The sequence below is a fragment of the Micromonospora sp. NPDC049044 genome, from assembly GCF_040649215.1.
Taxonomy (GTDB): Bacteria; Actinomycetota; Actinomycetes; order Mycobacteriales; family Micromonosporaceae; genus Micromonospora.
The window spans coordinates 115,344-226,487 of sequence record NZ_JBEZFA010000007.1; the positions used below are offsets into that span (position 1 = coordinate 115,344).

Consider the following 111,144-nt stretch of genomic DNA (forward strand, 5'->3'; position numbering starts at 1 on the left):
CCGGCTCACTCCTCGCGCTCACCGTTTGCTACCCCCCGCTACCAGCCGCTGCCGCCGCGTTCGCCGCCGTCGGCAGCGCTGCGGCGATGTGCTCCAGAGCGGCGTCGTCGATCGCCGCCGACACGAACCACGACTCGAACGCGCTCGGCGGCAGGTAGACGCCGGCGGCGAGCATCGCGTGGAAGAACGCCTTGAACGCGGGCACCTGCTGGGTGCGGGCGCTGTCGTAGTCGACCACGTCGGCGTCGGTGAAGAAGATCGAGAACATGCTGCCCGCGTACGACAGTCGGTGCGGGACCCCGGCGGCGGCCAGCGCGTCGGACGCCAGCTTGCCCACGACGGCGGCCGTGTCGTCGAGCTTGCGGTAGAGCGCGTCGTCGGCGAGTCGCAGCGTGGCCAGGCCAGCGGCGCAGGCCAGCGGGTTACCGGAGAGCGTGCCGGCCTGGTAGACCGGGCCGGCCGGCGCGAGCCGCGCCATGATCTCCGCCCGCCCGCCGAACGCCGCGGCGGGCAGGCCACCGCCCATGACCTTGCCGTACGTCCACAGGTCGGCGTCGGAGGCGTCGAGGCCGTGCCAGCCGGCGCGGGAGACCCGGAACCCGGTCATCACCTCGTCCACCACCAGCAGGGCGCCGTGCGCGTGCGCGATCCGGGCGAGTTGCTGGTTGAAGCCGTCCCGGGGGGCGACCACGCCCATGTTGCCGGCGGCGGCCTCGGTGATCACCGCCGCGATGTGCGGGCCCTCGGCGGCGAAGGCTTCCTCGACGGCCCGGATGTCGTTGTAGGGCAGCACTATCGTCTCGCTGGCCGCCGCGCCGGTCACGCCTGGCGAGTCGGGCAGGCCCAGGGTGGCCACGCCGGACCCGGCGGCGGCGAGCAGCGCGTCCACGTGCCCGTGGTAGCAGCCGGCGAACTTAATGATCTTGGATCGGCCGGTGAAGCCGCGGGCCAGCCGGATCGCCGACATGGTCGCCTCGGTGCCCGAGTTGACCAGACGGACCTGCTCCATCGGGGTCCGGTCGACAAGCTCGGCGGCCAACTCCACCTCACCCGGGGTGGGGGTGCCGAAGCTGGTGCCCCGGGCGGCGGCGGCCTGCACGGCGGCCACCACTTCCGGGTGGGCGTGCCCGAGGATCAGCGGACCCCACGAGCAGACCAGGTCGACGTAGCGGCGGTCGTCGGCGTCGTACAGCCACGGACCCTCACCACGGACCATGAAGCGCGGGGTGCCGCCGACCGCCTGGAAGGCGCGCACGGGGGAGTTCACCCCGCCCGGCACGATGGCGCGGGCGCGGTCGAACAGGGCCTCGGAGGCCGGCGCGACGGCTGGGTAGCGGCCGGATCCGGCGGAGAAGATGTCGGTCACGATGCCGCCATTGTGTCAGCGCCGCAGGGTCAACCAGCAGCCACCCCGCGCCGGGGTTACCGGGCTCACCCTGGCCGGTGGTGGTCGGCGGCGGCAGCGCGGGACCGAGGCGACTGCTCGATGACCTCGGCCGGGGTGGCTCTCGGCCTCAACAGGCCGGGCCGGACGGATCGCGCTAGGCTGACCGGGTGGATCGTGCCGAACTGTCCATCACGCTACACCGGACGGGCGACGAAGCAGTGCTGCGCCTGGCCGGTGAGATCGACATGCTCACGGCCGCCCAGCTCTCCACGGTGGTGAACGAGGTGCTGGCGGACCCACCCCCGCGGATCGTGCTCGATCTGGGTGGTGTCACCTTCTGCGACTCGCAGGGCCTGGGCACCCTCGTGGTGCTCAGCCGCAAGGCAAGCCACGCGCAGAGCCTGCTGATGCTCACCCACGTGGGCGATTTCCTGATCCGCGTGCTGGACATCACCGGCCTGCGCAGCGCCCTGATGATCCGCAACGACCAACCCACCGGCTAACCCCCCACCCCACCCACCCACCCCACCCCGGCCGGGCTCCCGCCCTCCGGGGGGTTGATCATGAAGTTATTGCCAAATTCTGTCCCATTTGTCGGCAATAACTTCATGATCAACGCGGCTCGGGGGCGGGCGCCCGTTACTGGGTGGGGATGTCTCGGGTTTGGAAGGTTCTCAGGGCCAAGGTCAGGAGGGCTGCGGTGATCGCCGTGAGGGCGGCCAGGGGGGTGGCCGTCCAGTTGTCGCCCAGGACCTGGGGGGTGTGGGTGAACGGGGAGACATCCAGGGCCCACTGGCTGAGCTTCAGCACCGCGCCGAGCTGACCGAGCAGCAGGCAGCCGGCGAGGATCCCCCAGGCGGCAAACGAGAACCGGGGCAGCCAGCCCACCAACAGCGCCGCCAGCCCGGCGAGCACCCACGCCGCCGGCACCTGGGCCAACCCCACGCCGAGCAGCCGGGGCACCTCGCCGCCGACATCGCCCACGCTGAGGCCGTACGACAGCCCCGTCGCGACTCCCGTCACGGCCAGCACCACCACCGGGCCGAGCAGCGCGAACAGCAGATGCGCCGCCAGCCAGCGGGACCTGCTCACCGGGGTGGCGAGCAGCGGTTCGGCCCGCCCGGCGGTCTCCTCGGCGCGAGCCCGCAGCGCGGCCTGGATGCCGTACCCGGCGGCGGCGAGCGCGGTCAGGCTCAACGTGCTGCCCAGGTACGCCTCGGCCAACGTCGTCGTGCCACCCAGCCGGGCCAGGATCTCGGCGACCTGCTGGTTGCCCTGCACCGCGTCGCCGGCCGCGTCCGCCGCGCCCCCGAGCACCAGACCGAGCAGCCCGAAGCCGACGGTCCAGCCGAACAACTGGCCGCGATGCAGCCGCCAGGCCAGGCCTAACGGGCCGGCCAGCGCGCCACCGGCGGTGGCCGGGCCGAGCCGGGGCGGCAGCACCCCGGCGCCCAGGTCCCGGCGCACCGAGACGGGGTACGCGACAAGCGCCACCACCGCGCTGAACAGGATCGGCAGCAGCAGCACCCACCAGCGCTCGGCGGCGAAGGCCCGCCCCCGGGGCGCCCAGCCCAGCGGCGAGAGCCAGCTCAACCACTCGGCCCTGCCGCCGGCGCCACCGGAGCCGCCGGCGTCGCCGCCGAGCCGCAACGCGAACGCCAGCCCCAGCACACCGAGGCCGATGCCGCGCGCCCCGCCGGCGCTCTCGGTGAGCTGCGCGGCCAGGCCGCCGACAGTGGCGAACGTGATGCCGGTCAGGGCCACGCCGGCACCGAAGAGCAGCGAACCCGCGCCGGGCAGACCCGCGGCGACCAGGCCGCCCGCGGTCAGCAGGCCGAGCAGCACATTCGCGGCGTACGTGACGAGCAGCGCCGCGGTCAGCCCGGCGTACCGGCCGAGGACCGTCGCGCCGAGCAACTCCCGCCGGCCGGCCTCCTCCTCGGTACGGGTGTGCCGTACCACAGTCAGCACGCTGGCCAGGGCGGCGATCACCGCGAGCAGGCCGGCCCGCTGGACGGTGAGCGCGCCGATGCTGTCGCCGTACACCGGGCCGAGCAGCGCGACGATCGACGGGTTGCTCGCCGTGCCGGCCAGGTAGGCGGCCCGCTCGGCGGCCGTCGGGTACAGGCCGGCGTACGCGCTGGCGTAGCTGGCCGGCAGTACGGCCAGCAGGAGAACCCAGATCGGCAGCACGACCCGGTCCCGCCGCAGGATCAGCCGCACCAGGTGCCGGGTGCCGGTGAACGCGCTCACGACAGCACCTGCTCGTGCTGGTAGTGCCGCAAAAACAGCGCCTCGAGCGTCGGCGGCTGGCTGATCAGACTCCGTACGCCGATCTCGGTGAGTCGACGCAGGGCCGCGTCCAACGCGCTGTCCTCCACGTCGAAGCGCACGCGCTGGCCGTCCACCCGCAGGTCGTGCACGCCGGTGAGCTGGCCCAGCCGGTCCGCCGGGCCGGTCAGTTCGGCCTCGATCGAGGTGCGTCGCAGGTGTCGCAGCTCGGTAAGGGTGCCGGTCTCCACGTCCCGCCCGTTGCGGATGATCGTCACCCGGTCGCAGAGCGCCTCCACCTCGGCCAGGATGTGGCTGGAGAGCAGCACGGTGCGACCGTCCGTCTTGGCCCGGCGGACCCAGTGTTGGAACACCTCTTCCATGAGCGGATCCAGCCCGGAGGTCGGCTCGTCCAGGATGAGCAGTTCGGCGTCCGAGGCGAGGGCCGCCACCAGGCCGACCTTCTGCCGGTTGCCCTTGGAGTAGGCCCGTCCCTTCTTGCGCGGGTCCAGTTCGAAGGAGTCGAGCAGTTCGGCCCGGCGGGCCGGGTCCAGCCCGCCGCGCATCCGGCCGAGCAGGTCGATGACCTCGCCGCCGGAGAGGTTGGGCCAGAGCGTCACGTCGCCCGGCACGTACGCCAGCCGCCGGTGCAGGGCCACCGCGTCCCGCCACGGGTCGCCACCGAGCAGGCGGACGGCCCCCGCGTCCGTCCGCAGCAGGCCCAGCAGGGCCCGGATGGCGGTCGACTTGCCGGCGCCGTTGGGGCCGAGGAAGCCGTGCACCTCGCCGGCGCGGACGGTCAGGTCCAGACCGTCGAGTGCCCGGGTCCGGCCGAAGGTCTTGACCAGGCCGGATACCTCAATGGGAGTTTCCATATATCGGAAGCTACACTCGTTTCACAAAGTTGTGAAGACTGTGCGATCTGGGCAGCATCGAGGGCCACACCAGCACGCGGGAGGGGACCACCATGGCAACCGGCGACAGCCACGACCCGGTGCACCTCTTCGTCGAGCGGATGGCCCTGACCTTCGCCGAGGTGGGTTTCCCGCGGATGGCCGCCCGGGTGTTGTTCACAGTGATGAGCGCCGACGATCCCCTCACCGCCGCCGAGATCGGCGATCGGCTCGGAGTGAGCGCGGCGGCGGTCAGCGGCGCGGTCCGCTACCTCACCCAGTTCGGCATCCTGATCCGCGAGCCGGTCCCCCGGTCCCGCCGGGATCGCTACCGGATGCCGGACAACCCCTGGTACGAGGCGACCATCACCAAGACCGGGATCTACAAGACGTTCATCGACGCGTCCGAGGGCGGTGTGATCGCCCTCGGCGGTCCGGAGACGCCGGCCGGCGAGCGGGTGGCCGAGATGCGCGACTTCTTCATCTTCGTCCAGGAAGAGATCGACTCGCTGGGCGAGCGGTGGCGGACCCGCCGGGCCGCCACCGGCCACACCCGACCCGGCGAGGCCTGAACGTCAGGCCGTGTTGCCCCAGCGGGCCTGCTCGAGCATGCGTACCGCCCGGTCGTGGGCCTCCGCGTCGTCGGAGCGCAGCAGGGTCGTCGCCTCGTCGACCGCGTCGGTGAGCCGCCGCCACTGCGTGTCGCGCTCCCGGACCAGATCCGACTGGGTGGCCAACTGCCGGGTCTTCACCCACAGCTCGACGAAGACCGATACCTTGGCCCGCAGCACCCACGGGTCGAACGGCTTGGTCAGGTAGTCCACCGCGCCCACCTGGTAGCCCCGGAGCGCGAGCTGGGCGTCCCGGTCGGCGGCGGTGAGAAAGATGATCGGCACGTGCCGGGTCCGCTCCCGCCGCTTGATGTGGCTCGCCGTCTCGAACCCGTCCATGTCCGGCATCTGCGCGTCGAGCAGGATCACCGCGAAGTCGTCCACGAGGAGCTGCTTGAGCGCCGCCTCACCGCTCTCCACCGCCACGGACTGGACCGGCAGGCCCTGGAGGATCGCCTCCAGGGCCGTCAGATTCTGCCGCCGGTCGTCCACGAGCAGCGCCTTGGCGATCTGGGTCACGAAGTCTCCTCGGTCCGGCTGCCGTTGATCCAGGACGACATCAACTCGATCAGGTCATCCAGGTCGACCGGCTTGGTGATGTAGTCGCTGCCGCCGGCCGCGAGCGCCGACTCCCGGTCACCCGGCATGGCCTTGGCGGTCAGGAAGACCACCGGCAGGTCAGCGAACCGGTGGTTGCGGCGAATCTGGCGGGTGGTCTCGTAGCCGTCCTGGTCCGGCATCATGGCGTCCATCAGCACGATGTCCACCTCCGGATGCTCGGCCAACAGGCGGACGCCGTCCGCCCCGTTGTCCGAGTACAGCACGGTCATCCCGTGCAGCTCCAAGGCGCTGGTCAAGGCGAAGACGTTGCGGACGTCGTCATCCACGATCAGCACCGTGGCGCCGTCAAGCTGACGGGTGGCCGGCGCCTCCGGCCGCTCCGGCAGCAGTTCCAGCGGCGGCATCAGCAGCGACGACGGCAGGCCGGCCCGCTGCGGAGACGGCAGCTGAGGCGCGACCACGGCATCCGGTGCCAGCACCTGCGGCACGAACAGGGTGAATGTCGAACCCTGCCCGGGCGCGGACGACACGGTGATCGTGCCGCCGATCAGCCGGGCCAGATCGCGACTGATCGACAGGCCCAGCCCGGTGCCGCCGTAACGGCGGCTGGTCGTGCCGTCGGCCTGCTGGAACGCCTCGAAGATGATCGACAACTTGTCGTCGGAGATGCCGATCCCGGTGTCGATCACGGTGAACGCGATCACCTGCTGCGCGTTCGTCAACGCTGGCACGTCGAAGACCGCGTTCTCCGCGGCCGGAGCGATCCGCAACGTCACAGCGCCGTTGTCGGTGAACTTCACCGCGTTGGAGAGCAGGTTGCGCAGGATCTGCTGCAACCGCTGCGCGTCGGTCACCAACGCCGGCGGCAGATCCTTGCTCACCCGTACCTGGAAGTCCAGGTTCTTCTCCTCGGCCTGCGGCGCGAACGCCTGCTCGACGTAACCGCGCAGCTCGGCGAAGCGGATCTCGGTCGGCTCGACGTCCATCCGACCCGCCTCGATCTTGGACAGGTCGAGGATGTCGTCGATCAGGCGCAGCAGGTCGGAGCCCGACCCGTGGATGGTCTTGGCGAACTCGATCTGCTTCGGGCTGAGATTCTGCTCCGAGTTCTCCGCAAGCAGGCGGGCCAACAGCAGCAACGAGTTCAGCGGGGTACGCAGCTCGTGGCTCATGTTGGCCAGGAACTCCGACTTGTACGCCGACGCCCTGGTCAGCTGCTGCGCCTTCTCCTCCAGGCCCAGCCGAGCCAGCTCGATCTCCCGGTTCTTCGTCTCGATGTTGCCCTTCTGCTCGGAGAGCAGAGTCGCCTTCTCCTCCAACTCGGCGTTGGTGCGCTGCAACTCCGCCGACTGCTCCTGCATCTCGTGTGCCAGCCGCTGCGACTGGGCCAGCAGCTCCTCCGTACGCCGGTTGGCCTGAATGGTGTTGACAGCGATGCCGATGGTGAGCACCAGCCGCTCCAGGAACGCGAGGTGCAGATCGGAGAAGGCCGAGACGCTTGCGAACTCGATCACGCCGAGCAGCTCACCCTCGAACAGCACCGGGAGCACCACCAGGTCGGACGGGGGTGTCTCGGCCAGCCCGGACCGCAGGGTGAGTCGGCTGTTCGGCGAGGCGCTGACCCGGATCGTGCGGCGGGACAGCGCGGTCTGCCCGACCAACCCCTCACCCGGCCCGAAGGTGACGTCGTTGCCCCGCGCCACGTACCCGTACGACGAGGTCAACCGCAGCCGCATGCTGCCGTCGGTGTCGTCGGCCAGGAAGAAGGCACCGAGCTGGGCGTCGACAAGCGGGGTCACCTCCATCATGATCATGCGGCAGACCTCGCCGAGATCGCGCTGGCCCTGCAACAGGCCACCGATCCGGGCCAGGTTGGAGTCCAACCAGCCCTGCTCGGCGTTCTTCTTGGTCGTCTCCCGGAGGGTGACGATCATCTGGTTGATGTTGTCCTTCAGCTCGGCGACCTCGCCCTGCGCCTTGACGGCGATCCGCTGGGTCAGGTCGCCTCGGGTCACCGAGGTGGACACCTGGGCGATGGCCCGCAGCTGCGTGGTGAGCGTCGAGGCGAGCTGGTTGACGTTCTCGGTCAGGTCGCGCCAGGTGCCGGACACGCCCTTGACCTGGGCCTGACCGCCGAGCTTGCCCTCGATGCCGACCTCGCGGGCCACCCGGGTCACCTCGTCGGCGAACGACGAGAGCTGGTCGACCATCGTGTTGACTGTCGACTTCAGCTCCAGGATCTCGCCCTGAGCGTCCACCGTGATCTTCTGGCTCAGGTCACCCTTCGCCACCGCCGTGGTCACCGACGCGATGTTGCGGACCTGGCTGGTCAGGTTCGACGCCATCGAGTTCACGTTGTCGGTCAGGTCCCGCCACGTACCGCTGACGCCCTTCACCTGGGCCTGACCACCGAGCTTGCCCTCGGTGCCCACCTCACGGGCCACCCGGGTCACCTCGTCGGCGAACGACGACAACTGGTCGACCATCGTGTTGACAGTCGACTTCAGCTCCAGGATCTCGCCCCGCGCGTCCACAGTGATCTTCTGCGACAGGTCACCCTTCGCCACGGCGGTGGAGACCTGGGCGATGTTGCGGACCTGGGCGGTCAGGTTCGACGCCATCGAGTTGACGTTGTCGGTCAGGTCCCGCCAGGTGCCGGCGACGCCGCGCACCTGGGCCTGACCGCCGAGCTTGCCCTCGGTGCCCACCTCGCGGGCCACCCGGGTCACCTCGTCGGCGAACGACGACAACTGGTCGACCATCGTGTTGACAGTCGACTTCAACTCCAGGATCTCGCCCCGCGCGTCCACAGTGATCTTCTGCGACAGGTCACCCTTCGCCACCGCCGTGGTCACCGACGCGATGTTGCGGACCTGGCTGGTCAGGTTCGACGCCATCGAGTTCACGTTGTCGGTCAGGTCCCGCCACGTACCGCTGACGCCCTTGACCTGGGCCTGACCGCCCAGGTTGCCCTCGGTGCCCACCTCGCGGGCCACCCGGGTCACCTCGTCGGCGAACGACGAGAGCTGGTCCACCATCGTGTTGACGGTGTTCTTCAGCTCCAGGATCTCGCCCTGGGCGTCCACGGTGATCTTCTGGCTCAGGTCACCCTTGGCCACCGCCGTGGAGACCTGGGAGATGTTGCGGACCTGGCTGGTCAGGTTGCCGGCCAACTGGTTGACGTTCTCGGTGAGGTCCCGCCAGGTGCCGGAGACCCCGCGCACCTGCGCCTGACCCCCCAGCTTGCCCTCGATGCCCACCTCACGGGCCACCCGGGTCACCTCGTCGGCGAACGACGACAACTGGTCCACCATCGTGTTGACGGTGTCCTTCAGCTCCAGGATCTCGCCCTGCGCCGCGACCGTGATCTTCTGCGACAGGTCACCGCGCGCCACCGCCGTCGAGACCTGCGCGATGTTACGGACCTGGGCGGTCAGGTTCGACGCCATCGAGTTGACGCTGTCGGTCAGGTCCTTCCAGGTGCCGGCCACGTTCGGCACCTCGGCCTGACCGCCGAGCTTGCCCTCGGTGCCCACCTCACGGGCCACCCGGGTCACCTGCTCGGCGAAGAGCCGCAGCGTGTCGGTGAGGTAGTTCATCGTGGCGGCCAACTCGGCCACCTCACCGCGCGCACCAACAGTGATCTTCTGCGACAGGTCGCCCTTGGCCACCGCCGTCGCCACCTGCGAGATCGACCGCACCTGGCCGGTGAGGTTCGACGCCATGGTGTTCACCGAGTCGGTGAGGTCCTTCCAGGTGCCGGCGACGCCCCGCACGTCGGCCTGGCCACCCAGCTTGCCCTCGGTGCCCACCTCACGGGCCACCCGCGTCACCTCGTTCGAGAACGAGGACAACTGGTCGACCATGGTGTTCACGGTGCGCCCGATGCGCAGGTACTCACCGCGCAGCGGCCGGCCGTCGATCTCCAGCGCCATGTGCTGGGACAGGTCGCCGTCCGCGACCGCCACGATGACCCGGGCGATCTCGGTGGTCGGTCGGCCCAGGTCGTCGATCAGCGAGTTGATCGCCCGCTGCCCCTCCGCCCAGGAGCCGTCCAGCCCCTCGTCGTCGAGCCGCTCGGTGAGCCGGCCGTCGCGCCCGACGATGCGGCTGATCCGCCGCAGGTCCAGGTACTGCCGCTCCTGGAGCGAGACCACCTCGTTGAAGGCGTCCGCCACCTCACCTGCCGCGCCAGCGCGGCGGGGAAGCCGGACCTTCAGGTCGCCGCGACCGATCCGTCGCAGTGCCTCGGTCAACTCACCGAGGAGCGCCTCGTGGTCGGGCGCGGACGGATCCGCCACCGACTGCTTCGCCGTGGTCATCATTCCTCGCTCCACTCGGGGGCTGCCGGTCCGTACGGACACACCGGCACCCCATATTGTGCCCGCGCGAGCCGTAGTGCCAGGGTGCGCGACCCGCCAACCGTCCCGGACCACCGCCCGATCCGCCCGATCCGGCCGAGCCCGGTCCGCAACTCCGCACACCTCGCAGCGCGGCCCAACCGGCGATCCCACACGCGCCGTGGGCGATCGGTCCTCCGACGGTGGCGGAAAGCGGAGGCGTTACTGATGATCGGCTTGGCACCTGATGGGGGGACGGTGGAGGATACGAGGGTGTCAGCCGAGGCGGGGCCCGCGACGGCCGGGGCCCGGGACGGGGCGACCCGGCGCGTCCGGCTACCCGCCGACCGTCGTACACCGGCCGCCGCCCGCGCCGTGGTCCGCTCGGTGTTGACCGAGTCACACCTGGACGAACTGGCCAACGAGGCCCTGCTGCTCACCACCGAGCTGACCACAAACGCCGTCGAACACGCCGGCACCGAGTTGGACATCGAGGTAGTGGCCGACCAGGTCGGGCTGACCGTCACCGTCTCCGACTTCGCCCCCGGCTCCGGCGACGAACTGACCATCGGCACCCGCAACGACTCCGCCGAGATCGACGAGGTCTCCGAACGGGGCCGAGGTCTGCTGCTTGTCGACCACTTCGCCAGCCGCTGGGGCACCACGTACCTGCCCACCGGCAAGGGTGTCTGGTTCCGGTTGGACCGCCCCGGCGCCAACCCGCGGACCGAGGACCCCGCCGGTGGCGACCCCCGGGTGGGCACCGACAAGTCCGCGCCGAGCGCCAGCGCGATGAGTGAACTCATGCAAACCGCCCCCGACCTGTACGCGGACGATCCGCTTCCCGACTTCGCCACCAACCTGCTCAGTCGGGTCGCCGAGATGGTGGGAGCGGCCGGCGGCACGATCCGCCTGGACCGGGGCGACGGACAGGGGCGCCAGGTGTTGGCCCGCTTCGGTCGACCGCCCCGCGCCGGCAGCGAGCTGCTCCGGGTGCCGCTGACGGTGCACCGCCCGTACGCCGGGGAGTTGGAGTTGGACGCCGCGCCGTCGGCGTACGCCCGGCCGTTGGCGGTGCTCACCGCCGAGCGGCTGTCGCTGCACCTGGAGAACGACCGGCTGCGCCGGGCCGACGTCCGCCGGCAGGTGTGGCTGACGTTCCTGGCCGAGGCGAGCGAGCTGCTCGCCCAGTCGTTGGACGTCGACCTGACGATGGCCCTGGTCCCGCAGCTGGTGGTGCCCCGGCTCGGCCAGTGGTGCGCGGTGCACACCGCAGACGAGTGGGGCCGGCTGCGGCTGGCGGCGGCCAGCCACGCCGACGAGTCGATGCTGCCGCAGCTGCACAAGGTGCTTGCCGAGACCGGGCCGGATTCCATCCAAGCTCGCCTGCGCGAGGCGTCCCGCAGCGCGGCGCAGATTCCGCTGGGCGGGCCGATGGAGGGCTTCGCCGTCCCGCTCATCGCGCGGGGGCAGCGACTCGGGACCCTGGCGGTGGGCCGACACCAGCGGCACCGGCACGACCCGGACGAGGTGGCAGTACTTGAGGACGTGGCCCGGCGGGCCGCGCTGGCCATCGAGAACGCCCGGATCCACGCCGAGCGGCGTCGGGTGGCGCAGACGCTCCAGCAGTCCCTGCTGCCGCCGGTGCTGCCGGTGGTGGACGGGATCGGCTTCGCCGCCGAGTACGTCCCGACCGGCGACGACGCCGAGGTGGGCGGCGACTTCTACGACGTGGTGCCGTTGCCCGACGGACGTTGGCTCGTCGTCATCGGAGATGTCTCGGGTAAGGGCGTCGAGGCCGCCGCGGTGACCGGGCTGGTCCGGGACGTGATCCGGGTGCTGGTCGGTGACGGCAAACCGTTACCGGAGGCGTTGGCGCGGCTCAACGAGACGCTTGTCGAGCGGGGCAGCGGACGTTACTGCACGTTGGCGCTGGCTGCGGTCGGGCCCGGCCAGGGCAACCAGTTGGACGTGTCGCTGCACCTGGCCGGGCATGACCAGCCGGTGCTGCTTGCCGCTGGCGGTGGCGCGGGGTTCGTCGGCGCCAGCGGCACCGCGCTCGGCCTGCTCGACGCGATCACCTCGCCAACGGCGACGATCACGCTCGCGCCGGGTGACTCGCTGATCTTCTACACCGACGGCGTCACCGAACGACGGCACGGCCGGGAGCTGTTCGGCACCGACCGACTGCGGGACGCTGCCGCGCCGCTGGCCGGCTATTCGGCCGACGTGGTGGCCGCCAGACTGCGCTCCGCCGCGATCAACTTCTCGGTGGAACCACCCCGGGACGACATCGCCATCCTGGTGCTCCGCAACGACGCGACCTGACCGTCGCCCGGCACCCGCGACCGGGGGCCGGGCACTAGATTGACGGGCATGTCGAGTGTCGCGCACGCCGCCCCGCACTCCCGGCCGTTGATCCGTGCCCTGATCGTCGCGCAACTGGCGGCCATCGGCGCGTTCCTCGCCGTGCTGCTGCTCTATCTGGGCCGCATGGCGACCGCCGGCGTCGGCCCGACGGACATGCTGACCGGCGCGTACGACCCGAAGGACCTGGTCCCGTTCGGGATGCACGGGGCGAACCCGTTCTACTGGCTCTACGCGGCGACGTCGGTGCTCTACCTGGTGGGAGCCGTGCTCGGGCCGCCGCTGGCGCTCGTCGCGGTGGCGCTTGCCGCCCGGGACCGCGAAGACCTTCCCCGGGCCACCCGCGTGCTGCTGCTCGTCGGTGCGGTGGGCACCCTGCTGATGGTGCTGGTCCGCTTCACCCCGCCGCTGCTCGACATGCACAGCTGGTGGATGGACTGACCGACCTGGGACCACGGCCCGGCACGCACCCTGACCCAATGATCGTGCTCGATCCCGGATGCAGTGGCCTCGTCGGCTTTCGACACCCCTCGTTCCAGGATCGAGCACGATCATGGGGGTGGCAGGTCGCGCGGTGGCAACGGCGCGGCTCACGACACCCCTCGTTCCAGGATCGAGCACGGTCATGGGGGTAGCACGTCGCGCAGGGGCAGCTGCGCGGTGGTCTCAGAGGCCGCCGGGGAGGCGCCCGGGGGCGAGCCGGTGGTCCGGATCGAGGTGCTCCTTGGCCGCCCGCAGCTGGGCCAGGCCGGCCAACTCGCCCCAGAGGTCGACCGCCTGGCGGACCGCCGCCGGAGCGGAGACCACCACACAGCGGCCCTGCCGGGCCAGTAGCACCCCCCGGACGGCGGCCAGGATGGACGCCACCCGATCGGGCGCCAACGCTCCGGGCAGTGCCGCGTGCACCACACCCAGCCCGGCGGACCCGCGCACCGGCACCGGCCCGCCGGCCGCGTCGCGGAGCGCGTAGACGGCGGCGTGCAGATCGCCGATCGGCACCTCCAGGCGCAGTGCCGTGTCGCCAGGCGCGAACGGATAACGACGCCACCACGTCGGCGCGGAGTGGGCGATTGTCGCCTCCCCGTGCAGCAGCCCGACCAGGTGCTCGGCGCGCTCGGTGACGTCGGCCGGGCCACCCTCCAGCAGCACCACCAGGCTGCCCGCCCGGGACGGGGCCCCGGGCCGCCCGGACATCGACGGGTGGCGCTCCCGGGCCGTCGCGGACGGGTGGCCGGGCGGGTACGGCGTGCGTGGTCGGGGGGTGCCACCGGGCAGGTCCAGCTCGACGGCCGCCGGTTGCAGTCGGGCGGCGAGGATCGTCCGGATCAGGTCGTGCACCTCCAGCGGCGTCCACACCGGGCGGGACACCCAGAGCCGGCTCGCCGGCATCGGCTGCACCCGCAGACTCGCCGAGACCAGCACCCCGAGCGCGCCCTGGGAGCCGCAGAGCAGCCGGGCCAGGTCGAGGCCCGGCGCACCACCCCCGGCGCTCACCAACTCGCCGTCGGCGGCGAGGTAACGGAGACCGAGCAGTTGGTCGCAGGGACTGCCGTGGCGGTGACGCAGCGGGCCGGCCTCACCGGCGGCCAGCACCCCGCCGAGGGTCGCTCCGGGTGACGGGGCGTCCATCGCCAGCCGCTGCCCGGTGCGCTCAAGCGTGGTCTGCACCGCTCGCAGCGGGGTGCCGGCGCCCACCTCGGCCACCGGTGCGCCAACCGGTTCGTGACCGATGCCGGCCAGCCGGCCGGTGTCGAGCATGATGTCGACCTGCACGGGGGTGGCACCCCAGTCGATCTTCGTGCCGGCCCCCCGGGGGACCACCGCCAGGTCGTGCGCGGCGGCCAGCCGCAACACCTCGGCAGCGGCGTGCGGACCGCCCGGCACCGCCACCCAGCGCGCCCGCCGCCCGGCCACCTCGTCGGCCGCACCACCGAGCCGGGAGAACGGCGGACCGCAGATCGCCGCCAGTCGTCGGGTGATCTCGAGAGCGCCGGACCGGCCGAGGGAACTCGCTGCTGCCGCCATGCCGGCTATCGTACATGTGTTCGAATGCCGAGGTGCTGTCGATCGGGATGCCGCGGGTACGGCTCACCGCAGGCCCCGACCGGTAACGTGGCGCCGTGACCACCGAGACTGCCCCGCCCGCGGCGAAGCGGGTGCCCAGCGAGCGCAGGCACCATGGCGACACCGTCATCGACGAGTACGCCTGGCTCGCCGCCAAGGACGACCCGGAGACGATCGCCTACCTGACCGCCGAGAACGAGTACACCGACGCTCGTACGGCGCACCTGGCCACGCTCCGCGAGGAGCTGTTCGAGGAGACCCGCCGCCGCACCCGGGAGACCGATCTGTCCGTGCCGACCCGCAAGGGCGGGCACTGGTACTACACCCGGACGGTCGAGGGACAGCAGTACGGGGTGCAGTGCCGGCGCGCGGTACGCGACGGCGAGACCGAACCGCCGGTCAGCGCGGACGGCGCCCCGCTCGACGGTGAGGAGGTGCTCCTCGACGGCAACCTGCTCGCCGAGGGGCACGACTTCTTCTCGCTCGGCGCGTTCGACGTCAGCCCGGACGGTCGCTGGTTGGCCTACTCCACCGACTTCTCCGGCGACGAGCGGTTCACCCTGCGTGTGAAGGACCTGACCACCGGCGAGTTGCTGCCCGACGAGGTGCCCGACACCTTCTACGGCACCGCCTGGTCGGCCGACGCCTCGGTGCTGTTCTACGTGACTGTGGACGACGCCTGGCGGCCCAACCGGGTCTGGCGGCACACCGTCGGCTCGGCCGCCGCCGACGACGTGGTGGTCCACCAGGAGGACGACGAGCGGTTCTGGGTCGGTGTGGAGCTGACCCGCTCGGAGAAGTTCATCCTGATCGACATCCACAGCAAGGTGACAAGCGAGGTGCTGGTGATCCCCGCCGGCAACCCGACCGGCGTGCCGGCCGTCATCGCACCCCGACGCCAGGGCGTCGAATACGCGGTGGAACACCACGGCCACCGTTTCCTGATCCTGCACAACGACGGCGCTGAGGACTTCGCGCTGGCGTTCACCTCGGCGGACGCGCCCGGCGACTGGGTGCCGGTCATCGAGCACACCCCCGGCACCCGGCTGGAGGCAGTGGACGCCTTCGCGAACCATTTGGTGGTGTCACTGCGCACCGACGGGCTCACCGGCCTGCGGGTGTTACCGGTGGGCAGCGACGACTCGTACGACATCGACTTCCCCGAGCCGCTGTACAGCGTCGGTCTGGACGCCAACCCGGAGTACCGCACCGGGCAGGTCCGGCTGCGCTACTCCTCACTCGTCACACCGGACTCGGTGTACGACTACGACCTGGTCACCCGGCAGATGGTGCTGCGCAAGCAGAAGCCGGTGCTGCCCGGCCCGGACGGACGGCCGTACGACCCGGCCGAGTACGAGCAGCACCGGGACTGGGCGCTCGCCGACGACGGCACCCGCGTGCCGATCTCGCTGGTCTGCCGGGTCGGCACCCCCCGGGACGGCTCGGCGCCCTGTGAGCTGTACGGGTACGGCTCGTACGAGGCCAGCATGGACCCGTGGTTCTCGGTGGCCCGACTGTCCCTGCTGGACCGGGGCGTGGTCTTCGCGGTGGCGCACACCAGGGGCGGCGGCGAACTGGGCCGACGCTGGTACGACCAGGGCAAGCTGCTGGCCAAGAAGAACACCTTCACCGACTTCGTCGCCTGCGCCCGGCACCTGGTCAAGGCCGGCTGGACGGGCAGCGACCGACTGGTCGCCCGGGGCGCGTCGGCCGGCGGCCTGTTGATGGGCGCGGTCGCCAACCTGGCTCCGGACGCGTTCGCCGGCATCGTGGCGCAGGTGCCGTTCGTTGACGCGCTCACGTCGATCCTCGACCCGTCGTTGCCGCTCACCGTCACCGAGTGGGAGGAGTGGGGCAACCCACTTGAGGACCCCGAGGTGTACGCGTACATGAAGTCCTACACGCCCTACGAGAACGTGGCAGCTGTGGACTACCCGGCGATCCTCGCTGTGACAAGCCTCAACGACACCCGGGTGCTCTACTCGGAGCCGGCGAAGTGGATCGCCCGGCTGCGGGCGGTCGCCCCGGGCGGCGACTACCTGCTCAAGACCGAGATGGGTGCCGGGCACGGTGGCCCGAGCGGTCGCTACGACTCGTGGCGCGAGGAGGCGTTCATCAACGCCTGGATCCTGGACCGCATCGGCCGCGCCTGACGATGAGGGCGGCGGCGATGACCGACGAGGACGAGCCGGGGTCGGCGCCCCGGCGCGCGTCCGCGTGGATGATCCTCGCCGTGGTCGCCGCCGCCCTGCTCGTCTGCTGCTGCTCGGCCGCCGTGGGCCTGCTGATCTCCTGGTCGGCCGGGCTCTTCCACAGCCCGACCTGACCGGCCGGCGGCTGACGTCGACGAGGCGTCAGCCGCGGCCGGCGCCGATCAGCGCCGCCGCCTCGCCGGTGCGCACCATCCGCTGCCAGCGCAGCCGGTTGCCGATCAGCGCGGTGACCACCGACTGCACCACCACCAGGTACATCAGCTGCCGGTAGACCAGTTGCTGGAACGGCAGCGCCCACAGTGGTCCGTACCGCTCCCGGTCCAGTCGCAGCGCGTACCCGGCGGTGGCCGCCTGGAGCAGCAGCAGCCCCACCCAGGCCAGGGCGAGGGTCGACCAGGGCAGGAAGAGCAGGCCGTACACGGCGAACACGTCGACCGCCGGCGCGGTGAGCGGCAACACGATCTGGAACACCGTGAGGTACGGCAGGCCGCGCCGCCCCAACTTTCCGCCGGCACCCGACTCGCGCAGCGCGTGCCGGTGCTTCCACATCGCCTGCATGGTGCCGTAGCACCAGCGGTAGCGCTGTCGCCAGAGCTGGCGCAACGACGACGGGGCTTCGGTCCAGGCGATGGCCGACTCCTCGTAGACGACCCGCCAGCCGGCCCGGAGCACCTTCATGGTCAGGTCGGTGTCCTCGGCCAGCGTGTCCGACGGCACCCCGCCCACCCGCAGCAGCACCTCGCGGCGGAACGCGCCGATCGCGCCGGGGATGGTCGGCATGCACTCAAGCACGTCGTACATCCGTCGGTCGAGGTTGAAGCCGATCACGTACTCCAGGTGCTGCCACCGGCCGAGCAGCCGACGTCGGTTGGCGACCTTGGTGTTGCCGCTGATCGCGCCCACCGACGGGTCGGCGAAACCCTGCACCAGCCGGCGCACGGTGTCCGGCTGGAATACGGTGTCCCCGTCCACAAGCACCAGCAGGTTCGCCCGGGCGGCCCGGATGCCCGTGTTCAGCGCCGCCGGCTTGCCGGCGTTGGCCTGCCGGATCACACGTACCCCGCGCAGTCGCATCCGCTCGACGATGTCGGCGGTGCCGTCGTCCGACCCGTCGTCGACCACGATCACCTCCAGCGCCGGGTACGCGCTGGCCAGCAGCGACCGGACCGTGGCGGCGATGTTCGCCGCCTCGTTGTACGCGGGCACGATCACCGAGACGGGTTCCCGCACCTCCGGCTGATACCGGCGGGGACGGCGGACCCGGCGCACGTGCCGCTGGGCGCAGCACACCTGCACCGCGAGACGGGCCACGCCGAGCATCAGCGCGGTGGCGAGCAGCACGTTCATCACGTCGGCCGACCAGCGGGCAGCGGTCTGGGTCCAGCGCAGCGCGGTGCCGCTCAGCCGAGCGCCGACGCCCGCCGGGACCATGGACGGCGGGGCGTCGATGCCGGCGGAAACTGTGGTGAACCGGTAGCCCTGATCGCCCAGCGCGGGCAGCAGCCGGTCCAGCGCGGCGAGGGTCTGCGCCCGGTCACCGCCGCCGTCGTGCATCAGCACCACCGCTCCCCGACCCCGCTTCGGGGTGGCTGCCCGCACGATCTGGTCGGCTCCGGGGCGCTGCCAGTCCCTGGTGTCCAGGTCGGTGAGCACCGCGACGTGCCCGGCACCGGCGGCGGCGCGCAACGCGGCGTACTCGGGCCCGGTAAGCGCCGCCGGCACCGAGGAGAACGGCGGCCGGAACAGGGTGACCTCCCGGCCGGTGGCCGACGCGACCGCCTTGCGGGTCAGCGACAGTTCGAGGTCACGACGCCACGGCGACACGTCGGCGAGGTTGGCGTGGGTGAACGTGTGCGACCCGATCTCGTGCCCCTCGGCGAGGATTCGCCGGACCAGTTCGGGATGCTCGTTGACCCGGGCGCCCACCACGAAGAAGGTGGCGTGCGCGCCGTGTCGGCGCAGCACGTCGAGGACCTGCGGCGTCCAGCTCGGGTCCGGTCCGTCGTCGAAGGTCAGCGCGATGGTGCGGTCCGGCAGCGCCCGGCTGGCCGGTTCGGCGCGGTCCAGCCGCAACACCGGGCCACCCGAGCCGACTGCGGCCGGGACGTCCGGCGCGGGCCGGGCGGTGGCGTTCCCCGAACCACCGGCGAGGCCACTCACCACGCCGTTGACGGTGAGCGCCGCGAGCAGCAGGAGCAGCCCGAGCAGGAGCAGCAGCCAGTGGGCCCGAGGGTCACGACGGGCAACGTGTCTCGCCATCGTCACTGCGGCTTACCGGGCGCCCTGCTCGGCTTGGCGGTGTTGCGGTGCTCGTCGCCGCGACCCGGTCGGTCGGTGGCGGACGGCGCCCCGGTGGTCGTGGCGGTCGTACCGGCCGTGGTGGGGGTCCGGTCGCCTACGGTCGGGGTGGCGCGCGGCAGCGGCGCCGTCGTGCGGGTCACCGGCGACGGCGACCTGGCCTCCCGGGGCTGTTTGACCCCGTCCACGCCGGCCTCCACCGGGCGCGTCCCCCGGGAGTCGTCCGACCAGCCGGGCAGCGGCACCGAGGTGTCCAGAAAGAGGCCCGCGGCGATCAGGGCGAGGCTGGTGAGCAGGCCAAAGCCCATCACGGTGCCCGCGATGACGGTCAGCCGACGACGACGCCCGCTGCCGTCGACGAACACCGGCGGGGCGGAGCCCGGTTGGTTGTGCATCTGGCCAACTCCCACCGTTACCGTGCCGGGACCGTCAGGTCCGACACCGGAGACCCGACCGTCCGGGCCTCTGGTGCACACAGCGGCACCGCCACCAGCGGTGTTACATCGACTCAGGCCGGGCGCGGCCCGTCCACCGCGGTGGGGTGGGGTTACCGGGTGGCGGGCCAGGTGGGGGTGCGCCCGGTCTGGGTCAGCAGGCGGGCCAGGTCCGGAGTCGGGGTCGGGGTTGTGGGGCTCGGCACCGGCTCGGCGAAGACGCCCATCTTGCGGGCGGTGGGGCCCAACTGCTCGACCAGCCCGTGCAGCTCGGCCACCGCCTCCGGGGCCGGCTGGTACGCCTGGCCGGTGGCGACGGCGAGGTCCCAGCCGTGCACTGTCAGGTCCAGCAGGGCCATCCCGCCGACGACGGTCTGCGGCAGGCCCATGCCCGGCGACAAACCCTCCAGTGTGGACGGGTCCGACCACGCCGCGACGAGCCGGCCGGTCTCCACCTCGAACCGGTCCTGCCAACCGTCGCCGAGGTGGTCGGGCTTCTCGGCCCACTCCACCTTCCGCTTGTCGGCCAGGTCCTGGAAGTTGACCACCACCTCGAACAGGTGGTTGAGCAGGTCACGGACCAGGTAGTCACGGCATGGGGTGGGCAGTTCGAGCTGGTCGTCGGCGATGCCGCGCACCACGTCGACGGTTCGCGGCGCGGCAGCCGCCAGCAGGTCGCTAGTCTGAGTGGTCATAGGGCCAGCGTATGAGGGTGGTCTTGAACGAATGCGACAGCGACCGCGTGCCGACAGCCGGGGCATCCTCGACCCCGCGCGGATGCTGCGCGAGGTGCGCTTCCGACGGCACCTGCCGGCGGAGCCGCTACGCCGCTGGGTCGAGCACTACTGGTTGATCGACTGGGCGTTGAGCGCACCGTTCGAGCAGCGGGTCGTGCCGCACCCGACGGTGAACGTGGTGTTCCAACGTGACGGGGACGGCCCCGAGTTCGGCGAGGTGGCCGGGGTGGGCCGCGACCTGTTCCGGATCACGCTCACCGGCACCGGTCGGGTGTCCGGGGTGCAGTTCCGTCCGGGCGGCTTCCACCCGTTCTGGCGGCGGCCGGTCAGTGAGCTGACGGGGCGTCGGGTGCCGCTGCCCGCCGGCCGACTGGCGGCACCGGACGAGGTGGTGTGCGCGGGCGACGACGATGAGCGCTGCCGGGCACTGGACACCCTCCTCACCGGCTGGCAGCCCGAGCCGGACCCGATGGCCGAGGAGGCCGTCCGGCTGGCCGAGGCGATCCGCACCGACCGGATGGTGCTGCGGGTGAACGACTTCGCCGCGCGGCACGACGTTCCGCTCCGCCGGTTGCAGCGGCTCTTCCTGGAGTACGTGGGGGTCGGGCCCAAGTGGGTGATCCGCCGCTACCGGCTCCTGGAGGCCGCCGAACAGGCGTCCAACGGCCCTCTGAACTGGGCGGACCTCGCCGCCGACCTGGGCTACAGCGACCAGGCCCACCTGGTGCGCGACTTCACCACTGTGACCGGGGTGTCACCCGCCGCGTACGCCCGCTCGGTGCACTGAGGCCGCGTCGGCTCAGTGCCGGCGCAGGACGACCACTGCGACGTCGTCCTGGATCTCCGGTGGGGCCAGTTCCGCGAGCAACCGGGCGCAGAAGCGGTCCAGGTCACCGTCGACGGTCGCGGCGCTCGCGGCCAACGCGACAAGCCCTTCGTCGATGGTGGAGTCCCGCCGCTCGATCAGCCCGTCGGTGTAGAACACCAGCGTGGCACCGGCCGGCAGCACGAACTCCAGGTCGGCCGGGCGCGGCGCGCGGACGCCGAGCAGCGGCGCGGAGTGCTGCACGAACTCGACCTTGCCAGCCAGGTTGAGCAGCGGTGGTAGGTGCCCGGCACTGGCCAGCCGGACCCGCCCGGTCGGCGGGTGCAGCAGCAGCACGCAGAGCGTCGCCACCTCGTTCGGCAGCAGCGTGCGCATCAGCTCGTTGACCCGGTGCAGGATCTCGCCGGGCTGGTGGCCCTCGACCGCGTACGCCCGCACCGCGTGTCGCAGCTCGGCCATCACTGTCGCCGCGTGCAGCGAGTGGCCGGCGACGTCCCCGATCGCCAGCAGCAGGTGCCCGTCGAGCATCACCAGCTCGTAGAAGTCGCCGCCCACCTCGGTCTCCGCGCTGGCCGGCTCGTAGCGCACCGCCAGATCCAGGCCGGCGACAGTGGGCAGCCCACGCGGGAGCAGACTGCGCTGGAGGGTGACCGCGATCCGGTGCTCCTCGTCGAACGAGCGCTGCGCCTCCACCGCCGCCGCTACCGCCTGGGCGAGCTGCTTGAGCACCGGGGTTCGCGCGGTCTGGGTGGCGGTCGGGACCACCACGTACAGCGGGGCGCGGTCCTCGCGCAGCTTCGCGGCGGCGACCGTCACCGTGTCGTTCGCCGGCCAGTCGACAAGTGCCCAGTCCGCCGGGGCCTCCACCCGGACGGTGGCGCCGGTCGGCACTCCGGTGTCGTCGACCACCCACGGCACCACTGTGGCCACCGCGCCGGGGCCGGCGCAGATCCCCGCGATGCAGTCACCCTCGAAGGTCTCGGCGACCACCGCCGCCGGGCTCTTGAAGATCTCTGCGGCGCCCTCGGCGGCAGCCTCCAGCAGGCGCACGAAGGTCGGTGCGGCGTGCACCGCCACTGTCGTGTCGGCCAGCCCGAGCAGCCGCTCGGCGAGCAGTTCGGCGCGCTGCCGGGCCTGGTAGTAGCGCAGCACCGCCCGGACTGTGGCGACCAGCTCCTCCGGCTCGATGGGCTCGGTCAGGTACGCGTCCGCGCCCCGGGTCAGCCCCTGGGCACGATCGGAGACGTCCACGGCGTGCGCCGACACGTGGATCACCGGCAGCACCGCATGCCGCGCCTTGATCTGTTCGCAGACCTCGTAGCCGCTCAGGTCGGGCAGTCGGACGTCGAGGACCACCAGGTCGATCCGGTCCACCTCGACCCGGGCCAACGCGTCGGCGCCGTTCTCGGCCTCGAGCACCGTGAACCCGGCCCGGGTCAGCCAGCTGACCAGCAGGTAACGCTTGGTACGACTGTCATCGACCACCAGGACGGTCGCCGGCATGCCGTCCACGCCGTCACGCCTCGTCTGCGGGTAGGGAGACGGTGAAGGTGCTGCCCTGCCCCGGTGCGCTGGTCAGCTCCAGCGCCCCACCGAGCAGCGTCACCAACCGCCGGGCGTACGGCAGGCCGAGGCCGGTGCCGCCGACCCGGGTTGCGCCGGGCACCTGGTAGAACTCCTCGAAGATCCGGTCGTGCAGCTCGGGAGCGATGCCGTTGCCGGTGTCACTCACCTCGAATTTCCACAGGTCGTCGTGCCGGTGGGCGCGCAGTCGCACCTCGCCGCGCTCGGTGAACTTCAACCCGTTGTGCAGCAGGTTGCGCAGCACCTGGCCGAGCAGCACCTCGTCGGTGCGCAACGTGGCCGGCGCGGTCGGCTCCTCCACCACCAGCTCCACCTGCGGGCGGGTTGCCAGGGCGCGCAGTGTGCCGCGTAGCTGCCCGAAGACCAGACGCAGATCGACGTCGGCCCAGTCCGGTTCGATCCGACCGGACTCCGCCTTGGCGAGATCCAGCAGCTCGTTCACCAGGTTGAGCAGGTCCGCCGCCGACGAGCGGATCAGGTCGATCTGGCGTCCCTGCTCGTCGGTGAGCGGGTCGGAGGCGGAGTCGGTGAGCAGTCGCCCCAACCCGATGATCGCGGTGACCGGGGCGCGCAGCTCGTGGCTGACGTTGGCCAGGAACCGGCTCTTCGACTCACTCGCCGCACGGAGCTGGGCCGACTTCTCGTCCAGCTCGGCGTAGAGGGCCACGACGCCCCGGTTGGTCTCCTCCAGCTCCTCGGTGAGCTGGTTGTAGAGCGCCAGCACCCCCCGGTTGGTCTCGGCCAGCTCCTCGTTCAGCACGGCCAGCTCGTCGCGCTGACTGCGCACCTCGTCGAGCGCGGCGATGAGCTGCCCGTTCTGCACGGTCAGCTCGTCAAGCGCGCTGGACGGCGCGGTCCGGCCGAGTTCGGTACGGAACTCGGCGAGCCGCTCCGGGGTCGGCGTCGGCGCGCTGGCCGGAAGTCGTCGGGACATCCTTACGACCGTAACCCCGTCGACGGTCGACACGCTCAGTGTGTCGACCAGTCGGGACACCGCGCCGGACTGCGGCTGGTAGCCGGCGCCGGGGAGCGCGGTCACCGGGGCCAGGTCAGCGCGCAAATGGTTCCGGCCGTCGCCGCCCGGGTCGACGTGGAAGGAGACGTCCGCACCGCCGGTCGTGCGCAGCAGGTCCCGGGCGACCTCGCTGAGCGCCGTGGCGATCCGTACCTGGTCCTGGCGTTCGAGACCGACCACCGCGGCCACCTCGCGGCCCCGTTGACGGATCACGAAGATGTCCTGCTCGACCCGCAGCGCCATCTGCAGCAACGGCAGGGCGGCCGGCTCGCCGGTCATGCCCAGGACCTCGCCACCAGTACACAGGCGTCATCACGTCGCACACCAGCATCGCGCAGCAGGGTCGCCGCCATCACCAGCGGGGACCGCTCGGCCAGGCCCGGGTAGTCGGTCAACCGCCAGCGGTCGACCACACCGTCGCTGTGCATCACCAGTCGGGCCCCCGGAGCGAGCGGGTAGTCGTACTCCCGGATCGTCGGCCGTTGGTGCCCGGCGATGCCGGGCAGTGACACCAGCCCGCGGCGCCGACCGTCGCCCTCGACGACCACACCGGCGATGTTACCCAGGCCGGCGTAGCGCAGCACACCGGCGGCCGGTGCCAGTTCGGCGACGGCGAGTGCGGCACCGCGGGTGTGCGACATGCTCCGGTGCAGGTGACCGACGACCACCGCCGGTGATCCGGCGGGAGCGTCCCGGAACGCGGCGAGCGCCGCGTCGGTGGCGGCGGCGGCCAGCGGGCCGTGCCCCAACCCGTCGCTCACCAGCACCTGGTGCCGCCCGTCGGCGATCCGGACGGCGTACCCGTCGCCGCTCACCGTTTCGCCGGTCAGCGGTCGGGTGAGGGCAGCTGCCCAGGACGGCTCTGCCGGCTCCCTCGGCCAGACCTGTACGGCGAGCACGGTGCCCCGGCCGGTGAGCGAGTATCCGTCGAACCAGCTGGCCTGCCGCACGATGGCGCCCAGCCCGATGCCGAGCGTGCCGGTGGTGGAGTGCCCGTCCCGGGACGAGACGGTCAGGTCGGCCATGCCAGGTCCGGAGTCGATGGCGATCAACTCCACGCCCGCCTCCCCGGCTCGGCGTACCGGCCGGAGCAGCAGGACGCCCTCGTCGGCGTGCTTGACCAGGTTGCTGGTCAGCTCGGCGGCAACGATGGCCAGGTCGGCGATGCGCGCCTCGCCCATCTCCACCTGCGCGCCGAGGCGTTCCGCGGCACGCCGGACGGCGCTCGCCGCGCTGCTGGCCTCCACCCGGAACCAGATGCCACTGTCGGTGACCGCGTCGGCGTTCACCGGGACCACTTGGTGACCGTTATCCGTGTGCCGGCCTGCGGGGATGTCTCGATCTCGAATTCGTCGACCAGTCGGCGGGACCCGCTGAGCCCGAGGCCGAGCCCGCCACCGCTGGTGTAGCCATCGGTCATCGCCAGGTCGAGGTCCGCGATGCCCGGTCCGGAGTCGGCGAACACGATCTGCACGCCCTTGCGTCGACCGTTGTCCACGATCGTCACCTCGACCGCCCCTCCACCGCCGTAGACCAGGGTGTTGCGGGCCAACTCGCTCGCCGCGGTGACCACCTTGGTCTGGTCGACGAGGGACAGCTTGACGGCCACCGCCACGGCGCGGACCAGTTGCCGGACCCGTACCACATCCTCGTCGCTGCGAACCGACTGCGCCTGTGGCTGGCCCAGGTCGATGCCCGCGGTCACAGCGTGGCCGTCTCGGCGTCCGGATCGTCGTCGAGCTGGGAGTCGAGCTCGTCGGCGTGGGCCCCCGCGATCAATTCCATGCCGCGCTCGACGTTCAGGGCGGTACGGATGCCGTTCAGCGACAGCCCCAGCTCGACGAGGGTGATGGCGACGGCGGGGCGCATCCCGACCACCACCGTCTCGGCGTCGAGCACCTTGGAGATCGACGCGATGGTGGAGAGCATCCGCCCGACGAAGGAGTCGACTATGTCAAGCGCGGTGATGTCGATGATGACGCCGTGGCAGCCGGTGTCGACGATCCGCTCGGCGAGGTCCTCCTGGAGCGCGACAGCCGTCTGGTCGGACATGTCCACCTGGATGGACACGAGCAGAATGTCCCCGATCTTGAGGATCGGCACCCGTTCCATCAGGCGTCCCGCCGCGGCCGACGGCGGGCGGTCTCCACGCCGGTGAGGCGCAGCACGTGGCGCAGCGCGTCGGCGAGGCTCGCCTTGGTGGCGATGTCGCCGAACTCGATGCCGAGCGCCACGATGGTCTGCGCGATCTGCGGGCGGATGCCGGAGATGATGCAGTCGGCGCCCATCAGCCGGGCGGCCACCACGGTCTTCAGGATGTGCTGGGCGACCTGGGTGTCCACCGCCGGGACGCCGGTGATGTCGATGATGGCGTACGGGGAGCCGGTGTCGACGAGCGTCTGCAGCAGCCGCTCCATCACCACCTGGGCCCGAGCCGAGTCCAGCGTGCCGACGAGCGGGACGGCGACGACGCCCTCCCAGAGTTTGACCACCGGCGTGGAGAGTTCGAGCAACTGCTCGGCCTGATCGGCGATCAGGCTCTCCCGGGTGCGGACGAAGCTCTCGAAGGTGAACAGGCCCATCTCGTCGACAAGCCTGGCGAAGGCGACGTAGTCGGGCAGCGCGTTCGGGCCGCCGGTCTCCTGCACCAGCTCGGCCAGCACGTCCTTGAGCGCGAAGATGCTTACCGTGGTCTCGGTGGCCGAGAAGCCCTGCCGGGCCCGGCCGCGGGACAGCTCGGAGAGCGCGGCGCGCAGTTCGGCGGCGGTGTCGGCGGACAGGTTGATGTCACCGTGCTCGCTCGTGGTGACGATCGCGCGGTGCAGGTCCTGGACCTGTCGGCGCAGCTCGGCCTGGCTCAGCCGGCCCCGCAACGAACTGGTGACGATCTCGGTCCACCGAGTCGTGACCCGGTCGGCCTGCCCGCTGAGCAGCGCGGCGAGCCGACTACTTTCTTCGGTGCTCAACGCCATTTCGAACCCCCTTGACCTGGACCGGGCGGACTCTATCACCGGGGCCTGATCAACTACTTGCCCCGTAGCAACGGAATGACGATGCCCACCGGATGCTGGCTCCCGTTCTGCGTACGAGCCCTGTCGTGGGATACCGTTCCTCCGATAACAGGAGGTCTGGCGAATGTCGTTGACGGTGCACACGGAACAACGCGGCGACGTGGTCGTCGTGTCGGTCGCGGGCGAGCTGGATATGGCCACCGCACCGCAGCTCCAAGACCAGATCACCGACCTGCTCGACAAGGGCCGCAGCCGGCTGGTGTTCGACCTGGCCGACGTCTCGTTCTGCGACTCGACAGGTCTGTCGGTCTTCGTCCGCGCCAAGAACAGCTGCGACGAGGCGGGCGGCGTGGTGCGCCTGGCCGCCCCGCAGCGGGGTGTGCTGCGCATCCTCGAGGTGAGCGGGCTGGTCGAGGTGCTGCACACCTATCCGACGGTGGACGAGGCGGTTGCCGGCGAGCCGACGCCAGCCTCCTCCTGACCGCAGTCGCTTGTCACTCGTCCTCGACGTAGCGGGGACGAGCGATAGCCAGGCCCGCCGTCGTCTGCACGGCCAGCGCGCCGAGCAGGAACCCGATCGGCGCGGTCCAGCCGCCGGTGACCTCGTAGAGGATGCCGACAAGCAGGGGCCCGAGGGCGGCGATCACGTAGCCGGTGCTCTGCGCGAACGCGGAGAGCGCGACGGTCCCCTCGGCGGTGCGGGCGCGCAGGCCGATGGCGGTCAGGATCATCGGGAACGCGCCCTGACCGATCGCCAGTAGCGCGACCCAGAGCAGTGCGGCACCGCGTGGGGCGAGCGCCAGCCCCAGGTAGGCGAGCGTCGACGCGGTGGTCAGCCCGAGCACCAGCGGACGCAGGCTGCTCAGTCGACCCGCCACGGTGGGCATCAGCAGTGCGATAGGCACGCCGAGCGCCGTCACCCCGGCGAGCAGCAGTCCGGCCGACTCCGGCTGGTAGCCGGCGTCCCGGAACAACTGGGCCAGCCAGCCCATGATCGCGTACCCGCTCAGCGACTGCGCCCCGAAGTAGATGGCCATCGCCCAACCGAGCCGGGTCCGCGCCGGCCGGACGCGCACCGGCGCGGCGGCGGCCGCCGTCGGCGTCGAGCGCCGCGCGCCCGCCCGGGTCCGCAGCGCGAGTGGCACCCACGGGAGTACGGCCAGCGCGGCCATCGCCGCCCAGACGCCCAGCCCGGCCCGCCACGAGCCGAAGGCGTGCGCGATCGGCACCGCGGCAGCCGCGGCCACCGTCGTGCCGAGGGTCAACGCCATCGTGTACGCCCCGGTGACCAGCCCGGTGCGGTGCGGGAAGTGTTGCTTGACGAGCATCGGCAGCAGGATGTTGGCGACCGCGATGCCGGCCAGCGCCAGCGCGCTGGTGAGCACGAAGATCCAGGCCGAGTCGGTGGCGACCCGGAGCACCTGGCCGACGGTGAGGGCGAGCATGGCGACCACCAGCAGCCGGGCCGGTGCCACCCGGCGGACCAGCCACGGGGTGAGCGCGCCGAGGCCGGCGAACGCGATGGTCGGCAGGGTGGTGACCAGACCGGCCATGGTGCCGGAGAGCCCCAGCCCGTCACGGACCTCGTCGAGCAGGGCGCCGAGGCTGGTCACCACGGCGCGCAGGTTGAGCGCGACAAGCAGCATCCCGGCCAGCACGAGTGCGCCCCCGGTCGCCGGGTGCGTCCGCCTGCCGGCACCGGGGTCACGCGTCGAGGGTGGGTCGACGCGGACGGGAGCGGGCGGCGCCGGAGCAGCGGTGGGTGGCGGGGTCATGGCCGCTAACCTACAATCATGGGATGAATTCTGGCCCGGTGATGTAACAAGTGCCACCGTCTGTGGATTCCCCCTCCGCGCCGCTGGTGCCGCCCCGCGGCCACCGGGTCCGGCAGACCATCGAGCAGCTCCGCGCCCGGATCCTCGGCGGCGAGTGGCCGGTCGGCGGGCGCATCCCCACCGAGCCACAGCTCGTCGCCGCGCTCGGCGTGGGGCGCAACACCGTCCGGGAGGCCGTCCGCGCCCTGGTGCACGCCGGGGTGCTCGAGTGCCGGCAGGGCTCCGGCACGTACGTGGTGTCCACCGACGAGCTGGCACCGGTGGTCGCCCGTCGACTCAGCGACGACCGGATGACCGAGGTCATCGAGGTTCGGCGGGCGTTCGAGGTGGAGGCCGCCCGGCTCGCCGCGCTGCGGCGTACCCCGGCGGACCTGGCGGCGCTCGACGCCGTGCTCGCCGAACGTGAGGCGGCGTGGCGCGGCGGCCGGGTCGACGCGTTCGTCGAGGCCGACGCGGCCCTGCACGTCGCGGTGGTCGCCGCCGCGCACAACGCCATGCTCGCCGAGCTGTACGCCTCGGTCGGCACCGCCCTGCGCAGCACCGTCGCCCAGGCCATGGGTGGGGAGCTCACGCCCGAGCGCTACGTCGACCACACCCGGCTGATCGAGGCGATCCGGGCCGGCGATCCCGGCCGGGCGGCGCTCGAAGCCGGCGCTTTTCTGGAACCCGCCGTACGGGCATAGGTTGTGCCCGACAGAAAAGCGGACACCTCGGGAGTACGAATGCTCAAGGGCTTCAAAGACTTCATCATGCGCGGCAACGTCGTCGACCTGGCGGTCGGTGTCGTCATCGGCGCCGCGTTCACGGGCGTGGTCACCGCCCTCACCACCTCGTTCCTCAAGCCGATCATCAAGCTGGTCGGTGGCGGGGATGACAAGTTCGCTGGCCAGTGGAAGATCAGCGAGGACAACTACATGGACTGGGCGGGGTTCGTCAACGCCCTGATCACGTTCCTGCTCACCGCGGCGGTGCTCTACTTCTTCGTGGTGTTCCCGATGAACAAGCTGGCCGAGCGGCGGCAGCGGGGCGAGGAGCCGCCGCCGGCGGCGCCGAGCGAGGAGGTCAAGCTGCTCACCGAGATCCGGGACGCGTTGGTCTCCGCCGGTCACACCACCCCCGGCCAGCAGCGCGGGGCGCTCGACGACGTGCTGGGCCGGCGCACCGAACCCCCGACGCAGCGCTGACCGAACGGATGCACATCGGCCCCTGCGGGATTCCCGCAGGGGCCGCACCTTCTCGTACGTGTGTTCGATAGAGTCCCGCCATGGAGCAGCGAAAGCACTGGTGGAACGGGAAATGGGGGCGGCTGGCCCGGCGGGACGTCTTCCTCCGGGTGGACGCCGACCGGTGGCACGTCGAGCAGCGGGCCGGCGGGGCCGAGGGCATCTCCCGGTTCTACGAGTACGGCAGCGCGGACGAGGCCGAGGACACCGTCCGGGCACTTCTGGACGGCCCGGACACCTGGCGCGAGCTGTCTCCCCGCCCGCCGGGCGGTTGGACCCTCCCAAACAGTTGAGCGGCGGCGCGCTGCGGCCCGCCCCGCCGGCGGTATGACTCTTGCGGCATGTTCCTGACCGAGAGTCGTACCGCGCTGCGGACAGTCGACCGGGCCTGGACGGCGTCATCGTCGGGCGGCCGGGCCGCTGCCGCGTTCGCCGAGCGCCGAGCGCCGAGGGTGCGACGCGTTTAGCGTCGCACCGCCCCGGGAACCGCGGGGGGATGGATCAGCAGGACGAACAGCAGGCGATCATCTCGCGGATCACCACCGGGATGCCGGTGGTCGACTCAGCCGGCACCGAGGTCGGGACCGTGGACCTGGTCCAGCGGGGTGACCCGAACGCGGTGACCGTCCAGACGCCGACCGCCGACCCGGGCAGCAGCCTGGACGAATTGATCGAGGCGACCGCGGTCGGGGAGCCGGTCGTCCCCGCCGATCTGGCGGCGCGACTGATGCACAGCGGCTACCTGAAGGTCTCGACCGGCCTGGCCAACACCGGCGCGGTCTACGTCCCGGCCGACCGGATCGGGTCGGTGACCGACGGCCGGGTCCTCCTCGCCGTCGGTGTGGCCGACCTGCCGCCCGAGGAGTAACCCCGCCACCCTGATCGACTCGCGCTCACGGAAATCGGGGCATCCAGAGCACCGCGACAGCCCGACTTCATTGAACCCGAGTCGATCAACGCCGTGCGGGCGCAAGGCCCTGGGCACGCCGGCCGAGGGCGTACCGTCGCGGGATGTCGCTGGCACCACCGGAGCCGGAACTGACCGACTGCCGCGTCCGGCTCCGAGAGTGGACGATGGGTGACCTCGACTGCGTCCGGCAGGCCGCTGCGGATCGGCGGATCACCGAGGCCACCACCGTCCCGGTCCGGTTCACCGAGGAGGCGGGGCGTGCCTTCGTACGTCGACAGTGGCGTCGGACCATCGACGGCGCTGGCCTCTCGCTGGCGGTCGCCGAAGCGGACACCGATGTCGCTGTCGGTTCGGTCACCTTGCTGCTGCGGCCTCAGCCGGGCGTGGCCGGTCTTGGCTACTGGCTGGTCCCGGCCGGACGGGGACGGGGCTTGGCCAGCCGGGCGGCGCGGCTGCTCACCGAGTGGGCGCTGGAGACCGGTGGCCTGGCCCGGGTGGAGGCGTGGGTCGAGACGGACAACGTGGCGTCCCGGCGGGTGCTCGCGGCGGCCGGCTTCGTCGAGGAGGGTGTGTTGCGGAGTTTCCTGGCCTTCCCGGATCGTCGGGCGGACGCCGTGGTCCTGTCCCAGGTTGCCGGGGGCAGCCAGCGGAGATCAACTCGAGTTCAGTGATGTTGGGGTGTCCGGTCGGCCTGGACACCCTGGTTTTCTTGAACTGGTGTGGACCTTGCCGGCCCGTCGGCGGGTGGGCGGTGGTGGAAGAGCAGCAGCATCAGGCAACCGGCGACCAGACCCCAGAACGCGCCGCCCACGCCGATCAGCGTCACCCCGGAGGCGGTCACCACGAAGGTGACCACCGCAGCCTCCCGGGTCACCGGGTCGGCCACCGCCGAGGCGAGCGCTGTCGCGAGGGCGCCCAGCAGGGCCAGCCCGGCGACCGCCTCGATGAGGATCGGTGGGGCGACCGCGACCAGCGCCGTGGCCGCTCCGGCGCCCAACCCGAGCAGAGCCAGCCCGAGGCCGGCGGTGATCGAGGCGACCCACCGGCGTTCCGGGTCCGGGTGGGCGTCGGGGCTGGCGGCGAGCGCGGCGGTGATCGCCGCGAGGTTCACCGCGTGCCCGCCGGCCGGGGCGGCGAGCAGGCTGGCCAGGCCGGTGGCCCGCAGGGCGGCGCCGAACGGCGGCCGGTAGCCGTAGCCGACCAGCACGGCCATCCCGGGTACGTTCTGCGCGGCCATGGTGACCAGGAACAGCGGGAGGGCCAGCCCGACCAACGCGGACGCGTTAAACGCGGGCGTGGTGAGCGTGACCGCCGGGACCAGCTCGGCGCCGCTCAGGCCGGCCGGCGGGGCGGTCAGCGCGATCGCCGCCACCGCGGCCACCAGCGCGCCGGGCACCGCCCAGCGGCGGGCGAACCGGTGCAGCAGCAGCCAGGCCACCACCACCGGGCCGGCCACCAGCGGCAGCTCGACAAGTGCGCGGACCGGGGCGGTGCACAGCGGCAGCAGCACCCCGGCGAGCATCGCGCCGGCCACCGGCTTGGGGATGGCGGCCACCGCGCGGCCGAGTGGCGGGAACAGCCCGGCCGCGACGATGAGCGCCCCGGAGACGAGGAAGGCGCCCACCGCGACGGGCCATCCGCCCGGTGGCGGCCCGGTCGCGACAAGCAGCGCCGCACCCGGTGTGGACCAGGCCACGCTCATCGGGATCCGGTGTCGCCAGCCCAGCCACGCGGCGGCGAGCCCGCACGCCACGCAGAGAGCGAGCAGCCCGGAGGCGGCCTGCGCGTCCGACGCGCCGGCCGCGCGGAGCCCGGCCAGCACCACGGTGAAGGAGCTGGCGAAGCCGACAAGCGCGGTGACCACACCGGCCAGCACCGGTTGGACGCGTCCGGCCATGCGATCCTCCCGGGGTGTTCCGTTTACGGAACGACAGTGTGTAGCACGATAGCCGGGTGCCGCACCCGCCACCAGCCCGCCGCCCGGGCCTCGACGTGGACCCCGCCGTCGTCGGCCGCCGAGTCCGCGCCCTGCGCGAGGAGCGCGGAATCTCACTGTCCACCCTGGCCCGGCTCGCCGGCGTCGGGAAGGCCACCCTCTCCGGCCTGGAGCACGGCACCCGCAACCCGACCCTGGAGACGCTCTGGGCGGTCACCGCTCGACTCGGCGTACCGCTCACCGCCCTGCTGGCCGAGCCCACCGCCGGGCCCACCGCGCACGGCACCGCGGTCACCGCGACCCTGCTGGAGGTGTTCACCGACACCGATGCGACCTACGAGCTGTACCGGATGCGGGTCGCGCCCGGCCCGGTGCAACTCTCGCCCGCCCACCAGCCGGGGGTCACCGAGCATGTCACCGTCTTCGCCGGGGTGCTACGCGCCGGCCCGGCGGACGCACCGCTTACCGCGCCGGCCGGTGGCCACCTCCGCTGGGTGTCCGACGTGCCGCACAGCTACGCGGCGGTGGGTGCCGAGGAGGTCGCCGCCAGCCTCCTGCTGCGCTACCCACGCCGCTGAGACCCCGCCGATCGGTCACGCACCGTCGGGTCCGTCGACGAAAATCGCAATCATTTCTCGACGCACGCAGGAGGCGTAGAGACGAAGGCGGGGTGTTCTTGGCAAGCTTGACCCCATGACGCTGATCCTCCGCTCGGCCATCCTCAACGACATCGGCCTGGTCCGCACCAACAACGAGGACTCCGCCCTCGCCGGTGACCGCCTGATCGCCGTCGCCGACGGCATGGGCGGGCTGCCCGCGGGCGAGGTGGCGAGCGAGATCGTGATCCGGATCCTGGACGAACTGGCCCCACCCACCGATCCCGACGGTGCCGCCGACGCCCTGCGCGCCGTGGTCAGCACCGCCAACCAGCGCATCCACGCCGCCATCACGGTCGACCCGAGCCGCGACGGGATGGGCACCACGCTGACCGCGGCGCTGCTGGCCGGCGAGACGCTGGTCCTGGCCCAGGTCGGCGACTCCCGCTGTTATCTGCTGCGTGACGGGGAGCTGACCCAGCTCACCCGGGACGACACGTTCGTCCAGGCCCTTGTCGACCAGGGCACCCTCGCCCCGGAGCAGGCCCGCCACCACCCGCAACGGTCCCTGGTGACCCGGGCCGTGCAGGGCGCCGACACCCCACCGGCGATCGGTGTGCTCACCGTGGTCCCCGGCGACCGACTGCTGCTGTGCAGCGACGGGCTCTCCGACTACGTCGAGGACGACGCCATCGCGGCGGCGCTGGGCATGTACGCCGATCGCCAGCAGTGTGGCGAGCAGTTGGTGAAGCTGGCCCACCACGCCGGCGCACCGGACAACGTGACAGTCGTGGTCTCCGACGTCGTCGCTCGCTGAGCTCAGCCGACCCCGCTCGACGGTCCGTGGCGGCGGCCGTGGCGGGGTCCGGCCGTCCTGCTAGGTAGTTGCGCCATCTAGCTGGCGCCGCTACTGTCCGGCCTGTGGATTCCGACCGGCGCGGGCAGTGGCTGCGGGGAGTGCTCGACATCTGCGTGCTGGCCCTGCTTGCCGACCGCGAGTCCTACGGCTACCAGCTCGCCCAGGCGCTCGACGCCGCGGGCGTCGGTCCCATCCAGGGCGGCACGCTCTATCCGGTGCTGCTGCGTCTACAGAAGACCGGCCTGGTGTGCGCGCAGTGGCGGGAGGGCAACGCCGGGCCGGCCCGCAAGTACTACCGGCTCACCGACGACGGGTACGCGGCTCTCCGTACGGGCGGCAACGCCTGGCTCACCTTCGTCCAGCCGGTGAACGACATCGTCACGAAGGGGGTCACCCGGTGAACGCCGACGATTGGCTGCGCACGCTCACTGTCGAGCTGCACCACCGCCGGGTCGCGGCGGACGCCGCCCGGCACGTGGTCGCCGAAGCGGCCACGCACCTGCGCGAGGGGGGCGGCGACCCGTGGGTCGTCTTCGGTCCACCCCAGCAGTACGCGGGCGCGGTGGTGGAGAGCATCGGCACCGCACCCGGACCGCGTCCCGGGCCGGTCCGGCTGCACGCGGAGGGCATCACCAAGCGCTACGGGCGGCGAACCGTGCTGCGCGACGCCACGCTTACCGTCCGGGCCGGACAGATCGCCGCCGTCGTCGGCGCCAACGGCTGCGGCAAGAGCACCTTCCTGCGGATCTGCGCCGGGCTGATGTCCCCCGACGCCGGTTCGGTGACCGTCTCCGGGCGACTCGGCTATTGCCCACAGGCCGGCGGCACCGCCGACTTCCTGTTCGCCGACGAGCACTTCGTCCTCATCGGTGCCGGCCAGGGCGTGACCCGGGGGGCAGCGCGCCGGGCCGGTCGGGGTGCGGCTCGCCAACTCGGTTGGGAGGCGGGCGGGGAGGTGCAGGCCCGCCACCTGTCCGGTGGCACCCGGCAGAAGCTCAACCTGACCATGTCCACCCTCAACACCCCGGACGTGCTGCTGCTCGACGAGCCGTACCAGGGCTTCGACCAGGGCACCTACGTCAACTTCTGGGATCAGCTCAGCCGGTTGCGGGACACCGGCACGGCGATCGTGGTGGTGACCCATCTGCTCAACCAACTCGACCGGGTGGACCTCGTGCTCGACCTGACGCCGGCGCAGGTGGCCCGGGGGCACGCGCCCGTACCGCAGGGAGGCCACCGGTGAACCGGCTCATCACCGTCGCCGAGATGACAGTGCGGGAGTTGCTGCGGCGTCGGGGCGTACTCCTGCTGTTGTTGTTGATGCCGTTGACCTTCTACCTGATCCGGCGGGACGCCTACCTCGGGCAGTCGGTCCGCTCGCTGCTGCTCGGGGTGGGCTGGGCGGTGAGCACCGCCGCGCTCTTCGCCACCACCGGGGCCCGTGAGTTGGAGCCGAGACTGCGGTTGGCCGGCTACCGGCCCCACCACCTCTACCTCGGCCGGATGCTGGGCCTGTGGGTGGTTGGGCTGATCATCGCCGTGCCGTTCTTCGCGCTCCCCATGATCGACGGTGCGGACCTGCGTTACGGCGGACTGGCCGCGGCGCTGCTCTGCTCGGTAGGGGTGGCGGCGCCGTTCGGGATGCTGATCGGCGCGCTGCTGCCCCGCGAGATGGAGGGGACGCTGCTGCTGCTCACCGTCATCACGGTGCAGATGCTCATCGACCCGGCCGGGTCGGGGGCGAAGTTGACGCCGTTCTGGTCGACCCGGGAGATCGCCACCTGGGCGGTCGACCACACCGACCAGGGCTACCTCTCCCGTGGCGTGCTGCACGGGCTCGTCGTCACCGCCCTGCTCGCCGGCTGCGTGGCCGCTGTGGCAAGCGTCCGGATGCGCCGCCGTCGGCACCTGCGACACCTGCCGGTGGGCTGACCGGCCCGCCGGTCCGTGCCGACGTCGCGGATACCGTCAATTCGGTGGTGCAAGCCGGCACGGCAGGTTGAGATGAGCGGATGACCATCCGCCGGGTGACCGCCGACGAACGTCTCACCACCAGCTTCCCGCTGGCCGCGTACGCCTTCGAGTCGTCGCCGCTCGGTGCTGCCCGGACCGAGGAGTTCCGCGACTACCTGCCCTACAACGAGGGCAACCGGACGCTTGTCGCCGAGGAGGACGGTGTCACGCTGGCCGCCGTCTCGGCCATCCCGATGCGGCAGAACCTGCGCGGGGCGGTGCTGCCGATGGCAGGTGTCGCCGGGGTCGCCACCCACCCGCTGGCCCGCCGGCAGGGGCACGTCCGGGCGCTGCTGCACCAACTCCTCGACGAGGTACGCGACGAGGGGCACCCGGTCAGCGCGCTCTACCCGTTCCGGCCCAGCTTCTACGCCCGGTTCGGCTACGCGGGGTTACCCAAACCGCGCCGGGTCACCTTCTCCCCCGCCCACCTGGGCTCACTGCTGCGCGTGAACCTGCCCGGCGAGGTGGGCTGGGAGCGCATCGCCGCCGGCTATCCGGTGTGGCGGGCGTTCACCGAGCGCTGCCTGACGGAGCGGCACGGTTTCGCGCTCTTCCCGGACTACCGATCGAACGGGATGCGCGACCGGGACGAGTACTGGCTGCTCACCGCCCGCGTCGACGGCGAGGTCACCGGTGCTGTGACGTACCGGATCGACGGGCACGGCGGCACACTACACGGCAACGAGTTGCTGGTCACTGATCCGCTCGCCCGGGCGTTGCTGTTGCAGTTCTTCGCCCGGCACGTCGACCAGATCGAGCGGGTCACCGTCCAGGTTCCGCCGGACGAGTTGCCGGAGCTGTGGTTGACCGACCTGGACGTGCACGTCGAGGCGCGGACGGCCATTCCGGGTTCGTCGGCCCCGATGGCCCGGCTGTTGTCGCTCGACGCGTTGCGCGGGCTGCCGTCCGGCCCGGGTCGGGTGCGGGTCGAGCTGACCGGGGACCGCTGGCTGGCCGGCACCCACCTGCTGGACGGCACGACCGGCGCGCTCGAGGTGGTCGCCGACACCACCGGCCACGTGCCGACCGCGACCCTCACGGCGGCCGGGCTCTCCGCCCTGGCGTACGGGGTGCTGGATCCGGCCGAGCTGCCGTTGCGGGATCTGGGCGTGGTGCCGGTGGACGCCGCCGCCGAGTTGCGCAACATATTCCCCCGCCGGGTGCCGTACCTCTTCGCCGACTTCTGAGCCGCCCTCACTACCGGGTTTGACGCCCCGGCGAGCGTGGGTAGGGTCCCGCGAATGCCGGAGTGGTTGCAGGCGGGTGGGTGGGGGCTACTAGCCGGTTCGGCCCTGCTGGTCGGGGCGGCCGTCGGTTGGTTCACCCGGGTGCCGCGGCGCGTCATCGCGTCCATCATGGCGTTCGGGGCGGGGGTGTTGCTCTCCGCCGTGTCGTTCGAGCTGATCGCCGAGGCGCACGAGCAGGGCGGGCTGCTGCCCACCGCACTCGGCGCGGCCGGTGGCGCGGTGATCTACACGCTTGCCAACCTGGCTCTCGCCCGGCACGGCGCGCGGCACCGGAAGCGCTCCGGCGACCAGCAGCCCTCCGAGGGTGAGCAGCCCGGCTCGGGGTCGGCGATCGCGGTGGGTGCGCTGCTGGACGGCGTACCGGAATCGGTGGTGATCGGCGCGAGCCTGCTCAGCGGCGGCACGGTCAGCCTGGTCACGGTGGCGGCGGTCTTTCTCAGCAACGTTCCGGAGGGGTTGTCCAGCGCGGCAGGCATGCGCCAGGCCGGCCGGTCCCGGCGGTACGTCTTCCTGCTCTGGACCGGGATCGCGCTGATCAGCGGGGTGGCCGCGTTGCTCGGCAACACGGTGCTGGGCGGTGCGCCGCCGGAGGTGCTGGCCGGCATCACCGCGCTCGCCGCCGGGGCGATCCTCGCGATGATCACCGACACCATGGTCCCGGAGGCGTTCGAGGACGCCCACCTGCTCGTCGGCCTGATCACGGTCGCCGGTTTCCTTACCGCGTTCGCCCTGTCCCACGCCCCGCATTAACCGGGGATTAATCCCGCCCGGAGGATTGGTCGCGACGCCGGTGCGACTCCTAGCATCACGGGGTGCGCATGACGTCGCTTGCCGCCCTGCTCGTCCTCGCTGTCGCCACGGCGACGCTGCCCGCCTGCGCGGCCAACGAGCCGGCCCCCGCCTCCCAGCCCGGTCCGTCCGCCGCTCCGGTGGTCCCGCCGACGGAGGCCCAGACCGCTGCGCCGCAGACCCGCGACGGCCTCGGTGGGCCGGGGCCCAGCGCGAGCCCGAAGCCCGCCGCGAAGGTGCTCGCGGCCGGCAACCCGAACGGCCACGCCACAGTCCCGGCCGAGGCCCGCGCGGTGGACACCTCGAAGCCGACCCGGACCATCGGCACCGGCACCCCGGCGAGCTGCACCTCCGCGGCGGTCGTGAAGGCCGTCGCGGCCGGCGGTGTCATCACGTTCAACTGTGGACCGGCCCCGGTGACGATCAAGATGACCGCCACCGCGAAGGTCCGCAACGCCAACGGGCCGAAGATCGTGCTGGACGGCGGCGGCACTGTCACCCTGAGCGGCCAGGGGCAGCGCCGCATCCTCTACCTGAACACCTGCGACGAGGCCCAGGGCTTCACCACCTCGCACTGCCAGAACCAGGACCACCCGCAGCTCACCGTGCAGAACCTCACCTTCGCCGACGGCAACTCCACCGGCGAGAAGGCCGAGGGTGGCGGCGGCGGGGCGATCTTCGTCCGCGGCGGGCGGTTCAAGGTGGTCAACTCGCGCTTCGTCCGCAACCGGTGCGACCGCACCGGCCCGGACCTGGGCGGCGCCGCCGTCCGGGTGCTGAGCCAGTTCGAGAACAAGCCGGTGTACGTGGTGAGCAGCACCTTCGACGGCGGTTCCTGCTCCAACGGAGGTGCGTTGAGCAGCATCGGTGTCTCCTGGGTGGTGCTCAACAGCGTGCTCAGCCACAACGAGGCGATCGGCAGCGGCGCCAACCCGGCCAAGTCCGGCACGCCCGGCGGCGGCAGCGGCGGCGCGATCTACTGCGACGGCAACGAGTTCACCGTACGGATCGCCGGGACGATCATCGAGAACAACAAGGCCAACGAGGGCGGCGGCGCGGTCTTCTTCGTCAGCAACAACCGCACCGGCACGATGACTATCGAAAACTCGACCCTGCGCCGCAACCCCAGCGGCAAGTTCGAGACCCGGGGCTTCCGCGGCATCTTCTTCCTGGGCGCCCGGAACCCCACTGTGACAGGTTCCAAGCTTCAGTAGGGGTTTCCCTGGCCCGGCGGGCGAGCCTGGAGCAGGGCGGCGGGGCGGCCGGGCAGGTCCCGTGCGCCGGACATCGGTGGGCTCGTCGTGTGGTCGCCGTCGGCCATCCCGGCGAAGAGTTCCTTGAGCGCCGTCAGTGCACTGATCTTGGGATGCCACCCCAGCTCGGTCTCCGCCCGCTCACTCGACATCAGCGGGGCGTTCAGGCCCAGCTCCACCCAGCCCGCGTCGACCGGCTGCAACCGCGCCCGCCAGGTCAGCGCCGCCGCCGCCCGCAGCACCGGCGCGGCGACCGGCACCGTCCAACCGTGGAAGTGCTGGGCCACCAACTCCGGGGTGAGCACCGGGTCCGCGGCGACGTTGAAAGCGCCGCGCACCTCACCCAGAACCGCCCGGGTGTACGCATCGGCCACGTCATCGGCGTGCACCGCCTGCATCCGCAACCGGCGGTTCGTCGGCACGAGCGGGATGCGGCCGAAGCGCAGCAGTCGCACCGGCGCCAGCGGGCCGAGAAAATACCGGGTGATCTCCGCACCGGCGGCCCGTTGGAAGATCAGCCCGGGTCGGATCCGCACCACCCGCAGCGTCGGGTGATCACGCTCGATCCCGTCCAGCAGCGCCTCCACCTCGGCCTTGTGCTCGCTGTACGACGAGCCGGGCACCCCCGTGGCCGGCCACCGCTCACTGATCGGGTGGTCCTTCGGGCCGGGTGCGTAGGTGCCGACCGACGAGGCGTACACCAACGCCGGCACACCAGCCCGGACCACCGCCTCGAACACCGCCCGACTGCCCTCGACGTTTGTGCGGCGCAGCACCCGCTGGTCGTGGCTGGGCTGGATCTGCCAGGCCAGGTGCACCACCGCGTCCGCACCCGCGAACACCTCGACGAGCTGGCCCGCCGCGCCGGGGGCGCCAATGTCGCAGGAGTGCCACCGCACCTGGTCGTACGGCTCACCGGCATCCGGGCCGGGCAACCGCCGGACCACCCCGGCCAACTCCACGTCCCGCTCCTGGCGCAGCCGCCGCAGCACCGCCGTACCGACATTGCCGCTGGCCCCCACCACCACGATCCGCATGCCCGACCCCGTACCCGCCCAGCAGCAGCTCAACCACCCACCCCGCAGGGTCCGCGGGCCCGGCGCGCGGCGCGGCTTGATCCACTCGGCCTCCTGAAAGTCGCGGTATCCCGGCGGGCTCGACACCCCGACTTCCGGAAACCCGAGTCGATCAAGGGCGAGGAGAGTCCCGGACCCAGCCGTGCTTCTCCGTCCCCCGCCGGCCAGTGGTAGCGGCCAGGCAACGCGGGCAGATCCAGCCCACCGCGTCAGCCTCCGTGAGCACATCGGTACCCGAATAATCGAAGCGCACATGCGGGAAACGACGCAGCCGGGTCCGGCTGAGAGCCAGGCCGCACACGGTCTGGTTCTGACCGGGCCGCCAGGCGTGCACCTCGCCCCCCGGCTGGCGTACACCGTCCGGCCCGACCTCCTCACCCGACGCCGCCACAGCCGGGATGCTGCTCGCCCTCATGCCCATCCCGGTTCCCCACCCACCCACACCCATGCGTCGCCTGATCGATTTCACCACCCCGGGCTCGGCGGTGACCCGCGATGGTCAGGCACGGCGAGCGCCCGCTGACGGCAGGCGTCGACGGCCGGCCGGAAGCCGAGAGTCGCCAGCGCTCACCGTCGGGTAACCTGAGCGCGCGGGCCGCTAGCTCAATGGCAGAGCTGTGGACTTTTAATCCATAGGTTCAGGGTTCGAGTCCCTGGCGGCCCACCCTTTACCTCTTATGAACTGCGTAAACGCCAGGCAAAGATCATCTGACACAACCAGGGCACAACCTGGATCCGATCTTGGCCGGTGGAGGGTTCCGGCCGCTTGCCGTCTGCCTGCCGTAGGAGGTTGCCGACCAGGCCGCGCGGGCGGTCCTTCTTCGGCAGCCAGCGGACGTAGGTTTCCAGCGTGATCCGCAGGTTGGCGTGCCGTAGCGCCTTCTGCGGCTCGACGCCGTTGCTCATCACGGCAGTAGCGAAGAAGTGGCGCAGGGAATGGAAACTGCCTTCCTTCGGCCAACCAGCCGCCTCGCGCCAGTCCGCCCACAACTCTCTTAGTTCCCCTTCAAGATCAGATCTTCGCCACCCGTAGGGTCACAGGGGTGAGGTGTCCGCCTCGTTCACGGGAGGCGGCGTGAAGCAACCACGCCGGACGGCGGCACGCTGACGAGGGCTGGCATGGACGAAGCTCTGAGCGTGCGGCCGTTCCCGGGCGAGGGCGGACGCGGTGCACAGAGCTTGTTAACGAGATCTCGCGGATTGATGCGACGAAGTGTTGTGGCCGGCAAGCAAGGCGTCCACGAGGGGCAGTAGGTGCCGGTGATCGTCGCCCATGTCAGCCATCCTGGCAGCCGGATGTCCGTGCCGCGATCCGGGGCGGAGGGGCGTGACTACCTCGAGGCCATCGAGTCCGCCGAAAGTCAGCGTGCTCGGTGATTCGTGACCGAGGCCAACGGTCATCGCAGGTAAGACGCCGGAGGGTGGTCAGTCCTTCGAATCCGGATAGTGCAAGACGACCCCCCGCCAGTAGGCAACGCCGAGCGCGACCGCAGCGCCGAGCCAGAGCAGGGCCAGGACCCGCGTCGAACTCTTGTCCATGACGATCCATCCCAGCCCGATGAGGGAGAACTGGACGGCGAAGACCGCGCCGACGGTGAGCATCATGTGTCGTCGCGGCGGAACCCGACCCTGCGTTCCGTCGGTCTGGCCGATGAGGAACGACGCCGCGAAGGCCAGGCCCACCCCGACCAGCATCATCGGTACGCCCCAGATCCGGTAACCGGGCTCGGAGACGAGCAACACCACCAGGCCCAGCGGGAAGAGCAGCATGGAGAGCGTGAGCGCCGGGCTGCTGGCGCGTTGACGCATGACGTGCCTCCTCGTCGCACGGTTCGCCGTTTGTGGGTGGATCGGTCCGGGAGCCCTAGATCGGTCAACCCGTCTTCTCAGTTGGTTGATACCCAGATCACCAACGTGTCACGACGGGGCGAGCAAGGTCGAACAGCCGTGGCGCTGGCTTACTCCACAAGATCCGGAACAGGCACGGAATGATCAAGGCCGCGCCTCTCGGCGATCGGCGGGTTCCGCCTTGTAGATACACCGTTCCGTAGCTTGCCGCTAAAGCTTCCTAATCCGTGTGTCCTTCGCCAGCAGGCTGGCTGTTGGCCACGGCTTGGCTCAGACTGCTGGGCTGTGGAGATCATGCCTGGAGTTGGCGTTGATGCGGTAAAGATCGGTGACTACCGAGATGAGGTGGAACAGCGACTTGGCCCGCCGGTTCATCCCGGCCGAGATCGAAGGGCCGTTTACGCGTCGGACCCCATGCTGATAGTCACGTACGACCGAGACGACATCGTAGAGCTGGTTGAGGCTGGCTACAGCGGTCATCACGGCGGCGACGAGGTCTTCTTCAACGGTGTGCAGCTCACATACAGGTTCATGGAGGACGTGGTGGCCGACCTCTCGGCGATGGGCCACCACGGGACGCCGTTCGATATCGGGTTCGTGTTCGAACCGGGCTTCGCGATCTTTTCTATGTCCTCGCTGTGGGCGCTCGACCTGGACCCCCAAGCCAGCGAGGACGATGAGCGCCAGATCGTTGAGGGCGTATCGATCGCACCCCGCGCGTACTTAGATTACGGGCCGCCTGCCGACGCCACCCCTGAACAGCTGGAGGCGTGGTTGCGTAAGGAAGGCGTCCTTCCACCTGAGCCTGCATGACTGACCGCAGTGGCACGCCAGCAAGCGTCAAGCGAGGCGCGGACAGCGAGGCAGCGGGACGGCAGCAAGAGCCTCGGTGCGTGCGTGCCGGTCTCGAGCGCGAAGCGATGACGGCTGGCACCTGCTCGTCAACGAGGACAGCCATCGGTCGGCAGCATCCGACAGATTGGGTCCGCATCCCCCCGACCGGGGGTCAAGGCCAAAGGCAGGACATGCAGTGCATGCGATGGATGGCCAAGATCGTCGGGCACAATTGACGCCGACAAGGGCTGTCAACCGCTGTAAGGCAACGAGAAGCCTCGCGTAGGTCAGGGCACCGATCCGCCCGACCTGAGATGATCCATCGGCTACCGGAGGGGTTCAGGTTCGAGTCCCCGGCGGCCCACGGACTTCTCTGACCTGCGGTTCTTGGCCATGCCGCAGTCGTCATGCGAACCGGTTGATCGAAGCTTCGAGACTTTCCTGGGAAGCGGGCAATGCTGCATGCATAATGAATGCATGGTTGCTATCCAGATTCGTGATGTGCCGGAGGAAGTGCGGGACGCCTTGGCGGCCCAGGCCAAGGCGCGCGGGCAGTCCCTCCAGGCGTACCTGCTGGAACTGGTGGAGACGCAGGCTCGCCGGCTGCGTAATACGGCGGTCCTTGATCGCTTCGCCGGCCGATCGGACGGTGCTCGCTCCCTGCCGGGGGAGAGCGCGGCCGAGTTGAACGACCAGCGGGAGCAACGCGGACCGTGGGGAAGCGCCGCGTGATCGTCATGGATGCGTCGGTTCTGGCCGACGCTCTGGTAGATGACGGGCCGGTCGGCGACGCGGCGCGGGCGGAGCTGACCGGAGATCCGCACTGGGCCGCGCCGAGCCATCTTCTGGTCGAGGTCATGTCGGTGATCAGAGGCAAGGTCCTCGGGGGGAAGCTCGGTCTTGCCCGGGCTCAGGAGGCGGTCGACACCCTGCCTTCGTTGGTTATCGATGAGGTTGCCATCGCTATGCTGCTCGACCGGATGTGGCAGTTGCGGGGCAATGTCACGGCGTACGACGCGGCTTACGTCGCGGCGGCGGAGTTGATGGCCTGCCCACTCGTGACCAGTGACGGTCGGCTCGCCAAGGCCAGCGGCGTCCGCTGCGGGTTCCGATTGCTCTCGGTGTCCTGACGGTAGCCGCCCGAGGATCATCGGCCTGACGCCCTTGGGCCGGCCAACCTGAGTGGAAGCGGGTCACCGGCGATCGTCGCGGGGTGGTTCGCATGGTGGTACCTCCGGCCCACTATTCAGCAGGTCAGCGGTCCCGTCCGGGGTCGCTGTTGCCATGTTCGGGGCCGGCACAGCCGCGAAGTGCAGCAGTGGACCAATCGCCAGCCTGACTTCCGTGTCGGGGATGCTCTCCAATGCGGCGGCGGACCGAATAGCTGGAGGGCAGACGATGACTAACGGACCGCTCGTGCGCAATTCGCGGCTGCTCGGCCTGTTCGTCGAGATCGTTCAAGGGCCCGAAGGGAGCCTGAGGGCAGTCGAGACCGCCGGCCGTGGCATCACGGCAGAAGCACGCTGCACACTGACCGTGGTCGCAGACAAGATGACCACCATCTCCGGCAGCTCGGCCGACGCACGTCAGAGAAGCCTCGCCTGCGCCGACCGACTCATCGAACTGGGTGCCATCGAAGATGACCTGAGCGAGTTGTGGTCCCGCCGCCGGAGAGGCGAGCTTGACGAGGCCGCGTTTGAGGTAAGCCTCCTGCGAATAGTCATGCGCCTGGAGGCGTGGCCGCAATCCTGGCCGCGCATGCCCGACTGAGCGGCGGCATGCCCATCCCTCACCGGTCGAGCGTCTGGCCGAGCCGCTTGAGCGCGTCGAGGGTGGCCGCCGACGAAACCACCGTGTAGATCTCCATGGTGATGGCGAACTGCGCGTGGCGAAGGATCTGCATCGCTACCCGAGGGTGCACGTCCAGGTCCGCCAAACGCGAGGCACAGGTCCGCCGGGCGTCAGTCCGAGGTTCGGATCTGCTCCAGGTACGTCAGAGGTTCCCGGCGGAACTCCATGAGCTCCCGCAGCGCGTCCTTCTCGGCCGTGGTGATCACAACGTCCTCCTCCGACAGGGCGCCGACGAGCTCCGTGATCGCCAGGTCCCAGGCCCCGGCGCCGGCGGAGGCCAAGACGAACGGCCGGTGATTCGGGCTGATCCTGGGTGCGAGCTGGTCGGTGATCTGGCGGCTGTACCAGTAGAAATCGTTGACTTCCATGGGTCTCCCGTGGGTTCGGTGGCTAGGCCGGCGGGTTGGTGGTGACGCCCTCGCCGCTGAGGAGGTGGCCGCCGGAGATGCTGCCGTCCTTGTCCAGGGTAACGACGCAGGTGATTCCGTCGCGGGTGCCGCTGACGACCCAGCCGTCGCCGTGGGGACGCGCCTGAGGACGGCTGTAGGGGTGCCCTGCGTCCCTGGCGCATTCGAGCAGCCGCCGGTCGTAGGTGACGAAGGCAGTGAGTGCCGTGCCGGACGCGTTGGCCAACACTTGGGCGGTGGCCAAGGTCAGGGGGTCCGGCGAGTTTCCGGTGCGCTGTTTGATGGTGATCTCCCACGGGGGGTTCATGTGCCGATGCCGAAGTCGTCGGCGGTCTCGGCGTTGGTCTGTGGCGAGTCCCAATCACCGGAGAGGTCCGTTGCCCGGCGAGGGAGCCGACTGCGGTGCGGTTAGCCCGCCGGACCAGCGGTACGACCTTCGCCACCGGGGTGCCCGCCCGGTTTTAGTGCACCGCCTCAGTTGAGCTTTTCCCGGTAGCTCGGCGGACGATCTGCGCGGCAGCGTGTGCGGGAGTCAGGTGCGTGGTGTCGACGACCTCAGCCTCGGCATGAAGCCACGTACGGGCCGCCTCGGCGTAGGGCTCGAGGTACTTGAGCCGGAACGGCGACGGAACGGGGTGTTCCCCCTCGATACGCCCGCGGAGGGTGGCTTCGTCAGCGTGGAGGACGAAGTGCCTTACCGGAATGGCGTGTTGGGCGAGGCCCGCACTGATTTCGCGCCAGTACTGCTCGACCAGGACAGTCATGGGTATTACCAAAGTGCCGCCGGTGTAGTCGAGCACGCGGCGGGCGGTCTCGACGACGAGCTGCCGCCACGGCGGCCAGTGCTGGAAGTTGTCAGTCTCGGGCAGCCCGGGTGTGATGTCCATGAGCGTCTCGCCGACCTTCTCGGCGTCGAACACCCGTGAATCCGGGATCAGTTGCTGCACGAGCGAGCTGGTAGTCGTCTTGCCCGCGCCGTGGGTGCCGTTGAGCCATACGATCACGGGGCACATTAACGCGCGTGAGCAACCGGACGATCTGCGCCAGGCTCGGCCACCTAAGGTGGTCAGATGTCCCATCGCTCGGTACCCGCCGAGGATTTTGACTGGTCTTCTGTGGACCATGCGTACGGCCCTGCCGTCGAGATCCCGGCCCTCCTGCGTTCTGTCAGGTCGGACAGCCAGGAGGTTCGCCAAGACGCATACGGCGATCTCGTCGACCTGCTCGTTCATCAGGGCTCCCGGTTCGAGGCCAGTGCTGCGGTGGCCCCTCACTTGATCGACATTGTTGCTGATCCGGCGGCCCCGGACCGCTTTGCTGCCTGCCAGGTGTTGGCGGCGATCGCGGTGGGCGATGAGAGTTCATGGCTCAGCGACCGTCCTGATCCATCAGACCTGAGGGCTGACGTTCAACGCCGCGCGCCATTGAGCCGAGAGGAGTTGGAAGCGGAGCACAGGGCCTGGGTCGCGGCGGCACCGAATGAGGAGGAGCGCAGCGCACGGGAACGGCGAGCCGAATGGGGTGACGTCGAGGCAGACCGTGACGAGCAGCGGTGGACGATAGAGGCGTACGACGCGGTGCGGGTCGGGGTGCCTGTTTACGTGGCAGCGCTGCAAGCCTCGGAGGCTGCGGTCCGGTTGTACGCCGCTCACCTGCTCGCCTGGTTTCCTGAGGACGAGGGGTTGGTCGGCCGAGCGCTGACCGATCTGATTCGGCGGGAGGCGGACCCGGTCGTCGCGGCAACTGCCTGTGTCGCGGCGGGCCTCGGGTGCCCTAACGGCGGCGCGGCGTTGGTCGACGCGCTTTCCAGCCGGCGAGGCAGCGTCAACCGTGCCGAGCGCTGGTCGGCGGTGTTGGGCCTGTCGAGCATCCTGCGGCACCCGGACCGATCCTTGGTCAGCGACCTCTATGCATGCCTCTTCGGGGCTACTGAGCCCGTACCCTATTGGCCGTTTCTCGAGGGCGACATGGCCGGCATGGCGGCCCTGACGATCGCAGAACTAGCTCCCGAAGCCGCCGGTGATCGAATCGACGTGCTGGCGGAAAGGGTCGCTTCGGCTGATCACACCGCAGATGCCTTTACCCTGCTCACCGCCCTGTTGGACGCAGCCTTCCCCGCCGGGCCGAGACCCGATGGTGTGGGCTTCGCCGACCTCACCCCAACCCAGCAGAGAGCCCTCTGGACGGTGCTGAGCAGCGGCATCCTGCCAGCCCTGCCAAGGCTGCTCAGCCGCTACAACCTGCCCGACAGTGAGCAACAACTTCGGACCTGGTGTCGAGCTTGAGGTCTGTTGGTGATCGATGAGCAGGGCTGCCGCTTCCGGCGGCGTCCGTACGTGCGCCGAGGTCCGCTTGGCGTGACCGCCGGCGCGCGGTGGCCCTGCTGTCACCCGAACGTCCGGCTCAAATGACCGTGTCTCCGCAGACCCGCCAGGGGTTTCCGTTCCGGCCCTCCAGGGAGAGCACTACCTCGCGGGTCGCACCGCCTCCCTCGACGAGCCGCACGTCGATCCGCGCCTCATAGCCGGGTTCGTCCGCGAACGCCCCGTCGAGGACGGTGTGATCGACAGGCCGGGAGCCGTCCTTCAGCTTGGCGACGAAGGCGTCCTGAGTCATGTCCTTCTGGAGATCGGCGCAGAGCAACTGGTACGCCCCGGCGTCGTCACCCGCTTCGATCCTGTCGAAGTATTGCCCGGCGACCGCCTTGGCCTCGTCGATGTCCGGCCCTGCGAACCAATACAGGAAGAATCCAGTGACCGGAAGCGCGCAGATCACGACGGTCACGACGATGCCGACCACGAGACCGACCTTGGCGCCGCTCGACCTACCACCGGTGCCCCCGTTGCGCGGCGACGGTGGCATCATTTCGCTCGGCGACAAGGGTGGCATCATTTCTGGACCCTGCGCTGACGGTGATGAGGTCATATTCACGACCGTATTGATCGCCGGCACCGAACCGACCACGTTCCGGACACGACTGAGTCAAGACCGCTCGCCGGGCGTTGCCAGCTCAGGTGGCGGCAGCCCGATCATGCGGAACACCATTTCCGAGACGTTGTTCCTCGCCCGCTTTGTCCATGAGGCTCGATCCGACAGACGATCCTGGGATGCTTGCGGAAGCCACCCCAGCACACGCCCGGCAGTCGGCCCTGGCCCCACGATGACTGTGGTTGCAGTCGGTGACAGCTGAGTGCGTGCGGGTGCAGTCAAATGCAGGAAGAGAACGAACCATTGCGGCCAGGACGCCGTGCACGAGGGAAAGGCCACCCAGCTCGCTGATCCTGAACCAGGCGATGTCGTCATGCTCGTCAGGTGCACTGTTGGTGGGAGAGCCAACCCAGTCACCGATCTGCCAGACCCCCACGTGAACGGAGTCCTCACCACTGCCGTCATGCACGACGCCCACCCGTGCGGCGGATTCCGCCACAATCTGCACACCGAGCTCCTCGCGCATCTCACGTGCGAGGGCTTGTAGTTCCGACTCACCCGCTTCGACCTGCCCGCCGGGCAGATCCCAGACATCGGGGTACGCCCGTTTGGTCGGCCTGCGATGGGCCAGCAGGACCGCACCGTCCGCAACGAGTGCACCTGTGACGACGACATGCATGACGGGATTAGAGCACGGGGATGGGACACGCTCGTTTCCACCGAAGGGGCCCGCAGCCGTTCTGGTCGTGGTTGGACGAGCAGTGCACCGGCCGCGCCCCGCACGCGGGTCGATCACGATGGTGCTGCTGAGTGTCCGACGGTGGTGGTGAAGGTGACGCAGCGGATCTGGTCGAGAGTCTTCAGCCATGCACCGTCCGCGGCGCAGTCCGAAGGTTGGCGAGCGGTCCGGGTGACTTCGGCGTCGTGGGCGCTTCCGCAGTCGACCACCTTCACCCGACCACTCAGCTCGCGCAGTCCGTCAGTCGTGGTGATGCCCGTTTCTCCGTACACCTGGAAGCAGGTGCCCGCCGGGAACGCAGTGGATTGCTGGCGCCGGTGATAGGCGCTGAGGGACAGGACCGCCCCGGCCACCACCACCAGCACCGCCGCGACCGACCCGACAAACCATCCGATCCGCCGTCTACGAGCCCTGTTGTCGCCCGTGTCGTCAGCCATTGCCACCCTCCGATCGGCAGCGCCGAGACTTGAGCACGAGGCCGGTCAACGGGTGCCGGCCGGGACCGCACCCACGGACGCCACCTCGCCGCTGGTCCGGCCCGGTGCCGGGTCATCGGACGTCGAAATCACCGGTGCTGCGATAGACGCCGGGTTCGAATTCCTGACTCCGTACGCCGTGCCCGGTAAGGACGATTTCGGTGGGCTGCTCGGACAGCACTGTCGATTCCTGCGCGTCCTGCAACACGGGCGGCGCGGGCGGTTCCTGCGGCGCGGGCGGCACGCGGCGCGGGTAGAGATTGCGCAGGAATCTCTCCACCGGGTGTTCGACCCAGCGGTAGCAGGCCCACGCCAGGGCGATGCCCAGCACCGTCCAGATCAGCAGGACCTTGAGGTTCGTCCAGCTCGCGGGGCTGGACTTCACAGTGCCCATCAGCCAGTGGATGACCGACAGGTGGACCAGGTAGAAGGCGTAGGACCAGGCGCCGAGGGAGACGAGGGGTTTGCTCCGGAAGATCGAGGGGCGCCCGGAGATGTCGCGGATCGCTGCTGCCAGCACCACAAGTACGCAGGCCGGCACCACGCCCTGCTGCGACCAGTGCGCGCCCCACCAGCCCTGCTGGGCACCCCACCACAGCAGCAGCACCGAGGCGGGCACCGTCGACAGGGCGAGCCACAGGTTGAGTTTGGGCCGCCAGCCGCGCAGGAGCGCGGCGGCGGCGATCATTCCCAGCAGGAATTCGACGAATCGGACCGGCGGGAAGCGGAGGAACCAGGAGAGCTGGATCCAGTACTGCTTCGGGTCGATCAGATCCTGGACGAAGAACCAGTAGGCCCACTCGACGAACAGGCCGACCGCCGCGATGATCGCGAGCGCCGGAAGGCGCAGCCGCAGCAGCGGCCGGATGACGAACGGGAAGAGCAGATAGAAGAACGCCTCGCAGGAGACCGACCACGCCACCGGGTTGGCGACGAAGAAGTCCGCCGGAGGGAACCACGACTCGGTAAGCGACAGGCTCAGCAGGGTGCGCTTCCACGAGTCGTGCCAGACCTGGTCGAAGCTGACCCAGGCGATGACGGTGCTGACCACGAGCGCGGGCCAGACCCGGGCGAAGCGGCGCCAGTAGAACGTCCCGGTGCCCACTGCGGGGGAGAACGACCAGGTCAGCACGAAGCCCGAGAGGACGTAGAAGAACGTGACCCCGGCGTCACCGAACCGGAAGAAGTCGCCGAGCTTGATGCCGTAGACGGTGGGCAGCTTGATGATCTGATTCGCGTGGAACAGGAACACGGCGAACGCGGCGAACCAGCGCAGCCCGGTAAGTGATTCGACCCGAGGCATGCGTTCTTTAGAAGGGTTCATCGTGATCTGGCACCTTTTGGAGGCATCGGCCTGACCGAGGGTCGGCTGGCGCTCCAGGCATAATGCCAGGCTTGCCGCCGCAGTGGCAGCGGGGCCGGACCGCGACCGGGCTACGTCCTGCTCGCCCGGATCGCAACCACGCCGGTGGTGAGGGTCCACCGGCGCCGCGCACGGCCCGCCGGGATGCCGGGCCAGGTCGGCTCCGCCATCACTCGCGTCGGGCGGCTCCCCGCATCGCGTACGTCACAAGGCCGGTGACCGCCAGGACGGCCGCGACAGTCGCCGCCGGCCGGCTGGTGTGGGGTTGGCCCGGCCAGGTGGTGAGGGCGCCCCACGTGCCCGGCTGAGGGAACAGGGCGGCGGCGACCGCCCAGCCCATGGGGACGAACCAGGCGCGGGCCGCGCCCACTACCGCCGCGCAGAGGGCGGTGAGGCCCAGCAGGCCGGCGGAGTCGCGGACCACCAGCGCGGCGGGACCGAAACGGGCGCCGGTGAGCTGGGTGGCGAGCAGCACGGCGAGTACCAGTGCGAGCGCGGCCAGCAGATGTACGGCTCGACGCCACGGCCAGTGCAGTGCGGCAGTGCGTTCCAGGTCTTCGTCGGGGGCGGCCAGGGTGGTCGACAGGACCGCCACCATCAGCATGACCGTCAGCACGACGAGCAGGAGGATGGCATCGCGTTCCTTCGCGAAGGTCAGCCACAGCACCCAGATCAGGGCGGCGGCGCCGACGGACGCGGCCAGTGCCAGGGGTACGCGTCGTGCGCGCAGGTGGAGGGTCATCGCGACAGGAGTCCGGTGGGGTCCTGGCAGGCCAGGATCGCGTCGCGGACGGCCGTCACGCGGGACATCGCCTCCGGTGCGGGTAGCTTCTGCAGGCCCTGCCACAGGGTGACCGCCTCGGCGTTGAGCTGCGGTTCTTCCTCGATCATCTCGGGGATGACGCCGACGTCGGAGACCGGCTCGCGGCCGAGCAGGTGGTAGGCGGCGGCCCGTTCGACAGCGCCGTTGCGCTCGCATTCCGGGTTGCCGTACCCGGTGCCGAGCCCGAAGACCATCTCGGGGACCACGGCGTCGGGGTGGGCCAGGCCGCCGTGGTCGTCGATCCGGACGACGATCGTGACGATGTCGGCGTCGCGGGCGGGCGCGTCCTCGATGAGGTAGGCCCGCCGGTCCTCGTACACCTGCGTGGGGGCGTCCGGCATTTTCGCGAGGACGGCCAGGCCCTGGCGGGCGAGTGGGGTCAGCGCGTCCAGCACGTTCGCGTTGACGCGGGTGACGCAGACCTTCGGCGCGTCGTCGGTGCAGACGAGTTCCCGGGCGACGGGGTCGACCGGCGCGACGAGCGCTGCCTCGTCGCGGGGGACGATCGCCGCCGCGACGCCGAAGCCGAGCAGCACCGGCAGCACCGCGGCCACCGAGGCCCGTCGGCCTCGGGCGACCAGCAGGAGTACGCCGGTCAGCGCGAGCCCGCCCATGAAGAGGGCGAGCACGGCGGTGACCCGTGGGTCGATGGTCTGGAACGCGTAGAACGGGCTGCTGCCGTAGGCGGGCGACAGGATCGCGCCCATCCAGTCCGGTCGCATGATCGCGGTGAAGAAGACAAGCAGCACGCCGGCCACGGCGAGCACGGGAGCGGTCACCAGAGTGGGCAACAGCCGCCCGATGCCCAGGCCGAGCCAGGCCGCCGCGACGAGGGAGAGCGCGCCGACAAGCGTGATGGCGACGACGTCCGGCGGAAAGTAGGCGGCGGTCGAGGCGATCCGCATGCCGCCCGCCGCGACCACGAGCAGGAAGGCGAGCCCGACCGAGGCCCCCATCGCGACGAGGACCGGCAGCATCCGGCTGGCCCGGGACCGGGGTGTGGTGGCGAACAGTTCCCCGACCTTGGCCCGGTGCTCGCGGCGGCCCTGCCACGCTCCGGCGGCCAGGGCGATCGGCCACAGCAGGATCATGTACTCCTTCACGGTCAGCGTGAGGGACATCCAGCCCTGCGACCAGCGTCCCGGGGCGGTGTAGAGGGCGGCGACGCCGACCGCCAACGCGAGCAGGGCGGCGCCGGCCGCGGCGGAGCGCCGCAGTTCGATCCCCAGGACGCTCATCGGGCGGCCTCCGCGAGGTGGCGGCGGAGCAGGGCCGAGTAGCCGCGTTCGGCGGGGCTGTCGCCCGGGTGGTGTTCGTCGCCCTGCTCGGCCAGCGCGGCAGGGGTGCCCTGCCACACCAGCCGACCCTCGTTGATCAGCACGACCTCGGTGCAGGCGGCTACCACGTCCTCGACGAGGTGGGTGGAGACCAGTACGCACGCGTCAGTACCCAGGTCGCGCAGCAGCTCGCGCAGGTCGAGGCGCTGCTCGGGGTCGAGGCCGACGGTCGGCTCGTCCAGCAGCAGCACCTGCGGGTCGTTGACGATGGCCTGGGCGACGCCGGCCCGGCGCAACATCCCGCCGGAGAGTGTCCGGAGGCGGGCGTCGGCCTTGGCGCTGAGCCCGACGCGGTCGATAGCGCGCTGGGTGGCCGCCGGGATGTCGCGCTTGGGCATCTCCTTCAACCAGGCCAGGTACGACACGAACTCGCGCACGGTGAACCGCGGGTAGTAGCCGAAGTGCTGCGGCAGGTAGCCCAGCGCGCGCCGGGCCTGGCGCAGGTCGGCGCGGCCGTCGACGGAACTGCCGAGCAGGGTGAGCCGACCTCCGGCCGGCTTGAGCACCGTGGCGAGGGCACGCATCAACGTCGTCTTGCCCGCGCCGTTTCGTCCGAGCAGACCGTGGACGCCGGTGGCCAGGCTCAGGTCGAGCCCGTCGACGGCCAGGTGCCGTCCGGCCCGTACCTTCAGCGCCTCGGCCTGGATGGCCCAGGGATGGATGGTGGTGGCAGTTTCGGCAGTACTCACCGCTCGCATTGCGGTTCCCTTCAGAACGAGGTGAGGCGCCGGAAGCTGTTGGCGCGCAGGAGGGTCAGGCCGGCCAGCACGACGGTGACGACGACCCACCCGCCGGTGGCCGCCGGTCGCAGGAGCACCGGCAGTTCGGCGGTGGCGAGGCTGGGCGCGATCACGGCGGCGGCCCAGGCCACCATCAGGCCGACCGCGGCGCGGTGAACGCCGACGAGGGAGCCGAGCAGCAGCGTGGCGGCGGTGAAGGCCAGGCACGGCAGCAGCATCAGCGCGGGGTTCGCCCGGCTGACGCCAAGGGCGGCGAACGCGGCGAGCACCGGGATGATGAGGACGAGCACCACCGCGGTACGGCGCAGCAGCATCGTCAGACCTGCCGACGGGGTGGCGGCGACCAACTCCCAGGCCGGGTCGCCGCGTCTGCTCCAGGCGGCCGCGACCCCGGGCAGCGGCGCGAGGGGCGCGAGCAGCACGACGATCGACGGCAACTCGGACAGGAAGTACGTGAGCAGGGCAGCGGTGCCGAGCACGCCGGCGGTCATGGCGACCCACGGCAGCAGCGTCGCCACGAACCAGCGCTGGCGCACCGGCGTACGGAAGAAGGCCCTTGCTCGTGGTGCGGGGCCTGCGGCGATCCCACGGTCCACGGCCGACGCGACCTCGGCGACCAGGGCGCGCGACTCGGACGTGGTGCTGCCGGCCAGGCGGGCGCGGCAGTCGGCGCAGGTCTCCAGGTGCACCTCGATCGACCAGACGGTCGCCTCGTCGAGGCCGGGATCACCGTCGGCGTAGCTGTCGATCTCGTGCAGGGTGGGATGCGTTGTCATGACAGGGCCTCCCGCAGGACGATCCGGGCGCGGCGGATCCGGGACTTGACGGTGTTCTCGGGTACGCCCAGCAGCACGGACGTCTCGCGGACGGTGAAGCCGTCCAGGACTGTGGCGCGCAGCACCGCGCGGACCTCGGGCGGCAGCACGGCGAGGGCCTGTTCGAGTTCCTGCCCGACGCGGCCGGCGAGCACCTCGTCCTCGGCGGCGGGCACCACCGTCTCGACCGGGTGCACCTGCGGCACCCGGGCCTGCCGGGAGCGACGGCGGAACGCGTCGACCAGGCGGTGCGCGGCGATGGTCCACAACCAGCCGACGGCACTGCCGCTGACCTGGTCGCCGGCGAAGCTGCCGGCCGCCCGCCAGACCGTCAGGTAGGTCTCCTGGAGGACGTCGGCGACCACGTCCGCGTCGGCGCACCGACGCCGCAGTCGCACCTCCAGCCAGGGCGCGGTACGCCGGTAGAGCTCGTCGAAGGCCCGCCGGTCACCGTGGGCCACGCGGCGGACGAGTTCCTGCTCGTCGGCCGAGTCCAGACTTCGTCTCACAACAGGTAGGACGATGACCTCCTCGCGATCGGGTCACGCATCGGTGTGACCGCCATCACCACCAGCGGAGGCCGGTCGAGCGCATGTGAGTGCGCCCGCGCCCCTTACTGCCCAGCCACGTTCGTGGCGCGCTCGGAGTTGACGTGGCTATCCTCTTCGGGTGCTGGCCCGTGTGGAGATCGTTGGCACGAGTCCGGCACTGCGAAGGGACTTTCGACATGCCCCGTGTGGTACCGGCAGTCATCCGCGCGCTTGACGTCCTCGAACTGTTCCTGGACTGCCCCCAGCTGTCGGCACGTCAGGTGATGGAGCGACTCGACCTGCCCCGCACCACGGTCCACGAACTGCTCGTCACGCTCGAGGCGCGCTCGTACCTGATCTCCGTACCGGGCCAGCCGGTGCAGTACCGGCTCGGTATGCCGCTGTTCCAGTTGGGCGCGGCGTTCGCGGGCCGGCTCGATCTGGTACGCGAGGCGCAGGGCGTCGCGCGGGACGTGGCCGCCAGGTGTGACGAGGCGGTTCATGTGGCGGTGCTCGACGGCGCCGATGTCATCTACCTCGTCAAGTTCGACAGCACGCACCCCGTGCGGATGGTGTCCGGTGTCGGGCTGCGCCTGCCGGCCCACTGCACGGCGGTCGGCAAGGTGCTGCTGTCGGCCCTCGACCAGGCGGACCTGGACGGCGTCCTGTTGAAGGATCCTCTGCCGGGGATGACGACGGCCAGCATCACCGACCCGGACCTGCTCCGTGAGCACCTCGAACGTGTCCGTACGGAGGGTGTCGCTGTCGACGTCGGCGAGTCGGACAGCGCGATGCGCTGCGTCGCGGCGGCGATCCGGGACCACTCCGGTGCCACCATCGCCGCGATGAGCCTGTCCGCGCCGATCATTCGCTGGACGCCTGAGGTGCAGGTGGAGTGGACGGGGCTGGTTCGGGAAGGCGCTGCCGCGCTGTCGGCTCGCATGGGCTACCGGGCCCAGTCTCGATAGCCGACCTCACGCTTTCGGCTCGAAACAACATCGAAACATTGACATCACTCAGCGGGCTGCTCTAGCGTCGCGACCACTCGATCCGGTATATCGAACCTAGTTCGAAATCTCGAACGGCGGTGGTCCCGTGAACCGACCGAACTGGAACGTCAGCGCCACCATTTCGGCCCGGTCGCCGATCGCCTCAGCCTCGTCGCGCTGCCCGACGTGTGGCACCCGAAATGTCCCGAGTGGCTCGGGCGGAGCGTATGTGAGCGGACGTCCCACGGTGGTGGGCGGGCCCGCTCGCCACCGTGTCGACCCACGAACGAACTGATCTCGACGGGCGAACCTCCATGGTCGCCGTCACAGAAACCAACTGCAACACAACCATCGCGGTGCCCGCCAGGTGAGCCGTCGGCGTGCAGCCGTGCGCGGGAAACGAAGGAGGCGAATGTCCATGGAAGAAAAGCCGGCGTGGTCTCGGCGCGGTTTTCTGGGGTTGGGAGTGGGGGCTCTCGGCGCGGCCGGTCTGGCCGCGTGCGGGGGCGAGTCCGACTCACCCCCGAAGGCGCAGGCCGAGGTTCCGCAGGAGTTGATCGACGCCGCGGCGGCGATGAAGGGCTCCTCGATGGGGATGCTGTCGCAGAAGCTGTACTCGACAGCGGCGAACGAGGCCCTCGACAGCTCGATCAAGAAGTTCGCCGACACCACCGGGACGAAGATCGAGAACAGCCTGGTCCAGGCCGACGCCGGTGACGTGGTGGCCAAGATCGATGCCGAGGTCAAGGGCGGGGTGGCACGTGACCTGGCGTTCATGACCGACTCCCGGTTCGTCGCGCAGTTCCAGGCGCTCGGTGACCTGGAGGACGTGACGGACGTCGTCACGGCGCTCACTGCCAAGTACGGCGAACCCTGCGCCGAGGCCAAGAACTTCTGCGTCTTCGACGGCAAGTGGTTCGCCATCCCGTACCACTTCATCGGGATCGGGTCGTTCCTGCGCAAGGACTGGATGCAGGACAAGGGCATCACTCCCAAGGACATCTACAGCTGGGAAGAGCTGCGGGACGTGTGCCTGGAGATCTCCGATCCCGCGAAACGCCGGTTCGGCTGGGGCATGACGGTCAACCGGTCCGGTGACGGCAACGGCATGATCGAGGCACTTATCAACGCGTACGGCGGATCGATCGCCTCCAACGACGGGCGGAAGGTCACGTTCAACTCCCCCGAGACGGTGCAGGCGGTCACCTTCCTGGGCGACATCTACACCAACGAGAAGTACAAGCGGATGCTGCCGCCGGGCATCGCGAGCTGGACCGACACCAGCAACAACGAGAACTGGCTGGCCGGGATCCTCGGCTACACCCGCAACCAGTTCAGCGTCTACGCGGACTCCCGGACCAAGAAGAACCCGGTGCACGCGAACACCCACGTGTTCTCCGACTGCATCGGACCGGCGACGAACAACCCTCTGCTGCTCGGCCAGTCCCAGGGCTTCGTCGTCTTCAAGGGCGCCAAGAACCCGGGGCTCGCCAAGCTCCTGGCGCAGTACCTGGTCAGCGCGCCCGCGCTGCTCGGGGTGGCGAAGGAGGCACCCGGCCTGGTGATGCCCGCCTGGGAGAAGGTCTGGGACGCCGACCCGTTCTTCACGAGCGGCGACCCGGCGTTCCCCATGCTGCGCAAGATCACTGAACTGAAGCTGCCGCTGAACACGAAGAACGGCCTGGCCTTCCCGCAGAAGGCAAGCGCGGGCCAGCAGGCGGTGGGGTCGGCCTACGTCCTCACCGACATGATGCAGCAGGTCGTGCAGGGGGCCGCGCCGGCGCAGGCCGTGACGACCGCCCACGCGAAGATGGTGCAGATCTTCAACCAGCAGGGGCTGCCGCAGTGAGCTCGGTCCGTCCCGTACGGGTCCCGGCGGCGCGGAAAACCCCGCCGTCGGGCCCCGGCTCGCTCACCGCCACCCAACGCCGGCTGGGTCGGGACTGGCGGCTGGCGACAGTGTTCCTGGCGCCGATGGCCCTGCTTGTCGGCGCGCTCGTCCTGGTGCCGATCGCCAGGTCGATCCTCACCAGCACCACCGAACGGCACGGGCAGGACTCCGTGTTCGTCGGCCTGGACAACTACCTCGCGCTCATCGGCGACGACCAGTTCCACACCGGTGTGGTGAACTCGTTCGTCTTCACCGCGTACGCCGAGATCTTCAAGGTGGTGCTGGGGTTGGCCGCGGCCCTGCTGCTGCACCAGCGCCGTCGTGGGCGGGCCCTGCTGACCGGGCTGCTGCTCGTGCCGTGGGTGGTGCCGACGGTGGTGACCGCGTTCAGTTGGCGCGCGCTGCTCGACCCGATCTTCGGCAGCGTCAACACGCTGCTCACCGCCAGCGGAATCGGGCCGTTGCTGGCCAGCGCGCACCTTGTCGACAGTTGGCCGGCGGGCTGGCTGTCCGACCCGGAGCTGGCCATGCCGTCGGTGATCCTGGTCAACGTCTGGAAGGGGGTGCCGTTCTTCACCGTCTGCTTCCTCGCGGGGTTGAAGGCCATCCCGGCGGACCTGTACGAGGCGGCGACCATCGACGGTGCCTCGTCGTTGCAGCGGTTCACCCACGTGACGCTGCCCGGGCTGCGCCACGTGCTCACCGTGACGGTGACCCTGTCGTCGATCTGGACGTTCAACAACTTCGACCTGGTCTGGCTGTTGACGCAGGGCGGACCGGGCGACGTGACAGCGCCGTACGTGCTTGTCGCGTACTCGAAGGCGATCTTGCAGTTGCAGTACGGCGCCGGCGCGGCGGTCACGCTCGTCATGCTGCCCATCATCGGCGGGCTGGTGTTCGTGCTGGTCCGGTTGCTACGCCAGGACACCACCATCAGGCTCCCCGGGCGCCGACAGTCGGCGTGGCGGATCGGGGCGCGACGGTGGGCCGGGACGGCGCGCCGGGCGCTGCCGTGGGCGATCACCGCAGTGGTCACCGGTCTGCTCTTCTGGGCATCGCCGGAGATCTTCTGGAAGGCGGCGGTGGTCCTCGGGGTGATTCTGCTGATCGCGGCGGCGGTCGGCCGGGTGGTCTCGGGCCTGCAGTCCCGGGGCGGTCGTCGGGCGTCGTCAGCGGTGTCGGGGCTGGGGTCCTGGGTCGCGCTGGCCGGGTTGCTCTTCTTCGTGCTGGGGCCGCTGTACTGGATCGCCGTCACCGCCTTCAAGTCCGAGGGCCAGGTCGTGATGCGCACCGACGACCTGTGGCCGACGCCGTGGACCCTGGAACAGTTCGGTGCCCTCTTCGACAACCAGCCGTTCGGCCGCTGGTATCTCAACACCATCCTGGTGTCGGCGGCGTCCACAGCTGTGGCGCTGGTGTGCGCCGCCCTGGCGGGCTACGCGCTGGCCCGGCTGCGGTTCCGCGGGGCGCAGGGCTTCACCGTCACGGTGCTGCTCACCTACGTGATGCCGGGCGCGCTGCTGTTCATCCCGCTGTACCAGATGCTCATCGGCGCGCGGCTCACCGACTCGTTGTGGTCCCTTGTGGTGACGTACCCGACCTTCACCCTGCCGTTCGCCACCTGGCTGCTTGTCGGCTACTTCTCGTCGATCCCCATCGAGCTGGAGGAGGCCGCGCTCGTCGACGGCTGCACCCGCCTCCAGGCGTTCGGCCGGGTGGTGCTGCCCCTGGCCAAGCCAGGGTTGCTGGCGGTCGCGCTCTTCACCCTGACCAACGCCTGGAACGAGTTCCTGTTCGCGTTCGTGTTCATCACGAAGGACGAGTACAAGACGCTCCCCGTCGGCATGCAGTCGATGATTGCCGGAGATGTGGTGCCGCAGGGCCAACTCGCCGCCGCCTCGCTGCTGGTCAGCATCCCGGTGGTGGTCATGTACGCCCTCGGGCAGCGCTTCCTTACCGAAGGGCTCACGGCCGGCGCGGTGAAGGGCTGACCGGTGATCGTGGCCGCCGGGACGGTGACGTGGCCCGAGGACGTCAGGTGTACGCGAGCAGAAAGTCCACGGTGCCTGTGCCGCCGGGCTGACCGGGTGGGGTCTGGAGAGCGGGTTCGCTGTTCAGCACATAGAACCCTCCGTTGCCGACCAGGCGGGGAGTGACCGCCAGCGCCTGGTCGGCCATGGTCGCCCCGGTGGGGCGTACCACGCTGTCGCGCAGCAGCATGAACAGGTTGGTGTTCAGGTTCGAGACGTGCAGCACCCGGTACGAGCGGGGGGCCGGCATTCCCGTACTCGTCAGGCCCCAGATGGGGACGATCTGGTTTCGCCAGTTTGCCGGGTTGTTGGTGATCGAGCTGTCATAGGCGTTGAGCTGGGTCTGGATGCCACTGTGGATACCCGCCAGGTGGATGTGTAGTTGGTCCTGGTCACGGGTGGTGGCGGAATTGATCCCGAGGCCGATGTTCGGGTACACGACGTGTGCGGGTTGACCGGGCTGGGCGTTGATCCACGCGTCCAACCAGTAGTTGGGCGCGGCGGCTGTCGCGATGAACGGGCACTCGATGCCACTCACCCGGCAGGCCGGTACGAGCAGGAAGTTGTGGTTGTTCTGCGGTCTGCCGTTGAGCACCACGTAGTCGGACGTGACGGTCAGGCAGTTGGTCGGCGGTGTGGTCCTCGTACCCTGGCAGACCTGCACCCGGTCCCAGAGGTCGTACCTGCCACCGGTCTGGTTCCGGAAACCGCACAGGGCGGACTCTGTCGGGCAGTTGGCCCCGCCCGGGGCGGGCGGAGCGGGTGCGGGCGACTGCCCGCCGTCGGCCATCCCGACATCCGCCCCGGCAAGCCCCAGCAGGCCGGTGGCACCCGCGACCCCCGAGAGCTTGACGAACTGGCGCCGATACATCAGATCGCTCTGCTTGTTACCGCTCACCGTCACCCTCCGCCACGACGATCCGTAGGTCGCTGGCCAGCCATGCTTTCCAGCCCGCACGCACGCGAACTCGCTGGCGGAAATCAGGACTCAACGGCCGGAACGCGCCGAGTCTAGGACGAATCTTCCTCACCCCGACGGCGTCACCGGCAACGAGTCCCCTGATCGTGGCGGGGCCGCCGCCCCCGGCTCAGGGCGCGGTCGGCGCGGCTGGGCCGGGCCGGTGGGCGGGTTGGAACAGTTCGACGAGGTTGCCCGCGGGGTCGGTGAGCAGGACCTGGCGACCGCCGGGACCAGAGACCACGTCGCCGCGGAACGACAGCCCCGCGCGGCGCAGTCGGTCGATCTCGGCGTCCAGGTCGTCGACGATCAGGTGGATGCGGTTACGGCCGGCAGTGGTCGCGTCGTCGGGGGTGGCACGGGCACCCGAGCTGGCCGGCCCGGACAGCAGCAACCGCAACGGGCCGCGTACCACGTCCGCGAAGGCGGGCACGGCGCTTGTCTGCAGGGTGAAGCCGAGATGCGTGGTGTAGAAGTCCACCGCCGCCTGGACGTCGTCGACGAGATAGCGGACGCCTGCGTACCGCTCGGGTGCTGTCACTGGTGAATCTCCTTCAGGGGCGGGCGGCGGCGAGGACAGGCAGCAGGTGCCTGATGCGGGTGTCGATGTCCGCCGCGATCTGCTGAAAGGCGGGGTAGCTGGCCTGGTCGGTGTCGCCGGCCGTGGCGGGGTCGAACAGGCTCCAGTGCACCCGCCGAGGATGGCCCGGAAAGTCCGGGCAGACCTCGCGGGCCTTGTCGCACAAGCTGATCACGTAATCGAACCGGCGGCCGGTCACCGTGTCCACGTGCCGGGTGCGCTGGCCGCCGACGTCGATGCCAAAGTCGTCGCGCAGCAGCCGTACGGCGTTGGGATGAAGCCGGGGCTTGGGCCGGCTGCCGGCGCTGACCACCTCGACCCGGCCGCCGGCACGGTGGCTCAGCAGGGCCTCGGCGATCGGTGAGCGCGCACCGTTGCCGGTGCAGACGAACAGCACGCCGACGGGGGCCGAGCGCCGGGGGCTGGTCGGTGACCTGGGGGGCGCATGGTCGCTGCGCAGCGCCGGGTGCAGGGCGGCTCCGGATTCGGCAAGCGCCGCCGCGCAGCGGTCCACCTCCAGGTGGTAATAGCTGTCGCGGCCGTCGAAGCTGCTGCGCGTGGCGGTGACCAGCCCGCCGTCCCGCAACAGCCGCAGATGGTAGGAGACGAGGTTCTGCGGCTCACCGCTCAGCGCCACCAACTCGCGGACCCGATAGTCGCTGTTGGCGAGCTCGGTCAACAGCCGCCATCGCAGTGGATGGGCCGCCAGGCGCACGAACGCCGGGACGGCGTGATTCGACGACACCACGACAGCAACATACATCAAATGGATTTGATGGAATAGGCATCCCGCCGGAGCTGCTTCTCGAACCAGTGGTGGGCGTAGTGCTCGGTGTTGTACGCCTCGATCTCCCGGTAACCCGACGCGCGGTACATGGCGATCGCCTCGGTGAGGTTGCGGTTGGTGTCCAGTCGCACGGCTGTCGCGCCCCGCTCGGCGGCGTACCGTTCCAGCTCGCCCAGCAGCCGCCGCCCGATGCCGAGCCCGCGCACGGTGTCGGCCACCCACACGCGTTTGAGCTCGGCGGGGCCGCCCGGGTGGAGTTTGACCCCGCCGCAGCCGATCGGCTCGGTGTTGAGGGTGGCGAGCAGGAGCACGCCGGCCGGCGGGACGAGAGCCTCGTCGGGGACCGGGTTGCTCAGTGCCGGGTCGAACCCGTCGTCGAACCGACAGGCGACCTCCCGGGCGTAGGCGCGCAGGCAGGCGCGGGCCCGCGGGTCGCTCGGCGGACAGGCCTCGATGACGACCATCGACCCGATGAGCAGCCGTTCGACCTCGGCCATGGCGGCGACCAGTCGTTCCCGACGGTGCTCGGTGAGGGGTTCGAGGATCGAGGTGGCGAGGTCGTCCGACCGTTTGTCGAGATCGGCCCACTGGATCCGGCCGGCGTCGGTGAGCGTGGCGGTGCGTACCCGGGCGTCGCCGCCGGCCTGGTCGCCCGGTCCCACGGTGACCAGGCCGTCGTTCTCCAGGGCGCGCAGCAGTCGACTGAGGTAGCCGGAGTCCAGGCCGAGCCGGGCCCGTAGCGCGGCGACCTCGGCACCGGCCGGGCCGATCTCCCAGAGCAGACGCGCCTGCCCGAGGGGTCGCCCCTGGGCCATGTACTCGTCGTCGAGCGCACCCACCCGTTGGGTGACCGTCCGGTTGAATCGCCGCACGGCGGCGATGAGCGTGGCGTCCATACGCCTGACTTTAGTCAGGATTTCTGATGTGGCGGTAGGAGCGGAGCCCTGCGTGGTCCAGGACGACCACCGCGAGCACCACCCCGGTGGCGACCGCGCTCACCGCCAGCAACGGCAACCGCAGCACCGCCGCCGCACCGACCAACACGATCAGAGCGGCGACCCGGGGCCAGGAGAGTCGCCGGTGGATCGCCACCGAGAAGAGGATCCGCCCGAGGAGGAAGAGCATCGGACCACCCAGGATGACGATCGCCGCGGTCCGGTCACTCGTCTTCGTGGGGTGGGCGATGCTCAGTTCGGCGCCGACGGCGGTGACCACCAGCCCGGCGATCATCACGAGGTGCAGGTAGCCGGTGATGACGCCGAGCCGGGACGGGTCAGCACGCTCGATGACCGGGCCCAGGCGCTGACCGGCGGGCGTCACGTAGAGCAGACCGATGAGTACGGCGGCGGCGAAGACCAGCAGCAAGGCGGCGGTCTGCGAGAGCTCGAGGCGGGTGCCGGCGTACGAGAGGCCGGCGACCAGGACGAGTTCACCCAGCCCGATGATCATGATTTGCTGGTACCGCTCGGCGAAGTGTTCGCCAGCGAGGTGCAACTCCTGCCGGGTCGTCCGGCCGAGCCGAGGAGTGGGCCAGCCGAGTCGTGGGCCGGTGAAGTCGAGCGCGAGCGCGAACAGCCAGAGCGGCACCCGCCACTGCGGCAGGAACCCGCCGAGCAGCCACGGTACGGCGGAGACGCTGAACCAGCAGAGGATGCGCAGCGCCCTCTTCTGTCGGGGGTGACCGCGCAACGCGAACGCGGTCACCACGCCCCGGGCCACATGCACCAGGACGTACGCGCCAGCGAAGAGCAGACCCCGCCCGTCCAACGCCTGCGGAATCGCCACCCCGGCCAGCAGGCTGCCCAGCGCGGCACCGACAAGCAGCCATCGGACCCACGGGCTCTCCGGGTCGTACCAGTCGGCGAACCAGGTGGTGGTGACCCAGATCCACCACACCCCGGCCAGCAGCAGGGCGGTCCGCAACGCGCCGACCACCGTGAGGTCGTGCAGCAGATGCTCCGCGAGCTGACTGAGGGCCAGTACGAACGCCAGGTCGAAGAAGAGCTCCAGGAACGAGGCGCTCAGCGGTGAGGTCTCCCTCCGCAGCAGCCGTTCCGGCCTGCTCGCCATCGGTGCTCCTCCCGGTGGCTCGCGCGGCCCGCCTCCGTCGTACCACCCGGGGCCGGCCACCGGAGGTGGAAACCGGGTCAACGACGGAGGCCGCCGCGACGACGACCCGGCGGCCCCCCGTGTCGTTGATCCGGCAGCGCCCAAGGTCGTCGCTGACCACGGTGGGGGCACCGACTCAACGAGGGGGGACGACGATGACCGCTCAGCGGGAGACCGTGCAGGTCGATCACGACCTGTTCCGCGCCGTGTACGACTCGCCAGCGGCACTGCCCGGCCGACACCGCTGGACCACCCCGGAGTCGGACGTCCGGCGGCTGGAGAAGCTGCTCGGGATGCCGGCGCGCAGCATCGGCGCACCGCTCTGGGTGAGCGGTGACGAACCCGACTGCCCGAAGTGCGGCCGCCGCGTCACCTGGTACGACATCGTCTCGTCGGCACTCTCCGGCCTGCACGACAAGGACATGATCGCCACGGTCATCCTCGGTGAGCGCAAGTACGTGAACACCGAGATCCCCGCTGCCATCGCCGGTGTCCGCTGCGCCGACTGCCACACCGCGATCGATGGCCTGCGCAGCTTCAAGTGCCACAACTGGGCGTACGCCTTCGAGGCGCTGGAGGCCGTCCGCGAGCGGATGGCCGGCCGTCCGGGGCCGACCTGACCGAGCCGCGCCGCCGCGGTCCCCGTCCGGCAGAGCCGGCTGCACGAGTCCTTGACGAAGGTCATGACGCCCGACCCACCTTCGACAGCTACGTTGCCCGCTGCCCTGTTCCTAGGGTGTCCCCGGGATGAACGGAGTATGAACGAGAGGTGAGGTGATGCATGGCCGCCAACGGCAGCATGGACGTTCCGGAGATCAGTGCTGAGTGGTACCGCGATGTCGTCGACGCCGCCGCCAGCAGCCCCGAGCCGGTGCAGTGGTTCATCGGGCACGCCACCGAGGGGGTGATCCTGCTGCTCGGCGCGCTGCTGGTGCTGGCCGCGCTGACCCGACGGTCCGGCGGCCCGCACGACCGGGCGCTCGCCCTGGTCGCGCCGCTGCCAGCCCTGCTGGCGTACGCCGGCAGCGAGTGGCTCAAGACCGTGGTGGACGAGGATCGCCCCTGCCGCACGGTCGGCCGGGCGATCATCGCGGGCACCTGTCCGCCGCCGGGTGACTTTTCGTTTCCCAGCAACCACGCCACCATCGCCGGCGCGCTGGCGGTGACCACGCTCCTGCTCTCCCGCCGACTTGGTCTGGTCGCGCTGCCGCTTGCCGCGCTTGCCGCCTTCTCCCGGGTCTTCGTGGGCGTGCACTACCCGCACGACGTGATCGCGGGCGTGCTGTTGGGTGCGCTTGTCGCCGTGGTGGCGATGCCGCTGCTGGCCCGTCCGGCCGCCGAGGCGCTCCGCCGTCGAACCGAGCGCGCCGACCGCCAACTCCCGAAACTGGCGAGCCGTACCCGCCACTGAGCCGACGGTCAGCCGGCCAGCAGCAGCGCGCCCACCGTGCCGAGCAGCAGGAACGGGCCGAACGGCAGGTGCGTGCTCCACCGGACCCGGCGGGCGGCCAGCAGGCCCACGCTCACCAGCGCGGACAGCCCGAAGGCGAGCAGCAGCCCGAGGAGCAGTACCGGCCAGCCGTACCAGCCGAGCAGCGCGCCCACACCGAGCGCCAACTTGGCGTCACCCAGCCCGAAGCCGCGGCGGCCCAGCAGCACCGTTGTGGTGGCGAAGAACAGTGCCAGCCCGGTGCCGCCGATGGCGGCCGTCCACAGGTGCGCCGGCTCGCCGGTGCCGGCGGCCACGCCGAGCAGGAGCCACGTCCCGGCCGCCGCCGGCAGGGTGAGCCGATCCGGCAACCGGTGCACGGTCAGGTCGACGAAGACCGCCGGGATCGTCCAGCCGAGCCACCAGGCCAGCGCCGGCAGCCCGCCGCCCGCCGGGCCGACCAGGGCCAGCAACAGCGCAGCGGTGAGCCCGGCCAGCTCGACAGTGCCCGGCGGTGGGCCGATCCGGCTGCGGCAGTGCCCGCACCGGGCCGTCGGACCCAGCGCGGGCCAGGGCCGGGTCAGGCTCACCGGGGCGTCGCAGGCGTCGCAGCCGGTCCGGTCCGGTCGACCCGGAGGTACGGCGTAGCGCAGCGCGGCCATTCGCAGCAGCGGACTGACCGCGAGGACAGCGAGCACTGTCGAGAGCCGGACACCTGCCACACCCGTGGCGAGCGGCGCCTGCGGCGCAGGCCGCCCCGGCGGTGGCAGCGGACCTGCGGTTTCGGTCACGGCACCGGACGGCGGGGGCGGCGGGCTCCGGTCGGGTGGGTTTTCCCGGCCGGGGACGGCTGCCGGTGGGCCGGTCAGCGCCATGTCAGCACCCTTGCGTCCCGGCGTGCCCCCGGACTGCGAACACGGATCGTGACCGAATGGTCGCTGTGGTGTAGCGGATGGCGCGGAAAGCGACCTGCGCGCCGGACCGCCGGAGGGTGCCCGCCAACGGACCAGGGCCGGGCGCCCCGTCGGGCGGGGCAGGTCGTCCACCTGCCGACGACCCGGCCGGGATGCCGGGATGGGGGCGCGATGTCCCACTCCCGGGACCGGCGACGACACCCGGTCGGGCCGAGCCGGGCAGACGCCGCCCGACCACCGGCGATCGCCCACTCCGACATCGCGCGGGACGCAACGCGGACACCGGCCACCACCACCTCTCATCACCCAGCGTATTTGCTTGAATTGCCTCTGTTGTATCGGCGAACGTCAGCCTATGCTCGCCCCTTGGGTGTGACGCAAGCCTCACCTGCACCATCCAGCGACACGGGACCCTGCATTTGTAGAAGATCCGTAACGGTGAATGCGCAAGCGCAATGATCGGCTCCGGATGTGGTGATCCGGACGCGCTTCCGCATGCCCGACGGCGGTGCTCCAGCACCTCGCCGGGCGACCACGAGGAGGCTCGACGGTGCGCGGACGGCAGCTCAGACGAGCGGCGATCTGCCTGCTCGCGGTCGTGGCGGCCGGGCCGGTCGCGGCCTGCGCCAACGGGCAGGAGGTCGTCGACACGCCGCCGGCAGCCCAGGACGACAGCCGACGGACGACCTCTGATCTCGACCGGCGCGCTGCCGAAAAGGCGGCACTCGACGCGTACTCCGGTTATCTCGCGGCCTCGCGTGCGGCAAGTGGACGCAGTGATCCGAAAGCGCCGGAACTGTCCCGGTTCCTCGCTGATCCACTGCTGACCCGGGTGCAATTGTCCATTCGCGACGCTAAGGAGCACGGTGCTGTGCGTACCGGGACGTTGAAGTCCGACCCGACCGTGACCGCCGTCAGCCTGGACGCGAACCCGGCCACCGTCGAGATCCAGGACTGCCTGGACCTGACCGGCTACCTGTTGGTCTACGCCAAGAACAAGCGCGTGGTCCCGGGCAGTGGGGGCGGCCGGCACCTCTCCACCGCCACGGCGACCCGATATCCGGACGGCCGCTGGCTGATCAACTCCGGCGCGTTGCACCGGGAACAGCCGTGCTGACCTGGGCCGGAGAGGGCGCTCCGACTCGTACCCCCCGTGCCTCGTCAGGTCGGCGCGCACTCGCCGGGATCGGGGTCGCGCTCCTGCTGGTGGTCGGCACCACGCTGCCGGCCGCCGCCGCCGCCGCTGGCCGGGCCGGCCCGGGGGCGAGCTGCCCGCCCGACCAGCCCGACTGCAGCGTCTGGGACGACGAACCCGGCAACCCGGGCGGCCCCGGCGGCGGCGGAGACAACGGCGGCGGTGACGATGACGGCGGCGGCAGTGGCGGCGGCTGCCGCTGGGAGGGCCGGACCGTCCCCTGCTACGACGACCTCAAGGGCTGGTTCAACAGCAGCGACGGCTGCTACTACGAGCTGGCCGAGCCCCAGGACGAGGCGCCCGAGGGCAAGCAGTGGTACGTGCAGACCTGCAACGGCGGCGACGACGTCGGCAACATCACCGTGGTGCTGCGGGAGCCGCCGCCCGGGTTCGGCGCGCCGCCCGACCCGGAGGAGTTGGCCCGCCGCGCCCTGGCCACGATCACGCTGAAGCCGGCACCGCTGGCGGTCGCACCCCGCAAGGCCAACGGCCCCGGCCTGGTCGGCCTGCCCGTGTGGATGTGGTCCGAGCAGGCCCCCGAGTACTTCGGCCCGATCCCCGCCCGCGCGTCCGAGCGGGGGCTGACCGTCTCCATCACCGCGGAGGTCGACCAGATCGTCTGGGACATGGGCAACGGTGATCACGTGCCCTGCCCCGACGCCGGCACCGCGTACGTCGCGACGAACAAGGACCTGGCCGGCCGCACCTCCCCGGACTGCGGCTACGACAAGGGCTACCAGAAGGCCGGCACCTACGACATCACCGCCACCACGCACTGGAAGGTGACCTGGAACGGCGGTGGCGAGAGCGGAGTGATCCTGGTGACTCGGGACAGCGGCATCGTGCGGATCCGGATCAACGAACTCCAGGTGGTGACCCGATGAGCCTCGCGACGCACAACGGAACCGGGTCGGTGGACGCACCGGTCAGCCCGCCCAGGGTGGTGCGGCAACGGCGGGTCCGCCCCGGGTTGCTCGGTCTCGCCATCCTCCTGATCGCCCTCGGTGGGCTGGGCGCGGCGTTCGCTGTCACCTCCGTCCGGGCCACCGGCAGCTATCTCGCGGTCGCCCGGCCGGTGGAGGTGGGCCGGGAGGTCACCGCCGCCGACCTGATCACCGTGCAGGTCGCCGGCGGTCAGGGGCTGCGCCCGGTGCCCGCCGGCCGGCTCGACGAGGTGGTCGGCAAGCGGGCCGCGGTCACGCTGGTCCCGGGCACCCTGCTCACCCTGGGGCAGGTCACCGACAATCCGCTGCTCGGCCCCGACCAGCAGCAGATCGCGCTCGGCCTGAAGACCGCCCAGGTGCCGGCTCGTCAACTGCACCCCGGAGACAAGGTCCTGCTGGTGAGCACCCCGGACCGGAGCAACACCGGGGACCCGGCAGTCGTCGCCGGCACCAGGTTCTCCGCGACGGTGATCGACATGGTCAGCCCGGGCAACGACGACAAGGTGCTGTACCTGGCGCTGCCCACCCGGGACGTGCCCGCGGTGGTGGCCCTCACCGCGCAGGCGCGCATCGCCGTCGTACTTACCGAAGCGGCCTGAGCATGGCGATCATCGCGCTGGTCTCCGCCAAGGGTTCGCCCGGCGTCACGACCTCCGCGCTGGCCTGCACACTCGCCTGGCACCGACGGCTGGTCCTCGCCGAGTGCGACCCGGCCGGCGGCTCGATCCTCGCCGGCTACCTCGGCGGCCAGTTGGACGGCCCCCGCGGCATCGGCGAACTGGCCGTCGGAGAGCTACGCGACGGCAACCTGGAGACCGCGTTCTGGACACAACTCGTCGACCTGGACGCACCCCGTCGGGAACGACTGCTGCTGCCCGGAATCGTCGACCCGGCCCAGGGTGGCAGCGTCACCCCACTCTGGCAGCGGTTCGCCGACTACTTCAACGCCCTCGACCGGGGCACCCCCGGCTACGACGTCCTTGTCGACTGCGGCCGGTTGCACGTCCCCGGGCCACCGTGGCCGTTGCTGCGGGCAGCCTCGGTGGTGCTGCTGGTGACCCGGGCACAACTGCCGGACCTCTCCGGCACCCGCGCGGCGGTCAAGACGATCGAACGGGACTTCGCCGAGCACCGGGTGCCGCCCGGCACCCTGCGGCTGCTGCTGGTCGGCGGCGGGCACGGGCGAGCCGAGATCAGCCGCGCCCTGAAGCTGCCGGTCATCGCACGGCTGCCCCACGATCCGCGTACCGCCGGGGTGCTCGCCCTGGGCGGGACCGTGCGGACCGGACGGCCGCTGATGCGCGCGGCCGCCGCGTTGGAGGTGCCGATCGGCGCGCTCCTGGAGCGGCGACAGGCCCGGCTGGCCTGGCCCGTGCAGCAGGGGGTTCCGGATGCGGTTTGAGCCGGTCTCGACGGATCCTCGTCAACAGCCGCCGGGCGTGACCTCCACCGAGCCGCCGCTGGCCGGGCCGAACGGCCGGCACCAGCCCGTGCCGATGCCGCAGCAGAGGCCCGCCGCCATCCCGCCGCCGGCATCGGCACCCCGGCCCCGGATGGATTTCCAGGTGGTCCGGGAGCTGCGCCGGGAACTCACCGAACGGCTCACCCTGTGGCAGCGCGGCCGGGAGTTCACAGTCGACGAGGAGGACACCGAGCGGGCCCGGCTGGCCGTCACGGTGGTCGCCGAGTACGCGGACTTCGTCCGCCGGGCCGGCACCCCGATGGCCGCCGGCGAGGAGCGGCTGCTGCTCGACCAGGTGACCGCCGAGCTGGTGGGGCTCGGCCGGCTACAGACGCTGCTTGTCGACGACACAATCGAGGAGGTGCACATCCTCGGCTGCGACCAGGTGCGCATCACCCGGCACGGCGGCGGGGTGGACTGGGCCGAACCGATCGCCGACAGTGACACCGAGTTGGTGGAGATCCTCCAGGCGGCGGCCCGCCGGGCCGGCGCGACCGAACGCTCCCTGTCCACAGTGAAGCCGACGCTCGACCTGCAACTGCCCGACGGCAGTCGGCTGGCGGCGGTGTTCCTGGTCAGCCACCGCCCGTACGCGGTGATCCGCAAGCACAACACCCTGGACGTGAGCCTCGACGACATCGCGGGCACCCGGGATGACCTCGACGAGATGATCGACCCGCTGCTGCGCGACTTCCTGCGCGCGGCGATGCGCGCCGGGTTGAACATCATGGTCGCCGGGTTGGCCGGTGCCGGTAAGACCACGATCATCCGGGCGTTGATGAACGAGATCCCGCCCGACGAGCCGTACGTGCTGCTGGAGGAGAGCCGCGAACTGCTGCCGGCCCGCCGCCGGGAGCGGCACCGGGCGGTGATGAGCTTCGAGGCCCGGGAGGGGCACGGCGAGCGCGGCTTCGACGGCCGGCCGGCCGGTGAGGTGACGATCGCCGACCTGATTCCCCTGTCGCTGCGGATGGGCGTGTTGCGGATCATCGTGGGCGAGGTGCGGTCCCGGGAGATCGTGCCGATGCTCCAGGCGATGACCACCAGCCGGGGCTCGATGTGCACCATCCACGCCCGCACCGCCGCCGGGGTCGGCGAACGGATCGTCGAGCTGGCGTTGGCGCACGGCCGCGAGATGACAGTCGACCAGGCCCGCCGGATGGCCGGCAACGCCCTCGACCTGATCGTCTACGTCACGGTCGAGGACGAGACAGCGATCGGCGGGCGCAAACACCGGTTCGTCTCCCATGTGGAGGAGGTGATCGGGGCTGGCGAGGCCGGTCGGATCACCACCACCACCGTCTTCGGGCCCGGTCCGGACGGTCGGGCGGTCCCCCGGCACCTGCCGGAGCGGGTCCGCGACCAGTTGCTGCGGGTGGGGTACGACGCGCGGTTGCTGACCCGGTGGGTGGAGGCTGGCGCCGGTGCCTGGCGCCGGCCCCGACAGACCCGACTCGGCCGGCGGTGACCCGATGCTGAGCAGCCTGGAGTTGATCGCGGTGGTCTCCGGGGCCGCCTGCGTGGCCGGCCTGCTGTTGGCAGTGGTCGCGCTTGTCGGCACCCGCCGGCCCCCCGGGCCTCGTCCGGGCGGCCGGCCGGGCCTGGGCCGGCTGTGGCGCGGGCCGGGTGCCACACCTGCCGAGCAACGGGCCTACCAGGCGCTGCTTGTCGCCGCGCTGGTCGCCGGCGCGCTGGCGTTCCTGCTTACCGGGTTGCCGGTGGTGGGCCTGCTGGTGGCGGTGGCGGTGCCCGGCACCCCGTGGCTGTTCGGGGTGGGCCGGGCCGAGCAGCGGGCGATCGCCCGGATCGAGGCGGTGGGCGAGTGGACCCGCCGGCTCAAGGACGTCTCCGGCACCGGGCAGGGCCTCCAACAGTCGATCATCGGCACGATCGGCACTGTGCCACCGGGCATCGAGGAGGAGGTACGCCTGCTCGCCGCCCGCCTCCAGGCCGGCTGGACGGCCCGCTCCGCGCTGCTGGCGTTCGCCGACGAGATCGCCGACCCGGTCTGCGACCAGGTGGTCGCCGCGCTGATCCTGCACCTCTCGGACCGGGGCGAACGGCTGGGTGACGTGCTCGGTTCGATCGCCGGCGCGGCATCCGCGGAGGTGGCCACCCGGCGGGAGATCGAGGCCAAGCGGACGCAACCCCGGTTCGCGGTCCGCTTCCTCACCGGGATGACCCTTGCCGCCCTGGCGTACGGCCTGCTCAACACCGAGTACATCAGGCCGTACGGCACGCCTGTGGGTCAGGTGGTGATGGCCGCCCTCGGCGCGGCCTTCGTCGGCCTGCTGGCCTGGGTGCGGTCGATGAGCCAGCCGCAGCGACCGGCCCGGTTCCTGCCGGCGGCCGACCCGAGCGAGGTGATCGCATGATGCTGAACTGGCAGCTCGCCCTGGCGGTCTGTGGTGGTGCCGGCGTCGGGTTCGGCGTTTTCCTGGTGGTCCGGGAACTGGTGCCGGCGACCCCGGCGCTCGGTCCGGCGCTGCGCCGGCTGCACCAGCCGCCGGGCACCGGCCGGGTCGCCACTCCCGCCTCCCGACGATTGGACTCGCTCACCGGGCTGTCCCGCTGGTTGCGGCCACCGCACCGGCAGCTCGCCCTGATCGGCCAGACCCCCGAGCAGTACGCGCTGTCGATGCTGCTCTCCACACTGATCGGGCTGGCCACGCCGACAGTGCTCGGGGTGGCGCTGCTTGTGCTCGGCGTCTCGATTCCCCTCGTCGTACCGGTGCTCGGCAGCCTCGGCCTGGCGCTGCTGGGCGCCCTGCTGGCACACCGGGCCGTACTCACCAAGGCCGAGGCCGCCCGGGACGAGTTCCGCGCTGCCGTCTGCACCTACCTCGACCTGGTGGCGTTGCAGCTCAGCGCCGCGCACGGACCGGTGCAGTCGCTTGAACGCGCGGCTGCGGTCTGCGACGGCTGGGTGTTCGACCGGCTCCAGGAGTCGCTGCGGATCGCCCAGATGCAGATGCACGCGCCCTGGGACGAGCTGCGCGACCTCGCCGACAAGATCGGCATTCCGGAGCTGGGGGACGTCGGCGCGATCATGCGCTCCTCCGGCAGCGAGGGTGCGCAGGTGCACGAGACGCTGCGCAGCCGGGCCGACTCGCTGCGCGACCAGATCCGCACCGACAACCTCGCCCGCGCCGAGGGGGTCACCAGCCGACTCGACATCCCCGGCTCGCTGCTCGTCTTCGTGCTGCTCGGCTTCGTCCTCTACCCGTTCGTCGCCCGGCTCTGACCCCCGTCCACCCGAAGGAGACGCCATGCCCATCCTCAGCTACCTGCACGTCGTGTTGACGACGCGCCTGGCAGAGCTGCGCCGCGACGGCGAACGCGGCGACAGCCCGGTGCCCACAGCGGTGATCATCGCCGGCCTGGTCGCCGTTGCCATGGCCGTCACCGCGCTGGCCCTGACCAAGGCTCAGGACTGGATGGACAACATCCCGGGCTACGAGGTGCCGGAGTAGCCGCGATGTGCCGAGCCGCGTTCTCGAGGTGGTGCCGGGCGGTCAGCGCCGCCCGGCGCCGCCTCGCGGCCGGCGACCGGGAGCGGGGTGCCAACCCGGTGGAGCTGGCCGTGATGATGCCGCTGATCCTGGTGCTGCTCTTCGCCTCGATCCAGATCGCGGCCGTCTTCCTCGCCCGCTCGACCGCGTTGAACGCCGCGCAGAGCGGGGTCAACGCCCAGCGGTCCTACCAGGCGGCGAATGGCGCCGGCGTGGACAGCGCCACCCGGTTCCTCCAGGCCGCCGGCGGCTGGCTGGTGGGCTGGGACACGCCCGGCCCGACCTGCGTGATCATCGACGACGCCGAGGTCACCTGCACGGTGAGCGGACGGTCCCTGTCGGTGGTGCCGGGCGTGGACTTCGCGGTGCAGCAGACCGCCCACGGGACGGTGGAGAGGGTGACCGAACCATGAGCCGCACCGGCGAAAGGGGCTCGGTCTCCATCGAGGTGGCGGTGCTCGCCCCGGCGTTCATCGCGCTCATGGTGCTGGCCGGCGTCGTCGGGCGGACCGCGGTGGCGGCGGAGGCGATCGAGGCCGCGGCGCACGACGCCGCCCGCGCCGCGTCGATCTCCCGGGACTCCGTCACGGCCCGGGAAGCCGCGCGGGAGGCCATCCAGGATCAGCTGGACTGGCACGGGTTGGCCTGCGCCAACGACCTGGACCCGGAGTTGACCGCCACCGTGGGCGGCGCCCCTACCGACTTCGATGACGCCTTCAGCAGCACCATCGGTACGGACGCGACTGTCACAGTGACGCTCGTCTGCCTGGTGTCGTTCCAGGACATCACGCTCGACATCCTGCCCGGGATGCCGGACCAGCGGCAGATCAGCGCGACCTTCACCTCGCCACTCGACCGTTACCGGGGTCGACAATGACCGCCGCGTCGGCCCGGCGCACCCACTCGGGCGAACACGGCCGGGTGAGCATCTTCCTGGCGGTGACGATGATCGGCGTACTGGCCATCGTGGGTCTCTCCTACGACGGCGCCGGCCAGCTACGCACCCTGCAACGCGCCGAGAACCTGGCCGCCGAGGCTGCCCGGGCCGGCGGTCAGGCCATCGACCGGGCAGCCGCGATCGACGGCCGACCGACCCGGATCGACGAGGGCGAGGCGCGCGTGGCCGTCGCCAACTACCTGGCCGCCGCCGCGGGCACCAGCGGCCACACGGTGAGCTTCCCCGAGATCGCCGGGGAGACCCAGATCCGGGTCACCGTCACGATCACCTACAACCGCACGATGCTCGGACTCTTCGTCCAGGAAAAGACGGTCACCGTCACCGGCGATGCGACCGCGCGGGCCATCACCGCAGCAGCACCGTAGGAAGGGAAGGCAGCCATGCCCGTATCGGCTGGGTCCGTCGTACGGCGGACCGGACGCGTCCTCACCGGCCTCGGCGCGCTGGTCGTGCTGTGCGCGCTGTTGTTGGGGGCACCGATCGCGTTGCTGGCGTTCGCTGGCAATCCCCTGCCTGATCACCTGCCCACCCTCGCCGAGATCGGCACCGCGCTGACCAGCCGGGACGACGGCCAGCTCTTCCTGCGGGCCCTGGCGGTGGCCGGCTGGTTCGGCTGGGCCACGTTCGCCTTCTCCGTCCTCGTCGAGTTGGGGGCGCAGAGCCTGCGCCGCCCGGCGCCGAAGCTGCCCGGGATGGGTCGCCAGCAGAAGGCCGCCGCCGCGCTGGTCGGCTCGGTCGCGCTGATCCTCGCCGCCAGCCCGGCCGCCGCCAGCGCCGCGGCGGTCTACGGCCCCTCGGCGTACGCGAGCCCGAACGCACCGGCCACCGCCACCCTGGCCACGCCGCCCCGGGTGGGCGCGACGCCCGACACGGCAGCCCCGATGGCGCGGACCGGGCCCATCGGCCGGGTCGAGACAGGGCTCGCCGCACCCGGTGGATCGACAGCCCACGACGGTGCCGTGCCGGTGTACCGGGTGGCGCGGGGCGACTACCTCGGCGAGGTGGCCGAGCGTTACCTGGACCAGTTCGACGACTACCGACAGCTCGCCAAACTGAACAAGCTCGACGACCCGGACCGCATCCGCCCCGGTCAGCTGCTCCGCCTGCCCGCGGAGGCCGCCGACCAGGGCACCCGGCAGCACGCCACCGGACGGCTCGTCGGCCGGCCCGCGGCACCGAAGCCGCCAGCGCCCCGACCGGCACCCGAACAGAGCGCACCGGAGCGGCCAGCCCCACCACCACCGAGCGGTACGGGTTCGACGGGTCAGCCGCCGACGATGACCGTCGGCGCCTCCCGAGCCAGCGTCGAGGACCGGGTGAACCGACCGCTCGCCGTCTCGGCCGTGCTGGCCGTGGCGAGCATTGTCGGCGCTCAGATCGGCGCGGTCCTGGGGCTGCGCCGCCGCCCGGCCACCGCCGGAGCGGCTCCCCGGTTGGCGGCGCCCGCCGGTGCACCGGCTTCGGGTGGGGGCGACGGTTGGGCTGACGAGGGTTGGGTGGACGACGGCGCCGGAGGCGGCCTGCTCGACGGCGGGCACGGCCTGGACTCCGTAGGGGACGGACCGTCGGTCGGCCGACACCGACGTAGCTGAGGCGTGCCGCCCGGGCCGTCGCCCGGCGGCAAGCTGGCACCCGGTGCGGGTCCACCTCCGGGCGGAAGCCCGGCGGGGATCAGGGCAGGCGGGTCTGGAGTACGCCGTTCTGGATCCGGGTGGGCAGGATCTGCTGGTCGTTGCCGGAGGGCCCCTGCACGACCTCGCCGCCGTTGAGCCGGAACGCGCTGCCGTGCCACGGGCAGACCACGCAGGCGTGGCCGTCGATCTCCTGCACCTCGCCCTCGCCGAGCGGCCCGCTCTGGTGCGGGCAACGCTCCAACATCACTGTCACCTCGTCACCGTGCCGGTAGAGGATCACCGAGATGTCGTCGTCCACCTCTTTGGTGATCAGGGTGCGCTGCGGCAGCGTCGCCATGTCGGCGAGCGAGTGCCAGCCGTCGGTCATCCGGTGCAGCTCGGAGACGCTCTGGTTGACCTGCGCCCCCTGCTTGTACGCGAGGTGACCCCCGATGTACGCCCCGAGGCTCACCGTCGAGAGCCCGAGAAAGCCGAGTGCGCGGCCGACACCGTGCCGACCGGACAGCCGGGCGGCCAGCGAGCCGGCGTACAGCGTCAGGCCGACGGTGTTGGCGGCGGCGTGCACGAGGCCGACCCGGCGCTGATCCCGGGCGAGTGCCGCCCAGTCGTTCAACCCGGCTACCGCTGCCGGCACCGCGCTGACGGTGCCCAGGCCGACAAGCACGGTGGCGGGTCGACGTTGTCCGGACATGAGGTCCAGCACTGCGGCGCTGATCCACGCGCCGACCGGCACCTGCACCATCGCCGGGTGCAGTGGATGCCCGAGGGTCACCCCGTGCAGCAGGTCCCGCAGCCGCCGCGGACGCAGCGTGCCGAGGACAACGCGCTGCAACCGGTCACCGGTCCGGTCCAGCTGGGACGCCTGCTCAACTTTCGTCAAAAGTGCTCGCACGAGTACCGACTTCCCGGCGGAGGGCGCCGCAAACCGGTCTCCGGCGACAAATTCGTCACCGAGCGCGATCTCGTGGTTGCCGCCTGCACCGAACCGCCCAGACCGGGCCGGACCGCCACAGACGACCCAAGATCGACCGGGATTGTGGGTGGGAGGTGCGGCGGGCATGCTGGGTCGATGGGTGTGCGGGTGGAGCGGGCCGGTCCGGTGACCACTGTCGTGCTGGATCGGGTCGCCGCTCGCAACGCCGTCGACGGGCCGACGGCCCGGGCACTCGCGGACGCCTTCCGAGCCTTCGACGCCGACCGGGACGCGGCGGTGGCGGTGCTCTGGGGGGCCGGTGGCACGTTCTGCGCCGGAGCCGACCTCAAGGCCCTCGGCACGCCGAGCGGCAACCGGGTCGAGCCGGAGGGGGACGGCCCGATGGGCCCGACCCGGATGACGCTCAGCAAACCCGTGATCGCGGCGATCTCCGGGTACGCGGTGGCGGGTGGGCTCGAGTTGGCGCTCTGGTGCGACCTGCGGGTCGCCGAGTCCGACGCGACGCTCGGGGTGTTCTGCCGCCGCTGGGGGGTGCCGCTCATCGACGGTGGCACAGTGCGGTTACCCCGGCTGATCGGCGAGAGCCGGGCGATGGATCTGATCCTCACTGGCCGTCCGGTGCCGGCCGAGGAGGCGTACTCGATGGGGTTGGTCAATCGGTTGGTGCCGCCCGGCCAGGCGCGGTCCGCCGCCGAGGAGTTGGCGGCGACGATCGCCCGGCACCCGCAGACCTGCCTGCGCAACGACAGGGCCTCGGTGCTGGCGGGCGGTGGTCGCGGCGAGCCGGAGGCGCTGGCTACCGAGTTGGCGTACGGGATGGCTTCGCTCGCCACGGATGCGGCTGCCGGCGCGGCCCGGTTCGTGGCTGGCGAGGGACGGCACGGCACGATGCCGCCGGGAGGAGTGCACCTCCCGGCGGCATCCGGTGCGGGTCGGCTCAGTTGCGGTTGATGGTGAAGGTCGTCGTGGTGTTGCGGATGTCCACCGCGTTGTTCGTCAGCCGCAGGTTGTTGAAGGTGACCGAGCCGACCGCCGGGCCCTGACCGGGTTCGGGCATCTCGTTGGCCCAGACCGCGAAGCCCGACTTGGCGTCGAACGCGTCACCGCTCTTGCGGGCACCGCTGATCGAGATGTTCGTGAAGACGGTGTCGGTGATCGGGTTCTCCGGCTGCGAGCCGTTGTACTTGGTCTGGAACATGATTCCCGAGTACGTCGGATCGACGATGTCCACGTCGGACACCCGGATGCCGCGGAACTCCTTGGACGCGGAGAAGACCCAAATCGCGGGGAAGGTCTGCGATCCCCAGAAGTGCCCACCCGCCCGGATCAGCGAGATGTTCTGGAACTGGGTCGGTGGGCTGGCCCCGAACCCGATGAACGGGTAGCCGAAGTCCAGCGAGCTGATGGTGATGCCGGAGTACGTCAACATGTCCGCGATGTAGAGGTTGCGGAAGATGTTGTTGTAGCCCCCGTACACCGCCAGCCCGGCCGCCCGCCAGGTGAGCGTGGCGGTGAGGTTCTCGAACACGTTGCCGTTGTTGCCTGTCGACGCGCCCTGGTCGGTGGCCGAGAAGAGGGCGAACGCGTCGTCACCGTTCGACCGGCCCTCGGTGTTGGTGATCAGGTTGTTGGTGCTGCCGTTTGTCAGGTTCACCCCGTCGGCGAAGGTGTCCCGGAAGCGGCTGTTCTTGATGGTCAGCCCGCTGACGCTCACCCCCCAGTACGCGCAGACGGTGTGCTCGACCCAGACGCTGTCCAGCGTCATGTTGTCGACGTCCTTCAGCTCACCCCAGACCTTGCCCGGCCCGTCGATCCGGTTCGTGTAGTTGCCGAAGAAGGCCAGGTGGGAGAAGGACGAGCCGCTGGCCGAGGACTCCACCCGGAAGCCCGCGTCGGTGTTCTGCTGACCGGTCGGTGTCTGGAAGCGGGTGTACCACATACCCGCGCCCGTCACGGTTATCGGCTTGCCGTACACCTGGAACTTCTGCGCGGTCTCGTACGTGCCGGCCGGCAGGTAGACGCCGATCAGGTTGCCTGTGGTGTCCATCCGCACCGCGTCCAGCGCGTTCTGCACGTCCTGGTGGCTGAAGCCGGACGGCACCCGGTAACGGGTCGGGTCCGGGTTGGCTCGCGGCGCGACAAGCTCCAGGTTGATGAAGTCGATCGCGTACGTGGTGGTGTTGGCCGGGTCCTTCTGGAGGCGGATCCTGCTGCCGGCCGGGATCGTCGAGTTCAGCATCACGTTCGCCTCGTCGTACAGGTGGCGAGGCGGACCGGCACTCGGCGAGTCACTCGGGCTGGCCTCCGCGCCGTAGAGCCAGATGTGCTTGGAGGTCAGGTTGATCGGCTTGTGCAAGGTGCCGTTGACGTAGATGTTCAGCGTCGAGTCGATGCCCCCGCCGCCTGCCGAGTCGGGGATGGAGAAGCGGGTGACGAGCGTGTTCGTGGCCGCCCGGGTGGTCCACTCGACGTACGCGCCGGTGCTGTTCAGGGTCACCGCACGACGGCCGGACGCCTCACCGCCGAGGTTGCCGATCTCCCGGTTCGGGCCGACCTGCCCCGCGCCGCCGCCGGTGGTGCCGTCCTCGGCCTCGTACATGTCGTAGCCCAGATTCGCGCCGCGCCCCACGAAGAGCGGCCGGTCGCTTGTGTTGTTGGTCTGCTTGACCGGCAGCTCGTTGCCGTCCACTGCGAGCACCACCCGGACTGTGTACTTGCCGTTCGCGGCGGTCCAGGTGCCCAGGTTGATCGGGCCGACAGTCGCACCGGCGTTGATCACGCCGGAGTACGAGCCGGTCAGGGTACGCACGGCGGTGCCGGACTCGTTGAGCACGGTAAGGGTGATGCCGTGCGCACCGGACGCGGACGCCTGGTTGCCGGCGTTGCGGATCGACACCGAGAAGGTGACTGTGCTGCCCGGCGGCGGGTTGCCCGGCGACCAGTCGACAGCCAAGGCGACCAGGTCGGAGCTGGCCACCGCGCCCACCACCAGTGGGCTGGGGTTGGAGTAGCTGTTGTTTGTGTCGTCCTGTTCAACGACGGTGTTCGACTCGTCGACCTTTGCGCTGAGCGGGTAGCTGCCCGCGTCGCGGGTGCCGATGCTGGCGCTGACAGTGGTCGACCCGCCGGCCGCGAGGCTGCCGACCGAGGCGGTGCCGACGCGGGTGGAGCCCAGGTAGAAGTTGACGTTGGTGGCGGCGGAGGCCGCCGAGCCGGCGTTGCGCACCGTCGCGGAGAGCGTGATGGTGCTGGTCTCCACGGGCGCGGACGGGCTGAACGACATGCCGGTCACGGTGAGGTCCGGGTTCGGCGCGGGGGTGCCGAAGACCTGGAACTCGGCCACCTGCCCGGCCGGTGCACCGGTGTTCGAGGCGATCGAGAGCCGCACGTCGGCTGCCGCGCCGCTGACCGGGATGGTCACCGTGTTGCCGCTGGCCGGGTTGAAGGTGTAGTTCGCCGCGCCCACCACTGTGGTGAACGTCGACGAGCCCTGGTCCCGACCGAGGACTGTGATGTTCTGGGTACGCGTGCCCCAGGCCGAGTCCGGGTTCAGTTTCAGCACGACCTGGCTGAGGCTGGCGTTCGCGCCGAGCTGCACGGTGAGCGTGCTCGGGTTGCCGTTGCCCTCCCAGTAGGTGGCCACGTTGTTGTCGTTGGCGTTGGTGGCCACGAACGTGTGCACGAACCCGGAGGCGGTGATCGGCTTGCCGACCGCCAGGTTGCTCCCGGTGGGTGGGTTACCGGTGCCGGTCCGGGTCACCGTGTTGCTGTTCGCCGACTGGTTGCCGGCCGCGTCCCTGGCCCGCACGTAGTACGAGACCGTGGCGGTGTCCGCCTGGCTGTCGGTGTAGGTGAGCGTCGAGCCGCCGACGCTGCCGCGCAGCGCGCCGCCCGCGTACACGTCGTAGCCGGTCACCCCGACGTTGTCGGTGGACGCCGACCAGGTGAGCCGGATCTGCCCGCTGGCGGGCTGGGTGTACGCCAGGTTGCCGGGGGCGCTCGGCGCCTGGGTGTCGGTGCTGCCGGTGGCGCCGTACACCTCGACCTCGGAGAGCTGCGCCGCCGGCCAGCCGGTGTTGCCGGTGACCTGCACGCGCACGTAACGCGTGCTGGCGGCGGTGAAGCTGACCGTCGCGGTGTTGCCGCTGCTCGGGTTGAAGGTGTAGCCGGCGGACGCCTTCAGCGTGCTGAACGTCGAGCCGTTGGTGGAGCCCAGCACCGACAGGGTCTGGGTGCGGGTCTGCCAGTCCGACGACGGGGGCAGCTTGAGCACCAGCCGGTCGACGCTGACAGTGGCGCCCAGGTCCGCCTGGATCCACTGCGGGAACGCGTTGTTGGCGCTCTCCCAGTAGGTCGACGCGTTGCCGTCGTTGGCGTTGCCGGCCACGTAGTTCTGGTTGTAACTGCTGGCGGTCATGGTGGCCGAGAGCCCGGCGAGCAGGGCCGCGCGGGCGGAGCCCGCCGGGGCGGAGGCGGGCGTCGCCGCCGGGGCCGCGGTCGCGGGGGTGACGGCGGGGACGGCGGCGAGGAGCAGTCCGGCGAGCGCCCCGGCGAGCAGCCGCCGGGCCGGCAGTCGGCCGGACCGGTGGGCGCGGTGGGCGCGGTGGGCTCGGTCGGTTCGGGGGACGGAACCGGGCGAGCTGGCACGCGGGGTGCCTCGGGTGGTGCCGTTTCTGGACATGGGTGGCTACACCTCTTTCGGCTGTGGTGTGGGGTGCGTTGCCCGGCGACGGGTGCAGGGGTACGCCCGTCGTGCCGCGACAGGTGGGGGACGGTGCGGTGCGGGACGGGTGCGGGCGGGCCGGCGCCGCGCTGCGCCGGGCCTCCGACCGGTGGCCCCCGCCCTGCTCGGCGGGGGCCGTCGGCCTAGCTGGAGTAGACCTCGAACTCGCTGAGCTGACCGGCCGGCCAGCCGGTGTTGCCGGTGACTGTCAGCCGCAGGTACCGCTGGCTGGTCGCCGTGAAGGTCACCGTGACCGTGTTGCCGCTGGCCGGGTTGAAGGTGTAGCCGGCGGACGCCTTCAGGGTGCTGAACGACGAGCCGTTCGTGGAGCCGAGCACCGCGAGCGTCTGGGTACGCGTCTGCCAGGCCGACGACGGTGGGAGCTTCAGGACGACCCGGGAGACCGAACGGGTGGTGCCCAGGTCCACAGTCAGCGACTGCGGGAATGCGTTGTTGGCGCTCTCCCAGTAGGTGTTCGGGTTGCCGTCCACCGCGTTGGGGGCGGCGTACACATCGGAGTGGCTGGTCTCGGTGATCGACCGCCCGGCCGCCAGGTTGCCGCTGGGCGGCGGGGTGGTCGGGGGTGGGGTGGTGGGCGGCGGGGTGGTCTGCGTGCCGCCGTACACCTCGACCTCGCTGAGCTGCGCGGCCGGCCAGCCGGTGTTGGCGGTGACGGTGACCCGGACGTAGCGGCGGTCACCGGTGGGCAACCCGATCGACACGGCGTTGCCGCTGCCGGGGCTGAAGACCCGACCGGCGGACGACGCAAGCGTGCTGTACGACGAGCCGTCGGTGGAGCCGAGCACCGACACCGTCTGGGTGCGCTGCTCCCAACCACTCGGCAGCTTGAGCACCACCCGGTCGACCGATCGGGACGCGCCCAGGTCGACGGTGATCGACTGCGGGAAGGCGTTGTTGGCGCTCTCCCAGTAGCTGCCCGCGTTGCCGTCCACCGCGTTGCCCGCCGAGTAGTTCTGGTTGGTGCTTGTCGCGGTCGTCGACCGGTTCAGCGCCAGGTTCCCGCCGGTGGGCGGCGGCGTGGTCGGGGGCGGCGTGGTCGGGGGTGCGGTGGTGGGCGGCGGGGTGGTGGGGCCGGTGGTCGGTGGGGTGCTGGGGCCGCCACCCCACTGCGGCTCGGGCCACGGTCCGCAGTACGGGGTAGACGTGTACCAGCCGGAGTTGCCGCTGCCCTGGGTGATCTGGAAGCCACTGCCCACACAGTTGTGCATCGGGTTGCTCTGCGCGATGTTGGTGGCCCGCACGTTGGTGAAGGACACCTGGCTGGGCGCCTGCACCTGGAGCGCGTACGTGCCGGCGCCGTCGATCCGCACGTTTGTGAGATTGATGCCGCTGGTCTGGCCCTCGATCCAGTGCAGCGCCGCGTACGAGCTGTCCAGGATGTCGGTGTCGGTGATGTTGATGGTGGCCTGCTGGAACGCCTCGTTCAGGGCGGAGAACCAGATCGCCCCGACGCCGAAGTTCCAGTTGTAGTCCGAGTTGCCGTTGCGGATCAACGTGTTCCGGGCGATCGTCCAGGTGCCCCGGACCGCGGTGTCGCCCTGCACCCCCGGGTAGCGGTTCGCGACGTGGATGCCGCCGCCGTTGGTGAGCGAGTCGGCAGTCACATTGTCGGTGATCTTGATGTCCCGACCGCCGTAGCTGACCAGGTGGTTCGCCAGCAGGGTCACGCCGATGGTGTTGTGGGTGAAGGAGTTGTTGACGTTCGGCACGCTCTGCGCCCACATCGCCAACGCGTCGTCGCCGGTGTTGCGGACGAACGTGTTCGTCACAGTCGAGTTGGTCACCCCGGTGTGGAAGTTCACCCCGTCGGCGGTCTGGTCCAGGATCCGGCTGTTGCGGATGGTGAAGTTGTCCATCGGGCCGTCCATCCACGCCCCGACCTTGGTGTTCTCCAGCCACAGGTTGTCGACCACCGAGTTGGTCATCGCCCCGCCCAGGGCGTTCACCTGGTCCTCGTCCACCCGCTCGCGGATGTCGCCGATGATGGCGAAGTCCCGCAGTGTGACGTTGCGGCTCGGTCCGCCGGCCTCGTGCGACCGGATCTCCCCCGTGTACCCGCCGCCGGGGACGTACTTGCCGTAGATGCCGGCGGCCCGCTTGCGGTCGGTGGGGTGCCGCCCGCCGAGCACCGAATACCACGGGCCCGCGCCACGCACTGTCACCCCGTCGACCACCACGTGGTCCCAGAGGGTGAACGTGCCGGTCGGGATCCAGACGGCCCGGCCCTGGGCCTTTCCGGCGTCGACAGCCGCCTGGAACTTCGCCGTCGAGTCGGTCGCGCCGCTCGGGTCGGCGCCGAAGTCGGTGACCACGTCGATGACACCGGAGGGCTTCGTGATCGCCGGGGCGACCAGCTCGAAGTCGGCCAGGTCGATGGTGAACGAGGGCGACTGGGCCGTCGAGGAGACCTGGAACCGGATCTTCGTGCCGGCCGGCTGGGTGCTGCCGAACATCGCCCGGGTCTCGTCGTAGAAGTGGTGCGGGTTGGTGTCGCCCGGGTTGTTGTTGAACGGGTATCCGCCGTAGTACCAGCCGTACCTCGACGTCACCGGGACCGACTTCAGCAGCGACCCGTTGGCCCGCAGGTCGATTGTGGCGTCCCGGCCGGTGCCGGCCGAGCTGTCCGGCAGGCTGTACCGGAAGGTGACAGCGTTGGCCGGCGCGGTGAGGGTGAACTCGACGTACTCACCGACGCTGTCGAGGGTGACCGCTTCCCGGCCGGACGCCTCGGACGGCAGCGTGCCGTAACGCCGGTCGGGGCCGATCTTCGAGCCGTTGTGGGCGGCCTCCTCCGCCTCCTGCTCGACGAACGGGACGGTGGCGCCCCGGCCGGAAATGTCGAAGGGGGACAACCCGGCCGCCGAGGCCGGAGTCGCGGTGCCGGTGATCGCGAGGACGGTCACCGAGGTGGCGGCGATCAGGGTGGCAGCGATGGCGGCCAACCCTGCCCGGGTCGGGTGTCGAAGGTGGTGCGGGGTGCCGGTGGTGGTGTGGTTGGCCATGAGCTGCGCTCTCCCTTTCGTCAGGCAGGCCAGATCCCCCCGTGTCGGTGCGGCGCGTCCCCCTCGTTCCTCCTTCCGTTCGGGTGGGGTGGTGCCGGCGGCCGGGACAGGCCGCCGGCACCACGGCGAGCGGTGTCAGGTCTGGTCAGCCGCCTTCGCGGTCCGCAGCCAGACTGCGGTGTCGGACGGCAGCAACCCGTCGTCGAGCGGCCCGCTGGCCAGCAACAACTCCCCCTCGGCTGGCATCGGCACCGGCGCGTCGGAGAGGTTGACCAGGCAGCTGAAGCCGCCGCCACGACTGAAGGCGAGCACCCCGTCCGGGGCGGGCAGCCAGGTGAGTTCCCCGTCGCCAAGCGCCGGGTCGGCCCGCCGAGCCTGGATCGCCGCCCGGTACAGCTCGAGCATCGAGGCCGAGTCTCCGGTCTGTGCGCTCGCCGTCCGGTCCTTCCAGTCGGCCGGCTGCGGCAGCCAGGGCGCCGCGGCACCGGGCGGACTGAACTCGAACGGTGGCTCGTCACCAGCCCACGGCAGCGGTACGCGGCAGCCGTCCCGGCCCGGGTCGACCCGGCCGGACCGCTCCCACATCGGGTCCTGGCGCAGCGCGTACGGAATGTCCTCGACCTCGTAGAGGCCCAGCTCCTCGCCCTGGTAGACGTAGGCGGCGCCGGGCAGCGACAGCGACAGCAGTGCGGCGGCCCGGGCTCGGCGGGTGCCCAGCTCCAGGTCGGTGGGGATGCCCTCGCGCTTGGCCGCGAAACTGAACCTGGTGTCGGCCCGACCGTAGCGGGTGACGTGCCGGGTGACGTCGTGGTTGGAAAGCACCCAGGTGGCCGGCGCGTTCACCGGCGCGTGCGCGCTCAGCGTCCCGTCGATGCTCTCGCGCAACGCGGAAGCGTCCCAGGCGCAGCCGAGGAAGTCGAAGTTGAACGCGGCGTGCAGCTCGTCCGGGCGCAGGTAGTTGGCGAACCGTTGCCGGTCCGGCAGCCACACCTCACCGATAAGCGCCCGGTCGGCGTACTCGTCGGCGACCCGTCGCCAGCCGCGGTAGACGTCGTGCACCCCGTCGAGGTCGTGGAACGGGTGCGGTTGGTCGGGCTGGACCTCGGGCAGCGTCGCGTCCTTGACCAGCAGCCCGGCCGAGTCGATCCGGATGCCGTCCACTCCCCGGTCGAACCAGAACCGCAGGATGTCCTCGAACTCCGCGCGCACCCGGGGGTGGTCCCAGTTGAGGTCCGGCTGCTGCGGGGCGAACAGGTGCAGGTACCAGTCGCCGGGGGTGCCGTCCGGGTTGGTGGTGCGCGTCCAGGTCGGCCCGCCGAACTCGCCGACCCAGTCGGTGGGTCGCTGGTCGCCGTTCGGACCCCGGCCGGGCCGGAACCAGAACAGGTCCCGCTCGGGTGCGTCGGGCCCGCCCGCGAGCGCCGCCTGGAACCAGGGGTGCGCGTCGGAGCAGTGGTTGGGCACCACGTCGACGATGGTCCGGATGCCCAGCGCGTGCGCCTCGGCGATCAGGGCCTCCGCCTCGGCGAGGGTGCCGAAGACCGGGTCGATGTCCCGGTAGTCGGACACGTCGTAGCCGGCGTCGGCCATCGGCGACGGATACCAGGGGCTGAACCAGATCGCGTCGACGCCGAGCGCGGACAGGTGGTTCAACCGGGATCGGATGCCGGCGATGTCACCGATGCCGTCACCGTTACCGTCGGCGAAGCTCCGGGGATACACCTGGTAGATCACGGCTCCACGCCACCACGGACTTCTGTCAGCTGTGGACACGAGCACCTGCTTTCTGCGTCAGTACGTCGGCGGGTCCGCCGGACCTGGGTAGGTATCGGGCGAACGGTCGTTGTTCGCCGCGCGGGAGGGTGCGGTGGTGGCTAACCCTTGATGCTGCCCGTGGTCAGACCGGACATGATGTTCCGTTGGAAGATCAGGAAGATGATGACAGTCGGGATCGCGGCGATGACCGACGCGGCGATCACCACGTTCATCGGGGTGCCACCGGCGAAGGTGTAGATGCCGACGCTCACCGTCCGGGTCTCCGGCGACGGCATGACCAGCTTCGGCCAGAGGAAGTCCTTCCAGACCGCCGTCACCGCGAAGATCGAGACGACGCCGAGGATGGGGCGCGACAGCGGCAGGATGATCGACCAGAGGGTACGCAGCGACGACGCCCCGTCCATCAGGGCCGCGGCCATCAACTCCTCGGGGATCGAGTCGAAGAACCGCTTCAACAGGAAGATGTTGAACGCGTTCGCGACCATCGGCAGCCAGATCGCGAACGGCGAGTCCAGCAGGTTGATGTGCAGGATCGGCAGGTCGAGCACCGTCACGTACTGCGGGACGATGAGGACCATCGCCGGGATCATCAGGGTCCCCAGCATCAGGGCGAGGATCGCGTTGCCGAAGATCGGCCGCAGCTTGGACAGCGAGTACGCGGCGGCGCTGTCGAGGACGAGCTGGAACAGCACCGCGCCGATGGCGTAGTAGAAGGTGTTGAACAGCAGCTTGGCGAGGGCCAGGTTGTTCCAGGCGTCGATGTAGTTCTGCGGCTGCGGATCCTTCGGGAACAGTGACGGCGGCGTCTGGGCGATCTCCTGGCCGGATTTCAGCGCGCCGGTCACCATCCAGTAGAGCGGCCCGAGGAAGACGAGCGTGAAAACCGCCACGACGACGACAAGCAGCGTCCAGTAGATGATCCGGCCGCGGCCCCGGGTGAGCTGGGCCTGGGAGATGAGGGTCCGGGTTCCGGAATCCTGTGCCATTCCTCGCCGTCCTAGTCCTGTTTCGCAGTCAGCCGCACGTACACGGTGGAGAAGCCGGCCAGCACCACGAGCATGATCACGCCCAGCGCGGCGGCGCCGTTGAGGTCGTTCTGGAAGAACCCGTGCTGGTAGATGAGGTACGCCACCGAGGTCGCGGAGTCCTCCGCGCCCGCGCCGTTGGCGAGGATCAGCGGCTCGATGAAGAGCTGCATGGTCGCGACGATCTGCAGCATCGCCATGAGCGCGAGGATCAGCCGGGTCTGCGGGATCGTCACGTGCCGGATCCGCCGCCAGATCCCGGCGCCGTCGAGCTCGGCCGCCTCGTACAGCTCGCCGGGGATGTTCTGCAACGACGCCAGGTAGATCAGCACCGCGCCGCCCATGCTCATCCAGGTCGACGCGACCACCATGGCCGGCATCGTCATCTCCGGCGACTGCATCCACTGCGAGGTGGGCAGGTGCAGCGCCGTGAGGATCGCGTTGAACAGCCCGGCCTCGCTGGGGTCGTACGCGTAGAACTTGAACAGGAACAGCGCCGAGGCCGGCGGCAGCATCACCGGCAGGTACACCAGGATCCGCAGGTACCCCTTGGCGTGCCGGAACTCGTTGAGCAGGATCGCCACGAAGAACGGCACCACGTATCCGAGGCCGAGCGCGAGCACCGTGAAGTAGAAGGTGTTCTGCCAGGCCGTCCAGAAGCTCGGGTCGGCGATGATGCGGGAGTAGTTGTCCCAACCCACCCAGGTGGTCTCACCACGACGGGTGCGCTGGAAGCTCATCACGATGCCGCGGACCATCGGGTACCAGGAGAAGACGACGAAGCAGAGCACCGCGCCGATCAGGAACGCGTGCCCGGTGAGATTGTCCCGTACCTTGCGGCCGAGGCTCGTGCGCTGCGCCCCGGCCGGGTACGCGGACGGCGGGCGGCCCGGTTTCCTGGGGGTCTCCGGGACGACGGTGATCGCCAAGGCAACTCCTGGGTGAGTGAGTGACGTCGAGATGCGGTGCGGGTGGTGTGGGGGCCGGGTCGGCGTTCCCGGCCCCCACACGCTCGGTCAGCTCTCCGCGGTGAGGAGCTGGTTGACCTTCTCCTCGGCGGTCTTGAGCAGCGCGTCGATGTTCGAGTTCGGGTTGGTCAGCACACCGGACATCGCCGCGTCGAGCACTGCGTAGATCGCCTGCGCGTTGCGCGGCTCACCCTTGATCGGGACCGGGGTGGCCTCGAAGAGCGCGAAGTTCGCGGTGTCGAGGTTCGCGTTGGCCTTGCGCAGTTCCAGTTCCTGCTTCTGCGTCTCACTGCCGTTGGCGAAGAGCAGCGGCTGGGGCAGACCCACCGGGTAGTTCTGCGGCTTGGCCCGGACGTAGTCGAACTGGCCCTTGCCCGGCGTCAGCTTCTGGTAAGCGATCCACTTCATGCCGGCCTTGACCTGCTCGGGGGTCAGGTCCTTCTTGAAGAAGTAGCCCTCGCCGCCACCGAGCGTCCCCTTCGCCGGGCCGTCCTGGCCGGGCAGCGGGCTCATCGCCCAGTCCTGGAACTTGCCCTGGAACTGGCTGACGATCGCCTGGGTGGCGTCCGGCGCGCCGATGAACATGCCGACCTTGCCCGCGCCGGCGTTCGTCAGCAGGTCACCCCACTGCAGCAGCTGGCGGGAGCCCATGCTGTTGTCGCCGTACCGCATGTCCTTGATGTTCTGCAGGACCTGCTTGCCCTGGGCGTTGTTGAAGTCGGCCTTCTTGCCGTCCTCGGTGAGCATGCGGCCGCCCTGCGAGTAGAGCAGGGAGGTGAAGTGCCAGCCACCGGTGTTTCCGGCGCTGTACTCCGAGTAGCCGGCGATGCCGTTGCCGAGGGCGGAGATCTTCTTGGCGGCGGCCCGGACGTCGGCCCAGGTCTTGGGCGGGTTGTTGGGGTCGAGCCCGGCCCGCTGGAACAGGACCTTGTTGTAGACCAGGCCCATCGAATAGTTCTTGACCGGTACGGCGTAGAGCTTGCCGCCGTCGGTGAAGACCTCCTTGAGCGCCGGGTCGACGCTGTCCCAGGTGGGGATCGTGTCCTTGTTGGCGTACTGGGTGATGTCCATCGCCTGGCCGGAGTCCAGCACCTGCTGGAGGTCGGTCATGTAGCCGTAGAACACGTCGGTCACGGTGCCGCCGGCCAGACGGGCGGTGAAGTCCGGCGGGTTGTTGCACTGCTCGCCGACGCTGACGCTCTTGATGTCGATGTCCGGGTTCTGCCGCTGGAACTCGGCGACGTCGTCGTTCCAGTTCTTCAGCAGCTCTTTCTGCGCACCGACCGGCTGGCAGTCGACGGTGATGGTGACCTTGCCGCCGGCGGTCGTGTCCTTGTCGTCGCTCTTCGTGGAGCACGCCGTGAGGCTGAGCCCCAGGCCGGCCACGAGCGCGACCGCCGCAGCCTTTCGGTATTGCGGTACGGACATCTGTCCATCCCTTCGGGAACGGGTGACTCCAATGACCTTCGCTGATCTGCGGTGATACGACCTGACGCCCAGTAGCTGCGTCGGAGCCAGGTGTGAGTGGAGTCACTGTAGCGAGGAGGACTCATCTCGGCAAGGTATCGACCCCGTATCGAAAAGACACGACGCAATCACGACAGATCTTTGCAACCACGTGGAACCGCCCGGATAAACCGGTCTTTGTACCGTTATGAAGTCCCATCCGCGCAGGTCGATGCCGCAAGCCTCGCCCGAGCGCGTCGATCATGGAGTTGTGGTGCCTGATTCAGGGGTTTACGGGCGTTATGCCACCCACCACAACTCCATGATCGACGTGGCGTGGGGGTGGGGGACGCAGAACGGCCGTCGACCGGGTGGGCGGTCGACGGCCGGAAGGCTTGTTTGGGGCGGTCCCTAGCGACCAGGGGCGGGAGCGGTCGAGCCGCGGACCACCAACTCGGGCTCGAACAGCAACTCGTCGTGCAGCACTCCGACCCCCTCGATCTGGGTGACAAGCAGGTCCACGGCAGCCTGACCCATCGTCTCGATCGGCTGCCGCACCGTGGTCAGCGGCGGGTCGGTGCAGGTCATGAACGCGGAGTCGTCGAAGCCCACCACCGACACGTCGGTCGGCACCGAACGCCCCAACCGCCGGGCCGCCCGGATCGTGCCCAACGCCAGTACGTCGCTGGCGCAGATGATGCCGGTCACGCCGCGCTCGACCAGTTTCGTCGCGGCGACCCGCGCACCCTCCATCGAGAAACTGGACCGCTCGACACACCCGGCGTCGGCCTCGTCCCAGCCCGCGGCCCGGATCATCGCGTCCAGTTTGCGGCGGGACGGCACATGCCCCTCCGGGCCGAGCACCATCCCGATCCGTTCGTGCCCGAGCGAGCGCAGGTGCCCGTAGGCCTGTTCGACCGCTACCGCGTCATCGGTGGAGACCCGGGGGAAACCCAACTCGTCCACGCCGGCGTTCACCAGCACGACGGGAAGGCCCCGGTCGGTCAGGCGACGGTAGTGGTCGTGTCGGGCGTCGGCGAGCGCGTACGAACCACCAGCGAAGATCACCCCGGAGACCTGGTGGTCGAGGAGCATCTCCACGTAGTCCATCTCGGACACCCCGCCGATGGTCCGGGCGCAGAGCGCCGGGGTGTAGCCACGCTGGGCGAGGGTCCCGGTGACGACCTCGGCCAGCGCCGGGAAGATCGGGTTCTGCAGCTCGGGCAGCACCAGCCCGACCAGCCGGGCGCGTTCGCCCCGCAGCTTGGTCGGCCGTTCGTAACCGAGCACGTCGAGCGCGGTCAGCACCGCGGTCCGGGTCGCCTCGGACACCCCGTCACGGCCGTTGAGCACCCGACTGACGGTGGCCTCGCTGACGCCCGCCTTCTTGGCAACTTCAGTCAACCGCTTGGTCACGACCGCAATCGTACGTCGTCTTCGTGAAAGAAATGAACAGCAAACTGCCCAGCGTTTGCCGACTGGCTGCCGCGTTCTTCCCATCGGCCACCATTGCGCCGCTCGAAAGAGGGGGCTGTGCCGCAGCGTCCGTCCCCGTCGACACCAGGTCGCGCGGATCGGTCATGATCGACTCGGGTTTCAGGAAGTCGCGGTGTCGAAAGGGCCCCGGATACCGCGCCTTCAATGAAGGCGAGTCGATCACGCGCCCCGCACACGGCGATGCGCCGCCCGCAGAGGCGGCACGCGGGCGGCGCGGGCGGCATGGGGACGCGGGGGCGGCGCGGGCGGCACGGGGACGCGGGCGGCGCGGGCGTCAGGACAGGTCGCGCAGGGCGGTCTCGATGGCCCGGTGGAACGTCGGGTAGGCGTAGATCATGTGGCGGAGCTGACTCAGCGGCACCGCCGCGTGCACCGCCACCACGAGCGCGGAGAGCACCTCGCCGCCGGCCGGGCCTACCGACGTCGCGCCGATCAGCACGCCCTGGTCGGCGTCGGCGATGACCTTGATGAAACCGTCGTCGCCGACCCGGTGGATCCAACCCCGGGTCGAGTCGCCGAGCCTCGTGAACCCGACCTGCACGTTGATGCCGCGTTCGCGGGCCTGCCGCTCGGTGAGTCCGACCGCGCCCACCTCCGGATCGGTGAAGGTGACCCGGGGCAGCGCCCGGTAGTCGGCGCGCGGGATGGTGCCGGCCGATCCGCTCGACCCGCTCGCGGCGAGTGAGCTGGACGCGCCCATCGCGCCGCCGACCACGCTGGAGGTGCCGCTGGCGTCCGCCCCCGCCGCCGCCTGTCGGGCCACGGCCAGGATGTCGGCGATCACGATCCCCGCCTGGTACATCGCGATGTGGGTGAAGGCGCCCTCGCCGGTCAGGTCGCCGACCGCCCAGACATTGTCGGTGACGTGCAGACGGTCGTCGACCGGCAGGTAACGCTGGCTGGCGTCCACGCCGATCGTGTCCAACCCGAGCTCCTCCAGGTGGGCCTTGCGCCCGGTGACCACCAGCAGCCGCTCGGCGGTGAACTCCGCCCCGCCGCCGCCGTGCAGGGTGAACCGGGTCCCGTCGTGCTCGACCCGCTCGGCGCGTACCCCCGTGTGGATCTCCACGCCGTCGGCGCGCAGCGCCGCGGCGGCGACCTCGGACGCCTCCGGTTCCTCGACGGCCAGCACCCGGTCGAGTGCCTCCACCACGGTGACCCGCACCCCGAAGCGGGCGAAGACCTGGGCGAGTTCCAGGCCGATCGCACCGCCGCCGAGCACCAGCAGCGTCTCCGGCAGTTGTTCGACCTCGATCGCCTGATGGTTGGTCCAGTACGGGGTGCCGGCCAGGCCGTCGATCGGCGGCACCGACGGACGGGTGCCGGTGCCCAACACGACCCCGTGCCGAGCCTGGAACACCTGGTCACCGACGCGGATCCGGCCCGGGCCGTCAAACCGACCACTGCCTCGCACGAGCCGGCCGCCCTTGCCGATGAACCGCTCCGCCGCGACGGTGTCGTCCCAGGTGTCGGTGGCCTCCTCGCGGATCCGCCGGGCCACCGGCGTCCAGTCCGGCTGGACCTGCGCCGTCCCGGCCAGCCCGTCGACCCGACGGGCCTCGGCGAGCGCGTTGGCCGCCCTGATCATCATCTTGCTGGGGATGCAGCCCCAGTACGGGCACTCCCCACCGACCAGGTCCCGTTCGATGCCGACGACACTCAGGCCGGCCTCGGCGAGTCGCTCGGCGACCTCCTCGCCGCCGACCCCGAGCCCCACCACGACCACATCCACAAGCTCCGGCTCCGCCACCGCAACAGCATCCCCCAGCGACACCGCCGCAACCACCGGGGTCGGCGAAAAGTCGGCACGCTCACCGGTCCGGGGCGCTTACCGTGGCGGGATGCAGGCACGCTTCGCTCCGGTCCGGGACTGTTTCCACGACCTGTTCGCCGCCGGCCGGGAGACCGGCGCCGGCCTGACCATCTGGTACGACGGGCAGCCGGTCGTCGACCTGGTCGGCGGTTTCCGGACCGGCGCCGGACCCGACGGTGAACCGTGGCGGCCGGACACGCTCACCAACGTCTACTCGGTCGGCAAGCCGGTGGCCGCGCTCTGTCTGCTGGTGCTCGTCGACCGGGCGCTGGTCGACCTCGACTCGCCGGTCGAGCGGTACTGGCCGGAGTTCCGCACCCCCGCCACCGTGCGCCAGGTGTTGTCGCACACCGCCGGGCTGCCGGCGTTCCCGGTGCCCCGGCCCGCCACCGCGATCGCCGACTGGGCGCTGCTCGCCGGCGACCTGGCCGCCGCCGATCCCGAGTGGTCGCCGGGCTCGGTGGCCGGCGAGCACGCCTGGACGTACGGGCACCTGGTGGGTGAGCTGGTCCGCCGGGTCGACGGGCGGTCGGTGGGCCGGTTCCTGGCCGAGGAGATCGCCGGTCCGTGGCGGCTCGACCTCGGTTTCGGGCTGTCCGAGGCGGACCAGCGGCGCTGCGCCGAGCTGCGCTACGGCGACCCGGGATGGCCGGGTCGGAAGCTCGGCGAGCCGGGTTCACTGCGGGACCGTGCGATGGGCAATCCGGCCGGCGGGCTGGACCTCGCCGTGTTGAACAGCCCCCTGTGGCGGGGTGCCGAGATGCCTGCGGTGAACCTGCACGCCACCGCGGCCAGCCTGGCCCGGCTCTACGCCGGTGTGCTCGCCGGCGGTGTCCTGGACGGTGTCCGGCTGGTCAGCCCGGAGTTGGTCACCGAGGCGACCCGGGTCCAGTACGACGGGCCGGACCTGGTGCTGGACCGGATCGTCAGGTGGACGCTTGGCATGCAGTGGGAGCCGGACGGCAGCTGGGGCATGGGTGGCCTCGGCGGCAGCAGCGCGTGGGCCGACCCGCAGCGGGGCTACACCCTCGCGTACGCCACTGCGCAGCTCGCCGAGCACGACCGGGTGGACGAACTCGCCGAGGCGCTGCACTCCTGCCTCTGACCGACGAGGCGCCCTTCCTCTCAGCGGAGCCAGACGGGGTCGGTGCCCGGCACCGAGAGCGGCGGCGGGTAGTCGAGTGGCTGGCGGAGCGCGTCGGGCAGCCGCCACGGTTGGTGGATGGCCCGGCCCGGCACGGTCGCCAGCTCCGGCACCCACCGGCGCACGTAGTCGCCCGCCGGGTCGTACCGCTCGGCCTGCCGGACCGGGTTGAACCCCCGGTACGGCTTGGTGTCGTTGCCGGTGCCGGCCACCCACTGCCAGTTGCCCGAGTTGTTCGCCACGTCCCCGTCCAGCAGCCAGCGGAAGAACACCCGCACCCCCGCACGCCAGTCCTGCCCGAGGTGCTTGGTCAGGTAGCCGGCGGTGATCAGCCGGGCCCGGTTGTGCAGCCAGCCCCGGGCCCGCAGCTGCCGCATCCCGGCGTCGACGATCGGCATCCCGGTCCGGCCCTCGGTCCAGGCTGCCAGCGCGTCGTCGTCGTAGCGCCACTGCTCGGTGGCGCCCCGCCGGTACGCAGCTGTCGAGATCTCCGGAAAGGCGGCGGTGACCTGGTAGTAGAAGTCCCGCCAGCAGAGCTGCCGGACGAACGGTCCGGACCGGTCCCCGGCGCGACCGGCCACCGCCAGCGGGGACACGCAGCCGAAGCGCAGGTACGGGCTGAGTCGGGAGGTGTCGTCGCCGGCCATGTCGTCGTGCTGGTCGCCGTAGCGGCCCAGGTCGGGCAGCCAGTCGGTGAGCCGCTGCCGGGCGACCCGCTCGCCGCCGACTGCCGCGTCCGGCGAGTCCCCGGCCGGCGGCGTCGGCAGGTTGCCCACGCGTACACCGTCGGGCAGCGTCACCCGACGTGGCGCGGCCAACTCCTCGCGCCACCGGTTGGCCACCCAGGCCCGGTGGTAGGGGCTGAACACCCGGTAGTGGTCGCCGCCGCCCCCGGGCCGCAACGCGCCCGGCTCGACCACTGTCAGCCCGGGGAACAGTCGCAGGTGCAGCCGGTGCCGCTCGCACTCGGCGCGCAACCGCCGCTCCCGACGGCGGGCGTAGTGGCTGACGTCGGCGGAGAGCGCGACGGCTGTGGCGCCGACCTCGCCGGCCAGCCGGATCGTCTCGGCCACCGGGTCACCGTGGCGTACCACCAGGTCGCCGCCGCGCTCGCGGAGCTGGGCACGCAGGTCGGCGAGGGCCTGGTGCAGGAACCGGGTGCGGTTGGCCGACAGGTCGGCCAGCTCCGGGTCGAGCACGTACAGCGGCACCACCCGGTCGAAGGCCGCGCAGCTGGTGGCCAACGCCGGATGGTCGTGCACCCGCAGGTCGCGGGTGAGGAGCACGATCGCGGTGCTGGTGGTCACCGGGTCTCCGGGTCGACCGTCGGCCCGGGGATGGTGACCGGCGTACCGGTCGAGGTGAGCAGGGCACGTGCGGCCACCGCCATCCGTCGCCGCTGCGGCACGACGGCACGCTTGGCGAAGACGTCGTAGTCGTGCGCGGCGACCTCGTCGAGGATGCCGCCGTAGAGGGCGTACGCGGTGCGCATGCAGGCCTGCGAGGCCGGCGCCAGCATGGTGATGCCCGGCGCGGCGGCCGCGTAGTGCGCCTGGGCGCGGGTCACCTCGTACTCGATCAGCTCACGGGTCCGGGGTGTGCCGCGGCCCCGGGCGCGGGCCTCGACCAGCTCGTCGCGGGTGACCCCGAACTTCGTCAGGTCCTCGTCCGGCAGGTAGGTGCGGCCCCGGTCGAGGTCCTCGGCGACGTCCCGGATGAAGTTGGTGAGTTGGAAGGCGAACCCGAGCTGCCGGGCGGGCTCCCGGGCCGCCGCCGGGTCGGAGCTGCCCAGGATCGGCAACATCATGGTGCCGATCACCGCCGCCGAACCCTCCATGTAGTCGAGCAGGTGGTCGTAGGTCGGGTACGCGGTGACTGTCAGGTCCATCGCCATGCTCTTCAGGAACGACGCGAAGTCGTCCCGGTCGAGATCGAAGACGGCGATCGTGTGCAGCACGGCCGGCAGCAGCGGGTCGTCGACCGACGCACCGTGCAGGCCAGCGACGAACCGGCCGGCCCAGTCGTCGAGGCGGGCGGCCCGCTCGGCCGGCGGCAGATCCTCGGTGCGGTCGACGATCTCGTCGGCGTAGCGGGTGAACCCGTAGAGGGCGTGCACATGCCGTCGTTTCCATGCGGGCAACAGGCGGGTGGCGAGATAGTAGGTGCGGCCGTGACGTTTGTGCAGTTCACGGCACCGGTCATAGGCAGCGGTGAGATCAGTTTCCACCGGCCCTCCCTCATTATCGACGCACCAATCGACGCAACTCGTAGCCTAGGGTACGCTCAGCCGCATGGCCAACGACGCAGTTGCGGGTAATGCGACTCGTGTGGCGGCGGCAGTACCGGCCGACCGGGACGACCCGGTCCAGGCCGTGCTCGCCGCGTACACCCATGAGCTGGTCACGGCTGTCGACGAGACGCTGGCGGCCTTCCTCGCCACCGAGGTCGACTCGCTCGCCGAGATCGACACCTCGATGGGCGCCTTCGCCGCGTCCGCCCGGGAGGCCGTCCTCGTCGGCGGCAAGCGGATCCGGCCCACGTTCGCCTACTGGGGTTGGCGCGGGGCGGTCGGCGGTGACGAGGCCCTGTCGCCGGTGCTGCCCGCACTTGCCGCGCTGGAGTTGCTGCACACCTTCGCGCTGGTGCACGACGACGTGATGGACGCCTCCACCACCCGCCGTGGCCGGCCCACCGCACACGTCGCGCTCGCCGAACAGCACATCCAGGCTGGCCACCGCGGTGATCCCGGGCGGTTCGGCGAGGCCGTCGCCGTGCTCATCGGCGACCTCTGCATGGTCTGGGCCGACCAGTTGCTGTCCCATGCCGCGGTGCCACCGGCCCGCCTGTTCGAGGTGCGACGCTGCTACGACCTGATGCGGGTGGAGACGGTCGCCGGGCAGTATCTCGACGTGCTCGGCGAGAACGACCCGGCCAGTTGGTCGGTCGACCGGGCGCTGCGGGTGGCCCGCTACAAGACCGCCAGCTACACCGTCCAGCGGCCACTGCTCTTCGGTGCCTGCCTGGCCGGGGTGCCCGCCGACGATCCACTGGTCGCCGCGTACAGCCGCTACGGCCTGGCCGTCGGCGAGGCGTTCCAGCTCCGCGACGACCTGCTCGGGGTCTACGGCGACCCGGCCGCCACCGGCAAGCCGGCCGGCGACGACCTGCGCACCGGTAAGCCCACCGCGCTGCTCGTGCTGGCTCGGGAGTTGGCCACGCCGGCCCAGCTCAGGGCGTTGGAGCGGGCCGGCGACGAACCCGACCGGCTCGCCGAGTTGGTGGCCGAGACCGGCGCGGTGGCCCGGGTGGAGCGGATGATCTCCGAGCGGGTCAGCGACGCGCTGGCGGCGCTCGACAGCGCACCCGTGGACCGGACGGCGCGGACCGCGCTGACCGGTCTGACCACCGCCGCCACCAACCGGCGGGCCTGATGAGCGACTTTTTCGAGGAGATGGTCACGTGCGGACGGTGACAGGGCGGACGGACCGGGTGGTGGTCGTCGGGGCCGGACTGGGCGGGCTCGCCTGCGCGCTGCACCTCGCCGGCAGCGGCCGGCAGGTGACAGTGCTCGAACGCGAGCCGGTGCCCGGCGGGCGAGCCGGTCGACTCGCCGTGGACGGCTACGAGTTCGACACCGGCCCGACAGTGCTCACCATGCCCGACCTGATCGCCGAGGCGCTCGGTGCGGTCGGTGAGGAGTTGTCCGACTGGCTCGACCTGACCCCGCTCGACCCCGCCTACCGGGCGTACTACCCGGACGGCTCGACCCTTGACGTGCTCACCGACACCACCCGGATGGCCGCCGAGATCTCCCGGGTCTGCGGGCCGCGCGAGGCCGACGGTTACCTGCGCTTCGTCGACTACGCCCGCGAGTTGTGGCGGCTGGAGCGGACCGACTTCATCGAACGCAATCTGGACGCGCCGACCGACCTGATCACCGGCAACCTCCTCAAGCTGCTCGGCGGCGGAGCCTTCCGACGACTCCAGACAAAGATCAACCAGTTCTTCCGGGACCCGCGTACCCAGCGGATCTTCTCCTTCCAGGCGATGTACGCAGGCCTCGCGCCGCACGACGCGCTTGCCATCTACGCGGTCATCGCGTACCTCGACTCGGTGGCCGGGGTCTACTTCCCGCGCGGCGGCATCCACGCGGTCTCCAGGGCCATGGCGGGCGCCGCCGAGAAGCACGGCGTGCAGATCCGCTACGACACGACGGTGACCCGGGTGGAGACGGCGCACGGTCGGGCAACCGGCGTCCTCACCGCCGACGGCGAGCTGGTGCGGGCCGACGTGGTGGTGCTCAACCCCGACCTGCCGATCGCCTACCGGGACCTGCTCCCGGCCGCTCCGGCACGACGGCTCACCTACTCGCCGTCCTGCGTCGTTCTGCACGTCGGCTCGCGACAGGCGTATGAAAAGATCGCCCATCACAACATCCACTTCGGACGCGCGTGGAAGGGCACCTTCGATGAGGTCATCCGGCGGGGTGAGTTGATGACCGATCCGTCGCTGTTGGTGACCAACCCGAGCCGCACCGATCCGTCGGTGGCCCCTGCGGACCGGCACACCTACTACGTGCTCGCTCCGGTGCCCAACCTGCACCGGGCTCCGTTCGACTGGCGTGGCGACCTGACCCAGCGCTACGGCGACCAACTGATCGGCACCCTGGAGGAGCGCGGCTACGTCGGCTTCGGTGCCGGGGTCGAGGTGCTGCGGGCGATCACCCCCGCCGAGTGGGAGGAGCAGGGGATGGCCGCGGGCACCCCGTTCGCCGCCGCGCACACCCTCTTCCAGACCGGCCCGTTCCGCCCGTCGAACCTGCACCGCGACCTGCCGAACGTGGTCTTCGTCGGCTCCGGCACCCAGCCCGGGGTGGGCGTACCGATGGTGCTCATCTCCGGCAAGCTCGCCGCCGGTCGAATCAGTGGGGAAGGTCGATGACGAGCCGAGAGGAGCACCTGGTCGAGCTGGTCGACGAGGCCGGCAAGGCCCACGGCGAGTTGACCGTGTCGGCGGCACACCAGCCTCCGGGGCAGCTGCACCGGGCCTTCTCGGTGCTGCTCGTGGACCCGGACGGTCAGGTGCTGCTCCAACGCCGGGCCGCCGTCAAGACCCGCTTCCCGCTGCGCTGGGCCAACTCCTGCTGCGGCCACCCCCGGCCGGGCGAGTCACTCGCCGAGGCGGCCAACCGGCGGCTGCGCGAGGAGTTGGGCGCGGGCCCGGTCGAGTTGACCGAGGTCGGCGTCTACGTCTACTACGCCGAGGACCCGGCCACCGGTCGGGTCGAATTCGAGTACGACCACGTGCTGCGCGGCGACTTCCGGCCCCCGGCCCCACTACTGCCCGACCCGGACGAGGTCGCCGAGTTGCGGTGGGCTGACCCCGCCGCACTCGAAGCCGAACTGGAGCTCGACCCGCGGTCGTACGCGCCCTGGCTGGGTGGGGTGGTGAACCGGCTGCTGCACCCCTCGGGTGCCGCGTCGGGCCCTCCCGGTCCGGCCGTGACCCCGTCCGGATCGTCGGCGGATGACACGGCGGAGCGGTCGGGTGGTCGATGAGGCGCTGAGCGCGGGCGCTGTCGCACGCCGGATCGGGGTCGCGGTGACCACCCTGCGCACCTGGCATCAGCGCTACGGGCTCGGGCCCAGCGAGCACATCCCCGGTCACCACCGGCGGTACACGCCCACGGACCTGGCCCGCCTGGAGATCATGCGACGGCTCACCGCCGAGGGGGTGAGCCCCGCCGAGGCGGCCCGCTGGGCCCGCCAGGCACCGGATCCGGCGCCCACCGACACCGTCACCTCCGGCCGGGTCCACCGACCCGGCCGGGACGGCGGCGGGACCATCCCGGTGGGCCGCGCCGGACCGGCGGCCCGTGGATTGGCCCGCGCCGCCATGCGGTTGGACGCGGCGGCGATCAGCGAGACGATCGCGCACGCCCTGGCAGCGGGCGGGGTCGTCGCCACCTGGGACGGCCTGCTGCGCCCGGTCCTCGCCGGCATCGGCGAGCGCCACGCCGCCACCGCCGGCCTGATCGAGGTGGAACACCTGGTGTCGCGCTGCATCTCGGCGGCCCTCTCGGCGGCCAGCCGGGTCAAGGTTCCCACCGGTCCGGCCCGCATTCTGCTCTCCGGCGCGGACGAGGAGCAGCACACGCTGCCGCTGGAGGCGTTGGCCGCCGCGCTCGCGGAGGCCGGGGTCAGCTACCGGGCGCTTGGCGCACGGGTGCCGGTCGCCGCTCTGTTGGAGGCGGTCAACCGGACCGGACCGGCGGCCGTGGTGCTCTGGTCGCACACCCGGGCCACCGCCGATCCGGATCAGCTCAGCGCGCTGCTGGCGGCACCCCGCCGCCCGTTGCTGGTGCTGGCCGCCGGCCCCGGTTGGCGAGCCGACACGCTGCCGGCGGGGGTGGTACGGCCGGTCGACCTGGCCGAGGCCGTCTCGCTCGCTGTCGCGGTACGGGACTCGCTGGACCAGTCGAGGCGTGACTGACCGCACTGTCGCCCAGATCTGGACGTGAACTACCGTCGGGGGTCCGCCTACCCCGACCCCTCCGGGAGCGAGCAGATGCAAGCCCGCGCCGTTCTGGCGTCCGTCCTCGCCATGGCGCTGGTCTTGTCCGGTTGTGCCCAGCCGGAACGCACCATCGCACCCGCCGCCGCACCGCGGCCCGCGAAATCGGTGAAGCCCGCCCCATCGCCGCACCCGACCCTCGCCAAGCCGCCCAAGCCGCCGCTACGACCACTGCCGGCCAAGCTCCCCGCCGGCCTGCGGCGCACCACCGGTGCGCGCCCGGTGGTGCTGACCTTCGACGACGGGCCCAGCCCCGCCTGGACCCCGAAGGTGCTCGACCAACTGCGGGCCGCGAAGGTGACTGCCACCTTCTGTGTCGTCGGTCGCGAGGCGCAACGCCACCCGGAGCTGGTTCGCCGGATCGTCCGCGAGGGACACCAGCTCTGCAACCACAGTTGGCGGCACGACCTCGACCTGGCCCGGCGACCTGTCGCCGAGATCAGGGCCGACCTGGACCGCACCAACAGGGCCATCCAGGCCGCGGTGCCCGGGGCGAAGGTGTCCTTCTACCGGCAGCCGGGTGGCCGGTGGACGTCGGAGGTGCTCGCGGTGGCGAAGGAGCTCGGCATGCGCCCCCTGCACTGGTCTGTCGACCCACAGGACTGGGACAAGCCGAGCGCCGCCACGATCGGCAAGCGGGTCCACGCCGCCGCCCGGCCCGGTGCCATAGTGCTGCTGCACGACGGGGGCGGCAATCGGGCCGCGACGCTCGCCGCCTGCCCCCATGTGATCGCGGACCTGAAGCAGCGCTTCGGCATCGCCCAGCTCCACTAGACCGCCTTTGACCTGCGGTTATGACCCAACCCGACCCCCTGCCGATACCGATTTTGTTCACCGACCGGGCATCACGTATGCTTTCCAAGCCTCCGGCGGGGCCGGATGGGAGCAAGTCCGCTTGAAGTTGCGAGTGTGCAATGATGGCGGGGCCGCCCTCATCGTCTAGCGGCCCAGGACGCCGCCCTTTCAAGGCGGTAGCACGGGTTCGAATCCCGTTGGGGGCACGACCGGCGCAAGCCGGAGCAACACAAGCTAGGTCCTGTGGAGCAGTTGGAGTGCTCGCCGCCCTGTCAAGGCGGAGGTCGCGGGTTCAAGTCCCGTCAGGACCGCAGCGCTGACGCCGCGCCTCGCGCGGCGTTCTGCGTATCGGAGCATGTCGCCCGGCCGTCGGTTCGTCCGGTTGTTGGGTAACATGGGCCGAGCAGTACGGCCAGGTAGCTCAGTTGGTACGAGCGTCCGACTGAAAATCGGAAGGTCGGCGGTTCGACCCCGCCCCTGGCCACATAGCCTTTCGCCGGGCTACAGAGGTCCCCACCAGCGGATTCGCAGGTGGGGATCTTGCTGTTCGGGGGCCGTCAGCCGTCACGGCCCTGCTGGCGGTGCTGCGCCACGCCGCTCTGGATCGCCTCCCACACGCTGCGCCCGGCCTGTCGCAGTGTCTCCCCCGCCTGCTCGGCGAGCTGGGCCGCGCTCTGCGCCGCGGCCTGCGCCCCACCCAGGGGACCACCGCCGCCGTCATCGGCTCCGGACGGGCCCGGACCGACGGCGGGCAACGGGCCGGGTCGGTTGCGGGCCTGCCCGGTCGAAGGCTCCGCCGGGCCCTCGGTGCCCCGACCGGTCCCGGACGGCCGCTGCCCTTCACCTCCACCTGCCGGCCGCTGCTCTTCACCCCCACCTGCCGGTCGCTGCCCGGCCGGGTGGTGCCGTTCCCCGTGTCGCCGGCTGGTCGGGTGGCGCTCGGGCATGGCGCCGGACTCCGGTCGTGGCCGTTCCGCTGACCCACCGCCACCGGCCGGCGCCCCCGTCCCGTCGAGTACACCGTCGGAGCGGCGTGCCGACGCCTCGACCGCCCGGTCGGCTGACTGCGGTACGCGGCGGTGCACGTCGTCGAGAGTGCTGACGGCCGTCCGGGCGAGCGCCTCGATGATCTGCGGGTTGTGGTCGAGGGTGTCGAGCGCTCTGCTGAGGATCGTGGTCAGCTGCTCCAACCGCACCCGCAGCTGAGCCTCGGCGTGCACCCCGTCGAGGTCCAGCTCGCCGCTGCTCAGCCGCACCCGTACGCCGGCGTCGACCTGGATCAGGTTGGCCACCCGGGCCCGCAGCGAGAGGTCGGCGTCCAGGCCGTCGACCGCCAGTCGGATCGTGTCGACGGACACCTTCGGAATGTCGAGCAGGACGTCCGGGTCCACCCGGTCCGGCTCCCGCTGCTGCGCGCTCTCGCTCATGCTCTCCCACCCGCCTGCACACCGGCCCGGTCGTCCGGGCCGTTCGGCGCGGTTACCCGCTTTCCGGTCGGCCATCCCGTCCGTGGCGGATCGACGGCGGCCTGTCTGGAACCGGGCACCGCGCGAAGCTGCACAGGCGGGCATCAGCCGGTATGGTCCGGGCCTATGGGACAGGAAATGACTGATCCGGCCGACATCCGGCAGGACGTCGACCGGTTCTCCTTACGGTGCAGCCTCCACGTCCCACACTCCGCCGAGCGGGCGTTCGCGGTCTTCACCGACGAGCTGACCGACTGGTGGGTCACCGAGTACACCTGGTCGGGCCCGGACGCGCTGGCCGAGCTGGGCATGGAGCCGCAGGCCGGCGGCATGCTCTACGAGATCGGCCCGTACGGTTTCCGCGCCGACTGGGGTCGGGTGCTCACCTGGGACCCGCCGCGCCGGTTGGTCTTCGTCTGGCAGATCGGCCCCGACCGGGCGCCGGTGCCGGACCCGGCCCGGGCGAGTGAGGTCGAGGTGCTGTTCCAGTCCGAAGGGCCGGAGCGCACCCGGGTCGAGCTGGAGCACCGGCACTTCGACCGGCACGGCGAGGCTGCCGAGGGTTATCGCGAGGCGCTCACCGTCGGCTGGCATGAGCTGCTCACCCGCTACGTCGCGACGGTCTCCCGCCACCAGCCCACCACCCCCGGCTGACCGCAGCCACTCGGCCGTCCGGACGGGGCTCCGAGCCACCGCGGTCAGGGCAGCGACCCGAGCCGCCGGGTGACAGTCAGCGGCCGAGTTGCCGTGCCGGTCTGGTGTTGCCGCCAAGGTCGCGGCCACCCAGGTCCGCGTGGCGGCCGGCCTCCGCCCCGGACCCGAAGCCGGTGCCGCCCAGCCTGCGGGGCGCAGCGGTGCGCAGTCGTGGGTACTGCTCGGCGAGCCGCCGCTGCACCCGGTCCGACCGATCGGCAAGCACCAGCGCCACCGACGGGGTCCCCGACTCGCTGGCCGCCGCCGTTTCCGCCGCCCAGAGTCGGCCGCCGATCACCTCGGCGAAACCGGCAAGCCAGGACCGGCGGAAGGCGGCCGGGTGATCGTCGACCGGCACGGCGGTGGCGGCCAGGCCGTGTGCCGCCTGCACGAGCAGTGAGGTGAAGAGCAGGTCCACCCGTTCCAGATCGCTGGCGAAGCCGAACAGGTGCAGCGCGAAGCCGTTGCCCTGCCGGCGGCGTACGCAGCGGCAGCGCAGTGGTTCGGCGACCGCGGCGAGCAGGCCGACCTTGTCGCGGGCGTAGGGGGCGACGATGTCCAGGACCCGGTCGCCGACCGGGTCGGTGGTCGGATCACGGGCGGCGAGCAGCGCCCGGTCCACGCCGTAACGGGCGATCAGCTCGGTCGCCTTGGCGGTGAACGCCTCCGCCTCGGCGGGTGTGCAGGCCGGGTCCTCAGCCTGGGCGAGCAGCTTACGGACCTTGCTGAGCATGGCCTCGGACATGACTAAGAGCTATCACACGGGTCGGACGTCATTGGGGCCGCGCTGAAATCGATCGATCGTTATCATCGTCACGATCGATGATCAGTCCAATACGGACGGTCAACCACCCGCTTCCGGAGGAATGCATGCCATCCCCAACCGCTCGACTGTTCGCCGTCGCCACGGCCACCGCACTGCTCTTCGCCGGCACACCGGCGCAGGCCGAACCGACCGGATCGGTCGCCCCGGTCTCCGCCGGGCCGAACGCCTTCGCCCCACTCGCCACCTGCTACGGCGGCGCGGTCCGGTCGTACTTCGAGACCGGCCGCTACGGCGGCTCAGCCGGCCAGTACCGCACCACCACCCGCTGCCGCGACATCAACGTCCGCAACGCGAGCGTGTACGCCACCGAGGCGTGCGTGATCTTCGTCGACAAGACGAGCGCCTGCAACTACTGGACCTACCTCCCGGCCAACTCGGGCTGGACCACCGTGGCGACGAACGTCCGGGACGGGGTGAACTTCCAGATCCGCTTCGAGAACCTGCGGTACGAGTACGAGCCCCTTATCGCGTACCACGCGTTCTGAGCGACAGTGCGGGCGCGGCGTCCGTCCCGCCGGACGTCGCGACCCGACGGGTGTCACTCTGCGCGGCTACGCAGGGTGGCGATCGTCGAGCCGGCGAGGGTGAGCAGGCAGTCCGGGAGCAGCCCGTCGGCCGCCGCCGCGCCGAACAGCGCCTCTCCGGTCGGTTCGTCCCGATTGGCGTACGCGCTGACGAAGCGGGCCACCCAGCGGGTGTCGTAGTCGGCCTGATCGATGCCCGGGAAGTCGAGGGCCGCCCCGCTGCTGGCCGGCGCATCGCCGACCATCGTCGCGGCCAGGCACCAGGCCACTCCGTACGCGCCGCTGAGGCCGGCCCGGTCGACGACCGCGTCGAATGCGCCCACCACCGCGTCCCCATCCCCGGTCAGCGCCGAGCGGAGCACGGCGGTCGCGTCATCGAACGTCTGCTGTGGTAGGTCCGTCACGCAGCGCACAGTAGGACGGGCGGTCAAGCGACCCGACGACCGTCACTGTCCGTGTTCAACGCCAGCTACCTGCGCATTACGCCACCTCCACGGTCCCGCCGATGGCCTCGGCACGCTAATGTGCGCAGCGGACCTTCGCCGGAGGAAGGACGACCATGTTCGTATCACGCCGCTCGCGGGTGGCCACACTGGCTGCCTGCGCGACGATCCTGCTCGCCACAAGCGCCTGTGGGGATGACAAGGCCAAGGAGTCAAGCGCCCAACAGGTGCGCCTCTATGGCACGGACGGCAACATGCTCAACACCTATCCCGCGGAGTTGAAGGAACGTGCGAGTCTCGTCGACGGGATGAAGGGCACCACGCCTCTCGTACCGCTACCGGAGGACTTCAAGAGCCGACTGAAGACCGTCAGTCCGGCGCTGACGGACTACGTGTACTCGGCCGAGACGTACGACGCGGTGGTGGTCGCCGTGCTCGCCGCTCAGCTGGCCGGAAGCACCGACCCGGCCGCCATCGCGAAGCAGATCGTCGCCGTGACGAACGACGGGCAGCGCTGCGAGGACCCGGCGACCTGCCTCGCGCTGGCTCGTAACGGCCAGGACGTCGAGTACCGGGGTGTCTCGCTGACCCGGGCGGGTTTCACCGACAAGGGTGAGCCGGCCACCGCGAGCTACGCCACGCTCACCTTCGACGGGCAGCAGATCAACGACGGCAAGACCGAGTTCGTCGGCGCGGGCATCGAGTCGGCGGCGAGCACCAAGGCACCACCGAAGCCGAAGAAGCAGCGGCCGACGGTGGACCCCGACCAGAAGCCGCTGATCCTGGGCGGCCTGCTGCCGAAGACCGGTGACCTGTCGATCGCCTACCCGCCGATGGCGGCCGGTGCCGCGCTGGCGATCCGGGAGATCAACGCCGCTGGTGGCGCGCTGGGCAAGCCGGTGACGTGGGTGGACGGCGACGACGGCACCAACCCGGCGGTGGCCAAGGCGACGGTGGCAAAGCACGTGACGGACGGCGTCAGCGTGATCATCGGCGCGGGTGGTTCGGGTATCTCCCGGGCCGTGCTGCCGGACGTGGTGCAGGCCGGGAAGATCCTCTTCTCCCCCTCCAACACCGACAGCAGCCTTACCGACGTGGACGACGGCGGTCTCTACTTTCGCACCGCGCCGCCGGACAGCCTGCAGGGCCGGGCGCTCGCCGACGTCATCCTCCGCGACGGATCGCAGAAGATCGTCATCGTCGCCCGCAAGGACTCCTACGGCGAGGGCCTCCAGGGCACCGTCCGTGACGAGCTGGAGAAGGCCGGCATCACCGGCGACCGCCTCAAGCTGCTCACCTACGACCCGCCCGCCGACGCCAAGGCTACCCCGGTGGACTTCTCCAGCGGCGCCAAGGAGATCAAGGACTTCGGCGCGGACGCCGTACTGATCATCGGCTTCGGTGAGTCGGCCTCGGTGATCCGTTCGCTTGCCGACAGCGGAGTGCAGATCCGGCAGTAGCACCATCCTCGGCTAGCAACGGCCGCACCGGCGCGAGCGTCGGTGCGGCCGTTGCGTTCGCGGTAATCACCGCGGCCGGCGGCGCTCCAGGAAATCGGTCATCCGCCGGTGCTTCTCCTCGTCCTCGAAGAGCACCGCCTGGCTGACCAGGTCGAGATGTGGGTGCGCGGCCGCCGGTGCGTCCACCGCCAGCTTGGTCAACCGCAGCGCCAGCGGGGAACCCAGGGCGATCTCGTCAAGCACCCCGTGTGCCACCGTGAGCAACTCGTCGGGCTCGTCCACCACCCGGTTCACCAGCCCGATCCGCAACGCCTCAGTGGCGTCCACCCGCCGGCCGGTGAAGAGCAGCTCCTTGGCCCGACCCTCACCGATCAACGCGGGCAGCCGGTGCGTCGCGCCCGCGCCGGCCAGGATCCCCAACCGCACCTCCGGCTGGCCGAAGACCGCCCGCGCGGTGCACACCCGCAGATCGCAGGCGTACGCCAGTTCCGCGCCGCCGCCCAGCGCCGGCCCGTCGACGGCGGCCACCGTCGGCATCGGCAACGCCCGGATCCGCGCGAAGGCGGCGGAATTGATCGCCGCCAGGGCGTCCGTGCGACCCCGTTCCCGGAGCTGAGCGATGTCGGCGCCACCGGCGAAGATGCCGGCCGTACCGCCGGTGAGCAGCAGCAGCCGGGGGCGCGCTTCCAGCTCGGCGCAGAGCTGGTGCAGCTCGCCGATCAGGTCGGCGTCGATGGCGTTGCGCTTCTCCGGCCGGTCCAGGGTCACCACCAGCCGGTCCGGCCGCTCCTCGATCCGCAGTCCGCTCACCGCGCCCACCCACTCCTCGTGCTCACTGCTTGACCCCGCCCTTCCACAGGTAGAAGCCGTGCCCCGACTTCTTGCCCAGCCGCCCCTCGGCCACCATCTCCACGAGCAGCGGCGGCGGTGCGAAGCGGTCCCCGTACGCGGCCTGGAGGGTGCGGGCGATGTCCAGCCGCACGTCGAGGCCGACCAGGTCGGTGAGCTCCAACGGCCCGATCGGGTGCCGGTAGCCGAGCACCATCGCCTTGTCGATGTCGGCGGGGCTGGCCACCCCGTCGGCGACCATCCGGATCGCCTCCAGCCCGAGGGTGACCCCGAGCCGGGAGGTGGCGAAGCCGGGCAGGTCGCGTACGACGACGGGGTCCTTGCCCAACCGGCCGGCGAGCGCGACGGCCGCGGCGGTGGTCTCCTCGGCGGTGGCCGGGCCGACCACGATCTCCAGGAGGGCCATCGCCCAGACGGGATTGAAGAAGTGCAGGCCCAGGAAACGCGCTGGCGCGTCCAGCCCGGCGGCCAGCTCACCGATGGCGATGCTTGAGGTGTTGCTGGCCAGCAGCGCCGGGTGTAGCGCCGCGGCGTCGCGCAGCACCGCCCGCTTCAGGTCGAGCCGCTCCGGCACCGCCTCCACGATCACGTCGGGGTTCGCGGCGACCTCGGTGAGCGTCGGGCGCAGGGTGACCCGCTGCCGATGCGTGGCGGCCTCGTCAGCGCTCAACCTGCCGCGCTGCACGGCCCGTTCCCACAGCTCGGCGAGCCGGTTCAGCGCGGCTCTGCCCCGCTCCGGGTCCACCTCGACCAGTTCGACGGCGTGCCCGGCCCCGGCCGCCACGTACGCGATGCCGAGCCCCATCGTGCCGGCACCGACGACCACGAAACGTTCGCTCATCACGCCTCCCTGTCCCGCCTGCCGGCGCGCGGGGTCCCCGCCACACCGAGCCGGGTGATTCGCCTGCTCCGCTCGCTCATGCTGCGACCCTAGACAGCGCGACGATCCGGACCATGCTTGGGGGAGCGCGGGATCGGGTAATGACGGCCCGTCAATCGAGGGAAGGACCAGTCGACATGAGCCAGGCACCGGAGCACGTCACCGACTCCGAGATCGTGGAGACCCGGGGCGACGAGCGGGTCGAGCTGCTGCGCGCGGACACCAACAACGACGGCAAGACCGATGTGTGGGTGGTGGACACCGACGGCGATGGCAAGGCCGACCTGTTCCAGTTCGACACCGACGGTGACGGCAAGGTGGACATCACCATGGTCGACATCGACGAGGACGGCCAGCCGGACGAGGTGGTCGACGGCGACGGTGGCCTCCCGCCCGAGCAGCTTCCCCCGACCGTCCAGGTCTGAGCGGTACGACGGCCCTCGCACCCGCTGGTGCGGGGGCCGTAGCTCACTCGGCGAGGCGCAGGGTGGCCAGGTAGTAGGGGGCGTCCCGGTCGTCCACATCGGTCAGCTGCCAGCCGCTGCCGTGCACAAGCGCGGCGAACTCGTCGGCCGAACAAACCAGGTAGTCGAACCATTCGGTGCTCAGCTCGCGGTAGCGCAGCCGGAGCCGGAGTTGACCGCCGAGCCGGCCGCGCCGGCGGTTGCGCTCGTGATAGCTGGTGTGCAGCGGGTCGCGGGTGCCGTACGGGTCGGTGCCGTGCGCGATGATCTGCGCTCCCGGTCGGGCCAGCGCGGCGAGTGCGGCCAGGAAGCCGGGGGCCCGTTGCCGCCCCTCGAACAGCCCGAGGTTGTTGCCGAGCAGCAGGAACGTGTCGTAGCGCCGCCCGTCGGCGACGTGCGTGTCGACGGTGCCGTGCACCAGCCGCCGGACACCACGACGCCGGCTGACCGCGAGCGCACCCGCGGAGGTGTCCAGCCCGGTGACCGGTACGCCGCGCTCCTGGAGCAGGAGCGCGATCCGGCCGGCGCCGGTGCCGATGTCGAGCGTCTCGCCACGTACCCGGTCCACGGCCCGGTGGTCGTACGGCTGCCACTCCGACGGCCCGTCCAGGTAGTGCGCGGCCGGAGCGCCATTGATCAAACCATCGTCCCGCTCGATGATCTCGATGACCGGCCGGGGTAGTCGGCCGCCGACCATCGGTCGGGGGCCCACTCCGGTGGCCACGGCGAGCGTGTCCCGCAGCAGTTCGCCGATCACGTCACCGATTTGAGGCTCAGCTGTCACGACGTTCACGCTATCTGTCCACTCAGCGGCCGGTAGCGGCCGTATCCTGGCGGCGTGACCACGCTAGACCGGCTGTCCGCCGAGAAGTATCTGCTGCTCACGACCTTCCGCAAGGATGGTCGGGCGGTGCCGACCCCGGTCTGGGCGGTCCGCGACGGTGAGGCGTTGGCGGTCTGGACCCGGGCCGACTCGGGCAAGGTCAAGCGGATTCGCAACAACGGCCAGGTGACAGTGGCGCCCTGCGACATCCGGGGGCGTCCGCACGGGGCGGCGGTGGCCGGGCACGCCACGATCTGTGGCGGCGCCGACACCGGTCGGGTCCGTGATCTGCTCAAGCACAAGTACCGGCTGGTCGGCCGGCTGAGCCTGTTGGGCAGCCGGTTGCGCGGCGGCGAGGGCAGCACTGTCGGCATCCGCGTGACGCTTGCCGAGGACGCGCGCTGAGGGTGTGGTCAGATTTCGCTCCGGACATCGAGAAGGGGGGGGGGGGGGGGGGGCCCCCCCCCCCCCCCCGAAAAAAGGTGCCCGGACAGAGCCCCCCCCGGGGAGGGGGGGGGGGCCCCGGCGCCGGGCCCCCACCCCCCCCACAACCGGGACACCCGG

General features: G+C 70.9%; 110 protein-coding genes, 4 tRNA genes and 1 pseudogene. 59 read left to right on the top strand and 56 right to left on the bottom strand.

Annotated elements, in window-relative coordinates; translation table 11 throughout:
• Positions 1–28 precede the first annotated feature (28 nt).
• Positions 29–1,366 (bottom strand): glutamate-1-semialdehyde 2,1-aminomutase, encoded by a 1,338-nt coding sequence (hemL, locus tag AB0B85_RS07800; RefSeq protein WP_357404717.1) that lies wholly within the window; start codon positions 1,364–1,366, stop codon positions 29–31.
• Positions 1,367–1,554: 188 nt separating this feature from the next.
• Between hemL and AB0B85_RS07805 the strand changes: the two genes are divergently transcribed.
• The gene (locus tag AB0B85_RS07805; protein WP_007454492.1) at positions 1,555–1,890 is read left to right on the top strand and encodes an STAS domain-containing protein; all 336 of its coding nucleotides are present in this window, start codon (positions 1,555–1,557) and stop codon (positions 1,888–1,890) included.
• Between the two features lie 136 nt (positions 1,891–2,026).
• Here AB0B85_RS07805 and AB0B85_RS07810 read toward each other — a convergent pair whose 3' ends face one another.
• Both AB0B85_RS07810 and AB0B85_RS07815 read right to left on the bottom strand, forming a co-directional pair.
• Complete coding sequence (locus AB0B85_RS07810) at positions 2,027–3,640, bottom strand: ABC transporter permease (RefSeq protein WP_357404719.1); 1,614 nt, start codon at positions 3,638–3,640, stop codon at positions 2,027–2,029.
• Entirely contained in the window at positions 3,637–4,533 is an 897-nt protein-coding gene (locus AB0B85_RS07815; RefSeq protein ID WP_357404721.1) for an ABC transporter ATP-binding protein, read from the bottom strand. Before AB0B85_RS07815 ends, AB0B85_RS07810 begins: the two co-directional genes overlap by 4 nt.
• 92 nt (positions 4,534–4,625) lie before the next feature.
• Between AB0B85_RS07815 and AB0B85_RS07820 the strand changes: the two genes are divergently transcribed.
• On the top strand, positions 4,626–5,123 hold the full coding sequence (locus AB0B85_RS07820) for a helix-turn-helix domain-containing protein (RefSeq protein WP_357404723.1): 498 nt from the start codon (positions 4,626–4,628) through the stop codon (positions 5,121–5,123).
• A gap of 3 nt (positions 5,124–5,126) precedes the next feature.
• On the opposite strand, the gene AB0B85_RS07825 is transcribed toward AB0B85_RS07820, so the two are convergent.
• The gene (locus AB0B85_RS07825) at positions 5,127–5,681 is read right to left on the bottom strand and encodes a response regulator (RefSeq protein ID WP_357404725.1); all 555 of its coding nucleotides are present in this window, start codon (positions 5,679–5,681) and stop codon (positions 5,127–5,129) included.
• Positions 5,678–10,045 carry a HAMP domain-containing protein gene (locus AB0B85_RS07830; RefSeq protein ID WP_357404926.1) on the bottom strand — a complete coding sequence of 1,456 codons (4,368 nt, stop codon included), beginning with the start codon at positions 10,043–10,045 and terminating at the stop codon, positions 5,678–5,680. The genes AB0B85_RS07825 and AB0B85_RS07830 overlap by 4 nt, the downstream gene beginning before the upstream one ends.
• 291 nt (positions 10,046–10,336) lie before the next feature.
• Between AB0B85_RS07830 and AB0B85_RS07835 the strand changes: the two genes are divergently transcribed.
• Together AB0B85_RS07835 and AB0B85_RS07840 are read left to right on the top strand one after the other, a co-directional pair.
• A complete protein-coding gene (locus AB0B85_RS07835; RefSeq protein ID WP_357404727.1) occupies positions 10,337–12,391 on the top strand; it encodes a SpoIIE family protein phosphatase in 2,055 nt (684 codons plus the stop codon).
• A gap of 48 nt (positions 12,392–12,439) precedes the next feature.
• Positions 12,440–12,871, top strand: coding sequence for a hypothetical protein (locus tag AB0B85_RS07840; protein WP_357404729.1), 432 nt, complete (start codon positions 12,440–12,442; stop codon positions 12,869–12,871).
• A 225-nt stretch (positions 12,872–13,096) separates the two neighbouring features.
• Here the strand turns inward: AB0B85_RS07840 and AB0B85_RS07845 are convergent, their stop codons facing one another.
• Positions 13,097–14,455, bottom strand: coding sequence for an FAD-binding oxidoreductase (locus tag AB0B85_RS07845; RefSeq protein ID WP_357404731.1), 1,359 nt, complete (start codon positions 14,453–14,455; stop codon positions 13,097–13,099).
• 95 nt (positions 14,456–14,550) lie between these two features.
• On the opposite strand from AB0B85_RS07845, the gene AB0B85_RS07850 reads away from it, so the two are divergent.
• Both AB0B85_RS07850 and AB0B85_RS07855 read left to right on the top strand, forming a co-directional pair.
• A complete protein-coding gene (locus AB0B85_RS07850) occupies positions 14,551–16,647 on the top strand; it encodes a S9 family peptidase (RefSeq protein WP_357404733.1) in 2,097 nt (698 codons plus the stop codon).
• A 17-nt stretch (positions 16,648–16,664) separates the two neighbouring features.
• Positions 16,665–16,820 carry a hypothetical protein gene (locus AB0B85_RS07855; RefSeq protein ID WP_357404735.1) on the top strand — a complete coding sequence of 52 codons (156 nt, stop codon included), beginning with the start codon at positions 16,665–16,667 and terminating at the stop codon, positions 16,818–16,820.
• 28 nt (positions 16,821–16,848) lie between these two features.
• On the opposite strand, the gene AB0B85_RS07860 is transcribed toward AB0B85_RS07855, so the two are convergent.
• The 3 genes from AB0B85_RS07860 to AB0B85_RS07870 form a co-directional block, all read right to left on the bottom strand.
• Positions 16,849–18,966, bottom strand: a complete 2,118-nt coding sequence (locus AB0B85_RS07860) for a bifunctional polysaccharide deacetylase/glycosyltransferase family 2 protein (protein ID WP_357404737.1) — start codon at positions 18,964–18,966, stop codon at positions 16,849–16,851.
• Between the two features lie 2 nt (positions 18,967–18,968).
• Positions 18,969–19,400, bottom strand: a complete 432-nt coding sequence (locus AB0B85_RS07865) for a hypothetical protein (protein ID WP_357404739.1) — start codon at positions 19,398–19,400, stop codon at positions 18,969–18,971.
• 152 nt (positions 19,401–19,552) lie between these two features.
• Positions 19,553–20,134 carry a TIGR03086 family metal-binding protein gene (locus AB0B85_RS07870; RefSeq protein ID WP_357404741.1) on the bottom strand — a complete coding sequence of 194 codons (582 nt, stop codon included), beginning with the start codon at positions 20,132–20,134 and terminating at the stop codon, positions 19,553–19,555.
• A gap of 31 nt (positions 20,135–20,165) precedes the next feature.
• On the opposite strand from AB0B85_RS07870, the gene AB0B85_RS07875 reads away from it, so the two are divergent.
• A complete protein-coding gene (locus AB0B85_RS07875) occupies positions 20,166–20,963 on the top strand; it encodes a helix-turn-helix transcriptional regulator (RefSeq protein WP_357404743.1) in 798 nt (265 codons plus the stop codon).
• A 12-nt stretch (positions 20,964–20,975) separates the two neighbouring features.
• Here the strand turns inward: AB0B85_RS07875 and AB0B85_RS07880 are convergent, their stop codons facing one another.
• From AB0B85_RS07880 to AB0B85_RS07905, 6 genes are read right to left on the bottom strand one after another with little or no spacing between them, the layout of a single operon-like run.
• Positions 20,976–22,505, bottom strand: a complete 1,530-nt coding sequence (locus AB0B85_RS07880; RefSeq protein ID WP_357404745.1) for a SpoIIE family protein phosphatase — start codon at positions 22,503–22,505, stop codon at positions 20,976–20,978.
• Positions 22,506–22,518: 13 nt separating this feature from the next.
• Positions 22,519–23,880 carry a sensor histidine kinase gene (locus AB0B85_RS07885; protein ID WP_357404747.1) on the bottom strand — a complete coding sequence of 454 codons (1,362 nt, stop codon included), beginning with the start codon at positions 23,878–23,880 and terminating at the stop codon, positions 22,519–22,521.
• Entirely contained in the window at positions 23,877–24,890 is a 1,014-nt protein-coding gene (locus AB0B85_RS07890) for a SpoIIE family protein phosphatase (protein WP_357404928.1), read from the bottom strand. Before AB0B85_RS07890 ends, AB0B85_RS07885 begins: the two co-directional genes overlap by 4 nt.
• The gene (locus AB0B85_RS07895; protein WP_357404749.1) at positions 24,887–25,306 is read right to left on the bottom strand and encodes an anti-sigma regulatory factor; all 420 of its coding nucleotides are present in this window, start codon (positions 25,304–25,306) and stop codon (positions 24,887–24,889) included. The genes AB0B85_RS07890 and AB0B85_RS07895 overlap by 4 nt, the downstream gene beginning before the upstream one ends.
• The gene (locus AB0B85_RS07900) at positions 25,303–25,713 is read right to left on the bottom strand and encodes an STAS domain-containing protein (protein ID WP_357404751.1); all 411 of its coding nucleotides are present in this window, start codon (positions 25,711–25,713) and stop codon (positions 25,303–25,305) included. The genes AB0B85_RS07895 and AB0B85_RS07900 overlap by 4 nt, the downstream gene beginning before the upstream one ends.
• Positions 25,713–26,573 carry an STAS domain-containing protein gene (locus AB0B85_RS07905; protein WP_357404753.1) on the bottom strand — a complete coding sequence of 287 codons (861 nt, stop codon included), beginning with the start codon at positions 26,571–26,573 and terminating at the stop codon, positions 25,713–25,715. The genes AB0B85_RS07900 and AB0B85_RS07905 overlap by 1 nt, the downstream gene beginning before the upstream one ends.
• A 163-nt stretch (positions 26,574–26,736) precedes the next feature.
• Here AB0B85_RS07905 and AB0B85_RS07910 point away from each other — a divergent pair, with 163 nt between their 5' ends.
• The gene (locus AB0B85_RS07910; RefSeq protein ID WP_088951054.1) at positions 26,737–27,093 is read left to right on the top strand and encodes an STAS domain-containing protein; all 357 of its coding nucleotides are present in this window, start codon (positions 26,737–26,739) and stop codon (positions 27,091–27,093) included.
• A 13-nt stretch (positions 27,094–27,106) separates the two neighbouring features.
• Here AB0B85_RS07910 and AB0B85_RS07915 read toward each other — a convergent pair whose 3' ends face one another.
• On the bottom strand, positions 27,107–28,258 hold the full coding sequence (locus tag AB0B85_RS07915) for an MFS transporter (protein ID WP_357404930.1): 1,152 nt from the start codon (positions 28,256–28,258) through the stop codon (positions 27,107–27,109).
• A gap of 179 nt (positions 28,259–28,437) precedes the next feature.
• On the opposite strand from AB0B85_RS07915, the gene AB0B85_RS07920 reads away from it, so the two are divergent.
• From AB0B85_RS07920 to AB0B85_RS07940, 5 genes are all read left to right on the top strand, one after another.
• Positions 28,438–29,130 carry an FCD domain-containing protein gene (locus AB0B85_RS07920; RefSeq protein ID WP_357404755.1) on the top strand — a complete coding sequence of 231 codons (693 nt, stop codon included), beginning with the start codon at positions 28,438–28,440 and terminating at the stop codon, positions 29,128–29,130.
• A 39-nt stretch (positions 29,131–29,169) separates the two neighbouring features.
• Positions 29,170–29,631 (top strand): large conductance mechanosensitive channel protein MscL, encoded by a 462-nt coding sequence (gene mscL / locus AB0B85_RS07925; protein WP_357404757.1) that lies wholly within the window; start codon positions 29,170–29,172, stop codon positions 29,629–29,631.
• 80 nt (positions 29,632–29,711) lie between these two features.
• The gene (locus AB0B85_RS07930; RefSeq protein WP_030486188.1) at positions 29,712–29,963 is read left to right on the top strand and encodes a hypothetical protein; all 252 of its coding nucleotides are present in this window, start codon (positions 29,712–29,714) and stop codon (positions 29,961–29,963) included.
• Positions 29,964–30,166: 203 nt separating this feature from the next.
• On the top strand, positions 30,167–30,538 hold the full coding sequence (locus tag AB0B85_RS07935) for a hypothetical protein (RefSeq protein WP_357404759.1): 372 nt from the start codon (positions 30,167–30,169) through the stop codon (positions 30,536–30,538).
• Positions 30,539–30,681: 143 nt separating this feature from the next.
• Positions 30,682–31,251 carry a GNAT family N-acetyltransferase gene (locus tag AB0B85_RS07940; RefSeq protein WP_357404761.1) on the top strand — a complete coding sequence of 190 codons (570 nt, stop codon included), beginning with the start codon at positions 30,682–30,684 and terminating at the stop codon, positions 31,249–31,251.
• Here AB0B85_RS07940 and AB0B85_RS07945 read toward each other — a convergent pair.
• Positions 31,245–32,477, bottom strand: coding sequence for a benzoate/H(+) symporter BenE family transporter (locus AB0B85_RS07945; protein WP_357404763.1), 1,233 nt, complete (start codon positions 32,475–32,477; stop codon positions 31,245–31,247). The genes AB0B85_RS07940 and AB0B85_RS07945 overlap by 7 nt on opposite strands.
• A 56-nt stretch (positions 32,478–32,533) precedes the next feature.
• Between AB0B85_RS07945 and AB0B85_RS07950 the strand changes: the two genes are divergently transcribed.
• The 8 genes from AB0B85_RS07950 to AB0B85_RS07985 all read left to right on the top strand — a co-directional run bounded on the left by AB0B85_RS07950 (position 32,534) and on the right by AB0B85_RS07985 (position 39,237).
• Positions 32,534–33,094 (top strand): helix-turn-helix transcriptional regulator, encoded by a 561-nt coding sequence (locus AB0B85_RS07950; protein WP_357404765.1) that lies wholly within the window; start codon positions 32,534–32,536, stop codon positions 33,092–33,094.
• A gap of 115 nt (positions 33,095–33,209) precedes the next feature.
• The gene (locus AB0B85_RS07955; RefSeq protein ID WP_357404767.1) at positions 33,210–33,929 is read left to right on the top strand and encodes a protein phosphatase 2C domain-containing protein; all 720 of its coding nucleotides are present in this window, start codon (positions 33,210–33,212) and stop codon (positions 33,927–33,929) included.
• Positions 33,930–34,033: 104 nt separating this feature from the next.
• Positions 34,034–34,372 (top strand): PadR family transcriptional regulator, encoded by a 339-nt coding sequence (locus AB0B85_RS07960; protein WP_357404769.1) that lies wholly within the window; start codon positions 34,034–34,036, stop codon positions 34,370–34,372.
• The gene (locus tag AB0B85_RS07965; protein ID WP_357404771.1) at positions 34,369–35,214 is read left to right on the top strand and encodes an ATP-binding cassette domain-containing protein; all 846 of its coding nucleotides are present in this window, start codon (positions 34,369–34,371) and stop codon (positions 35,212–35,214) included. The genes AB0B85_RS07960 and AB0B85_RS07965 overlap by 4 nt, the downstream gene beginning before the upstream one ends.
• On the top strand, positions 35,211–35,903 hold the full coding sequence (locus tag AB0B85_RS07970; RefSeq protein ID WP_357404773.1) for an ABC transporter permease: 693 nt from the start codon (positions 35,211–35,213) through the stop codon (positions 35,901–35,903). Before AB0B85_RS07965 ends, AB0B85_RS07970 begins: the two co-directional genes overlap by 4 nt.
• A gap of 80 nt (positions 35,904–35,983) precedes the next feature.
• A complete protein-coding gene (locus tag AB0B85_RS07975) occupies positions 35,984–37,174 on the top strand; it encodes a GNAT family N-acetyltransferase (RefSeq protein ID WP_357404775.1) in 1,191 nt (396 codons plus the stop codon).
• Between the two features lie 54 nt (positions 37,175–37,228).
• Complete coding sequence (locus AB0B85_RS07980; RefSeq protein ID WP_357404777.1) at positions 37,229–37,984, top strand: ZIP family zinc transporter; 756 nt, start codon at positions 37,229–37,231, stop codon at positions 37,982–37,984.
• A gap of 68 nt (positions 37,985–38,052) precedes the next feature.
• Positions 38,053–39,237: a hypothetical protein gene (locus AB0B85_RS07985; RefSeq protein WP_357404932.1), complete on the top strand. Its 1,185-nt coding sequence runs from the start codon at positions 38,053–38,055 to the stop codon at positions 39,235–39,237.
• Here the strand turns inward: AB0B85_RS07985 and AB0B85_RS07990 are convergent.
• A complete protein-coding gene (locus tag AB0B85_RS07990) occupies positions 39,231–40,313 on the bottom strand; it encodes an NAD-dependent epimerase/dehydratase family protein (RefSeq protein WP_357404779.1) in 1,083 nt (360 codons plus the stop codon). The genes AB0B85_RS07985 and AB0B85_RS07990 overlap by 7 nt on opposite strands.
• 631 nt (positions 40,314–40,944) lie before the next feature.
• Here AB0B85_RS07990 and AB0B85_RS07995 point away from each other — a divergent pair.
• Positions 40,945–41,016: transfer RNA gene (locus tag AB0B85_RS07995), tRNA-Lys, on the top strand.
• Between the two features lie 11 nt (positions 41,017–41,027).
• Here the strand turns inward: AB0B85_RS07995 and AB0B85_RS08000 are convergent.
• Together AB0B85_RS08000 and AB0B85_RS08005 are read right to left on the bottom strand one after the other, a co-directional pair.
• On the bottom strand, positions 41,028–41,342 hold the full coding sequence (locus AB0B85_RS08000; RefSeq protein WP_357404781.1) for a hypothetical protein: 315 nt from the start codon (positions 41,340–41,342) through the stop codon (positions 41,028–41,030).
• Positions 41,343–41,777: 435 nt separating this feature from the next.
• Complete coding sequence (locus AB0B85_RS08005) at positions 41,778–42,161, bottom strand: hypothetical protein (RefSeq protein WP_357404783.1); 384 nt, start codon at positions 42,159–42,161, stop codon at positions 41,778–41,780.
• A gap of 333 nt (positions 42,162–42,494) precedes the next feature.
• Here AB0B85_RS08005 and AB0B85_RS08010 point away from each other — a divergent pair, with 333 nt between their 5' ends.
• The 4 genes from AB0B85_RS08010 to AB0B85_RS08025 all read left to right on the top strand — a co-directional run bounded on the left by AB0B85_RS08010 (position 42,495) and on the right by AB0B85_RS08025 (position 44,804).
• The gene (locus tag AB0B85_RS08010) at positions 42,495–43,013 is read left to right on the top strand and encodes a hypothetical protein (protein WP_357404934.1); all 519 of its coding nucleotides are present in this window, start codon (positions 42,495–42,497) and stop codon (positions 43,011–43,013) included.
• Between the two features lie 498 nt (positions 43,014–43,511).
• Positions 43,512–43,766, top strand: a complete 255-nt coding sequence (locus tag AB0B85_RS08015; protein ID WP_357404785.1) for a hypothetical protein — start codon at positions 43,512–43,514, stop codon at positions 43,764–43,766.
• Positions 43,748–44,164, top strand: a complete 417-nt coding sequence (locus tag AB0B85_RS08020; protein WP_357404787.1) for a type II toxin-antitoxin system VapC family toxin — start codon at positions 43,748–43,750, stop codon at positions 44,162–44,164. The genes AB0B85_RS08015 and AB0B85_RS08020 overlap by 19 nt, the downstream gene beginning before the upstream one ends.
• A gap of 214 nt (positions 44,165–44,378) precedes the next feature.
• The gene (locus tag AB0B85_RS08025) at positions 44,379–44,804 is read left to right on the top strand and encodes a hypothetical protein (protein ID WP_357404789.1); all 426 of its coding nucleotides are present in this window, start codon (positions 44,379–44,381) and stop codon (positions 44,802–44,804) included.
• A 19-nt stretch (positions 44,805–44,823) separates the two neighbouring features.
• Here the strand turns inward: AB0B85_RS08025 and AB0B85_RS08030 are convergent.
• From AB0B85_RS08030 to AB0B85_RS08045, 4 genes and pseudogenes are all read right to left on the bottom strand, one after another.
• Positions 44,824–44,997, bottom strand: a pseudogene (locus AB0B85_RS08030) (site-specific integrase); the annotation flags it as partial.
• A complete protein-coding gene (locus tag AB0B85_RS08035) occupies positions 44,996–45,253 on the bottom strand; it encodes a hypothetical protein (protein ID WP_357404791.1) in 258 nt (85 codons plus the stop codon). The pseudogene AB0B85_RS08030 and the gene AB0B85_RS08035, both read right to left, overlap by 2 nt.
• 22 nt (positions 45,254–45,275) lie before the next feature.
• Positions 45,276–45,599, bottom strand: coding sequence for a hypothetical protein (locus AB0B85_RS08040; RefSeq protein ID WP_357404793.1), 324 nt, complete (start codon positions 45,597–45,599; stop codon positions 45,276–45,278).
• Positions 45,600–45,753: 154 nt separating this feature from the next.
• A complete protein-coding gene (locus tag AB0B85_RS08045) occupies positions 45,754–46,296 on the bottom strand; it encodes an AAA family ATPase (protein WP_357404795.1) in 543 nt (180 codons plus the stop codon).
• A 66-nt stretch (positions 46,297–46,362) separates the two neighbouring features.
• Here AB0B85_RS08045 and AB0B85_RS08050 point away from each other — a divergent pair, with 66 nt between their 5' ends.
• Positions 46,363–47,577, top strand: a complete 1,215-nt coding sequence (locus AB0B85_RS08050; protein WP_357404797.1) for a hypothetical protein — start codon at positions 46,363–46,365, stop codon at positions 47,575–47,577.
• Positions 47,578–47,695: 118 nt separating this feature from the next.
• Here the strand turns inward: AB0B85_RS08050 and AB0B85_RS08055 are convergent, their stop codons facing one another.
• The 9 genes from AB0B85_RS08055 to AB0B85_RS08095 form a co-directional block, all read right to left on the bottom strand.
• The gene (locus AB0B85_RS08055) at positions 47,696–48,091 is read right to left on the bottom strand and encodes a hypothetical protein (protein ID WP_357404799.1); all 396 of its coding nucleotides are present in this window, start codon (positions 48,089–48,091) and stop codon (positions 47,696–47,698) included.
• Between the two features lie 211 nt (positions 48,092–48,302).
• Positions 48,303–48,899: an NUDIX domain-containing protein gene (locus AB0B85_RS08060; RefSeq protein WP_357404801.1), complete on the bottom strand. Its 597-nt coding sequence runs from the start codon at positions 48,897–48,899 to the stop codon at positions 48,303–48,305.
• A gap of 113 nt (positions 48,900–49,012) precedes the next feature.
• Entirely contained in the window at positions 49,013–49,396 is a 384-nt protein-coding gene (locus AB0B85_RS08065) for a hypothetical protein (protein WP_357404803.1), read from the bottom strand.
• Between the two features lie 112 nt (positions 49,397–49,508).
• Complete coding sequence (locus AB0B85_RS08070) at positions 49,509–50,759, bottom strand: acyltransferase (RefSeq protein WP_357404805.1); 1,251 nt, start codon at positions 50,757–50,759, stop codon at positions 49,509–49,511.
• Between the two features lie 208 nt (positions 50,760–50,967).
• Positions 50,968–51,540: a hypothetical protein gene (locus tag AB0B85_RS08075; protein WP_357404807.1), complete on the bottom strand. Its 573-nt coding sequence runs from the start codon at positions 51,538–51,540 to the stop codon at positions 50,968–50,970.
• Positions 51,537–52,859: a hypothetical protein gene (locus AB0B85_RS08080; RefSeq protein ID WP_357404809.1), complete on the bottom strand. Its 1,323-nt coding sequence runs from the start codon at positions 52,857–52,859 to the stop codon at positions 51,537–51,539. The genes AB0B85_RS08075 and AB0B85_RS08080 overlap by 4 nt, the downstream gene beginning before the upstream one ends.
• On the bottom strand, positions 52,856–53,656 hold the full coding sequence (locus AB0B85_RS08085; protein WP_357404812.1) for an ATP-binding cassette domain-containing protein: 801 nt from the start codon (positions 53,654–53,656) through the stop codon (positions 52,856–52,858). Before AB0B85_RS08085 ends, AB0B85_RS08080 begins: the two co-directional genes overlap by 4 nt.
• An 11-nt stretch (positions 53,657–53,667) precedes the next feature.
• Positions 53,668–54,474, bottom strand: coding sequence for a zf-HC2 domain-containing protein (locus AB0B85_RS08090; RefSeq protein ID WP_357404814.1), 807 nt, complete (start codon positions 54,472–54,474; stop codon positions 53,668–53,670).
• Positions 54,471–55,022, bottom strand: a complete 552-nt coding sequence (locus AB0B85_RS08095; protein ID WP_357404816.1) for a sigma-70 family RNA polymerase sigma factor — start codon at positions 55,020–55,022, stop codon at positions 54,471–54,473. Before AB0B85_RS08095 ends, AB0B85_RS08090 begins: the two co-directional genes overlap by 4 nt.
• A gap of 218 nt (positions 55,023–55,240) precedes the next feature.
• On the opposite strand from AB0B85_RS08095, the gene AB0B85_RS08100 reads away from it, so the two are divergent.
• The 3 genes from AB0B85_RS08100 (at position 55,241) to AB0B85_RS08110 (ending at position 59,914) form a co-directional block, all read left to right on the top strand.
• On the top strand, positions 55,241–56,011 hold the full coding sequence (locus AB0B85_RS08100) for an IclR family transcriptional regulator (protein ID WP_357404818.1): 771 nt from the start codon (positions 55,241–55,243) through the stop codon (positions 56,009–56,011).
• A gap of 433 nt (positions 56,012–56,444) precedes the next feature.
• A complete protein-coding gene (locus AB0B85_RS08105) occupies positions 56,445–57,881 on the top strand; it encodes an extracellular solute-binding protein (protein ID WP_357404820.1) in 1,437 nt (478 codons plus the stop codon).
• Positions 57,878–59,914 carry an ABC transporter permease subunit gene (locus AB0B85_RS08110; protein ID WP_357404822.1) on the top strand — a complete coding sequence of 679 codons (2,037 nt, stop codon included), beginning with the start codon at positions 57,878–57,880 and terminating at the stop codon, positions 59,912–59,914. Before AB0B85_RS08105 ends, AB0B85_RS08110 begins: the two co-directional genes overlap by 4 nt.
• Positions 59,915–59,957: 43 nt before the next feature.
• On the opposite strand, the gene AB0B85_RS08115 is transcribed toward AB0B85_RS08110, so the two are convergent.
• The 5 genes from AB0B85_RS08115 to AB0B85_RS08135 all read right to left on the bottom strand — a co-directional run bounded on the left by AB0B85_RS08115 (position 59,958) and on the right by AB0B85_RS08135 (position 64,348).
• Positions 59,958–60,851: a CDP-diacylglycerol diphosphatase gene (locus tag AB0B85_RS08115; protein ID WP_357404824.1), complete on the bottom strand. Its 894-nt coding sequence runs from the start codon at positions 60,849–60,851 to the stop codon at positions 59,958–59,960.
• A 190-nt stretch (positions 60,852–61,041) separates the two neighbouring features.
• On the bottom strand, positions 61,042–61,452 hold the full coding sequence (locus tag AB0B85_RS08120) for a VOC family protein (protein WP_357404826.1): 411 nt from the start codon (positions 61,450–61,452) through the stop codon (positions 61,042–61,044).
• Positions 61,453–61,465: 13 nt separating this feature from the next.
• Positions 61,466–62,239 carry an ArsR family transcriptional regulator gene (locus tag AB0B85_RS08125; protein WP_357404828.1) on the bottom strand — a complete coding sequence of 258 codons (774 nt, stop codon included), beginning with the start codon at positions 62,237–62,239 and terminating at the stop codon, positions 61,466–61,468.
• A 14-nt stretch (positions 62,240–62,253) separates the two neighbouring features.
• Positions 62,254–63,174, bottom strand: coding sequence for a helix-turn-helix domain-containing GNAT family N-acetyltransferase (locus AB0B85_RS08130; RefSeq protein ID WP_357404830.1), 921 nt, complete (start codon positions 63,172–63,174; stop codon positions 62,254–62,256).
• 10 nt (positions 63,175–63,184) lie between these two features.
• Positions 63,185–64,348 carry a low temperature requirement protein A gene (locus AB0B85_RS08135; protein WP_357404832.1) on the bottom strand — a complete coding sequence of 388 codons (1,164 nt, stop codon included), beginning with the start codon at positions 64,346–64,348 and terminating at the stop codon, positions 63,185–63,187.
• Positions 64,349–64,542: 194 nt separating this feature from the next.
• Between AB0B85_RS08135 and AB0B85_RS08140 the strand changes: the two genes are divergently transcribed.
• Positions 64,543–65,007 carry a hypothetical protein gene (locus AB0B85_RS08140; RefSeq protein WP_357404834.1) on the top strand — a complete coding sequence of 155 codons (465 nt, stop codon included), beginning with the start codon at positions 64,543–64,545 and terminating at the stop codon, positions 65,005–65,007.
• Positions 65,008–65,168: 161 nt separating this feature from the next.
• Positions 65,169–65,798, top strand: coding sequence for a phosphatase PAP2 family protein (locus tag AB0B85_RS08145; RefSeq protein WP_357404836.1), 630 nt, complete (start codon positions 65,169–65,171; stop codon positions 65,796–65,798).
• A gap of 8 nt (positions 65,799–65,806) precedes the next feature.
• Here the strand turns inward: AB0B85_RS08145 and AB0B85_RS08150 are convergent, their stop codons facing one another.
• Positions 65,807–66,478 (bottom strand): A24 family peptidase, encoded by a 672-nt coding sequence (locus AB0B85_RS08150; protein ID WP_357404936.1) that lies wholly within the window; start codon positions 66,476–66,478, stop codon positions 65,807–65,809.
• Between the two features lie 802 nt (positions 66,479–67,280).
• Between AB0B85_RS08150 and AB0B85_RS08155 the strand changes: the two genes are divergently transcribed.
• The 12 genes from AB0B85_RS08155 to AB0B85_RS08210 all read left to right on the top strand — a co-directional run bounded on the left by AB0B85_RS08155 (position 67,281) and on the right by AB0B85_RS08210 (position 76,393).
• The gene (locus AB0B85_RS08155) at positions 67,281–67,847 is read left to right on the top strand and encodes a hypothetical protein (RefSeq protein ID WP_357404838.1); all 567 of its coding nucleotides are present in this window, start codon (positions 67,281–67,283) and stop codon (positions 67,845–67,847) included.
• Positions 67,848–67,951: 104 nt separating this feature from the next.
• Positions 67,952–68,809, top strand: a complete 858-nt coding sequence (locus AB0B85_RS08160) for a hypothetical protein (RefSeq protein ID WP_357404938.1) — start codon at positions 67,952–67,954, stop codon at positions 68,807–68,809.
• Complete coding sequence (locus tag AB0B85_RS08165; RefSeq protein WP_357404840.1) at positions 68,806–69,468, top strand: SAF domain-containing protein; 663 nt, start codon at positions 68,806–68,808, stop codon at positions 69,466–69,468. The genes AB0B85_RS08160 and AB0B85_RS08165 overlap by 4 nt, the downstream gene beginning before the upstream one ends.
• A gap of 2 nt (positions 69,469–69,470) precedes the next feature.
• The gene (locus AB0B85_RS08170; RefSeq protein ID WP_357404842.1) at positions 69,471–70,271 is read left to right on the top strand and encodes a ParA family protein; all 801 of its coding nucleotides are present in this window, start codon (positions 69,471–69,473) and stop codon (positions 70,269–70,271) included.
• Positions 70,261–71,799 (top strand): ATPase, T2SS/T4P/T4SS family, encoded by a 1,539-nt coding sequence (locus AB0B85_RS08175; protein ID WP_357404844.1) that lies wholly within the window; start codon positions 70,261–70,263, stop codon positions 71,797–71,799. Before AB0B85_RS08170 ends, AB0B85_RS08175 begins: the two co-directional genes overlap by 11 nt.
• Positions 71,800–71,803: 4 nt before the next feature.
• Positions 71,804–72,706 carry a type II secretion system F family protein gene (locus tag AB0B85_RS08180; protein ID WP_357404846.1) on the top strand — a complete coding sequence of 301 codons (903 nt, stop codon included), beginning with the start codon at positions 71,804–71,806 and terminating at the stop codon, positions 72,704–72,706.
• Positions 72,706–73,575, top strand: a complete 870-nt coding sequence (locus AB0B85_RS08185) for a type II secretion system F family protein (protein ID WP_357404940.1) — start codon at positions 72,706–72,708, stop codon at positions 73,573–73,575. Before AB0B85_RS08180 ends, AB0B85_RS08185 begins: the two co-directional genes overlap by 1 nt.
• Before the next feature lie 25 nt (positions 73,576–73,600).
• Positions 73,601–73,804, top strand: a complete 204-nt coding sequence (locus AB0B85_RS08190; protein ID WP_357404848.1) for a hypothetical protein — start codon at positions 73,601–73,603, stop codon at positions 73,802–73,804.
• A gap of 5 nt (positions 73,805–73,809) precedes the next feature.
• Positions 73,810–74,256, top strand: a complete 447-nt coding sequence (locus tag AB0B85_RS08195; protein ID WP_357404850.1) for a TadE family protein — start codon at positions 73,810–73,812, stop codon at positions 74,254–74,256.
• Positions 74,253–74,720: a TadE/TadG family type IV pilus assembly protein gene (locus AB0B85_RS08200; RefSeq protein ID WP_357404852.1), complete on the top strand. Its 468-nt coding sequence runs from the start codon at positions 74,253–74,255 to the stop codon at positions 74,718–74,720. Before AB0B85_RS08195 ends, AB0B85_RS08200 begins: the two co-directional genes overlap by 4 nt.
• Entirely contained in the window at positions 74,717–75,166 is a 450-nt protein-coding gene (locus tag AB0B85_RS08205; RefSeq protein WP_357404854.1) for a hypothetical protein, read from the top strand. The genes AB0B85_RS08200 and AB0B85_RS08205 overlap by 4 nt, the downstream gene beginning before the upstream one ends.
• A 15-nt stretch (positions 75,167–75,181) precedes the next feature.
• Positions 75,182–76,393 carry a LysM domain-containing protein gene (locus AB0B85_RS08210; RefSeq protein ID WP_357404856.1) on the top strand — a complete coding sequence of 404 codons (1,212 nt, stop codon included), beginning with the start codon at positions 75,182–75,184 and terminating at the stop codon, positions 76,391–76,393.
• A gap of 79 nt (positions 76,394–76,472) precedes the next feature.
• Here AB0B85_RS08210 and AB0B85_RS08215 read toward each other — a convergent pair whose 3' ends face one another.
• Entirely contained in the window at positions 76,473–77,327 is an 855-nt protein-coding gene (locus AB0B85_RS08215; protein WP_357404858.1) for a DUF2231 domain-containing protein, read from the bottom strand.
• 177 nt (positions 77,328–77,504) lie between these two features.
• Here AB0B85_RS08215 and AB0B85_RS08220 point away from each other — a divergent pair, with 177 nt between their 5' ends.
• Positions 77,505–78,320, top strand: a complete 816-nt coding sequence (locus tag AB0B85_RS08220) for a crotonase/enoyl-CoA hydratase family protein (protein ID WP_357404860.1) — start codon at positions 77,505–77,507, stop codon at positions 78,318–78,320.
• On the opposite strand, the gene AB0B85_RS08225 is transcribed toward AB0B85_RS08220, so the two are convergent.
• The 8 genes from AB0B85_RS08225 to AB0B85_RS08260 all read right to left on the bottom strand — a co-directional run bounded on the left by AB0B85_RS08225 (position 78,307) and on the right by AB0B85_RS08260 (position 93,577).
• On the bottom strand, positions 78,307–82,050 hold the full coding sequence (locus AB0B85_RS08225; RefSeq protein ID WP_357404862.1) for a discoidin domain-containing protein: 3,744 nt from the start codon (positions 82,048–82,050) through the stop codon (positions 78,307–78,309). The genes AB0B85_RS08220 and AB0B85_RS08225 overlap by 14 nt on opposite strands.
• Before the next feature lie 185 nt (positions 82,051–82,235).
• Positions 82,236–85,115, bottom strand: coding sequence for a discoidin domain-containing protein (locus AB0B85_RS08230; RefSeq protein WP_357404864.1), 2,880 nt, complete (start codon positions 85,113–85,115; stop codon positions 82,236–82,238).
• Positions 85,116–85,250: 135 nt separating this feature from the next.
• Entirely contained in the window at positions 85,251–86,849 is a 1,599-nt protein-coding gene (locus AB0B85_RS08235; RefSeq protein ID WP_357404866.1) for a glycoside hydrolase family 13 protein, read from the bottom strand.
• A 140-nt stretch (positions 86,850–86,989) separates the two neighbouring features.
• Positions 86,990–87,877 (bottom strand): carbohydrate ABC transporter permease, encoded by an 888-nt coding sequence (locus tag AB0B85_RS08240; protein WP_357404868.1) that lies wholly within the window; start codon positions 87,875–87,877, stop codon positions 86,990–86,992.
• Positions 87,878–87,888: 11 nt separating this feature from the next.
• Positions 87,889–88,845 (bottom strand): sugar ABC transporter permease, encoded by a 957-nt coding sequence (locus tag AB0B85_RS08245; protein WP_357404870.1) that lies wholly within the window; start codon positions 88,843–88,845, stop codon positions 87,889–87,891.
• Between the two features lie 87 nt (positions 88,846–88,932).
• On the bottom strand, positions 88,933–90,312 hold the full coding sequence (locus tag AB0B85_RS08250; RefSeq protein WP_357404872.1) for an extracellular solute-binding protein: 1,380 nt from the start codon (positions 90,310–90,312) through the stop codon (positions 88,933–88,935).
• A gap of 429 nt (positions 90,313–90,741) precedes the next feature.
• Complete coding sequence (locus AB0B85_RS08255; RefSeq protein ID WP_357404874.1) at positions 90,742–91,746, bottom strand: LacI family DNA-binding transcriptional regulator; 1,005 nt, start codon at positions 91,744–91,746, stop codon at positions 90,742–90,744.
• A gap of 355 nt (positions 91,747–92,101) precedes the next feature.
• Positions 92,102–93,577, bottom strand: coding sequence for an FAD-dependent oxidoreductase (locus AB0B85_RS08260; protein WP_357404876.1), 1,476 nt, complete (start codon positions 93,575–93,577; stop codon positions 92,102–92,104).
• 91 nt (positions 93,578–93,668) lie between these two features.
• Here AB0B85_RS08260 and AB0B85_RS08265 point away from each other — a divergent pair, with 91 nt between their 5' ends.
• Positions 93,669–94,745: a serine hydrolase domain-containing protein gene (locus tag AB0B85_RS08265; RefSeq protein WP_357404878.1), complete on the top strand. Its 1,077-nt coding sequence runs from the start codon at positions 93,669–93,671 to the stop codon at positions 94,743–94,745.
• Between the two features lie 20 nt (positions 94,746–94,765).
• Here the strand turns inward: AB0B85_RS08265 and AB0B85_RS08270 are convergent, their stop codons facing one another.
• Together AB0B85_RS08270 and AB0B85_RS08275 are read right to left on the bottom strand one after the other, a co-directional pair.
• Complete coding sequence (locus AB0B85_RS08270; RefSeq protein ID WP_357404880.1) at positions 94,766–96,091, bottom strand: deoxyribodipyrimidine photo-lyase; 1,326 nt, start codon at positions 96,089–96,091, stop codon at positions 94,766–94,768.
• Positions 96,088–97,011: a phytoene/squalene synthase family protein gene (locus AB0B85_RS08275; RefSeq protein WP_357404882.1), complete on the bottom strand. Its 924-nt coding sequence runs from the start codon at positions 97,009–97,011 to the stop codon at positions 96,088–96,090. Before AB0B85_RS08275 ends, AB0B85_RS08270 begins: the two co-directional genes overlap by 4 nt.
• A 64-nt stretch (positions 97,012–97,075) precedes the next feature.
• Between AB0B85_RS08275 and AB0B85_RS08280 the strand changes: the two genes are divergently transcribed.
• The 8 genes from AB0B85_RS08280 to AB0B85_RS08315 all read left to right on the top strand — a co-directional run bounded on the left by AB0B85_RS08280 (position 97,076) and on the right by AB0B85_RS08315 (position 102,636).
• Entirely contained in the window at positions 97,076–98,215 is a 1,140-nt protein-coding gene (locus AB0B85_RS08280; RefSeq protein WP_357404884.1) for a polyprenyl synthetase family protein, read from the top strand.
• A gap of 28 nt (positions 98,216–98,243) precedes the next feature.
• A complete protein-coding gene (gene crtI, locus AB0B85_RS08285) occupies positions 98,244–99,725 on the top strand; it encodes a phytoene desaturase family protein (protein ID WP_357404885.1) in 1,482 nt (493 codons plus the stop codon).
• Complete coding sequence (idi, locus tag AB0B85_RS08290) at positions 99,722–100,342, top strand: isopentenyl-diphosphate Delta-isomerase (protein ID WP_357404886.1); 621 nt, start codon at positions 99,722–99,724, stop codon at positions 100,340–100,342. Before crtI ends, idi begins: the two co-directional genes overlap by 4 nt.
• Positions 100,332–101,276, top strand: coding sequence for a MerR family transcriptional regulator (locus AB0B85_RS08295; RefSeq protein ID WP_357404942.1), 945 nt, complete (start codon positions 100,332–100,334; stop codon positions 101,274–101,276). The genes idi and AB0B85_RS08295 overlap by 11 nt, the downstream gene beginning before the upstream one ends.
• Before the next feature lie 75 nt (positions 101,277–101,351).
• Positions 101,352–102,131, top strand: a complete 780-nt coding sequence (locus AB0B85_RS08300) for a polysaccharide deacetylase family protein (RefSeq protein ID WP_357404887.1) — start codon at positions 101,352–101,354, stop codon at positions 102,129–102,131.
• Positions 102,132–102,285: 154 nt separating this feature from the next.
• Positions 102,286–102,358: transfer RNA gene (locus AB0B85_RS08305), tRNA-Glu, on the top strand.
• Between the two features lie 31 nt (positions 102,359–102,389).
• A tRNA-Asp gene (locus tag AB0B85_RS08310) sits at positions 102,390–102,463 on the top strand.
• A gap of 99 nt (positions 102,464–102,562) precedes the next feature.
• Positions 102,563–102,636: transfer RNA gene (locus AB0B85_RS08315), tRNA-Phe, on the top strand.
• Between the two features lie 73 nt (positions 102,637–102,709).
• Here the strand turns inward: AB0B85_RS08315 and AB0B85_RS08320 are convergent.
• Positions 102,710–103,579: a hypothetical protein gene (locus AB0B85_RS08320; protein WP_357404889.1), complete on the bottom strand. Its 870-nt coding sequence runs from the start codon at positions 103,577–103,579 to the stop codon at positions 102,710–102,712.
• A 165-nt stretch (positions 103,580–103,744) separates the two neighbouring features.
• Here AB0B85_RS08320 and AB0B85_RS08325 point away from each other — a divergent pair, with 165 nt between their 5' ends.
• On the top strand, positions 103,745–104,272 hold the full coding sequence (locus AB0B85_RS08325; RefSeq protein WP_357404891.1) for an SRPBCC family protein: 528 nt from the start codon (positions 103,745–103,747) through the stop codon (positions 104,270–104,272).
• A 76-nt stretch (positions 104,273–104,348) separates the two neighbouring features.
• Here the strand turns inward: AB0B85_RS08325 and AB0B85_RS08330 are convergent, their stop codons facing one another.
• On the bottom strand, positions 104,349–105,056 hold the full coding sequence (locus AB0B85_RS08330; RefSeq protein WP_357404893.1) for a DUF2786 domain-containing protein: 708 nt from the start codon (positions 105,054–105,056) through the stop codon (positions 104,349–104,351).
• 125 nt (positions 105,057–105,181) lie between these two features.
• On the opposite strand from AB0B85_RS08330, the gene AB0B85_RS08335 reads away from it, so the two are divergent.
• Entirely contained in the window at positions 105,182–105,622 is a 441-nt protein-coding gene (locus tag AB0B85_RS08335) for a hypothetical protein (RefSeq protein WP_357404895.1), read from the top strand.
• 53 nt (positions 105,623–105,675) lie between these two features.
• On the opposite strand, the gene AB0B85_RS08340 is transcribed toward AB0B85_RS08335, so the two are convergent.
• The gene (locus AB0B85_RS08340) at positions 105,676–106,065 is read right to left on the bottom strand and encodes a hypothetical protein (RefSeq protein WP_357404897.1); all 390 of its coding nucleotides are present in this window, start codon (positions 106,063–106,065) and stop codon (positions 105,676–105,678) included.
• Positions 106,066–106,220: 155 nt separating this feature from the next.
• Here AB0B85_RS08340 and AB0B85_RS08345 point away from each other — a divergent pair, with 155 nt between their 5' ends.
• Positions 106,221–107,564 (top strand): ABC transporter substrate-binding protein, encoded by a 1,344-nt coding sequence (locus AB0B85_RS08345; RefSeq protein WP_357404899.1) that lies wholly within the window; start codon positions 106,221–106,223, stop codon positions 107,562–107,564.
• Positions 107,565–107,630: 66 nt separating this feature from the next.
• Here AB0B85_RS08345 and AB0B85_RS08350 read toward each other — a convergent pair whose 3' ends face one another.
• Both AB0B85_RS08350 and AB0B85_RS08355 read right to left on the bottom strand, forming a co-directional pair.
• Positions 107,631–108,374, bottom strand: a complete 744-nt coding sequence (locus AB0B85_RS08350) for an enoyl-CoA hydratase/isomerase family protein (RefSeq protein WP_357404901.1) — start codon at positions 108,372–108,374, stop codon at positions 107,631–107,633.
• 22 nt (positions 108,375–108,396) lie between these two features.
• Complete coding sequence (locus AB0B85_RS08355) at positions 108,397–109,254, bottom strand: 3-hydroxyacyl-CoA dehydrogenase family protein (RefSeq protein WP_357404903.1); 858 nt, start codon at positions 109,252–109,254, stop codon at positions 108,397–108,399.
• A gap of 176 nt (positions 109,255–109,430) precedes the next feature.
• Here AB0B85_RS08355 and AB0B85_RS08360 point away from each other — a divergent pair, with 176 nt between their 5' ends.
• Positions 109,431–109,718 carry a hypothetical protein gene (locus AB0B85_RS08360; RefSeq protein WP_357404905.1) on the top strand — a complete coding sequence of 96 codons (288 nt, stop codon included), beginning with the start codon at positions 109,431–109,433 and terminating at the stop codon, positions 109,716–109,718.
• 43 nt (positions 109,719–109,761) lie between these two features.
• Here AB0B85_RS08360 and AB0B85_RS08365 read toward each other — a convergent pair whose 3' ends face one another.
• Positions 109,762–110,541 (bottom strand): class I SAM-dependent methyltransferase, encoded by a 780-nt coding sequence (locus tag AB0B85_RS08365; protein WP_357404907.1) that lies wholly within the window; start codon positions 110,539–110,541, stop codon positions 109,762–109,764.
• 54 nt (positions 110,542–110,595) lie between these two features.
• Here AB0B85_RS08365 and AB0B85_RS08370 point away from each other — a divergent pair, with 54 nt between their 5' ends.
• Complete coding sequence (locus AB0B85_RS08370; RefSeq protein ID WP_357404909.1) at positions 110,596–110,985, top strand: PPOX class F420-dependent oxidoreductase; 390 nt, start codon at positions 110,596–110,598, stop codon at positions 110,983–110,985.
• Positions 110,986–111,144: the final 159 nt, after the last annotated feature.

Excerpts from the sequence above, each read along its gene's own strand:
- AB0B85_RS08330 (WP_357404893.1), bottom strand. The coding sequence starts at position 105,056 with ATGTCCGAGGCCATGCTCAGCAAGGTCCGTAAGCTGCTCGCCCAGGCT.
- AB0B85_RS08065 (WP_357404803.1), bottom strand. The coding sequence starts at position 49,396 with ATGGCTGACGACACGGGCGACAACAGGGCTCGTAGACGGCGGATCGGA.
- AB0B85_RS07905 (WP_357404753.1), bottom strand. The coding sequence starts at position 26,573 with ATGGCGTTGAGCACCGAAGAAAGTAGTCGGCTCGCCGCGCTGCTCAGC.
- AB0B85_RS08085 (WP_357404812.1), bottom strand. The coding sequence starts at position 53,656 with ATGCGAGCGGTGAGTACTGCCGAAACTGCCACCACCATCCATCCCTGG.
- AB0B85_RS08175 (WP_357404844.1), top strand. The coding sequence starts at position 70,261 with ATGCGGTTTGAGCCGGTCTCGACGGATCCTCGTCAACAGCCGCCGGGC.
- AB0B85_RS07990 (WP_357404779.1), bottom strand. The coding sequence starts at position 40,313 with ATGCGGATCGTGGTGGTGGGGGCCAGCGGCAATGTCGGTACGGCGGTG.
- AB0B85_RS07870 (WP_357404741.1), bottom strand. The coding sequence starts at position 20,134 with ATGACCACTCAGACTAGCGACCTGCTGGCGGCTGCCGCGCCGCGAACC.
- AB0B85_RS08100 (WP_357404818.1), top strand. The coding sequence starts at position 55,241 with ATGCCCCGTGTGGTACCGGCAGTCATCCGCGCGCTTGACGTCCTCGAA.
- AB0B85_RS08230 (WP_357404864.1), bottom strand. The coding sequence starts at position 85,115 with ATGGCCAACCACACCACCACCGGCACCCCGCACCACCTTCGACACCCG.
- mscL (WP_357404757.1), top strand. The coding sequence starts at position 29,170 with ATGCTCAAGGGCTTCAAAGACTTCATCATGCGCGGCAACGTCGTCGAC.
- AB0B85_RS08165 (WP_357404840.1), top strand. The coding sequence starts at position 68,806 with ATGAGCCTCGCGACGCACAACGGAACCGGGTCGGTGGACGCACCGGTC.
- AB0B85_RS07910 (WP_088951054.1), top strand. The coding sequence starts at position 26,737 with ATGTCGTTGACGGTGCACACGGAACAACGCGGCGACGTGGTCGTCGTG.
- AB0B85_RS07830 (WP_357404926.1), bottom strand. The coding sequence starts at position 10,045 with ATGACCACGGCGAAGCAGTCGGTGGCGGATCCGTCCGCGCCCGACCAC.
- AB0B85_RS08180 (WP_357404846.1), top strand. The coding sequence starts at position 71,804 with ATGCTGAGCAGCCTGGAGTTGATCGCGGTGGTCTCCGGGGCCGCCTGC.
- AB0B85_RS08280 (WP_357404884.1), top strand. The coding sequence starts at position 97,076 with ATGGCCAACGACGCAGTTGCGGGTAATGCGACTCGTGTGGCGGCGGCA.
- AB0B85_RS08040 (WP_357404793.1), bottom strand. The coding sequence starts at position 45,599 with ATGAACCCCCCGTGGGAGATCACCATCAAACAGCGCACCGGAAACTCG.
- AB0B85_RS08190 (WP_357404848.1), top strand. The coding sequence starts at position 73,601 with ATGCCCATCCTCAGCTACCTGCACGTCGTGTTGACGACGCGCCTGGCA.
- AB0B85_RS07815 (WP_357404721.1), bottom strand. The coding sequence starts at position 4,533 with ATGGAAACTCCCATTGAGGTATCCGGCCTGGTCAAGACCTTCGGCCGG.
- AB0B85_RS07855 (WP_357404735.1), top strand. The coding sequence starts at position 16,665 with ATGACCGACGAGGACGAGCCGGGGTCGGCGCCCCGGCGCGCGTCCGCG.
- AB0B85_RS07955 (WP_357404767.1), top strand. The coding sequence starts at position 33,210 with ATGACGCTGATCCTCCGCTCGGCCATCCTCAACGACATCGGCCTGGTC.
- AB0B85_RS08130 (WP_357404830.1), bottom strand. The coding sequence starts at position 63,174 with ATGGACGCCACGCTCATCGCCGCCGTGCGGCGATTCAACCGGACGGTC.
- AB0B85_RS07880 (WP_357404745.1), bottom strand. The coding sequence starts at position 22,505 with ATGCCGGCGACCGTCCTGGTGGTCGATGACAGTCGTACCAAGCGTTAC.
- AB0B85_RS07820 (WP_357404723.1), top strand. The coding sequence starts at position 4,626 with ATGGCAACCGGCGACAGCCACGACCCGGTGCACCTCTTCGTCGAGCGG.
- AB0B85_RS08205 (WP_357404854.1), top strand. The coding sequence starts at position 74,717 with ATGACCGCCGCGTCGGCCCGGCGCACCCACTCGGGCGAACACGGCCGG.
- AB0B85_RS08080 (WP_357404809.1), bottom strand. The coding sequence starts at position 52,859 with ATGAGCGTCCTGGGGATCGAACTGCGGCGCTCCGCCGCGGCCGGCGCC.
- AB0B85_RS07980 (WP_357404777.1), top strand. The coding sequence starts at position 37,229 with ATGCCGGAGTGGTTGCAGGCGGGTGGGTGGGGGCTACTAGCCGGTTCG.
- AB0B85_RS08010 (WP_357404934.1), top strand. The coding sequence starts at position 42,495 with ATGCCTGGAGTTGGCGTTGATGCGGTAAAGATCGGTGACTACCGAGAT.
- AB0B85_RS08060 (WP_357404801.1), bottom strand. The coding sequence starts at position 48,899 with ATGCATGTCGTCGTCACAGGTGCACTCGTTGCGGACGGTGCGGTCCTG.
- idi (WP_357404886.1), top strand. The coding sequence starts at position 99,722 with ATGACGAGCCGAGAGGAGCACCTGGTCGAGCTGGTCGACGAGGCCGGC.
- AB0B85_RS07945 (WP_357404763.1), bottom strand. The coding sequence starts at position 32,477 with ATGGCCGGACGCGTCCAACCGGTGCTGGCCGGTGTGGTCACCGCGCTT.
- AB0B85_RS08075 (WP_357404807.1), bottom strand. The coding sequence starts at position 51,540 with ATGACCCTCCACCTGCGCGCACGACGCGTACCCCTGGCACTGGCCGCG.
- AB0B85_RS07985 (WP_357404932.1), top strand. The coding sequence starts at position 38,053 with ATGACGTCGCTTGCCGCCCTGCTCGTCCTCGCTGTCGCCACGGCGACG.
- AB0B85_RS08345 (WP_357404899.1), top strand. The coding sequence starts at position 106,221 with ATGTTCGTATCACGCCGCTCGCGGGTGGCCACACTGGCTGCCTGCGCG.
- AB0B85_RS08335 (WP_357404895.1), top strand. The coding sequence starts at position 105,182 with ATGCCATCCCCAACCGCTCGACTGTTCGCCGTCGCCACGGCCACCGCA.
- AB0B85_RS07885 (WP_357404747.1), bottom strand. The coding sequence starts at position 23,880 with ATGACCGGCGAGCCGGCCGCCCTGCCGTTGCTGCAGATGGCGCTGCGG.
- AB0B85_RS08005 (WP_357404783.1), bottom strand. The coding sequence starts at position 42,161 with ATGCGTCAACGCGCCAGCAGCCCGGCGCTCACGCTCTCCATGCTGCTC.
- AB0B85_RS08050 (WP_357404797.1), top strand. The coding sequence starts at position 46,363 with ATGTCCCATCGCTCGGTACCCGCCGAGGATTTTGACTGGTCTTCTGTG.
- AB0B85_RS08195 (WP_357404850.1), top strand. The coding sequence starts at position 73,810 with ATGTGCCGAGCCGCGTTCTCGAGGTGGTGCCGGGCGGTCAGCGCCGCC.
- AB0B85_RS07900 (WP_357404751.1), bottom strand. The coding sequence starts at position 25,713 with ATGGAACGGGTGCCGATCCTCAAGATCGGGGACATTCTGCTCGTGTCC.
- AB0B85_RS08140 (WP_357404834.1), top strand. The coding sequence starts at position 64,543 with ATGACCGCTCAGCGGGAGACCGTGCAGGTCGATCACGACCTGTTCCGC.
- AB0B85_RS08170 (WP_357404842.1), top strand. The coding sequence starts at position 69,471 with ATGGCGATCATCGCGCTGGTCTCCGCCAAGGGTTCGCCCGGCGTCACG.
- AB0B85_RS08015 (WP_357404785.1), top strand. The coding sequence starts at position 43,512 with ATGGTTGCTATCCAGATTCGTGATGTGCCGGAGGAAGTGCGGGACGCC.
- AB0B85_RS08240 (WP_357404868.1), bottom strand. The coding sequence starts at position 87,877 with ATGGCACAGGATTCCGGAACCCGGACCCTCATCTCCCAGGCCCAGCTC.
- AB0B85_RS07930 (WP_030486188.1), top strand. The coding sequence starts at position 29,712 with ATGGAGCAGCGAAAGCACTGGTGGAACGGGAAATGGGGGCGGCTGGCC.
- AB0B85_RS08035 (WP_357404791.1), bottom strand. The coding sequence starts at position 45,253 with ATGGAAGTCAACGATTTCTACTGGTACAGCCGCCAGATCACCGACCAG.
- AB0B85_RS08135 (WP_357404832.1), bottom strand. The coding sequence starts at position 64,348 with ATGGCGAGCAGGCCGGAACGGCTGCTGCGGAGGGAGACCTCACCGCTG.
- AB0B85_RS07940 (WP_357404761.1), top strand. The coding sequence starts at position 30,682 with ATGTCGCTGGCACCACCGGAGCCGGAACTGACCGACTGCCGCGTCCGG.
- AB0B85_RS08320 (WP_357404889.1), bottom strand. The coding sequence starts at position 103,579 with ATGAGCGAGAGCGCGCAGCAGCGGGAGCCGGACCGGGTGGACCCGGAC.
- AB0B85_RS08145 (WP_357404836.1), top strand. The coding sequence starts at position 65,169 with ATGGCCGCCAACGGCAGCATGGACGTTCCGGAGATCAGTGCTGAGTGG.
- AB0B85_RS08185 (WP_357404940.1), top strand. The coding sequence starts at position 72,706 with ATGCTGAACTGGCAGCTCGCCCTGGCGGTCTGTGGTGGTGCCGGCGTC.
- AB0B85_RS08360 (WP_357404905.1), top strand. The coding sequence starts at position 109,431 with ATGAGCCAGGCACCGGAGCACGTCACCGACTCCGAGATCGTGGAGACC.
- AB0B85_RS08265 (WP_357404878.1), top strand. The coding sequence starts at position 93,669 with ATGCAGGCACGCTTCGCTCCGGTCCGGGACTGTTTCCACGACCTGTTC.
- AB0B85_RS08150 (WP_357404936.1), bottom strand. The coding sequence starts at position 66,478 with ATGGCCGCGCTGCGCTACGCCGTACCTCCGGGTCGACCGGACCGGACC.
- AB0B85_RS07845 (WP_357404731.1), bottom strand. The coding sequence starts at position 14,455 with ATGGCGGCAGCAGCGAGTTCCCTCGGCCGGTCCGGCGCTCTCGAGATC.
- AB0B85_RS07840 (WP_357404729.1), top strand. The coding sequence starts at position 12,440 with ATGTCGAGTGTCGCGCACGCCGCCCCGCACTCCCGGCCGTTGATCCGT.
- AB0B85_RS08105 (WP_357404820.1), top strand. The coding sequence starts at position 56,445 with ATGTCCATGGAAGAAAAGCCGGCGTGGTCTCGGCGCGGTTTTCTGGGG.
- AB0B85_RS08220 (WP_357404860.1), top strand. The coding sequence starts at position 77,505 with ATGGGTGTGCGGGTGGAGCGGGCCGGTCCGGTGACCACTGTCGTGCTG.
- AB0B85_RS08210 (WP_357404856.1), top strand. The coding sequence starts at position 75,182 with ATGCCCGTATCGGCTGGGTCCGTCGTACGGCGGACCGGACGCGTCCTC.
- AB0B85_RS07860 (WP_357404737.1), bottom strand. The coding sequence starts at position 18,966 with ATGGCGAGACACGTTGCCCGTCGTGACCCTCGGGCCCACTGGCTGCTG.
- AB0B85_RS07865 (WP_357404739.1), bottom strand. The coding sequence starts at position 19,400 with ATGCACAACCAACCGGGCTCCGCCCCGCCGGTGTTCGTCGACGGCAGC.
- AB0B85_RS07935 (WP_357404759.1), top strand. The coding sequence starts at position 30,167 with ATGGATCAGCAGGACGAACAGCAGGCGATCATCTCGCGGATCACCACC.
- AB0B85_RS08325 (WP_357404891.1), top strand. The coding sequence starts at position 103,745 with ATGGGACAGGAAATGACTGATCCGGCCGACATCCGGCAGGACGTCGAC.
- AB0B85_RS08250 (WP_357404872.1), bottom strand. The coding sequence starts at position 90,312 with ATGTCCGTACCGCAATACCGAAAGGCTGCGGCGGTCGCGCTCGTGGCC.
- AB0B85_RS08225 (WP_357404862.1), bottom strand. The coding sequence starts at position 82,050 with ATGTCCAGAAACGGCACCACCCGAGGCACCCCGCGTGCCAGCTCGCCC.
- AB0B85_RS07915 (WP_357404930.1), bottom strand. The coding sequence starts at position 28,258 with ATGCTGCTTGTCGCGCTCAACCTGCGCGCCGTGGTGACCAGCCTCGGC.
- AB0B85_RS08200 (WP_357404852.1), top strand. The coding sequence starts at position 74,253 with ATGAGCCGCACCGGCGAAAGGGGCTCGGTCTCCATCGAGGTGGCGGTG.
- AB0B85_RS08355 (WP_357404903.1), bottom strand. The coding sequence starts at position 109,254 with ATGAGCGAACGTTTCGTGGTCGTCGGTGCCGGCACGATGGGGCTCGGC.
- AB0B85_RS08300 (WP_357404887.1), top strand. The coding sequence starts at position 101,352 with ATGCAAGCCCGCGCCGTTCTGGCGTCCGTCCTCGCCATGGCGCTGGTC.
- AB0B85_RS07875 (WP_357404743.1), top strand. The coding sequence starts at position 20,166 with ATGCGACAGCGACCGCGTGCCGACAGCCGGGGCATCCTCGACCCCGCG.
- AB0B85_RS07975 (WP_357404775.1), top strand. The coding sequence starts at position 35,984 with ATGACCATCCGCCGGGTGACCGCCGACGAACGTCTCACCACCAGCTTC.
- AB0B85_RS08090 (WP_357404814.1), bottom strand. The coding sequence starts at position 54,474 with ATGACAACGCATCCCACCCTGCACGAGATCGACAGCTACGCCGACGGT.
- AB0B85_RS08070 (WP_357404805.1), bottom strand. The coding sequence starts at position 50,759 with ATGAACCCTTCTAAAGAACGCATGCCTCGGGTCGAATCACTTACCGGG.